Origin of the sequence: Aminomonas paucivorans DSM 12260, assembly GCF_000165795.1 — a bacterium.
Classification (GTDB): domain Bacteria; phylum Synergistota; class Synergistia; order Synergistales; family Synergistaceae; genus Aminomonas; species Aminomonas paucivorans.
The window spans coordinates 1,627,631-1,739,002 of sequence record NZ_CM001022.1; the positions used below are offsets into that span (position 1 = coordinate 1,627,631).

General features: G+C 64.2%; 121 protein-coding genes, 3 tRNA genes, 1 other RNA gene and 1 riboswitch (2 of these 126 only partly in view). Of the genes, 21 read left to right on the forward strand and 104 right to left on the reverse strand.

From position 1 onward, the window contains the following. Both APAU_RS07655 and APAU_RS07660 read left to right on the forward strand, forming a co-directional pair. Positions 1–1,054, forward strand: partial view of an aminotransferase class I/II-fold pyridoxal phosphate-dependent enzyme gene (locus tag APAU_RS07655; protein WP_269490168.1) — the 3' portion only. The gene continues 14 nt to the left of window position 1, outside the view; 1,054 of the gene's 1,068 nt are visible here — the last part of the coding sequence; the start codon falls outside the window, past its left edge; the stop codon is at positions 1,052–1,054. Between the two features lie 90 nt (positions 1,055–1,144). After that, positions 1,145–1,438, forward strand: a complete 294-nt coding sequence (locus APAU_RS07660; protein WP_006301140.1) for a YerC/YecD family TrpR-related protein — start codon at positions 1,145–1,147, stop codon at positions 1,436–1,438. A gap of 109 nt (positions 1,439–1,547) precedes the next feature. Here APAU_RS07660 and APAU_RS07665 read toward each other — a convergent pair whose 3' ends face one another. From APAU_RS07665 to APAU_RS07680, 4 genes are all read right to left on the reverse strand, one after another. Continuing rightward, positions 1,548–2,627: a DUF362 domain-containing protein gene (locus APAU_RS07665; RefSeq protein ID WP_198003999.1), complete on the reverse strand. Its 1,080-nt coding sequence runs from the start codon at positions 2,625–2,627 to the stop codon at positions 1,548–1,550. Positions 2,628–2,703: 76 nt separating this feature from the next. After that, complete coding sequence (locus tag APAU_RS07670) at positions 2,704–3,402, reverse strand: endonuclease III domain-containing protein (protein ID WP_006301142.1); 699 nt, start codon at positions 3,400–3,402, stop codon at positions 2,704–2,706. Then, positions 3,399–5,891, reverse strand: coding sequence for a Lon protease family protein (locus APAU_RS07675; protein ID WP_006301143.1), 2,493 nt, complete (start codon positions 5,889–5,891; stop codon positions 3,399–3,401). Before APAU_RS07675 ends, APAU_RS07670 begins: the two co-directional genes overlap by 4 nt. 247 nt (positions 5,892–6,138) lie before the next feature. Next, the gene (locus APAU_RS07680; RefSeq protein WP_006301144.1) at positions 6,139–6,342 is read right to left on the reverse strand and encodes a cold-shock protein; all 204 of its coding nucleotides are present in this window, start codon (positions 6,340–6,342) and stop codon (positions 6,139–6,141) included. A gap of 232 nt (positions 6,343–6,574) precedes the next feature. Between APAU_RS07680 and clpB the strand changes: the two genes are divergently transcribed. After that, on the forward strand, positions 6,575–9,193 hold the full coding sequence (gene clpB / locus APAU_RS07685; RefSeq protein WP_006301145.1) for an ATP-dependent chaperone ClpB: 2,619 nt from the start codon (positions 6,575–6,577) through the stop codon (positions 9,191–9,193). Positions 9,194–9,251: 58 nt separating this feature from the next. Here clpB and APAU_RS07690 read toward each other — a convergent pair whose 3' ends face one another. From APAU_RS07690 to APAU_RS12605, 3 genes are all read right to left on the reverse strand, one after another. After that, positions 9,252–10,145 carry an NAD(P)-dependent oxidoreductase gene (locus APAU_RS07690; RefSeq protein ID WP_269490169.1) on the reverse strand — a complete coding sequence of 298 codons (894 nt, stop codon included), beginning with the start codon at positions 10,143–10,145 and terminating at the stop codon, positions 9,252–9,254. Positions 10,146–10,221: 76 nt separating this feature from the next. Next, positions 10,222–11,391: an MFS transporter gene (locus tag APAU_RS07695; RefSeq protein ID WP_040344988.1), complete on the reverse strand. Its 1,170-nt coding sequence runs from the start codon at positions 11,389–11,391 to the stop codon at positions 10,222–10,224. Next, complete coding sequence (locus APAU_RS12605; protein ID WP_006301148.1) at positions 11,388–12,089, reverse strand: dienelactone hydrolase family protein; 702 nt, start codon at positions 12,087–12,089, stop codon at positions 11,388–11,390. Before APAU_RS12605 ends, APAU_RS07695 begins: the two co-directional genes overlap by 4 nt. A 68-nt stretch (positions 12,090–12,157) precedes the next feature. On the opposite strand from APAU_RS12605, the gene APAU_RS07705 reads away from it, so the two are divergent. Together APAU_RS07705 and APAU_RS07710 are read left to right on the forward strand one after the other, a co-directional pair. After that, complete coding sequence (locus APAU_RS07705; protein ID WP_156789461.1) at positions 12,158–12,643, forward strand: Lrp/AsnC family transcriptional regulator; 486 nt, start codon at positions 12,158–12,160, stop codon at positions 12,641–12,643. Next, the gene (locus tag APAU_RS07710; protein ID WP_006301150.1) at positions 12,640–13,251 is read left to right on the forward strand and encodes a LysE family translocator; all 612 of its coding nucleotides are present in this window, start codon (positions 12,640–12,642) and stop codon (positions 13,249–13,251) included. The genes APAU_RS07705 and APAU_RS07710 overlap by 4 nt, the downstream gene beginning before the upstream one ends. Positions 13,252–13,301: 50 nt before the next feature. Here the strand turns inward: APAU_RS07710 and APAU_RS07715 are convergent. The 4 genes from APAU_RS07715 to APAU_RS07730 form a co-directional block, all read right to left on the reverse strand. Further along, positions 13,302–13,378, reverse strand: a tRNA-Arg gene (locus APAU_RS07715). Between the two features lie 13 nt (positions 13,379–13,391). After that, a tRNA-Ser gene (locus APAU_RS07720) sits at positions 13,392–13,486 on the reverse strand. 114 nt (positions 13,487–13,600) lie between these two features. Next, the gene (locus tag APAU_RS07725; protein WP_232207714.1) at positions 13,601–14,629 is read right to left on the reverse strand and encodes a peptidylprolyl isomerase; all 1,029 of its coding nucleotides are present in this window, start codon (positions 14,627–14,629) and stop codon (positions 13,601–13,603) included. 87 nt (positions 14,630–14,716) lie between these two features. Further along, a complete protein-coding gene (locus APAU_RS07730; protein WP_006301152.1) occupies positions 14,717–17,251 on the reverse strand; it encodes a DNA polymerase in 2,535 nt (844 codons plus the stop codon). 122 nt (positions 17,252–17,373) lie between these two features. Here APAU_RS07730 and APAU_RS07735 point away from each other — a divergent pair, with 122 nt between their 5' ends. After that, entirely contained in the window at positions 17,374–18,717 is a 1,344-nt protein-coding gene (locus APAU_RS07735) for a glutamate--tRNA ligase (RefSeq protein WP_006301153.1), read from the forward strand. Positions 18,718–18,813: 96 nt separating this feature from the next. On the opposite strand, the gene APAU_RS07740 is transcribed toward APAU_RS07735, so the two are convergent. Genes APAU_RS07740 through APAU_RS07810 form a run of 15 tightly spaced genes read right to left on the reverse strand, consistent with a single transcriptional unit; the run spans position 18,814 to position 27,933 of the window. After that, a complete protein-coding gene (locus APAU_RS07740; protein ID WP_006301155.1) occupies positions 18,814–19,842 on the reverse strand; it encodes an asparaginase domain-containing protein in 1,029 nt (342 codons plus the stop codon). After that, complete coding sequence (locus tag APAU_RS07745) at positions 19,839–20,252, reverse strand: 4Fe-4S binding protein (RefSeq protein WP_006301157.1); 414 nt, start codon at positions 20,250–20,252, stop codon at positions 19,839–19,841. Before APAU_RS07745 ends, APAU_RS07740 begins: the two co-directional genes overlap by 4 nt. A 13-nt stretch (positions 20,253–20,265) precedes the next feature. Next, complete coding sequence (locus tag APAU_RS07750; RefSeq protein ID WP_006301159.1) at positions 20,266–21,261, reverse strand: respiratory chain complex I subunit 1 family protein; 996 nt, start codon at positions 21,259–21,261, stop codon at positions 20,266–20,268. Beyond that, on the reverse strand, positions 21,249–22,499 hold the full coding sequence (locus APAU_RS07755; RefSeq protein ID WP_006301161.1) for a hydrogenase large subunit: 1,251 nt from the start codon (positions 22,497–22,499) through the stop codon (positions 21,249–21,251). Before APAU_RS07755 ends, APAU_RS07750 begins: the two co-directional genes overlap by 13 nt. A gap of 11 nt (positions 22,500–22,510) precedes the next feature. Next, positions 22,511–23,059, reverse strand: coding sequence for an NADH-quinone oxidoreductase subunit C (locus APAU_RS07760; RefSeq protein WP_006301163.1), 549 nt, complete (start codon positions 23,057–23,059; stop codon positions 22,511–22,513). Next, positions 23,056–23,517 carry an NADH-quinone oxidoreductase subunit B family protein gene (locus APAU_RS07765; protein WP_006301164.1) on the reverse strand — a complete coding sequence of 154 codons (462 nt, stop codon included), beginning with the start codon at positions 23,515–23,517 and terminating at the stop codon, positions 23,056–23,058. The genes APAU_RS07760 and APAU_RS07765 overlap by 4 nt, the downstream gene beginning before the upstream one ends. A 16-nt stretch (positions 23,518–23,533) precedes the next feature. Further along, positions 23,534–23,872, reverse strand: coding sequence for a hypothetical protein (locus APAU_RS07770; protein ID WP_006301165.1), 339 nt, complete (start codon positions 23,870–23,872; stop codon positions 23,534–23,536). Next, entirely contained in the window at positions 23,869–25,443 is a 1,575-nt protein-coding gene (locus tag APAU_RS07775) for a proton-conducting transporter transmembrane domain-containing protein (protein ID WP_006301166.1), read from the reverse strand. Before APAU_RS07775 ends, APAU_RS07770 begins: the two co-directional genes overlap by 4 nt. Next, positions 25,440–25,787: a sodium:proton antiporter gene (locus tag APAU_RS07780; protein WP_006301167.1), complete on the reverse strand. Its 348-nt coding sequence runs from the start codon at positions 25,785–25,787 to the stop codon at positions 25,440–25,442. The genes APAU_RS07775 and APAU_RS07780 overlap by 4 nt, the downstream gene beginning before the upstream one ends. Beyond that, positions 25,777–26,274 carry an MnhB domain-containing protein gene (locus APAU_RS07785; protein ID WP_006301168.1) on the reverse strand — a complete coding sequence of 166 codons (498 nt, stop codon included), beginning with the start codon at positions 26,272–26,274 and terminating at the stop codon, positions 25,777–25,779. The genes APAU_RS07780 and APAU_RS07785 overlap by 11 nt, the downstream gene beginning before the upstream one ends. Further along, complete coding sequence (gene mbhE, locus APAU_RS07790; protein ID WP_040344990.1) at positions 26,271–26,546, reverse strand: hydrogen gas-evolving membrane-bound hydrogenase subunit E; 276 nt, start codon at positions 26,544–26,546, stop codon at positions 26,271–26,273. The genes APAU_RS07785 and mbhE overlap by 4 nt, the downstream gene beginning before the upstream one ends. Continuing rightward, positions 26,543–26,812, reverse strand: coding sequence for a Na(+)/H(+) antiporter subunit B (locus APAU_RS07795; protein WP_006301170.1), 270 nt, complete (start codon positions 26,810–26,812; stop codon positions 26,543–26,545). The genes mbhE and APAU_RS07795 overlap by 4 nt, the downstream gene beginning before the upstream one ends. Next, on the reverse strand, positions 26,812–27,180 hold the full coding sequence (gene mnhG, locus APAU_RS07800) for a monovalent cation/H(+) antiporter subunit G (RefSeq protein ID WP_232207831.1): 369 nt from the start codon (positions 27,178–27,180) through the stop codon (positions 26,812–26,814). The genes APAU_RS07795 and mnhG overlap by 1 nt, the downstream gene beginning before the upstream one ends. A 4-nt stretch (positions 27,181–27,184) precedes the next feature. Then, positions 27,185–27,445, reverse strand: a complete 261-nt coding sequence (locus APAU_RS07805; protein WP_006301172.1) for a monovalent cation/H+ antiporter complex subunit F — start codon at positions 27,443–27,445, stop codon at positions 27,185–27,187. Beyond that, positions 27,442–27,933: a Na+/H+ antiporter subunit E gene (locus APAU_RS07810; protein WP_006301173.1), complete on the reverse strand. Its 492-nt coding sequence runs from the start codon at positions 27,931–27,933 to the stop codon at positions 27,442–27,444. Before APAU_RS07810 ends, APAU_RS07805 begins: the two co-directional genes overlap by 4 nt. Before the next feature lie 319 nt (positions 27,934–28,252). On the opposite strand from APAU_RS07810, the gene APAU_RS12610 reads away from it, so the two are divergent. The 3 genes from APAU_RS12610 to APAU_RS07825 all read left to right on the forward strand — a co-directional run bounded on the left by APAU_RS12610 (position 28,253) and on the right by APAU_RS07825 (position 32,467). Next, complete coding sequence (locus APAU_RS12610) at positions 28,253–30,622, forward strand: HD domain-containing phosphohydrolase (protein WP_006301174.1); 2,370 nt, start codon at positions 28,253–28,255, stop codon at positions 30,620–30,622. Positions 30,623–30,743: 121 nt separating this feature from the next. Then, positions 30,744–31,349: a hypothetical protein gene (locus tag APAU_RS07820; protein ID WP_006301175.1), complete on the forward strand. Its 606-nt coding sequence runs from the start codon at positions 30,744–30,746 to the stop codon at positions 31,347–31,349. A 62-nt stretch (positions 31,350–31,411) separates the two neighbouring features. Then, the gene (locus APAU_RS07825; protein WP_040344993.1) at positions 31,412–32,467 is read left to right on the forward strand and encodes a lysylphosphatidylglycerol synthase transmembrane domain-containing protein; all 1,056 of its coding nucleotides are present in this window, start codon (positions 31,412–31,414) and stop codon (positions 32,465–32,467) included. Positions 32,468–32,537: 70 nt separating this feature from the next. On the opposite strand, the gene APAU_RS07830 is transcribed toward APAU_RS07825, so the two are convergent. Beyond that, a complete protein-coding gene (locus APAU_RS07830) occupies positions 32,538–33,782 on the reverse strand; it encodes an NAD(P)-dependent malic enzyme (RefSeq protein ID WP_006301177.1) in 1,245 nt (414 codons plus the stop codon). Next, positions 33,779–34,621 carry an MBL fold metallo-hydrolase gene (locus tag APAU_RS07835; protein WP_083806788.1) on the reverse strand — a complete coding sequence of 281 codons (843 nt, stop codon included), beginning with the start codon at positions 34,619–34,621 and terminating at the stop codon, positions 33,779–33,781. Before APAU_RS07835 ends, APAU_RS07830 begins: the two co-directional genes overlap by 4 nt. Before the next feature lie 42 nt (positions 34,622–34,663). On the opposite strand from APAU_RS07835, the gene APAU_RS07840 reads away from it, so the two are divergent. Continuing rightward, on the forward strand, positions 34,664–35,401 hold the full coding sequence (locus tag APAU_RS07840; RefSeq protein WP_232207716.1) for a hypothetical protein: 738 nt from the start codon (positions 34,664–34,666) through the stop codon (positions 35,399–35,401). A gap of 114 nt (positions 35,402–35,515) precedes the next feature. Here the strand turns inward: APAU_RS07840 and thiS are convergent, their stop codons facing one another. The 3 genes from thiS to APAU_RS07855 are packed head-to-tail and all read right to left on the reverse strand — an operon-like array spanning position 35,516 to position 38,349. Next, the gene (thiS, locus tag APAU_RS07845) at positions 35,516–35,728 is read right to left on the reverse strand and encodes a sulfur carrier protein ThiS (protein ID WP_006301180.1); all 213 of its coding nucleotides are present in this window, start codon (positions 35,726–35,728) and stop codon (positions 35,516–35,518) included. 6 nt (positions 35,729–35,734) lie between these two features. Beyond that, entirely contained in the window at positions 35,735–37,930 is a 2,196-nt protein-coding gene (locus APAU_RS07850) for an aldehyde ferredoxin oxidoreductase family protein (protein WP_006301181.1), read from the reverse strand. 32 nt (positions 37,931–37,962) lie between these two features. Continuing rightward, positions 37,963–38,349, reverse strand: a complete 387-nt coding sequence (locus APAU_RS07855; protein WP_006301182.1) for a 4Fe-4S binding protein — start codon at positions 38,347–38,349, stop codon at positions 37,963–37,965. 313 nt (positions 38,350–38,662) lie between these two features. On the opposite strand from APAU_RS07855, the gene APAU_RS07860 reads away from it, so the two are divergent. The 5 genes from APAU_RS07860 to fliD all read left to right on the forward strand — a co-directional run bounded on the left by APAU_RS07860 (position 38,663) and on the right by fliD (position 43,985). Continuing rightward, positions 38,663–39,823, forward strand: a complete 1,161-nt coding sequence (locus tag APAU_RS07860) for an ABC transporter substrate-binding protein (RefSeq protein ID WP_006301183.1) — start codon at positions 38,663–38,665, stop codon at positions 39,821–39,823. 58 nt (positions 39,824–39,881) lie between these two features. After that, a tRNA-Pro gene (locus APAU_RS07865) sits at positions 39,882–39,959 on the forward strand. A gap of 102 nt (positions 39,960–40,061) precedes the next feature. Next, positions 40,062–40,535, forward strand: a complete 474-nt coding sequence (gene smpB / locus APAU_RS07870; RefSeq protein WP_006301184.1) for an SsrA-binding protein SmpB — start codon at positions 40,062–40,064, stop codon at positions 40,533–40,535. Between the two features lie 4 nt (positions 40,536–40,539). After that, positions 40,540–40,890, forward strand: a transfer-messenger RNA (tmRNA) gene (gene ssrA / locus APAU_RS13035). 569 nt (positions 40,891–41,459) lie between these two features. Further along, positions 41,460–43,985: a flagellar filament capping protein FliD gene (fliD, locus tag APAU_RS07875; protein WP_006301185.1), complete on the forward strand. Its 2,526-nt coding sequence runs from the start codon at positions 41,460–41,462 to the stop codon at positions 43,983–43,985. 129 nt (positions 43,986–44,114) lie between these two features. Here the strand turns inward: fliD and APAU_RS07880 are convergent, their stop codons facing one another. Next, on the reverse strand, positions 44,115–44,795 hold the full coding sequence (locus APAU_RS07880) for a response regulator (protein WP_006301186.1): 681 nt from the start codon (positions 44,793–44,795) through the stop codon (positions 44,115–44,117). Positions 44,796–44,797: 2 nt separating this feature from the next. Next, entirely contained in the window at positions 44,798–45,934 is a 1,137-nt protein-coding gene (locus tag APAU_RS07885) for a sensor histidine kinase (protein WP_006301187.1), read from the reverse strand. Between the two features lie 111 nt (positions 45,935–46,045). On the opposite strand from APAU_RS07885, the gene APAU_RS07890 reads away from it, so the two are divergent. Together APAU_RS07890 and APAU_RS07895 are read left to right on the forward strand one after the other, a co-directional pair. Further along, on the forward strand, positions 46,046–46,822 hold the full coding sequence (locus APAU_RS07890) for a tRNA 2-thiocytidine(32) synthetase TtcA (RefSeq protein WP_006301188.1): 777 nt from the start codon (positions 46,046–46,048) through the stop codon (positions 46,820–46,822). Positions 46,823–46,838: 16 nt separating this feature from the next. Next, a complete protein-coding gene (locus APAU_RS07895; RefSeq protein WP_006301189.1) occupies positions 46,839–48,584 on the forward strand; it encodes a PEP/pyruvate-binding domain-containing protein in 1,746 nt (581 codons plus the stop codon). A gap of 63 nt (positions 48,585–48,647) precedes the next feature. Here the strand turns inward: APAU_RS07895 and APAU_RS07900 are convergent, their stop codons facing one another. The 6 genes from APAU_RS07900 to APAU_RS07925 form a co-directional block, all read right to left on the reverse strand. Continuing rightward, positions 48,648–49,598 (reverse strand): SufB/SufD family protein, encoded by a 951-nt coding sequence (locus APAU_RS07900; protein WP_006301190.1) that lies wholly within the window; start codon positions 49,596–49,598, stop codon positions 48,648–48,650. Continuing rightward, positions 49,591–50,337 (reverse strand): ABC transporter ATP-binding protein, encoded by a 747-nt coding sequence (locus APAU_RS07905; RefSeq protein ID WP_006301191.1) that lies wholly within the window; start codon positions 50,335–50,337, stop codon positions 49,591–49,593. The genes APAU_RS07900 and APAU_RS07905 overlap by 8 nt, the downstream gene beginning before the upstream one ends. Positions 50,338–50,423: 86 nt before the next feature. After that, a complete protein-coding gene (gene glsA / locus APAU_RS07910; RefSeq protein WP_232207719.1) occupies positions 50,424–51,329 on the reverse strand; it encodes a glutaminase A in 906 nt (301 codons plus the stop codon). Between the two features lie 11 nt (positions 51,330–51,340). Beyond that, positions 51,341–52,726 (reverse strand): hypothetical protein, encoded by a 1,386-nt coding sequence (locus APAU_RS07915; RefSeq protein ID WP_006301193.1) that lies wholly within the window; start codon positions 52,724–52,726, stop codon positions 51,341–51,343. A gap of 13 nt (positions 52,727–52,739) precedes the next feature. Beyond that, the gene (locus tag APAU_RS07920; protein WP_006301194.1) at positions 52,740–53,120 is read right to left on the reverse strand and encodes a dihydroneopterin aldolase; all 381 of its coding nucleotides are present in this window, start codon (positions 53,118–53,120) and stop codon (positions 52,740–52,742) included. Positions 53,121–53,249: 129 nt separating this feature from the next. After that, the gene (locus APAU_RS07925) at positions 53,250–53,492 is read right to left on the reverse strand and encodes a glutaredoxin family protein (protein ID WP_006301195.1); all 243 of its coding nucleotides are present in this window, start codon (positions 53,490–53,492) and stop codon (positions 53,250–53,252) included. 228 nt (positions 53,493–53,720) lie between these two features. On the opposite strand from APAU_RS07925, the gene APAU_RS07930 reads away from it, so the two are divergent. The 3 genes from APAU_RS07930 to APAU_RS07940 are packed head-to-tail and all read left to right on the forward strand — an operon-like array spanning position 53,721 to position 56,201. After that, positions 53,721–54,566, forward strand: coding sequence for a sulfide/dihydroorotate dehydrogenase-like FAD/NAD-binding protein (locus tag APAU_RS07930; RefSeq protein WP_006301196.1), 846 nt, complete (start codon positions 53,721–53,723; stop codon positions 54,564–54,566). After that, a complete protein-coding gene (gltA, locus tag APAU_RS07935; protein WP_006301197.1) occupies positions 54,566–55,969 on the forward strand; it encodes an NADPH-dependent glutamate synthase in 1,404 nt (467 codons plus the stop codon). Before APAU_RS07930 ends, gltA begins: the two co-directional genes overlap by 1 nt. 13 nt (positions 55,970–55,982) lie before the next feature. After that, positions 55,983–56,201, forward strand: coding sequence for a hypothetical protein (locus tag APAU_RS07940; protein ID WP_006301198.1), 219 nt, complete (start codon positions 55,983–55,985; stop codon positions 56,199–56,201). Between the two features lie 86 nt (positions 56,202–56,287). Here the strand turns inward: APAU_RS07940 and fusA are convergent, their stop codons facing one another. From fusA to miaB, 11 genes are all read right to left on the reverse strand, one after another. Continuing rightward, the gene (fusA, locus tag APAU_RS07945) at positions 56,288–58,381 is read right to left on the reverse strand and encodes an elongation factor G (RefSeq protein WP_006301199.1); all 2,094 of its coding nucleotides are present in this window, start codon (positions 58,379–58,381) and stop codon (positions 56,288–56,290) included. 124 nt (positions 58,382–58,505) lie between these two features. Continuing rightward, entirely contained in the window at positions 58,506–59,966 is a 1,461-nt protein-coding gene (gatB, locus tag APAU_RS07950; RefSeq protein ID WP_006301200.1) for an Asp-tRNA(Asn)/Glu-tRNA(Gln) amidotransferase subunit GatB, read from the reverse strand. Then, a complete protein-coding gene (gatA, locus tag APAU_RS07955; RefSeq protein WP_006301201.1) occupies positions 59,963–61,438 on the reverse strand; it encodes an Asp-tRNA(Asn)/Glu-tRNA(Gln) amidotransferase subunit GatA in 1,476 nt (491 codons plus the stop codon). The genes gatB and gatA overlap by 4 nt, the downstream gene beginning before the upstream one ends. Beyond that, a complete protein-coding gene (gatC, locus tag APAU_RS07960) occupies positions 61,438–61,734 on the reverse strand; it encodes an Asp-tRNA(Asn)/Glu-tRNA(Gln) amidotransferase subunit GatC (protein ID WP_006301202.1) in 297 nt (98 codons plus the stop codon). Before gatC ends, gatA begins: the two co-directional genes overlap by 1 nt. Continuing rightward, on the reverse strand, positions 61,731–63,821 hold the full coding sequence (ligA, locus tag APAU_RS07965; protein WP_006301203.1) for an NAD-dependent DNA ligase LigA: 2,091 nt from the start codon (positions 63,819–63,821) through the stop codon (positions 61,731–61,733). The genes gatC and ligA overlap by 4 nt, the downstream gene beginning before the upstream one ends. Before the next feature lie 5 nt (positions 63,822–63,826). Beyond that, a complete protein-coding gene (gene lysS / locus APAU_RS07970) occupies positions 63,827–65,338 on the reverse strand; it encodes a lysine--tRNA ligase (RefSeq protein WP_006301212.1) in 1,512 nt (503 codons plus the stop codon). A 60-nt stretch (positions 65,339–65,398) separates the two neighbouring features. Next, positions 65,399–66,421: a tRNA dihydrouridine synthase gene (locus APAU_RS07975; RefSeq protein WP_006301213.1), complete on the reverse strand. Its 1,023-nt coding sequence runs from the start codon at positions 66,419–66,421 to the stop codon at positions 65,399–65,401. After that, complete coding sequence (locus tag APAU_RS07980; protein ID WP_006301214.1) at positions 66,418–67,185, reverse strand: type III pantothenate kinase; 768 nt, start codon at positions 67,183–67,185, stop codon at positions 66,418–66,420. Before APAU_RS07980 ends, APAU_RS07975 begins: the two co-directional genes overlap by 4 nt. Positions 67,186–67,236: 51 nt before the next feature. Next, entirely contained in the window at positions 67,237–68,667 is a 1,431-nt protein-coding gene (locus APAU_RS07985) for a ComEC/Rec2 family competence protein (protein WP_006301215.1), read from the reverse strand. Between the two features lie 4 nt (positions 68,668–68,671). Continuing rightward, positions 68,672–69,367, reverse strand: a complete 696-nt coding sequence (locus APAU_RS07990) for a helix-hairpin-helix domain-containing protein (protein ID WP_006301216.1) — start codon at positions 69,365–69,367, stop codon at positions 68,672–68,674. Beyond that, positions 69,355–70,695, reverse strand: a complete 1,341-nt coding sequence (gene miaB, locus APAU_RS07995; RefSeq protein ID WP_006301217.1) for a tRNA (N6-isopentenyl adenosine(37)-C2)-methylthiotransferase MiaB — start codon at positions 70,693–70,695, stop codon at positions 69,355–69,357. Before miaB ends, APAU_RS07990 begins: the two co-directional genes overlap by 13 nt. Before the next feature lie 153 nt (positions 70,696–70,848). On the opposite strand from miaB, the gene APAU_RS13325 reads away from it, so the two are divergent. Then, entirely contained in the window at positions 70,849–71,331 is a 483-nt protein-coding gene (locus tag APAU_RS13325; protein ID WP_006301218.1) for a hypothetical protein, read from the forward strand. A gap of 65 nt (positions 71,332–71,396) precedes the next feature. On the opposite strand, the gene rd is transcribed toward APAU_RS13325, so the two are convergent. From rd to rpsC, 54 genes are all read right to left on the reverse strand, one after another. After that, a complete protein-coding gene (gene rd, locus APAU_RS08005; protein ID WP_006301219.1) occupies positions 71,397–71,558 on the reverse strand; it encodes a rubredoxin in 162 nt (53 codons plus the stop codon). A gap of 76 nt (positions 71,559–71,634) precedes the next feature. Then, positions 71,635–72,741, reverse strand: a complete 1,107-nt coding sequence (locus APAU_RS08010; protein ID WP_006301220.1) for a M24 family metallopeptidase — start codon at positions 72,739–72,741, stop codon at positions 71,635–71,637. After that, positions 72,738–73,721: an AIR synthase related protein gene (locus APAU_RS08015; protein ID WP_006301221.1), complete on the reverse strand. Its 984-nt coding sequence runs from the start codon at positions 73,719–73,721 to the stop codon at positions 72,738–72,740. Before APAU_RS08015 ends, APAU_RS08010 begins: the two co-directional genes overlap by 4 nt. After that, positions 73,718–74,281, reverse strand: coding sequence for an epoxyqueuosine reductase QueH (locus APAU_RS08020; protein WP_006301222.1), 564 nt, complete (start codon positions 74,279–74,281; stop codon positions 73,718–73,720). Before APAU_RS08020 ends, APAU_RS08015 begins: the two co-directional genes overlap by 4 nt. Then, positions 74,268–75,137, reverse strand: coding sequence for a tRNA (adenine-N1)-methyltransferase (locus APAU_RS08025; protein ID WP_006301223.1), 870 nt, complete (start codon positions 75,135–75,137; stop codon positions 74,268–74,270). The genes APAU_RS08020 and APAU_RS08025 overlap by 14 nt, the downstream gene beginning before the upstream one ends. Next, the gene (locus APAU_RS08030) at positions 75,130–77,076 is read right to left on the reverse strand and encodes a transketolase (RefSeq protein WP_006301224.1); all 1,947 of its coding nucleotides are present in this window, start codon (positions 77,074–77,076) and stop codon (positions 75,130–75,132) included. The genes APAU_RS08025 and APAU_RS08030 overlap by 8 nt, the downstream gene beginning before the upstream one ends. A gap of 131 nt (positions 77,077–77,207) precedes the next feature. Further along, positions 77,208–78,326 carry an alanine dehydrogenase gene (gene ald, locus APAU_RS08035; RefSeq protein ID WP_006301225.1) on the reverse strand — a complete coding sequence of 373 codons (1,119 nt, stop codon included), beginning with the start codon at positions 78,324–78,326 and terminating at the stop codon, positions 77,208–77,210. A 105-nt stretch (positions 78,327–78,431) separates the two neighbouring features. Next, the gene (gene alr / locus APAU_RS08040) at positions 78,432–79,550 is read right to left on the reverse strand and encodes an alanine racemase (RefSeq protein ID WP_006301226.1); all 1,119 of its coding nucleotides are present in this window, start codon (positions 79,548–79,550) and stop codon (positions 78,432–78,434) included. A gap of 59 nt (positions 79,551–79,609) precedes the next feature. Continuing rightward, positions 79,610–80,986 carry an alanine/glycine:cation symporter family protein gene (locus APAU_RS08045; protein ID WP_006301227.1) on the reverse strand — a complete coding sequence of 459 codons (1,377 nt, stop codon included), beginning with the start codon at positions 80,984–80,986 and terminating at the stop codon, positions 79,610–79,612. 307 nt (positions 80,987–81,293) lie between these two features. Further along, positions 81,294–82,451 (reverse strand): glycine/sarcosine/betaine reductase complex component C subunit alpha, encoded by a 1,158-nt coding sequence (grdD, locus tag APAU_RS08050; protein ID WP_006301228.1) that lies wholly within the window; start codon positions 82,449–82,451, stop codon positions 81,294–81,296. Positions 82,452–82,461: 10 nt separating this feature from the next. Beyond that, positions 82,462–84,003 (reverse strand): glycine/sarcosine/betaine reductase complex component C subunit beta, encoded by a 1,542-nt coding sequence (gene grdC / locus APAU_RS08055; protein WP_006301229.1) that lies wholly within the window; start codon positions 84,001–84,003, stop codon positions 82,462–82,464. Positions 84,004–84,140: 137 nt separating this feature from the next. Then, entirely contained in the window at positions 84,141–85,448 is a 1,308-nt protein-coding gene (grdB, locus tag APAU_RS08065) for a glycine reductase complex selenoprotein B (RefSeq protein WP_006301230.1), read from the reverse strand. 34 nt (positions 85,449–85,482) lie between these two features. After that, positions 85,483–85,959, reverse strand: coding sequence for a glycine/sarcosine/betaine reductase complex selenoprotein A (gene grdA / locus APAU_RS08070; protein ID WP_083806791.1), 477 nt, complete (start codon positions 85,957–85,959; stop codon positions 85,483–85,485). Between the two features lie 81 nt (positions 85,960–86,040). After that, on the reverse strand, positions 86,041–87,333 hold the full coding sequence (locus tag APAU_RS08080; RefSeq protein ID WP_006301233.1) for a glycine/sarcosine/betaine reductase component B subunit: 1,293 nt from the start codon (positions 87,331–87,333) through the stop codon (positions 86,041–86,043). A 35-nt stretch (positions 87,334–87,368) separates the two neighbouring features. Continuing rightward, entirely contained in the window at positions 87,369–87,689 is a 321-nt protein-coding gene (locus APAU_RS08085; RefSeq protein ID WP_006301234.1) for a thioredoxin family protein, read from the reverse strand. 49 nt (positions 87,690–87,738) lie between these two features. Beyond that, positions 87,739–88,251: a GrdX family protein gene (locus APAU_RS08090; RefSeq protein WP_332248355.1), complete on the reverse strand. Its 513-nt coding sequence runs from the start codon at positions 88,249–88,251 to the stop codon at positions 87,739–87,741. 11 nt (positions 88,252–88,262) lie between these two features. Continuing rightward, a riboswitch (glycine riboswitch) is annotated at positions 88,263–88,376 on the reverse strand. Positions 88,377–88,533: 157 nt separating this feature from the next. Continuing rightward, on the reverse strand, positions 88,534–89,916 hold the full coding sequence (lat, locus tag APAU_RS08095) for an L-lysine 6-transaminase (RefSeq protein WP_006301236.1): 1,383 nt from the start codon (positions 89,914–89,916) through the stop codon (positions 88,534–88,536). 228 nt (positions 89,917–90,144) lie between these two features. Beyond that, positions 90,145–90,567, reverse strand: coding sequence for a YkgJ family cysteine cluster protein (locus APAU_RS08100; protein WP_006301237.1), 423 nt, complete (start codon positions 90,565–90,567; stop codon positions 90,145–90,147). Continuing rightward, complete coding sequence (locus APAU_RS08105) at positions 90,560–90,907, reverse strand: hypothetical protein (protein WP_006301238.1); 348 nt, start codon at positions 90,905–90,907, stop codon at positions 90,560–90,562. The genes APAU_RS08100 and APAU_RS08105 overlap by 8 nt, the downstream gene beginning before the upstream one ends. Positions 90,908–90,920: 13 nt before the next feature. Then, positions 90,921–92,036, reverse strand: a complete 1,116-nt coding sequence (locus APAU_RS08110) for a flagellar basal body P-ring protein FlgI (RefSeq protein ID WP_006301239.1) — start codon at positions 92,034–92,036, stop codon at positions 90,921–90,923. A gap of 32 nt (positions 92,037–92,068) precedes the next feature. Beyond that, the gene (locus APAU_RS08115; RefSeq protein ID WP_006301240.1) at positions 92,069–92,677 is read right to left on the reverse strand and encodes a flagellar basal body L-ring protein FlgH; all 609 of its coding nucleotides are present in this window, start codon (positions 92,675–92,677) and stop codon (positions 92,069–92,071) included. After that, positions 92,674–93,612, reverse strand: coding sequence for a flagellar basal body P-ring formation chaperone FlgA (gene flgA, locus APAU_RS12615; protein ID WP_006301241.1), 939 nt, complete (start codon positions 93,610–93,612; stop codon positions 92,674–92,676). The genes APAU_RS08115 and flgA overlap by 4 nt, the downstream gene beginning before the upstream one ends. A gap of 17 nt (positions 93,613–93,629) precedes the next feature. Further along, a complete protein-coding gene (gene flgG, locus APAU_RS08125) occupies positions 93,630–94,418 on the reverse strand; it encodes a flagellar basal-body rod protein FlgG (protein ID WP_006301242.1) in 789 nt (262 codons plus the stop codon). 25 nt (positions 94,419–94,443) lie between these two features. Beyond that, a complete protein-coding gene (locus tag APAU_RS08130; protein ID WP_006301243.1) occupies positions 94,444–95,238 on the reverse strand; it encodes a flagellar hook-basal body protein in 795 nt (264 codons plus the stop codon). A gap of 15 nt (positions 95,239–95,253) precedes the next feature. Next, positions 95,254–96,291, reverse strand: coding sequence for a rod shape-determining protein (gene mreB, locus APAU_RS08135; RefSeq protein ID WP_006301244.1), 1,038 nt, complete (start codon positions 96,289–96,291; stop codon positions 95,254–95,256). 66 nt (positions 96,292–96,357) lie between these two features. Continuing rightward, entirely contained in the window at positions 96,358–97,140 is a 783-nt protein-coding gene (gene truA / locus APAU_RS08140) for a tRNA pseudouridine(38-40) synthase TruA (protein WP_006301245.1), read from the reverse strand. Positions 97,141–97,142: 2 nt separating this feature from the next. Further along, positions 97,143–97,949, reverse strand: coding sequence for an energy-coupling factor transporter transmembrane component T family protein (locus APAU_RS08145; RefSeq protein ID WP_006301246.1), 807 nt, complete (start codon positions 97,947–97,949; stop codon positions 97,143–97,145). After that, on the reverse strand, positions 97,946–98,791 hold the full coding sequence (locus APAU_RS08150; protein WP_006301247.1) for an ATP-binding cassette domain-containing protein: 846 nt from the start codon (positions 98,789–98,791) through the stop codon (positions 97,946–97,948). Before APAU_RS08150 ends, APAU_RS08145 begins: the two co-directional genes overlap by 4 nt. Next, entirely contained in the window at positions 98,782–99,618 is an 837-nt protein-coding gene (locus APAU_RS08155) for an ATP-binding cassette domain-containing protein (RefSeq protein ID WP_006301248.1), read from the reverse strand. Before APAU_RS08155 ends, APAU_RS08150 begins: the two co-directional genes overlap by 10 nt. After that, positions 99,619–99,972 carry a 50S ribosomal protein L17 gene (gene rplQ / locus APAU_RS08160; RefSeq protein ID WP_006301249.1) on the reverse strand — a complete coding sequence of 118 codons (354 nt, stop codon included), beginning with the start codon at positions 99,970–99,972 and terminating at the stop codon, positions 99,619–99,621. It lies immediately after the preceding gene. Next, positions 99,969–101,024: a DNA-directed RNA polymerase subunit alpha gene (locus tag APAU_RS08165; RefSeq protein ID WP_040345000.1), complete on the reverse strand. Its 1,056-nt coding sequence runs from the start codon at positions 101,022–101,024 to the stop codon at positions 99,969–99,971. Before APAU_RS08165 ends, rplQ begins: the two co-directional genes overlap by 4 nt. A gap of 22 nt (positions 101,025–101,046) precedes the next feature. After that, positions 101,047–101,673, reverse strand: coding sequence for a 30S ribosomal protein S4 (gene rpsD, locus APAU_RS08170; protein ID WP_006301251.1), 627 nt, complete (start codon positions 101,671–101,673; stop codon positions 101,047–101,049). Between the two features lie 27 nt (positions 101,674–101,700). Further along, entirely contained in the window at positions 101,701–102,093 is a 393-nt protein-coding gene (gene rpsK, locus APAU_RS08175) for a 30S ribosomal protein S11 (RefSeq protein ID WP_006301252.1), read from the reverse strand. A gap of 27 nt (positions 102,094–102,120) precedes the next feature. After that, on the reverse strand, positions 102,121–102,498 hold the full coding sequence (gene rpsM / locus APAU_RS08180; protein WP_006301253.1) for a 30S ribosomal protein S13: 378 nt from the start codon (positions 102,496–102,498) through the stop codon (positions 102,121–102,123). A gap of 9 nt (positions 102,499–102,507) precedes the next feature. Beyond that, positions 102,508–102,633, reverse strand: coding sequence for a 50S ribosomal protein L36 (rpmJ, locus tag APAU_RS13050; protein ID WP_006301254.1), 126 nt, complete (start codon positions 102,631–102,633; stop codon positions 102,508–102,510). A gap of 66 nt (positions 102,634–102,699) precedes the next feature. Further along, positions 102,700–102,918: a translation initiation factor IF-1 gene (gene infA, locus APAU_RS08185; RefSeq protein ID WP_006301255.1), complete on the reverse strand. Its 219-nt coding sequence runs from the start codon at positions 102,916–102,918 to the stop codon at positions 102,700–102,702. A 24-nt stretch (positions 102,919–102,942) separates the two neighbouring features. Further along, on the reverse strand, positions 102,943–103,203 hold the full coding sequence (locus tag APAU_RS08190; protein WP_232207722.1) for a KOW domain-containing RNA-binding protein: 261 nt from the start codon (positions 103,201–103,203) through the stop codon (positions 102,943–102,945). Between the two features lie 35 nt (positions 103,204–103,238). Next, on the reverse strand, positions 103,239–104,012 hold the full coding sequence (gene map, locus APAU_RS08195; protein WP_006301257.1) for a type I methionyl aminopeptidase: 774 nt from the start codon (positions 104,010–104,012) through the stop codon (positions 103,239–103,241). Further along, a complete protein-coding gene (locus tag APAU_RS08200) occupies positions 104,009–104,656 on the reverse strand; it encodes an adenylate kinase (protein WP_006301258.1) in 648 nt (215 codons plus the stop codon). The genes map and APAU_RS08200 overlap by 4 nt, the downstream gene beginning before the upstream one ends. Before the next feature lie 15 nt (positions 104,657–104,671). Next, the gene (gene secY, locus APAU_RS08205; RefSeq protein ID WP_006301259.1) at positions 104,672–105,964 is read right to left on the reverse strand and encodes a preprotein translocase subunit SecY; all 1,293 of its coding nucleotides are present in this window, start codon (positions 105,962–105,964) and stop codon (positions 104,672–104,674) included. After that, a complete protein-coding gene (gene rplO / locus APAU_RS08210; protein ID WP_006301260.1) occupies positions 105,965–106,411 on the reverse strand; it encodes a 50S ribosomal protein L15 in 447 nt (148 codons plus the stop codon). An 11-nt stretch (positions 106,412–106,422) separates the two neighbouring features. Further along, entirely contained in the window at positions 106,423–106,605 is a 183-nt protein-coding gene (gene rpmD, locus APAU_RS08215; RefSeq protein ID WP_006301261.1) for a 50S ribosomal protein L30, read from the reverse strand. Between the two features lie 15 nt (positions 106,606–106,620). Continuing rightward, complete coding sequence (gene rpsE / locus APAU_RS08220) at positions 106,621–107,139, reverse strand: 30S ribosomal protein S5 (protein ID WP_040345005.1); 519 nt, start codon at positions 107,137–107,139, stop codon at positions 106,621–106,623. A 19-nt stretch (positions 107,140–107,158) separates the two neighbouring features. Continuing rightward, positions 107,159–107,527: a 50S ribosomal protein L18 gene (gene rplR, locus APAU_RS08225; RefSeq protein WP_006301264.1), complete on the reverse strand. Its 369-nt coding sequence runs from the start codon at positions 107,525–107,527 to the stop codon at positions 107,159–107,161. 15 nt (positions 107,528–107,542) lie between these two features. Then, entirely contained in the window at positions 107,543–108,082 is a 540-nt protein-coding gene (rplF, locus tag APAU_RS08230; protein ID WP_006301265.1) for a 50S ribosomal protein L6, read from the reverse strand. Between the two features lie 13 nt (positions 108,083–108,095). Further along, the gene (rpsH, locus tag APAU_RS08235) at positions 108,096–108,500 is read right to left on the reverse strand and encodes a 30S ribosomal protein S8 (protein ID WP_006301266.1); all 405 of its coding nucleotides are present in this window, start codon (positions 108,498–108,500) and stop codon (positions 108,096–108,098) included. Between the two features lie 30 nt (positions 108,501–108,530). Beyond that, positions 108,531–108,716 carry a type Z 30S ribosomal protein S14 gene (locus tag APAU_RS08240; protein WP_006301267.1) on the reverse strand — a complete coding sequence of 62 codons (186 nt, stop codon included), beginning with the start codon at positions 108,714–108,716 and terminating at the stop codon, positions 108,531–108,533. A 16-nt stretch (positions 108,717–108,732) separates the two neighbouring features. Beyond that, on the reverse strand, positions 108,733–109,275 hold the full coding sequence (rplE, locus tag APAU_RS08245) for a 50S ribosomal protein L5 (RefSeq protein WP_006301268.1): 543 nt from the start codon (positions 109,273–109,275) through the stop codon (positions 108,733–108,735). Positions 109,276–109,290: 15 nt separating this feature from the next. Beyond that, positions 109,291–109,614, reverse strand: a complete 324-nt coding sequence (gene rplX / locus APAU_RS08250; protein ID WP_006301269.1) for a 50S ribosomal protein L24 — start codon at positions 109,612–109,614, stop codon at positions 109,291–109,293. A 13-nt stretch (positions 109,615–109,627) separates the two neighbouring features. Then, entirely contained in the window at positions 109,628–109,996 is a 369-nt protein-coding gene (gene rplN / locus APAU_RS08255) for a 50S ribosomal protein L14 (protein ID WP_006301270.1), read from the reverse strand. A gap of 3 nt (positions 109,997–109,999) precedes the next feature. Next, a complete protein-coding gene (gene rpsQ / locus APAU_RS08260) occupies positions 110,000–110,296 on the reverse strand; it encodes a 30S ribosomal protein S17 (protein WP_006301271.1) in 297 nt (98 codons plus the stop codon). Positions 110,297–110,302: 6 nt separating this feature from the next. Next, positions 110,303–110,518, reverse strand: coding sequence for a 50S ribosomal protein L29 (rpmC, locus tag APAU_RS08265; RefSeq protein ID WP_040345915.1), 216 nt, complete (start codon positions 110,516–110,518; stop codon positions 110,303–110,305). 2 nt (positions 110,519–110,520) lie between these two features. After that, complete coding sequence (gene rplP, locus APAU_RS08270; protein WP_006301274.1) at positions 110,521–110,940, reverse strand: 50S ribosomal protein L16; 420 nt, start codon at positions 110,938–110,940, stop codon at positions 110,521–110,523. 6 nt (positions 110,941–110,946) lie between these two features. Beyond that, positions 110,947–111,372, reverse strand: partial view of a 30S ribosomal protein S3 gene (rpsC, locus tag APAU_RS08275; RefSeq protein WP_006301275.1) — the 3' portion only. The gene runs 246 nt beyond the window's last position; the window shows 426 of its 672 coding nt (coding positions 247–672); its start codon lies off the right edge, out of view — the gene reads right to left on this strand; it ends in the stop codon at positions 110,947–110,949.

The following is a 111,372-nucleotide window of genomic DNA, read 5'->3' on the forward strand; positions in this document are numbered from 1 at the left end:
CAACGAAGGAAATTTCCTTTTGCCCCCCGCCCCTCGCGAAGAACTGCGCCAACTCGTGGGAAGCCTGGACTATCACCGCACCCCCGATCCTCAGTCCCGAGAACTCCGCAGCGCCCTGAGCCGGTTCCTCCAAGTCCCTGCCCAGACCCTGCAGGTCTTCAACCACCAGGGGGAATTTTTCGCCCGGCTGCGGCTTGCCTTCCCCACTCCCCCCCGCGTCCTGGCTCTGGATTCCGCTTCTCCCAATCTGGAACGTCTTTCCCTTTGGGGATGCGATGTCCGCAGGGTGACGCTGAAACAGGAAGGGCGCGTCTTCTCTTTCGATGAGGACGCCTTCCTTGACGAGATCGCGCGGTTCTCCCCCGAGGTGATCCTTCTGGACACCCCGAACGACCCGACGGGGCTTCGCATCTCCTCCGAGGTTCTGTGCCGATTGGTGGGACTCTGCCCCTCCACTTCCCTCTTTGTGGTGGATGAAAGCTACGGGGAATTCGCCGAGGCAAGTCTGCTGGCCTCCTTCGCCCCTAAGGGCATCCCGGACAAGCTCGTGGTGTTGCGTTCCTTCTCCTACGCCTGGGGACTTTCTGCCCTTCAGGCCTGTTACTCCATCTGGGGCAACCAGGCTCGGGACCTGGTGGAGCGGACACCTGGCCTGGGGGAACCTCTGGACGGTCTGAACCAGGCATTCCTCTCTCATCTGGTGAACCACTACGAGGAGTGGATGAACAGCCGCGTCTACAGCATCCGCTACTTGCGGGACGAACTGGTCCGGCGAGTTCGAGAGATTCCCCGCTGGGAAGCCTTCCCCAGCGAAGGCTCCTTCGTTCTCCTTCGCGGCACAGACGTCACGCGTTCCGATCTGGAAGCGACCCTGCAAAACCAGGGGATACAGGTCTTCTTCCCGGACCGTTTCCCCGAAGATGCCACATGGCTGCGAGTCTCCGTGGGGAAGGAAGAAGAGATCCGTAGGCTCCTGAGCGTACTGGCTTCTTGGGAACAAGGGGAACAAGGACTCGAGGACCATGCGGACATCCAAGGAGAAATGACCGCATGACGCCCCGGCGGCGTTTCTCTCTTGCATAACACCGCAGCAGAGGAGTAGTCTTTCCGCGAAGGTTCCTTTTCGAGGAAAGGGGTGAGGCACATGGCGGGAAAGTGGAAGGACCGATTGAGCGACCAACTCTGCCAGGCCATCTTGACCCTCAAGGACGTGGAGGAAGCCTATCGGTTTCTGGAGGACCTCGCCACCATAGGGGAGGTTCGGGCTCTCGCCCAAAGGCTGGAGGTTTCGCGACTCCTCAGCGAGGGATTCACCTATCCGCAGATCGCGCAGCAAACCGGCGCCAGCACCGCCACCATCAGCAGGGTCAAAAAATTCCTGGAATACGGAGCTGACGGGTACAAGCTCGTCCTCCCACGACTCAAACCCCAAAAATGACCCTTCCACCCGGGCAGGGTATTCCCCTATCCCTGCATCTCCCGGGACGCGAGCGGAGACCACCTATCCGACTGGACGTGCCGGGTAGGCGGTCTCCGCCTCTTCGTTCTCAGGAGCGCATCCCCTGGACCCACCGAGCCAGAGGGTTGGCTGCCGCTTTCATCGCCCCGGTGGGACACATTTCATGACAACAGAGACACTGGACGCAACGGTTGGAGTCGACTACCGGGCCGTCGTCCCAGGCAAGGGCGTCCACGGGACAGACTTCCTGACAGACGCGACACCGGACGCAGGCAGACCGTTCCAGCTGCGGACGAAGGGCAACCCACCGGTGGGCAAACCCCCTCAATGGGGTGGGAATGAAACGCACAAGCCCGGAGGCCCGGCGGAACCCCGCTGTGGGCAATTCCTCCCAGTTCGCCCCCCGCAAATCCACCTCATCAAGGGATCGAGGCCCCAACCCCCTCTCCGCGGCAGTCCGGAGAAGAGGGATGTCGAAGGGGTTCGAGTACCCCATGGAAACCGCCGCTACCAAATCGATGCTCGGGGCATTAGGCCCTGCAAGAATCCATCCCACCCGCTTCGGGGAACCGTGGGAGGGGCCATTGCCCTCCATGGCCACCACCGCATCCAATACATGGAACAGCGGGCGGGCAAGGGTAAAAAGGTCCAGAATCCCGTGGACGAGGTGACTCGTATCCCTGGATTGGTGGGCCCGCTTGCGGGTCTGGGTGTCAGCGATCCCGAAAAGGTTCTTGAGGCACCCGGTCATTTCCGTTTCCACGTGGGTCTTGAGCTTCGCCACGTTGACCAGATACCGAGATCGGAGGATCCGCGTCGATACCCGTGCTCGGGACAAGACCCTCCCGCCGGGGATGGGCACCTCCTCCACCCCCTCATCGGACAGGGTCCCCACGGGGACATCTTCGTCCTCCCCGAGGCGTTTCATCCCCGTCCGTTCCAGAAGCAATTCTTTCTGGGAGGCGTAGATGTAGCCGGGGTTGTCCCCGATGCGGATCCTCCCCGCCCCCCTCCGACGCAGGGAGCGCACCACCCCTCGCAGGACCTCCGGATGGGTCGTCACCGCGTCCTCGGGAGGCCGCGGCGCCAGGAGGTTCGCCTTGAGGAGCACCTCTTCGGAACAACAGGACTCCGGCCATCCCCCGGAGGCTTGGACGGCCCGCTCCACCGCTTCCTCTACGGCCGAGGGCTCATAGGAAACACACCGGGCAGCCCCGACCCGAAAGGGGGCATATTCCTGCTTCTCACCCATGTGCCTCAGGCACTTCCGCCGCAGGGCAAACCCCGACAAGGACACAGGCGGGACAGCGAGGGGAGCGAGCGCGGCACACCGCCCTTCCATGGGCAATGAGGTTCAGGTGCGCCCCCTGAAAGCGTTCCCGCGCAACCGTCTCCTCCATGACCCGCTGGATTCGATGGGGGGGCAGGTTCGCGGGGACCCACCCCAAACGCCGGCAAATCCTGGCCACATGGGTGTCCACGGGAAAAGCGGGAAACCCCAGGTCGAACACCATCACACAGGCCGCCGTCTTGGGGCCCACCCCGGGAAGCGCCTCCAGGTATTCCCTTGCCCTGTCCGGCTTCCAGGACCGCAAAGGCACCAGGGTCGGGGCACCCCAGTCCTCCCGAAGCCGCTCCAGGATGGCCTGAATGCTCGGCCCCTTGGCGTTGGCAAGCCCCGCAATCCGTATGGCCTCCTGGACTTCCCCGGGATCCGCAAGGGCTACGGATTCCCAATCGGGGAATCGCCCACGCAGGGTTATATAGGCCCGATCCCGGTTGAGATCGTTGGTGTTCTGAGAGAGCACCGTCAGGATCAGCCCATCCAAGGGTTCCGGATGCCCCAGATCCGGCAGGGCACCTTCGTTCCCGTAAACCCCTTCCAGAAGGTCCAGGGTTTCCCCCAGGGGGGCGGCACCCCGAGGCACCCCGGAGGGGTTCATGAGTCTTGCGTCACGGAGGATTCGTCGTCGTCGTCCTCCTCCGCAGAATCCGCTGCGCCCTCGCTCTTCTCGGCCTCTCCCAGCTTGCCCAGGCTCTTCTTGAGCAGGGCGGACCGTTCCAACCACCCCTTCAGGCACGCCTTCACCTTTCCGTGTACCGAACCCTCCGGGTACAAACCCTCGGGGCCCAGTTCTCCCGCGGGGCAGCCCGTGAGGATTTCGATGCCCTCGTCGATGGATTCCACCGCCCACAGGTGGAATCGCCCCGCTTCCACCGCCTCCAGGACTTCATGATGCAACATGAGGTTTTGGACGTTCTGCTTCGGGATCAGGACCCCCTGATTCCCCGTCAGCCCCCGGACAAGACAGTACCGGAAGAACCCTTCCACCTTTTCGTTGACTCCCCCGATGGGCTGGATGTTTCCGAACTGGTCCACGGAACCCGTGACGGCGATGTCCTGACGGAGAGGGAGATCCGCCAGGGCGGAGAGCAGACAGTACAGCTCCGTGGAGGAAGCGCTGTCCCCCTCGATCCCCGAATAGGTCTGTTCGAAGGCGATACGGGCGGAAACGGCGAGGGGCATGTCCTGGGCGTAGCGGCGCCCCAGATAGCTCTGGAGGATGAGGAGCCCCTTGTTGTGGATGGGTCCTGTCATCTTCACCTCCCGCTCGATGTTCACCACCCCCTCCTGTCCCATGAAGACGTTGGCGGTGATGCGCACGGGGTGCCCGAAGGTGTGGTCCACCATGTCCAGAACCGTGAGCCCGTTGATCTGCCCCACGGCGGCCCCGTCCGTATCGATGCGGATGGTTCCCTCCTCGAAGGCCCGGCGAATCCGCTCCTCCAACAGGTTGGAGCGGAAGCGCTTCTCCTCGATGGCCTTGCGGACATGCTGCCGCGTCACCACGGAAGCCCTTTCCATGCGAGCCCAGGCCGTGGCCTCCACGAGGACTTCCGCCAGGCGGTTGAACTGGGTGGACATGCGGTCCTGATGATCCGCAAGGCGGCTGGACCACTCGATGACTTCCGCCACCCCGTCCCGCTCGAAAGGAAGACCGCCTTCTTTCTTGACGAAGCTGGCGGCAAAACAAGCCAGGAGCTTTTCCGTCTCCGAATTGCGGGGCATGTCCGCGTCGAAGTCCGCCTTCACCTTGAAGATCTTCTGGAACTCCGGGTCGTAGATGTTCAAGAGGTAGTAGAGCCAATGGGTACCCACCACCACCACCTTCATGTTGATGGGGATGGGGGCGGGGCGCAGGGAGGACACGGGGACAAAGCCCAGCTGTTCCCCCAGGTTTTCGATGGCCAGTTCTTCGGTGCGCAGGACCCGCTTCAGGGCGTCCCAGGACATGAACTGCCGGAGAAGCTCCTCCGCCTCCAGCACCAGAAAACCCCCGTTGGCCCGATGGATGGCCCCGGGAACGATGCGACGGAAATCGGTGTACAGGTAGCCCTGACGGCTTTCGTACTCCACCTTCCCCACCAGGTTGTAGTAGGTGGGGTTCGTCTCCCGCACCACCGGAGCCCCTTGAGCCGGGTCGTTGGTCACAAACACGTTGATGATGTAGCGGCTAAAATCCACCTCGGCGTTGTCGTCCCGGGCGGAGGCGATGAACAGGTTGAAGTTGTCGATGATGTCCTCTCCCAGAACCACGATCCAACGGGCCACCTTCTCCTGCTCGCCGAACCGCTCCTTCATCTCCCCCAGGAGGGGCTGGATGGCATTGCGGCAGATCTCCCCCTCCAGGGCCTTGATCTTCTCCTTGAGGGTCTTCTCCAGGTCCCGAATCTGCCGAAGGGTCTCCAGGGTGCGCTGGGAGATTTCCTCGGAGATCTTCTGGAGGCGCTGCTGCTCCGCCTCCTCCAGTTTCTCGAACTCCTCCTGCTGCATTTCTCTCTGAAGGGTTTCTCCGTCTTCCCCCGTTTCCTTGAGAAGAGGCAGGTTCACAAAGCCCTGCGGGGTGCGCTTGATGGCAAAGCCCTGCTCTCCCGCCCAGGTTCGGAGTTCTTCCATGAAACGGTTGACCTGCTCCTGGAACTCCTTCACCAGCTGGGCTTTGTTGTCTTCGTATTGACTGTTGTCGAAGGCCTTGCTCAGGGTCAGTTTGAGATCCTCCACGGCCTCTTCCATGGCCTTGGCCAGGTCCTTCCCCTGACCTGCGGGGAGGTTCAGCGCCAAGGGTTCCTGGGGGTCGTCGAAGTTGTACACATACACCCAGTCATCCGGGGCGGTCATCTCTCTGGCTCGATTGTTCAGCTCTTCCAAGGTATAGGTGGTCCTCCCGCTTCCCGGGTTTCCCACCACAAAGAGGTTGTACCCCTTGCTGTTCACGGAGAGCCCAAAGGAGACGGCCTTGACGGCCCGCTCCTGCCCGATCAATCCCTTGAGGCACCCCAGTTCATCGGTGTTGGAAAAACCCAGCGCTTCCGAATCGGTCCTTCGGCGCAGCGCTTCCACAGGAAGTCGTCGGCTGTCTTGAAGCGTCACGGATGCTCCTCCCTTCATCATGCCCCTTGGGATTCCATGATAGCAGGTCACCGATACGCGAAGGGAGACCGGGGGCCTCCTCAAAAGGACGGACAACAACTGGGATCGCAACATAGAAGCGGGGCGGACCCGAAGGTCCGCCCCGCTGTCGCTTCATGCGGAACGTTCAAACGCTACAGTGGAAGAGGAACGAATAAGAACGTTCGAGCGTGGATGGCAAACGGAAGAAACGACCGCACCAGAAGGCCTAAAGCTTCTCGACGTCGGAAGCCTGGGGGCCCTTGCTGCCTTGGGTAACCTCGAAGGAAACCCGCTGACCCTCATCCAAGGTCTTGAAACCGTCGCCCTGGATGGCGCTGAAGTGGACAAAAACATCCTTGCCATCTTCAGTGGTGATGAACCCATACCCCTTCGTGGCGTTGAACCATTTTACCGTTCCGTTGGTCTTCAATACGTTGCCTCCCACAGGAAAAAATGATGTCGATGGCGCCTATCGACGTTTCTCACCATAAACCTTTCATTCCGCCCTGTCAAGACCGTTGGGGCAGATTCATGATGTGGCCTTCATATTTTTGTGGAACGCGCAATTTTCCAACGGAAAGGATGTTGACCTATCCTGACGTTCGTGATATGTTTTCATCGTCACTTTTGGTCAAAGAACAATCGGCTTAGGAGGTGGTCTCATGGACCTGCAGCGCTTGACCCAAAAATCTCAGGAAGCCTTGATGGATGCTCAAAACGAAGCCCTGCGAAGGGGACACCAGGGGACGGAACCGGAACACCTTCTCCTGGCCCTTCTCCTTCCGGAGCAAGGGCTCATCCCTCGACTGCTGGAAAGGGCCGGCGTGTCTGTGCCCGGCCTCCTGCAGGAGACGGAAAAGGACTTGGCCCGACGTCCTCGCGTTTCCGGAAGCGGTGTGGAGGCGGGGAAGATCTACCTTACCCCGCGGCTCTCCAAACTTCTCGTGGAAGCGGAGGACGAAGCAAAACGGATGAAGGACGACTACGTATCCGTGGAGCACCTCTTTCTGCGCCTTTTGGAGGAAGGGGACAGCACGGGGGCGGGACACATCCTTCGCACCTTCCGGGTGGACCGGGATCGGTTTCTGGCAGCCCTGGCGGAGGTTCGGGGCAACCAGAGAGTTACGGGCTCCACTCCCGAGGAGACCTATGACGCTCTGGAGAAGTACGGACAGGATCTGGTGCGCCTGGCCCGGGAAAACCGCTTGGATCCCGTGATCGGACGGGACGAGGAGATTCGAAGGGTGATCCGCATCCTCAGCCGGAAGACAAAGAACAACCCCGTGCTCATCGGGGAACCGGGAGTGGGGAAGACGGCCATCGTGGAAGGACTGGCGCAGCGAATCCTGAAGGGGGACGTGCCCGAGGGCCTGAAGGATCGCACCTTGGTGGCCTTGGACATGGGAGCGCTGCTGGCCGGGGCCAAATACCGGGGAGAGTTCGAGGAACGCCTCAAGGCGGTCCTGGGAGAGGTGAAACGCAGCGAAGGCCGAGTGTTGTTGTTCATCGACGAACTCCACACCATCGTGGGAACGGGCAAGGCGGAGGGAGCCCTGGACGCGGGCAACATGCTCAAGCCCATGCTGGCGCGGGGCGAGCTGCACTGCATCGGGGCCACCACCCTGGAGGAGTACCGCACCCACATCGAGAAGGACGCCGCCCTGGAACGGCGCTTCCAACCCGTTCTCGTGGAGCCGCCGGATGTGGAGGACACGGTGTCCATCCTTCGAGGACTGAAGGACCGCTTCCAGGTGCACCACGGGGTGCGGATTCAGGACAACGCCTTGGTGGCGGCAGCGGTGCTTTCCCAACGGTACATCTCCGACCGCTTCCTCCCCGACAAGGCCATCGATCTGGTGGACGAAGCCTGCGCCCAGATCCGCACGGAAATCGACAGCATGCCTGCAGAACTGGACGCGGCGCTGCGCCGGGTCATGCAGCTGGAGATCGAGGAGGCGGCCCTGGGGAAGGAGAGTGACAAGGCCAGCAGGGAGCGGCTCGGCCAGATCCGGCGGGAACTGGCGGACCAGAGGAGCGTGGCCGACGAGCTTCAGGCTCAGTACGAACGGGAAAAGCAGGCCATCGCCGAAGTGCGGGCACTCCGAAAGGAAATCGAGGAGACCCGGCGACGGATCGAACAGGCCGAACGGGTCTATGACCTGAACCTGGCCGCCCAGCTGCGACACGGAGAACTCCCGGAGCTGGAGAAGAAGCTGCGGGAAAAGGAGGATCTCCCAGGCCGCTCGGCAGGGGGAAGCCGCCTGCTCCGGGAGGAGGTAACGGAAGAGGAGATCGCCGGCATCGTGAGCCGTTGGACGGGCATCCCCGTTTCCCGGCTGGAGGAGGGAGAGAGGGAGAAACTGCTGCGCCTGGAGGAAATCCTCCACCAGCGGGTGGTAGGACAGGACGAGGCGGTTCGCCTGGTGACCGACGCGGTCCTCCGGGCCCGCTCCGGGCTGAAGGATCCCCGCCGCCCCATCGGGTCCTTCCTGTTCCTCGGCCCCACGGGGGTGGGCAAGACGGAGCTGGCCCGGACCCTGGCGCAGGCCCTCTTCGATTCGGAGGAAAACCTGGTGCGCCTGGACATGTCGGAATACATGGAGAAACACTCCGTTTCCCGGCTCTTCGGAGCACCCCCGGGCTACGTGGGTTACGACGAAGGAGGACAGCTCACCGAGGCGGTTCGGCGGCGTCCCTACTCGGTGCTGCTCTTTGACGAGATCGAGAAGGCGCACCCCGACGTGTTCAACGCCCTCCTGCAAATCCTGGACGACGGACGAGCCACGGACAGCCACGGAAGGACCGTGGACTTCAAGAACACCGTGGTCATCCTCACCAGCAACATCGGCGCCCCCTTCCTCTCCTCTGGGGGGGTGAGCCCGGAGGGAGAGATCCGCCCGGAGGCTCGCGATCGGGTGCTGGGAGCCCTGAAGGAACACTTCCGCCCAGAGTTCCTGAATCGCCTGGACGACATCGTCCTCTTCAAACCCCTGCAGGTCGGAGAAATCGTCCGGATCGTCTCTCTCTTGGCGGACCAGCTGCGCAGTCGTTTGGCGGATCGCTCCATTTGCCTGGAGATCACCCCGCAGGCGCAAGAGCAGATCGCCCGGGACGGATACGATCCGGTCTATGGGGCCAGGCCGCTGAAGAGAACCCTCCAGCGGCTTCTGGAAACCCCCATCGCCAAGGCGCTTCTCCGGGGCGAACTGAGGGAAGGAGGAACCGTCGTAGTGGAAACCCAGGGAAGGGAGCTTGTCCTTCGGTACGTCGACCCGGTCTAGTCCTTGGGGGAGGCGGAAACCCCCATCGGGGCTTTCGCCTCCCCCAAGCCTCTGGCCTTCAGCGAGTGGGCGCGTAAAGCGTCCAGAGCGCCTGCGTCCCCAGGTTACCCTTCCCCTGATCCGCCAGGATCCCGTAGACCCGAAGGGCCGCATCCACCACGGGGGTCTCCATGCCCAGCCCTTTCGCCTCTTCCAGGGCAAGGCGAAGATCCTTGATGAAGTGCTTCACGTAAAATCCCGGGGCAAAATCCCCCTGGAGCATCCTCGGGGCCAAGTGGTTCAAGGACCAGCTGCCTGCGGCGCCCCCCGCCAGGCTCTCGAAGAGCTTCTGGGGGTCCAGCCCCAATCTCAGGGCAAAACCGAAGGCTTCGCACACCCCCAACATGGAGGCAGCCACCAGGATCTGGTTCACCAGCTTGGCCCTCTGTCCCGATCCGGCTTCGCCGTGCCGCACCACGAGCTTCCCCATGCGCTGCAGGAAGGGGAGAACCCGCTCATAGGGTTCCGCGCCTCCCCCTACAAGGATGGAGAGGGTCCCCTCTCGAGCCCCCACGTCTCCCCCCGTGACAGGGGCATCCAGAGCCTCCACACCCCGCTCCGCCGCCGCCCGGTGGATCCTCTCCGCCAGGGCGGGGCTAGACGTGGTGCAATCCACCAGGACAGCGCCGGCCCGGGCCGAGGAGAGCAGCCCGTCCGCCCCCAGGTAGACCTCCTCCACATCCGAGGGAAACCCCAGCATGGTGAATACCACGTCGCACTCCTCCGCCAGCTCCCGCGGGGATGCAGCCCTCCGTCCTCCTGCGGCCACCAGCTCCGTCAGTCGGGGGTTGTCGCTGCGGTTGTGGAGCACCAGATCCGCTCCGGCCCTCTGCAGATGCCTAGCCATGCTAGCCCCCATGACCCCGATGCCTGCGAAACCGACCTTACAGCCCTTCAAAGGCGCACCATCCACACTCCAACACCCCTTTCCTTTCTGCTATTGTTTCCCTGAATCATCGAAGGGTCAAGGATTCTCTTTTCTCACGGCCTCATGAACCCGTGGGGACGGGTCTCCCCGGATGGCGCCGAAGGTCCCGCTCCCACAGAACCCCCAAACCCAAGCTCAGGAGCAACAGAAACCCGGCAAACCCGCGAAAGCTCCCCTCGGCGCCCAGCCAGTCCACCCCATACCCCATGAGGACGGGCACCAGGGCAAAGGAACCCCCCATGGCGAACCACACCATGGCGGAGGCATGGGGACGCTCCTCAGGGGTGGCCAGATCGGCGATGAGGGCCATGTGCAGGGGGAAACCCCATCCCATGGCGACGCCGAACACCCCTCCCCAGAAGGCCATGGCCCCATTGCCGGTGGCCCAGGTACACCCGAAGAGGGCCAAGGCCAGGCCAGCCATGGCCGGAGCGGCCAGGTGCCGGCGGGGAAGCCGGTCCAGCAGGCGGGCGCCGAAGAGACGGATCCCCGCGGCCACGGAGGCGTTGGCCATGAAGAAGGCAGAGACCAGCACACCCCGGGACTGGGCCAGGGAGGCAAGCACCACCAGACAGGCATCGCCCAGGGAAAAACAAAAGGATGACAGACAGAGCAGGCGCAGGGAGGGGTTTCGCAGCACCCCTACCAATGATCCCTCTCTTCCCCTCCCCCGGAGAGACTGTTCCGGGAGCCGCTCCCCCAGGTAGAACACCCCCAGAGCCGCAGCGAGGGGCACCAGCAGGTAGGCAACGTCGTACCCCCGCTGCAGAAAGAGATCCCCCAGGGGCACCAGGGTCATCAGAGGGAGGATCCCTCCCGCTGAGATGGCGGAAAAGGCCACCCCCCGGGAAGACTCGGGGATCACCAGCCCCTGATAGGTAGTGAATCCCACCACAAAAAGGGTTTGGGAAACCCCTAAAATCACACGAAAAAGCAACAGCCCCGGCGTGTAGGAACCCACAAGGGCAAAGCCCAGGGCCCCCGCGATTCCCAGCAGGCCGCCCCACCGGAAAAGGCGCCGGAACCCCATCCGGCGCACCAGCCCTCCCCCGAAGGGGCGGGAGAAGGTGGTGGCCATGTAGAAGGCCCCCACGATCCAGCCCACCTGCTGGGAGGAACCCACCCCCGCGTGGCTCAGGTATTGGGGAAGAAGGTAGTACACGTTGGACACCCCGAAGAGGGCGAAGTAGCCCAGCCCCAGGGTCGCCACCATCCTCCAGGTCTCCTTCATCGACTCCACTCCCCCCGCTCCAGATCCGAAAGAAAACGATCCACCTCACACCATGCCCTCTTCGCCCAGACACGGCCTTCCGGACTCCTTCCGGGGCGAAGGAACCCGTGAGGGGCTCCGGGAAAGAGCACCCCTCGCCCGGGGGTCCCCCGCATGCCCCAATCGGCCAGGAAGGATCCCCCGTTCTCCGGGGGCACCACCGCATCCTTGCCGGCCACAATCGCCAGAAGAGGGACATCCCCCGGAAGCCCTTCCGGGGACGGATCCAGGTACCCGTAGACCGTCAGGGCTCCCAGGGGACGAAGGCCCGCCCGAAGGCCTTCGAGCACCGCGTGTCCCCCGAAGGAGGAACCGAAGAGCAGGAGGGATTCCTCCCGGTAGCCCGGGAGAGTGAGCAGATGCTCCCACCAACCTCGGACCCGCGCCCGAAGGGGACCACGAAGCTCCCGAAGAGCCCGGGCCCTCAGTGCCGCCTCTCCCGCAAATCGGGGGCGGAGGGACACCCCGTAAAGGTCCGCCGCGACTCCGCCCCATCCCCGGGCACGCCATTCCCGAAGGAGCCACAGGCTCTCGGGCCCCAATCCGTCGAATTCGTGGAGGATCAAGACCCGCCCTCGCGGCGTCACCTCTTCCGCCGGTTCCCAGCGCACCCCCCCGTAGAGCCGTCCGCCCAACCGCAAGGGCTCCCATGCGAGCATCCCTTCACCCCCCCTGGACTTTTCACGCAAACAAGAATACCATGGGTCTAAATCTACAATAAAGCGAGATGATTCGGATGGATATTTTGGATTTCAAGATTCTCCACCTTCTCCTGGAGGACGGACGGCTCTCCTGGACGGAGTTGGGCAAAAGCGTGGGCCTCACCCCCCCAGGGGTGGCGGACCGGGTGCGACGGTTGGGCGAAAAAGGCCCCCTTCTGGGATTCTCCGCCCGGGTGGACGAGGAATCCATGGGCTACGCGGTCCTCGCCTTCGTGGGTGTCACCCTGCAGCGCCCCCAACATCGAAAACCTTTTCTTGAGGCAATAGCCTCCTGGCGGGAGGTACAGGAGTGCCATCACCTGGCGGGAGAAGAGGACTACCTCCTCAAAGTCCGCACCTTTGACCTCAAAAGCCTCGATCGGCTGATCAGCGACCGGATCAAGGGGCTGCGAGGGGTGTTGCGCACCCGTACCCAGGTGGTCCTCTCCACGGAAAAGGAAAGCCCTCTCCTCCCGCTTCGCGAAGAACGATCCGAGGGGGTCGGGCCATGACGGGGCTTCGGGAGATTCTCCTGGGGTTCGCCATCGCCGCTGCTCCGGGCCCCATGGGTTTGCTGTGTCTGGATCGTTCCCTTCGAAGGGGGGTCCACTCGGGATTGGCCACGGGACTGGGAACCGCCGCGGCGGACGGCCTGTACGCCCTGCTGGGTTCCCTGGGGACCGCAGGCCTCACCCGCCAGGCTGCGGCCCTGGGAGATCCCCTTCGCTTGCTGGGAGGCGGGCTGCTGCTTTACCTGGGGTGGAAGGCCCTGACGTCTTCCTCGACCGCCACCGACTCCCCCAAGGACACCTCCCGAGGTTCCCTTGCGGGGGACGCCCTCTCTTCCTTTGCCCTCACCGTGGCAAACCCCATCACCATCCTCTCCATGGGAGCCCTCTTCGCCACCACGAAACCCGCAGAGGCCCGGGGGCTGCCCTACGCATTGGCCTTCGCGGGCTATCTCTTCCTGGGCTCCCTGGCCTGGTGGATCCTCCTGTCCTGCTCGGCCCACGCCTCCCGGAGGGTGCTGCCCTCCGGGGCCCTTCGTTTTCTTCAAAAGGGAACCGCCGCAGTGCTTCTGGGCCTCGGGGCCTGGGGCTGTCTCTCCGTTCTTCGGTAAGGGAGAATGGCGAAAGGGGAGACGACTGGGTCGTCTCCCCTTTCAAAAAGTGGCGCGCCGGACAGGATTTGAACCCGTAACCTTCGGATCCGTAGTCCGATGCTCTATCCAGTTGAGCTACCGGCGCGTAAACCGCTATGTGGCGGTGGGACAGGGATTCGAACCCTGGAGGGCGGTTTTAGCCACCCTACTCGCTTAGCAGGCGAGTGCCTTCAGCCGACTCGGCCATCCCACCCCGATCACGCGGGACCTATTTTATTTCGGCCCCCGGATCCTGTCAAGAAAAACTCCCGCTCTCACCGGAAATCTCGGCCTTTCCCGCCTTCGACCCGGGAGAAGGGCGGAAAGATCACTCCCCGCTTACCGGCTTGGCGTCCGCAGACGCGGGTTTCTCCACCTCGAAGAGCTTCGGGTCCAGGACCTTCACTCCCGCCTTCTTCTTCAGTTCTTCGAAGTAGGCCCCCTGAAGCTCCCGCTTCTTCTGGGCAAGGAGGGTCTGTTCGATGTCCCCGCTCACCTCGGCGAAGGGCAGGACCCGCTCGGCTTCCTTGGTGCGCTTCACCGCCAGAAGGATGTCGTCGCTGGTGATGCGCACCAGGGGGGTCAGTTTTCCGATCCCCAGGGTGCGGATGACCTGAAGGTCCGAGGCCAGCTCCCGATCGGGAATGAAGACGGGCTTGGAGTAGGGGGTGGAGTTTCCGATGTCCCCGGAACAGGCCTTCAACACGTCGTCCCACTTCTCCCCCGCCAGGAGTTTCTGCCGGGCTTCCTTCGCCACGCTCTCGGAACGGAAGGTGACCACGTTCACCGTGTAGCCCATGGGACGCCGGAACATCATGTCCTTCATGGCATCGTAGAGTTTCCGGGCATCCACGATGTCCACGGACGCCCCTGCGCTGACCTTCTCCATCAGCTTCTGCTGGGCAATCTGCTCCCGCAGGCGTGCCTTCACGTCCTTCTCGGAAAGGTTGGAACGCTGGAGATACTGCATGTAGGCTTCCTTCGTGGGGAACTGGTCCTGGATCCGCTTCAGGGCCGTGGCCACTTCGTCGTCCCCCACGGTGATCTTCTGGTTCTCCACCTCCCGAAGGAGCTGCTCGGAGACCACGATGTTGTCCAGCACCGCCTTGCGCAGCAGGGGCAGATCTGCAGAGGTGATCTGCTGGTTCCCGAACTGCTCCGCCATCTCCTGCATGCCCTTCTCCAGGGACGAGCGCATGATCTTCTTGCCCCCGGCCTCGGCGACCGCATAGTCCCTCATCCCGCCGCCTTGCCCTTGCCCGCGGGAGTACATTCCATAGCCAGCGAAGCAGGAGACCACAAATAAAGCCACCACGGTGATCATGATCCACCGCACGTTTGTCCGGAGGTATTTCATTACCACGGCTTCTCTTCCCCCTTAAGGATTTCCTGATGGTCAAACGAAGCTATGATACGCTCCCTCTCCTGGAGTGTCAAAACCTCCCTACAGGTCTGCCAGGGAGCTGCCCGCCTTCGTCACCGTCTCCAGCGGCACGGAGAGGGTGACAGCCCGTTCCATGACGTCCCTCAGAAGCGACGCCGCCTCCTCCAAGGCTTCCTGCGGAACCTGACAGACCAGGGAGTCGTGGACCTGCAGGACCAGACGAACGGGAAGGCCCGAACCCCGCAGGCGCCGTTCCAGGTCCACCATGGCCACCTTGGCGATGTCCGCGGCGGTGCTCTGGATGGGAGAATTCACCGCCACCCGATCCAGGGCTCCCCCGCCCCGTCCCTCCACCGTGGAGACCTCCCCAAGGGGCCTCACGCGACCGAATAGGGAGACGGTGTACCCTCGGGCCTTCGCCTCCCGCACCGTCTCCTCCAGGTACTCCCGAACCCGGGGGAGCACGGAGAAGTACCGGTCGATGATCTGGGCGGCCTCGGGTCGCCCTACCCCCATTCGCTGGGCCAGTCCGTGGGCGCTCATCCCGTAGAGGAGACCGAAGTTCACCACCTTGGCGAATCGACGCTGTTCGGCAGACACCTCCTCCGCCGCCACGCCGTACACCCACGATGCGGTTTCCCGATGGATGTCCCGTCCCGCCTCGAAGGCCTGGACCAGCCGGGGCTCCCCGCAAAGGTGCGCCAACACCCGGAGTTCAATCTGGGAGTAGTCCGCCGACAGGAAACGGTCCTTCGGGGACGTGGGCACGAGGCACCGGCGAAACGCCTCCGCCCATTCCCCGAAAACCGGCAGGTTCTGCACGTTGGGGTCCCGGCTGGAGAGGCGCCCCGTCCCCGTGGCAGTCTGCTCGAAGGTGGAGTAGATGTGCCCCCCGTCCCGGTGAGCCTGCTTTAAAAAAGGCTGCACGAACCCCGTGCGCAGCTTCGCCACCTCCCGGTGCTCCAGGAGGTGGCGAGGGACTCTCGAAAGGGGATCCGGAAGCTTCGCCAACTCCTCCAACACCCCCACATCGGTGGAAAACCCCGTCTTGGTCTTCTTCAGGGGCGGCAGCCCCAGCCTCTCGAAGAGCAGCGCCGCCATCTGCTTGGGAGACTGGAGGTTCACCTCCTCCCCCGCCTCGGCGCGGACCAGAGCCTCCAGTTCTCGGGAGCGCCCCTCCAGGCGGACGTCCAGGGAGGCCAACGCCCCCTCGTCCACCCCGATCCCGCGGCTCTCCATCCGGGCCAGCACCGGAGCCAGGGGCAGGTCCAGGTCCCGCACCAAAGGAGCCACGGAGGGCCAAAGAGGTTCCTCGCAAAGCGTCTCCAGGAGGGCGAAGGGATTCTCCGTCCCCGGAGGAAGCCCCCGGCCCGCGCTCTCCCCCCGGTCCGGGTGCAGGGCATAGTGGACCAGCTTCAGGTCCTCCACCCCCTCCTCCGGCTCCCCCTCCCGACCTTCCAGGGCACACCACTCCTTATAGCCCCAGAAAAGGCACCGCTTGCCCCGAAGCCGTTCCCCCAGGGGGAAGCCCTCGGGAAGTTCTCCCCGCCAGTTCCGCCCATCCGGAAGAACCAGAGCCACTTCCCCCATCCGGGGATGGACCGGGGAATCCCCTTTCCTTTCCCACAGCACCGCCAGGCGGGAGGCCGCCAGGACCTCTTCCAGGGACACGGGGGCGCCTTTCCGGACGACGGAGGCTGCGGGAGCACCGGTCCCCTGGCCGGGGGAAGTACCCTCCTGCCCCAACCCCAGCCTTTTCAGCAGCTGCTTCAGTCCGAGGCGGCTGCAGAGGGTCCGGGCTCGCTCATCGTCCCTCGGGGCAGGGATCAACCCTTCCGCCGGGATTGCCTCCGTGGGCAGGGGGACCACCAGGGCACGGCTTGCGAAGGCCTGCTCCCTTCCCTCCTCCAGCTTGCCCCTCTGCCCCTTGGGCAGCTCCCCCAGGTGGGCATAGATCCCCTCCAGGCTCCCGTGATGGGACACCAGGGCGCGGGCTCCCTTGTCCCCGATTCCGGCAACTCCGGGAATGTGGTCCACCGCGTCCCCCGTCAGGGCAAGGTAGTCCGCCATGGCGGAGGGGGCAAATCCGTACTCTTCCCGAAAGAGGGCTTCATCGAAAAGCCGGAACTCCGAGACCCCCTTTTGGGGACGCATCACCCTTACCCCCGGGGAGAGTACCTGGAGAAGATCCTTGTCGGCAGAGAGGACCAGGGCCTCTCGCCCCTTCCCCAGGGACAAGGCTGTGGAGGCAATGAGATCGTCCGCCTCTACGCCCTCCCGAACGTGCACCCGGTGCCCCAGGGCCTCCAGCAGCTCCAGCAGCAGGGGCAACTGGATCTTGAAGCCCTCCGGGGTGGGCCGACGCCCCAACTTGTAGTCCCCATAGATCTTCTTGCGCTCCGTCTCCCCTTTGGGGTCGAAGAAGAGCCCCCATCCCTGGGGTCGCTGCTCCTCCAAGACCTTCTGGAGCATGTTGAGAAAACCCAGGATCGCATGGACCGGCGTCCCGTCGGGAGCGGAAAGCTCCGGGAGGGCGTAGAAGGCCCGAAAGGCGAGGCCGTGACCGTCCACCAGAAGAAAGCGGGGTTCATCCATGAAAAGACCTCCGTTCGAGAAGCGCAAGGTTATAATGATGCGTCGGCCCGGCGACCGAGGAAGGCGGGGGCCACGAGCTTGGTTCAGTATACTCAGGAAACCCTCACAAAGGAGGAAGCGGCATGACACAGGAGACGGTGCGGGTGCGTTTCGCCCCGAGCCCCACGGGCTCCCTGCATATCGGCGGAGCCCACACGGCCCTTTTCAACTGGCTCTGGGCGCGCCACAACGGGGGACGGTTCGTCCTGCGCATCGAGGACACGGATCGGGAACGCTCCACTCAGGCCTTCGAGGAGACCATCCTGGACGGAATGCGCTGGATGGGGTTGGACTGGGACGAGGGCCCCGACGTGGGGGGAGCCTTCGGACCCTACCGCCAGTCGGAGCGCCTGGACCTGTACCGGAGCCATGCCGAGGAGCTTTTGAATCAGGGTGTGGCCTACGAGGAGGACGGGGCGGTGCTCTACCGCATCCCGGCAGGGCTCCGCCTGGGGTTCGAAGACCGGGTGTACGGGCACATCGAAGTGGACAGCGCGAAGGCCTCGGTGAACCAGGACGGGTCCATCAAGGACATCGTGATCCTCAAGCGGGACGGCATGCCCACGTACAACTACGCCGTGGTGGTGGACGACCACACCATGGGCATCAACTGGGTCATCCGGGGGGAGGACCACGTGATCAACACCCCGAAGCAGCTCCTCCTCTACCGCGCCCTGGGGTGGGAACCCCCGTCCTTCGCCCATCTGCCCATGATCCTGGGAAAGGACAAGAAGAAGCTCTCCAAGCGCCACGGGGCCACCAGCGTCTTCGAGTACCACGACCTGGGCTACCTGCCCGACGGAGTCTTCAACTTTCTGGCTCTCCTGGGATGGTCCCCGGGGGAAGACCAGGAGATCCTCTCCCGGGAGGAGGCGGTGACCCTCTTCGATCTGGGCCGGGTGACCAAGCGAGCGGCGGTTTTCGACCTGGACAAGCTGAACCACGTGAACCAGGAACACCTGAAGAGAATGGAACCCCACCGGCGCCTCGCCACCATCCGCCCCTTCTGGACGGAACTGGGGCTGGATCCGGACCGTTTCGAGGATGTCTATCTGGAAAAGGCCCTCACCCTCCTTGCCGGTCGGGGACAGACCACCCGCCAGCTGGCGGAGTACACGGACTACCTCCTGAGCTTCGACGCCGTGACGACCCGCTACGAGGGAGGGGATCTGACGGAGGAGACCCGATCGCGCCTGCGACCTTTCTACGATGCCTGGCTGACAGGTTGCCGCCCCTGGGAGGGAGAGACGATGGAGGCCTTTGCCCGGACCTGGTCCGAGGAGAAAGGGCTGTCCCTGAAAGAGATCGCCATGCCCCTGCGGTGGGCCCTGACGGGGCGGAAGGTGAGCCCGGGGGTCTTCGAGGTGGCCCAGCTGCTGGGGCCGGAGGAGTGCCGAAGACGCCTGGAGCACTACGGTCTGGCCTGAGGCAGAGGGGAAAGCGGGCAAAAGCAGGAAAGCACAAGGGCGAGGCTCCCCCCAGGGGAGCCTCGCCCTTTTTCGGCCGCCCCTCTTCCCTTCCCGTCAGGAAAAGGTCTTCAGATGCCGGGACAGCACGTCCTCCGGAGCCTCGGGACGCGCCAGCAGGGCGAAACATCCCAGGGCGTGGACGAACTCCAGGGGGCTGTCCATCTGGCTGAAGACCCGAAACCCCGACCGGCTCAGGGAAGCGATCCCCACGTTCCGGTAGGCTCCCGGGTTCTTGAAATCCCCTTCCGCCTGGCTGCACGCCAGGATCAGGGGTTTGCGATCCCTTTTCGCGTAGGTCTCCTCCACCTGCCGCAGAAGACGTTGGGGCACGTTGCCCGCCCCGTAGCCCACCAGCCCCAGCACCTCTTCGTCCCCCCGAAGACAGAGCCCGCACCCGGGAAAGCAGAAGTGCCACCCCATGCGGGAACAGACCGCACGAGCCGTTTCCGGGGTGTGGGCAAGCAGCGCCCGCAGGTCCTTCCCGGGGTTCCAGGTCTTCTTGGGGTGCTCGAAGGAGGAGGAAAGCCCCCACTCGGGGTTGAAGTACACGGGGATGCCGTTGGTGGAAACGAAGGCATCGGGGTGGCTGGCCCGGGCCTTGTGGGCTCGAGCCCCGGGAATGAGCTTCCAGTTGAAGTACAGCCACACCCCGGGAAAGGAGGAGCAGAGGACCTGGGCCGCCCCCCGAAGGTTCACGCTCCCGTCCTCGGGGGTGAAGTCTCGGGTGAACTGGCTTCCCGTGAGCACCACCGAAACGGGCACCCCCGCGAGGCACAGGGAAAGCCACGCGGAGGTATAGGCCATGGTGTCCGTGCCGTGGAGGATCAGCACGCCCCCACACCCTTCCTCCAGGGCCTCCGCCACCTCCCGGGTGAGGGCCACCCAATGCCCCGGATCCAGGTCGGAGCTGTCCAATCCCGCCTCTCCCCAGAGGGAACGGAAGAGGGGGACCACGCCCCTCTCCCGAAAGAAGCTGTCCAGCAGCCCCACCAGGGAGCGGGCCGTAGCTCCGTCGGGCTCCGCTCCTCCCTCCCGGAAACCGCTGGCGATGGTGCCTCCGGTAAGCAGGACCCGGACGTTCATGGCTTCGGCCCGGAATCCACCACCACCTGCTCCCGACGATCCGTCCCGGAAACCAGGCACTCTCGGGTCATCCAAAGGCAGGACACGGGACAGATCTCGGTGCACTGCTCGCAGAAGCAGCAACGATCCACGTGGATCCGGATCTTCTTTTCCTCGGGAACGAACTCAATGGCGTTGGCGGGGCAGACCTTGATGCAGAGACGGCAGCCGATGCACTTTCCCCGGTCGTAGGCAATGCGCCCTCGATAGCCCTCGGGAGGCTCCACGGGGGGACACAGGGACCGCTTCCCCTCCGCCACATCCCGCAGAAACCCGCACAGGCTCTCGGGCATGTGCTTCGCAGGAAAGGGATTCGTCGCCGAGGGGGCACAGATCTGGCGCAGGGCCTGCACGGTCATTCGGTTGAGCATGCCTCTCCCTCCTCTAGGCTGCCTTCAGGATGTCCAGGGTCATGAGGAGCATCCCCGCAAGGGAGAGCCCTCCTACGGGAACCCAGTAAAACCAGGAGGCCTGCCAGATCTTGATCCTCCCGAAGGCAGTCCGGACCAGCGTCACCCCCAGAACCTGCACGGCGAACACCTTGACCCAGAAGGCCAGAAAATCCAGGGCGAAGAGAGACAACCCCGACACCCCCAAGGCGCCGCCTAGGGACCAGGGGAGGAAGAGGTTCACCACCAGTGCGCACATGGCCAGCTGGCGCAGGGCGAAGACGATCTTGATGAGGGCCAGGTTTCTCCCGGAGTACTCCACGATCAGCCCTTCCAGGATCTCCGTCTTCGCCTCCGGGATATCCATGGGGGCCTTGCCCACCTCCGCAGGGACCACCGCCAGGAGCACCAGGAAAAGGCTTCCCAGTCCCAGCAACCCGTTGAGGCCCACCACCCCCCAAAGGGGAGTGGCCACGAAGGTCTCCAGGCTGAAGGGTTCTCCGGGCATGCCCGTGCGCAGGGCATACCAGGCCAGGGTACACACCACCATGGACAGGGGGAATTCGTAGCTCATCATCAGGACCATCTCCCGGCTGGCCCCCACGCTGGCGTAGGGAGAACCGCTGGCATAACCTCCCGCCACCAGGCAGACCGCCGAGGTCGCCAAAAGGTAGAGCACCAGGATGACGTCCCCCTCCGTGCCCAGAATCGGCGGCAACGCTCCCATGGGGAGATAGAGGAACAGCATCAGAGTCACGGTCAGGGAGGCCCAGGGCGCTCCGTTGAAGACCCAAGCCACGGCCCTCCGGGGCACGATGGTCTCCTTGCAGAGGAGTTTGAGCACGTCGTAGTAGGTCTGCAGGAGCGGCGGGCCCGTGCGCCGCTGCATCCGAGCGTGGAGGATGCGATCCGCCCCGTCGTTCAGCAGCGCCAGCATCATCACGATGGGCAGAAGGGCGGCCCCTGCAATCAGCTTGGTCAGCAAGAGCATGACCCCATCAACCTCCTCGTCTTCTCACGGCTCATCCGCACCAGCTCCTCCCTGTCCAGAAGGCGCCGGTTCCCCCGGACCCGATCCGTGGCCAAGGTGCGCTCCATACAGGAAATGCAGGGGTCCACGCTGTTGATGATGAGCGAAGCATCCGCCAAATCCTGATTTCGGAACATCAGGGGCCAGGCCACGGCGTTGGAGTAGGTGGGCGCCCGAACCTTCCACCAGTTCACGTTCTCCTCCCCCGCCTTGAGGCGCACCACGTGGGTGTCGTCTCCTCGGGGACCCTCGATGCATCCCCACCCGGTGCCGTCCGCCTGCTTCAGGTATGCCAGCAGCTTCACCAGCTTGGGCTCCCACACCAGGGGTCCTTCAGGCAGTCCCGCCAGAATGGTCTCCAGGATCTCCAGGGATTGATAGACTTCGTGAACCCGCACCAGGAAGCGGTCGAACACATCTCCCCGGACCTCCCCCATGGTATCCTGCGGCACCACCGGCTGGACCACCAGATCCTGGTAGGCTTCGTAGGGGGCATTCCAGCGCACATCCACCCGGTGGCCGCTACCCCGCAGGGTGGGCCCCAGGGTGCAGTACTTCACCGCGTCCTCGGGGGCCAGGGTCCCCACGTCCCTCATGCGCGCCCGTGCCACCAGGTCCTCCGTGACGATATCGTAGAAGACCCGGAACTCCCTACGATAGAAGGAGAGCATCTCCTGGATCGCCTTGCCCACGCCGGGGGTCACGTCTCGACGCACCCCTCCCACCGTCCCGATGCCGTAGTTCACCCGGTTGCCCGTGAAGGCCTCCAGCACGTCCATGACCTTCTCTCGAAGCTGCATTCCCAAGTGGAAGGCCGAGTCGAATCCCAGGGTGTAGCAGGCCACTCCCGCCCAGAGGATGTGGGAGTGGACCCGTTCCAGCTCCAGGACCAGGGAACGGATGTACTGGGCTCGTGGGGGAACGGGGATCTTGGCGGCATCCTCCACCGCCCGGACGAAGGCGACGATGTGGGTAAAGGAACAGATCCCGCAGATCCGCTCCGCCAGATAGATCACCTGGATGGGGTTTCGTTCCCGGGCCATGAACTCGATGCCCCGGTGGATCGCTCCGGGGCGGATGGTGGCGTCCACGATCCGCTCCCCGTCCACATCCAGCCAAGCGGTGATGGGCTCCTTAAGCCCTACGTGCACGGGACCGATAGGAACCCGGTAGGTTTTCGTGTGCGATTTCGATGCCATCGCCGCGCCTCCTACTGCAGCTCCCGGACCTGGTCAGGGCCCGGTGCCGTCTCGTCCCGCCGCCAAGGCTTGACGTCGTCGTCCCAATCCTCGGGGAGAAAAATGTTCCCCCTGTTGGGCATCCCCGCAAACTCCACCCCCAACATCTCCCGCATCTCCCGTTCGCTGTACTCCGCCCCAGGGATCCGGTCCTGAAGCGAGGGCATGGACAGGTCGCCCTTCGGCAGCAGGACGGAAACGGAGAGCCCCACGCGGGCGGAACGGCTGCAGGCGATGAACAGAGAGAAGTGGTAGATGAGGCGCACCCCGTCCCCCTCGTCATCCCCGGAAATCACATGAAAATGGGGAAAATCCAGGGTGAACAGAAACTGGATCAGGTCGGGGAAATCACGACGGTCCACCTCCACCCACAAATCCTGGTAGCCCCTCACTTCTTCCAGCCCCGATCGGTGTTCTCGAAGCTCCCAGGAAAAGGGCCTCTCCCCCATATGCTCCACCAGTTTCTCCGCCACCCGGTCTCCAGAAAGGACCTCTCGGGAAAAGCGATCCAGAAAGATCATGCGATCACCTTCTTTTCTGCAAGGGAGGCACGGCGGCGCTCCAACAAGGCCACGGCCTGAGCCACTCCATCGATCATCGCTTCCGGTCGGGGTGGGCATCCGTGCACGTAGACGTCCACGGGCAGAACCCGATCCACCGGCCCTTCCAGGTTGTAGGACTTGTAGAAGACATCCCCCGAGCAGCCGCAGTTTCCCACGCAAATGACCACCTTGGGGTCGGGAATCTGGGCATGAATCCGCTTGACTCGCTCCACCATGTAATGGGTCACCGGCCCCGTCACCAGAAGCGCATCGGCGTGGCGAGGACTCCCCACCAATTTCATGCCAAGACGCTCGATGTCGTAACGGGGAGTCAAAGTCGCCACGATTTCGATATCGCAGCCGTTGCAGGAACCGCTGTTGCAGTGAAACACCCAAAGGGAGCGAGGAAGGACCTCCAAGGCTCGTCGTTCGTTCATGCCTACCCCGCCTCTCCTAGAACAGAACGAGGACCGCCAGCAGGGCGATCATCGCGACCATCAGGCCGACATAGTCCGTGGCGATCCCGGAATGCAGGGCCAACAGGGGACGGTAGTAACCCTCCAGGGCTCGGGTAAACCCCCAGTACGCCGACGAGGCGGGAACCCGAAAATCCGCCCCGTCCTCCGGGACCGGGTTGCCCCCCCAAAAGATTTCGTCCTGCTCCGTCCCTGCCTTGTAGTCCTTGCACCCCCGCGAGCGGATCCACCCGGAGATACCTGCCGCCACCAGGGCAAAAACGATCCAGGTCCAAACATCCCAGTATCCGAACCCCGTCAGGACCTTCGACATCATGGTTGTCCACCTCCCGCGGCAAGCACCGATTGGATGTAGGAGGAACGTTCCACCAAGGCCTGAGAGGCGGGCCCCACCAGGGAGTCCATCGTCCAGGAGGGGAACAGGGAAAGGACAAGCACGCACAGAACCAACACTCCCATGCCGACTCTCATGGACAGGGGAACCTCGCGGACCTTTTCGAAACAGGCCAAAGCAGGACCCAGAAAGGCCGTCTGGAATACCTTGAGGAAGGAGGCAAGGGTCAGGATGGACGTCACCATGGCCACCACCGCCAGGAACGGATGGACGGCAAAGGTGGATTCATAGATCAACAGCTTGGAGACGAACCCGTTCAAGGGAGGCAACCCTGCGATGGCCGTCGCCGCCACAAGGAAGAAACCCGTCGTCCAGGGAAGGTTTCGGGCCAGCCCCCCCAACTCGTTGAGGTTTCGGGAGCCAGCGGAGTAGGCCAGTGCCCCGGCGGTCAGGAAAAGCAGCCCTTTGTAGATGGTGTAGTTCAGGAGATGGTAGACCCCCCCCTGCAGAGCCCCGAACCCATATTCCGCCATGGCCTCGGGGTCGTCGAGGCAAAGAAGGCCCACCCCCAACCCCAGAAGGAGATAGCCCACCTGCGAGACGGAGTGGTACGCCATGAGCCGGAACACGTCCTTCTGCACCACCGCCATGGTGACCCCCACGAACATGGAAAGGCACCCCAGGATCACCACCGTCCAGGGGATGATGGTGGGGCAGAGGAGCTGACCGTAAAGGGAGAAGCACACCCGGGCCAACCCGTAAAGAGATGCCTGGCTCGTGGCCACCAGGAGGCAGGTCACCGCAGCAGGGGCCTCCGCATAGGCATCGGGGACCCAGCAATGCATGGGGACGGCGCCGCATTTCATGGCCAGCGTCCCTACCAGGAAGACCAGGGCGATCTTCTCGGGAACCCCGAGCTGGAGCACCTGGGCTACCGCGGCCACGGTGACCAGGTTGTACCGTCCGTAAAGGAACCCGATGGCGAGAAGCACGAACAGCGCCCCCACCGTGGACACCAGCATGTACTTGAAGGCAGCCTCGATGGCTTCCGGTCGATCCCGGTAAAACGCCACGAGCCCGAAGGAAGCGACGGAAGCGATCTCCAGGAAGACGAAGAAGTTGAAGAGATCCCCCGTGTACTCCATGCCCAACAAACCCACGGTGAGGAGAAAGAACAGGGACGTATACTTGTCCAACCCGGAGAACCGGTCCAGAAAGCGCAGAGAAAAGCAGGCCCCCGCGAAGCTGGCCACGGCGCCGAACACCCCCAGAAGGGCGGAAAAGGCGTCGATCTCCAGGAGAATTCGAACCGGAAAGGCAAGCCCGGAGGGCAGGGCCAGGTTCCAGGAATCCGCTCCCATCACATAGACCAGGGTGCCCTGGGCGCGCACCTGGGTCCAGACCAGGACCGTCAGGACCAGGGTCAGCAGAGACCCCACCACAAAGAGGGCCTCCCGGACCCTCCGCCCGCCGAGGCTCGCCAGAGGGGCTAGGAAGGCACAGGCCAGGGGAACGGCCAGAACAAGCGCGGGCAGATGGTCGATCCAGTTCATCCTCGAAGCCTCCGGATCTCGCGGACATCCAGTGTCCCGTAATGTCGGTAGAGCAACATGGTCAGAGAAAGCATCAACGCGGTCGTGGCCAAACCGATGACGATGGCCGTGAGGGTCAGGGCCTGGGGTGTCGGAAGGACCATGGTCTGCGTCTTCCCCGCCATGGTAAACACGGGGATCGCTCCTCCCGTCCGGTACCCAAGGACGATGAGGAACAGGTTCACCGCGGACTCCACCAAGGACACGCCGATGGCGATCTTGATGAGGTTCCTTTCGAAGACCACCGCAGCCAGACCGATCAGGAAGAGGGCCCCCACGACGAGAAAGGGCAGATTACCGATCATGTCCCGCCTCCCCTTTCCCCTGGGTCTCGTACAACCGAATTCCCTTGAACATCACCAGGAGGATCATGGAAAGACCTGCCATGACCTCCAAACCCACCGCCAGGTTCATCAGAGCGATGGTGCCCGATGTACCCAACACCCCGGAATTCGCCCCAAGTGGGGTTGGTTGCCCAAACCAGAAGGAACCCGTATTGGCCAAAGCGTTATAGAAGAAGGCCCTTCGAACCCCAAGGAACCCCAAGGCCAGAAAGACTAGGAGACCCAGGCTCTCCAGGAAGGTCAGGTAGAGGGGCCGAACCCAGGGGAGCAGACGATCTCCCCCCTGAGCCACAAGGAGAAAAGCAATCCCCGTGGCCACCACGGCACCCCCCTGGAAACCGCCACCGGGAGTCAGATGTCCATGGACAATCACGTAGGCCCCAAAAACCATCAAGAACCACGTAAACATGTTGCTTACCGTCCGAACGATCACGCTCATGGGCTTCATTTGCCGTGGCCTCCCTGCCTGAAAAGGGCCGCCACGGAGCAGATCGCCGTGAACAAGACCGCTCCCTCCCCAAGGGTATCGAAACCCCGGTAGTCGAAGACGATAGCGGTCACCACGTTGTTTGCCGCTTTCTCCGGCTGAGCCTTCTCCAGGTAATACTGGTCCATGGGCACCTCTCCCGGATCGCCGAAGGGGTGGACGCTGACCAGTCCCTGCCAGAGAATCCCCCCCAGAAGAAGAAGCGCCACGAGGTACAAGGCCTTGCTCCTCATCGGGGATCATCTTCCTTCTTCAGGCGTCCCAGCCGACCACAGCCTTTTAGGGCGATCACGTAAATCGCCGTGGACAGGCCAGCTCCGATGGCAGCTTCCGCGATGGCCACGTCGGGGGCCTGGAGAATGTAGAACTCCACGGAAAGCACGAGGCTCAAGCCTCCAAGAGCTATGACCGAGGACAGCATGTCCCGGGACCAAATGGCGTAAAACCCCGAGACCACCAGGAGCGTCAACACCGCAATGTGGAGAAGATCCGCGCTCATCAGACCACCTTCCCCTTCCTGCGATCCTCCGCCAGCCGATCCACCACCGCATGGATCGGCGCCACACCGCTTCGATGGGCAGCCCGTGCCATGGCGTGGGCTCCCGTTGCGTTGGTCACCAGAAGAGCCACCACCGCCACAAGGGCATGAACGATCAACACGAGATACCGCCCTTCCCCTCCCTCAAAAAAACGATGGAGACCGTAAGCCACCACCGCCGCCGAGGTAAAAAGGCTGCCGAAGGTGGTACACTTCGTGGCTCCGTGGAGGCGGGTATACACATCCGGAAAGCGATAGAGGGCAAAGGTCCCCAGCAGGTTGAACCCCACCCCCACCAGAAGGAACAGGGCGACCAGGATTTGGACCACCAAGCTACATCCCCCCTTCGATGAAGCGGGCAATGAACAGGGTTCCCACAAAGGAGAGAGCCGCATAGACGATGGAGATGTCCACCATGACCACAGAATCGTAGACCACGGAAAGAAGGATCATGATAGCGATGACCAGAGTGTTCATGGTGTCGTAGGCCACGAGACGATCCGAAGCCGTGGGGCCCGCCACGAGTCTCCCCATGATGAAGACTGCGGCCACTCCCAAGGCGGCTGCAACCCCAAGAAAGAGATTCTCCATCATTCCGCAATCCTCCGCGCCCAGGTCTCAAAGCTCCCGTACAGATCCTCCGGGGAGGGGGTCTCTTCCGCCAAGTAGAGACAATGGATGTAGAGGCTCCGATCCTCTTCGTCCACATCCACCGTCAAAGTACCGGGGGTCAAGGTGATGGAGTTGGCCAAGAGCGTCAATCCCGCATCGGAACGAAGGGCCGGAGTCACCTTCACGATTCCCGGACGGATGTGCCCCGTGATGACCCTCTTCGCCACATCCAGATTGGCCTTGACGAGCCCCACAAAAAACGGTCCGACGAGATAGCAGAGAAAATAGCCCCAACGGAGGGGATTGATTCCCGAAAGGGTGAAGTGCTTGTCCTTCATTCGCCTCTTGGCCACCAGGGAAATCCAGAACCCCACAAAACAGGCGATGCCGATTTCTCCCGGATCCAGTCCGCCCCCGGACCAGGCCAGGAGCAGGTACGCCGCCACAGAAATCACGAAAACCACAACCATTTGGGTCCCCCTCCCCCTGAGTTGCTTCGTCCTGCACTCGCTTCCCTCGTCTTTTCTTGACGCTGAGGGGTACATACACAACACCTTGGGCTTCTTCCCTTGGAAGAAGCCCCCCCCCGGCTCGCCCATATGTCTTGTGCATCCATTATACATACCGCGGCATCTGCGGGCATGGGAATATCATGAAAGAAAATAAAGAAACGATTCACGAAGCCCTGCTCTTCCTCGCTCTTGCGAAGAGCTTACCTCTCTTTCCCGGGTTCTCCTGAAAGCTGCTCACCACTATAATCAAAAGAACAAGGGGCAAGGAGGGGACTTCATGAGTTTAAGGAAGCGGCTGATCCTTCTGATTCTGGGAACCCTCGTCCTGACCCTGGGGCTCACCTGGTTCTCCTATGAAAGGAGCCACCGGGTCCTCCATTCCAACCTCAACCAGATGGGTAACCATACGGCCCTCCAGGTGGCCAAGGTGGTGGATGAATATGTGGATCGGCTCCAATCCACCGTCATCAACGTAAGCCAAATGGTTCGCCTTGCCCACGCACAAAACCCCAACGCCAAGGATGACGATTTGGCACCCCTTTTCCAGCAGGCTTTTTCCGTCAACAAGGGGAAGGGGATCGTGGATGTCTTCATGGGTCTGGAAAAGGACGGCAGTTTTGTGGACGGGACCGGATGGCGCGAACCGGAAGGCTACGACTGCAGGCGCCGTCCCTGGTACCGGGAAACGATCCGGGGAAGGGGACCGATCCTGACGACCCCCTATCTGGACATGATTACGGGACGGCCGGTTGTCAGCGTGACCCTGCCCCTCTACGAAGAAACGGGGACACTCCTTGGAGTCGTGGGGATCGATGTGGACCTCAAACCCCTGGGAGACATGGTGGCACGGCAACAGCTCCTAGGGGAAGGCTACGGCATCCTGACGGACGCATCGGGGTCCCTGTTGGCCTACCCCGATCCCAAGGCCCTTTTGGAGGAAAACATTTCAGCACCCTCCAGCAGGCTTTCCCCTTCTCTCACGGCCATCGGACGGAACATGGTGGCCCGAAAGACGGGATTTGGTGACTTTTTCGCCCCCGGCTCTCGGGATCCCATGCGCGCTTTCTATGCCCCCACACGAAGCGGCCTCCTCGTCGCCATCGTCTTCCCCCGCAAGGCGCTCGACACCTACCTCCGCTCCCTTGCCCTCGAAAGCGTCTGGGGGACCCTCGGGACCCTCGTCCTTGTTCTCGCCCTTCTGGTTCCGGTGGTTTGGGGCATCCGCAGGCCGCTGATCAGCCTCCTCCAGACTTCCGAGAGCATCCAGCATCAGCTCTCCCAGACCGCGACCTTCGAAGACGTGGCCTTCTCCCTCCAACGCCTCACCAAGGACATCCAGAACCAGACGGAAAAGGTCCGGGTTCCGGAAATCCAAAAGCTCCTTGGCAGCTTGGGGCAAACGCTGCAGGTCATCTCCCAGCAACAGGAGGAAATCACCGCCTACATCGAAGAAACCACCGCCATGAACAACACCCTTGAGGACATGAACTTTGCCCTCCAGCAGAGGGAACGGATCTGGTCCCGCACCCTCGACGTCTCCCGGGCGGTGACGGGGACCATGGATTTCTACAAGGAGCTGCGGCACATTGCCGACACGGTCCATCAGGTGGCGGAGGCCTTCGGCGTTTCCATTTGCACCCTCGAGGAGGAAAGGTTGGTTCCCCGGACCTTTGTGGGCTACGAAAACCGGACCTACCTCGGGACCATCCCGCTGCAAAACTCGGTGGCAGGAAGAGCCTTGGACCGGAAACAGCCCATTTGGGTCCCGCGGGTGGACCAGGAAACGGAATACGTGGAGTTCCACCCCAACGTCGTTTCGGAGGTGGAAATCCCGCTCCTCCATTACGGGGAAACCGTGGGGGTCCTGGATATCGGCTTCGATCAGGAAAGGCAACCCGACGCAAAACTCCTGGAGACCCTCATCCCCGTGGCCTCCGCTCTGGCAGGGTTTATCCACGCCTCCCGATCTCAGAAGGAGATCCGGAATTCCTACCGCTACCTGGCGGATAAGCTCCAGAACATCACCGGCATCTACCATGACGAAACGGCGGAGCACCTCGAGCGGGTGGGAGCCTACTGCCGCCTGATGGCCCAATGGCTCGGTCGCAGCCCCCAGGAACGAGAGGATATCGCCCTCTTCTCTCGCCTTCACGATATCGGGAAAATCCGTATCCCCCTTTCCATCCTGGCAAAGCCCTCCGCCTTGACTCCAGAGGAGATGGAGGTCATGAGACAGCACACCACCTGGGGGGCGGAGCTTTTGGGCGACGCCCGCTGGCTCCGCATGGCCCGCAACATCTGCCTTTGCCACCACGAAAAATGGGATGGATCCGGCTACCCTCGGGGGCTTCGAGGAGAGGAGATCCCCTGGGAAGGGCAGGTGGTGGCCCTCGCGGACATCTACGACGCCCTTCGCGCAAAGCGCGTCTACAAGGGGCCCATGCCTCATGCCGAAGTGGCCCGGGTCATCCTGGAAGGGGACGGCAGAACCATGCCCAACCACTTCAGCCCCACCATCCAAGCCTTCTTCGCGGACAACATCTACACATGGGCGCCATCTTCGACCAAGCTCTCCTGCTTGCCCCCTCACCCACAAAGCCCCCGGAATGATCAGCCCGGAAGCCATTCCCCGCTCAGCCCGGAATAGACCAGGGCTTCGGGGACAGTCCGGAGGGCTTGTGGTAGAGTGGACTCCGTTGGAGACGGGCGCTGTGGGCCTGTCTCGTGCGCTCTTGCCCCTAATGACACGAGACGAGAGGAGCGACCGGATGAGAATCCTGATGGACGGCGCGGAATGGAAACCCCGCGAGAGCTCGGTCCCCGTCGAACACGCGGCGCTGCTGGAAACCTTGAAGGTGGAGGCTCTTGCGCAAGGGCGCGTCCTGCTGCAGCTTTCCGTCGACGGCAGCGAAATCGACGAGGAAGGGTTTCGAACCCTGCAGGGAGGCCTGGAGCTGCGGTGCACCACGTGCCCGGTGCGGGACTTGGTGCGGGATTCCCTTCGCCAGGCACGAGACTTCTTCCCTGCCCTGCTTCGTGGAGTGGAAGGCATCGCGGACCGGTTGGAACAGGGAAAAACCCAAGAAGCCCTCCAGCTTCTCCAACAAGCAACGGAAGGCATCGGGTGGATTCTCCACGTCCTTCAGAACTGCCGTCTCCTCCTGGGCATGACTCAGGAAGACCAGGAATCGGGAACCATCCAGACGGACTGCATCCGTCTTCAGGGTTTGCTGGAGAACATTTCTGAATCCTTGGAACAGGAACGTTTCTTCGAGCTCGCCTTCCGCCTTCGGGAGGAACTTCTGCCCCTTCTCAGGAGGCTGGAGCGCTATGCAGAGCAATACCTGACCACTGCCGAAGAAGGGGTCCAATGACCTGCTGGCCCGGCACGACGCAGCCTTTTCCTCTGGCCATTTCGGATTCGTGGTAGCGGACCGTGACGGTACGAAAAGGATTCACTCTTTTTCTTGTTTTCGCGTTTACCATGAGCCTCCTGGTTTTGGGGTTCAGCATGGACAAGCAGACCTTCGCGCTTGTCCTGGAGGCCCATAGGGGAAAGCTCCTTTTCGCCTGCAGCCTGGTCCTTTTGATGTGGACACTGGATGCCTTCAAGTTCATCTTCCTTACAAAGGCGGCAGGAGAAAAGCTCTCTTTCCGCCTCTCGATGCTTTTGGTCTGGCTGAACTACTTCGGCTGCGCTATCACTCCCATGCAAAGCGGTGGAGGCCCTTTCCAGATCTACCTCCTTTACAAGAACGGCATCTCCGTAGGCAAGGGTTTTGCCATCACCTTGGTACGAACGCTCCTCACCCTCTTCGTCCTGGGCCTCGCCTTCCCCGTTGCGCTGCTTCTCCAGCCAGACCTGCTTCAGGGACACCATTATCTCAAGGGATTCATCACCTATGTTCTGGTCCTCCTCATGGCAATCTGGGGCTTGGTCACGCTGAGCCTCGTTCGTCCAGACTGGATCAAACGCTGGGCCCGCGTCGGGACCCTTTGGCTGAAGCGATTGGGTGTGGTCAAGCCGGGAAAGGTCCTGCGCATCGTCCGGCACATCGGCCGAGAGATCGACGTCTACAACGACAACATCCGGCTGTTCTGCACCTCCGGACGCAAAGATCTCTTCTACGCCACCCTTCTGGCGATCCTTCAGGTGGTGGCGCAGCTGTCGGTGCTCCCCTGCCTCATTTGGGCCATGGGGCTTCCCGTGGAGTACCTCAAAGCGTTGCTCCTCCAGGCGCTGTTTCTCTTCCTGCTCTACTTTGTCCCCACCCCCGGAGGGAGCGGCGCGGCAGAAGGTGGGGCCGCCGCGGTCTTTCGACTCCTGGTTCCCTGGAATATGGCGGGCCTGATGGCCATTTCCTGGAGGTTCCTCACGGAGTACACGGGCATCCTCCTGGGGACCTGGGTCGCCCTGCGCTACCTGGGGTGGAATCTGGCGGAGCAGCTGATGCAGGAAAAGGGACAGGAAGACACCGTGGAAGGGGAATAAGCGGCCTTTTGCGTCGGGGGGAAGGGGATCTTTCGCATCCCCTTCCCCCCGACGTTTTTTTGGGGGCGGATCAGATACGAGCCATGTTGCTGCCGTACAGTCTCTGCCACGTATCGTTGTACACCTGTCCCACCGGTAAGGGCTGAGCCGCCAACCCCTCTTCGATGGCTTTTTGCGCCACCGCCTCCGCCACGCGAGGGGCGACTTCGTCGCAAAACGGATCGGGGATGATATGCATGGGAGAGAGCTGTCGCTTATCCACCACCCCGGCGAGGGCGTAGGCCGCAGCCAGGAGCATGGAATCCGTCAAAGCCCGAGCCCGGACGTCCAAGGCCCCTCTCATGATGCCGGGGAAGGCGTGGAGGTTCGGCATGGAATTATGGCTCTCTCCCGCCCCGGTAGCCACAACTTCGGCCCCCGCAGCCACCGCCGCTTCGTAGGAGATCTCCGGCTCCGGAAGGGCAAGGGAGAAGACCACGCTTCGCGGAGCCATCCGTCGAACCTGCTCCGCTTCCAAAGCACGGCTCCGAGAAAGCCCGATGAAGACATCCGCCCCTTCCAGAGCCTCCGCCGCACCTCCCTTAAGACCCTCCGGATTGGTCCTCAGGGCGAGCTCCGTCTGGATGTGGTCCATCCTGGGGTTGGCCTCGTTGAGGATACCCGAGCTGTTGAGGCAGATGAGATTTCTGGCCCCCGCCTTCAGGAGCAAATCCGCCGTCGCTACCCCTGCAGCCCCAGCCCCCATCACCACGATGCGGGTTGTTTCGAGCTTTTTCTCCACCAATCCCAGGGCATTGACGAGAGCTGCCAGGACCAGCACCGCCGTTCCCTGCTGGTCGTCGCAGAGAACCGGGATGTCCAGCGAATCGCGAAGCGCCCGGACCACGGTGAAGGTGTTGGGGCTTGCGATGTCCTCGATGTTGATGCCTCCCACCGTCGGGGCAAGAAGGCGGACGCAATGGACCACATCTTGAGGATCCCGGGTGTCCAGACAAATGGGGAAAGCGTTGATGTCCCCGAAGAGCTTGAAGAGCAGACACTTTCCTTCCATCACCGGCAAAGCCGCATGAGGGCCCACGTCCCCCAGACCCAGGACCGCGCTCCCATCCGTGACCACGGCAATCCGGTTGCCCCTTCCCGTGTAGTCGTAGCTGAGAAGGGGATCCTCCGCGATGGACAGTGCGGCAGGGACGCTTCCGGGAACATAGGCCATGGCCAGGTCGTCTTCGTTCTGCACGTTCATACTGGGGTAGATCTTGATCTTCCCGCGCGCTTTCCGATGCAGTTCCAACGCTCGAATGCGGTCAATCGTCATGATGGCAGGACCTCCTTGGATGAGGGCTCTGGTGATATCGATACGGTGGTTTCTTTCAAAAACCTCTCGGTGTGGCTTCCCCAGGCCGGGGCGAAACTACCCCCCGGGTGAAGGGTTCCAGCCTGGAGATCCACCACCAGTCCGTCCCTGGCGGCCACCACATCCGTCCTCCCGGACCCCAGCGAGGATGCGAGAGTCTCGGGATCTCTGCTAAGGATGCCACGACCAAGGTGGGTGAGCAACAAAACCCGCGGGGCCATTTCCTGAAGCAGGCGCTCCACGTCGGGAATGGCGAAATGGTCCAATCCAGGCAGCTCTCTCTGCAACGTCACGTTCAAAACCAGGATGTCGCAGCAGGAAAATCGTTCCGCCAGGGCGGCAAAGGGGCGCGTATCGCTGATGATTCCCCAGGGGGGCAGCCCCTCCCCTCGGAACACCATGCCATAACACTGGACTCCGTGATGGAGAAGCCCCACCGCCTCCACTTCCGCCCGGTCCCCCAAGGACAGCCTCGTACCGTCCCGCCACGTATGCAGGTTCTCTACCTTGCGGGCCAGGTACTGCAGGAGAACCGGTTCCTCTCCCCGAAGAGCATCCTCCGGGAGCGCCACCGTGCCTCGCTGAACGAATCCTCCCTCCATCATGGCCTCCACGAGGACGTTCATGTCCGTGCAGTGGTCGATGTGGCGATGGCTCAGAAGGACGCCATCCAAAGCCGTAGGGTTCAGCTCCGGGACAGCGCTACAGAGGTGCACCAGACATCCCGGGCCAGGATCCACCACCCCCCGGAACCCCCCGTAGGAAAACCAGAGCCCCCCAGAGGCACGCATCTGGTGCATCGTGGCGAATCGTGCACCTGCAGTGCCCAGAAATCGGAGGGAATGCGCAGGATAACAGGCAAGTGCGTTCACGACCAAGACCCCCTTCGCCTTGCCCCAAGCAGGACAGGTTTCAGCAAAAATTATAAGTTTTCCTGGAGGAGCTGTGCTATGCTCTCAAGGATCAAAAAACAGGGGTGGGAGGTGACCGACGTGAACGAACAGCGCCCGGAGGAGCACGAGGATCAGCAACTGACCATTCGCGACGTCCTGGAGGCCATGAGAGGGCCCCATTATCCCGGCTATCTGGAGAAGCTTCTCCAACAGGTGCAACAGTGGCTCACCGCGGCGGTCTCCGGAGAGTATCCTCCCGAAGCGGAGGATACCTTTTGGGGCAACGGCGATCGGATGCATTTCTCCGAAAGCGATGCCCTCCTTCCTCAGCTGGCGTGGGCTCAAGCCTATGCGGATATCCTTCCGACCCTGGGGGATCTGTCCGGCCGAGAGGAAGCAGTCGTCCTCGGGGTCGGGCCCATCCTCTTCGACGAGGGGCTGAGGATGGCCCTGGATCAGGGTTCCCTGTTCGGCAGAGGACGATGTCAGCGGGTGTGGCTCGTCACGGACAGCTGGCAGATGGTGGATGTGGCTGCCTACATGGGCCACCTCAAGGCATTGGAAGATCAGGGCATTGAGCTGCGGTTTCTTTTCGTCACCCCTTGGGGTTGGACGGAGGTTCCCTGGGGAACCCAGCCAGGCTGCCCCGGTAGGATGATCTGGAAAAATGGCCGGGAAAAACCCTAGAACCCTTTAGGGACGAGACCGAAACAGTATCAACGACAAAGGAAGGGAGGCGGGGATTGGCCCGCCTCCCTTTTTTCCGTGGTCTGTTTCGCCTCTTCTGATTCCTGGGGGACCCTAACCCCCGCTGATCATGTGGAGCACCTGCACCTTGGCCCCCTCGGCGACCTGGGCGGCGTCAAAACGATCCCGCTCCACCGGTCGGTCGTCGACCCACACCGCCAACATCCGGAAGGTGTAGTTCTTCGCTTTCAGCACGTCCCGGATCGTCATGCCCTCCCTCCAGGGAAGAGGATCCCCGTTGACGGTGATGGTGGGCTCCCCACTCATGGGACCCTAGTCCTTCCAGTCGTCCTCGGGCTTCAGGTGCTTCTTGAGAAGCTCCACCACCTCGGGGGTGTCGATACCCAGCCGTTTGACCGTTTCCAGGGTGGGGATGCCGTTGCGGTTCCACCCCCGACGTTTGTACACCGCGTCCACCAGAACTTCCCACTGCCCTCGACGGTACTCCTGGAGCTTCTCCACCTTCTGCTCCACCGTGAGCCCTTCGGGAGCGATTCCCGCCTCCCGGAGCTTCCCGTCGAAGTAGTCCGGCCGGGCTTCGTACTCGTCCGCGAACACGGGGCCCAGCCCCCGCGCGGGGATGTTGTGCCAGGCCCGGGTCCCCTTGCCCATGCGGAGGTTGAAGATCCGCTCGAAGTTGTAGACCTTCTCGGACTGGGTGATGATGTCTTCCTTGGAGATGTTCTTGCCCGTCACGGCGTTGAAGATGTCCACGTAGTTCTGTACGTGTTCCGGCACCTTCGCTGCTTCGATCCCCCTGTACTTCACGTGGTTGTCCGCGGGCTCGATGTCGTTCCAGGGCAGCTTGCAGAGACCCACCAGGGAGAACCAAAGACGGAAATTGGGGAAGTAGTAGAGAGCTTCCGCCTTATCCTCAAAGGTGGGCAGCTGCTTGTTCACCATATCCATGAAGATGAGCCACGCCTCGTCGTGCTGCGGTCCCTTTAGGGTAAGGAAATACCCGCCCCACTGGGCAATGGACTCCTGGCAGCGGTACTGGGAAGTCTCCAGTCCCTGTCCCTCCATACCGATGTTCTCCATGGTCTTGGGATCCGCGCCGTAGCGCTCCGCGAAGATCTCCTTCATCTTGCGGATGCCCAGTCCCACCGCCACGGCGAAGTCGTCCTTCCCCTCCGCCATGCGATGGATCAGGGTCATCAGCTCGTCCTTCTTGCCGAAGGAGAGATCCAGCCCCCCGGTGTGCTCCTTGGTGATCAGACCCAGCTCGTAGCACTCGCACACAAAGGCCAGGGCGGTGCCAATGGAGATGGTGTCGAAGCCGTAGTGGTCCGCGTAGAAGTTCCCCTCAATGGTCCACTTGGCGTCGAAGACCCCGATGCAGGATCCCATGGAGCCCGCCGTCTCGTACTCCGGCCCGTCCACGGTGACCTTCCGGCCCTTCCAGGGGCCGGTCTGCAGCTCAAAGTTGTCCGCCGCCTTGGCGCAGGCCAAGGAGCACCCGTACCAGCACCCATCGGGAAGTCCCTGGGTGAACAGGCTGGTATAGACGTCCGAATGGATGTTGGCGATATCCTTGTGGTGACCGAACTTGTAGTTGTTCACCGGCAACAGCTCGTAATCGTTCATGATCTCGTTGAGATGCGCGGTGCCTACCTTGCGCATCTTGCACTGCACGTCGTCGTAGTCGTGGATTTCCTTGTGCAGCTTGGCCCCCACCTTTTGGAGAGTAGCCAGGTCCGCCGGATCGTTCTCCAATCCCGTGACCTTGCGCCTTTTTACCACGATGGCGTGGACTCCCTTGTTGCGCAGCACCGTCCCGCCGCCGCCGCGCCCTGCCTGCTTCAGGCGGGCCACCTTGCGGCGGAGATCATAGAAACTCATGTTCATGCCGCAGATGAAGCTGTGTTTCGCTGCCTGTCCCGTGGAGACCACGGAGATCGCCCGTTTGCCCTGCTCCCGATCCGGATCGCCTTCGGAGAAGTAGTCGTGCAGCTCCTCGGTAATGGTATAGGAATTGGCATCCTCGTCGAAGGGGGACTCGAATACCTGGAGCTTTCCCTCGTCCCCATCCACATAGATCACCACGCTGCGGTCCGCGATGCCTCGCAGCTCGAAGGAATCAAAACCGGAGAACTTGATGAGGGGACCAAAGTAACCACCCGCATTGCTGCTGTAGGTCTGCTCCGTGGCGGGAGAGAGGAACACGGAGTAGCACTTGCCTGCCCCGGGGTACTGAGTCACGCCGCAGAGAGGCCCTCCGGAGATGACCACCTCGTTCTCCGGGTCATTCCATTTCGTGTGTTCGTTCACCGAATCCCAGAGCAACCCCAGGCCAAACCCACGCCCACCGGTAAACCGATCCACAAACTCATCGGAAAGGCTCTTCGGGGTGAACTGGTACTTGCCATCCCGGTTGCCCAGGTCCACGACGCAGACTTCCTTGGTATAGCCCCGGGTGATGGGCTTCGGGACATAGGACCACTCGGCGAGAAGCTTCATTTTTTGCATATCCGTTCGGGCTCCTTTCAAAAAAGGTCAGGCTACTGTCCCAGAATCTCCAGGGCACCCACCGGACACGTCTTCGCGCAAATGCCGCAGGCGATGCACTTGAAGGGCTGAGACTGCTTATCCGCATTGAAAAACATGCTGGCAGTGGGGCAGTACCCGACGCACATCATGCAGGAGGTGCACTTCTCCTTGCGGAGCTGTACAACCCCGTTCTTGTCCCTCTCCAGGGCCTGGGTGGGGCAGACTTCGATGCAGGCGCCACACTGGTTGCATACGTTCATCTGCGCCATGCTACCCACATCGCCGATCCGAATGCGAGACAACTCCGGTTCATCTTCTTTGAAGTACGCCTTCGAGCATGCGGTCATACAAGCCCCGCAGCGCACACACCTATCCGCATAGGTCTTCAGGAGCTTCACGCGTATCCCTCCTCGAAATGTGGATCAAACACTCTTCGGCCCTAGAGCCGCCCCCATGAGTGCTTTCGTGCATGATACCACAGCCCCATCAAAAATTCGGCCTTGCTCGACAATGACCCCCATGCCAAACTCCTTCTCCGTTCTCACCTTCGAAACAAAGGGGCTGCACGGCAAATTACTCTTTGTGTAACGATGGCGATCAATTCTTGAATCCTCGCCTATTTGCCCTCCCCCGGAGAAGCAGGGCGGAATCCCAATCCCTTTGTGCTAAAATTCGGTCAGAGTTTCATTCATTTTTATCCGGGAGGTGTGTGTGTTGAGGAAAGGGTTGTTGCTCGTTGCGGTGCTGGCCTTGGGGCTTCTCTTTGCGGGAAGTGCCTTTGCGGCCGGGGAGATCAAGGTGGGTTACCTGACTGCCTTGACGGGGGACTACGCAGGCTACGGTCAGACGGAATTGAAGTCGGCGCAGCTTGCGGTTGAGGAAATCAATAAGAAGGGCGGCGTTCTGGGCAAGAAAATCGTCCTGGTTCCCTACGACTGGCGGACCCGGGCGGAGGACGCGGTGAACGCGGTCCGCCGCATGATCGCCCAGGACAAAGTGGTGGCCATCATCGGGGCCAACGCATCCGGAGCCAACATCGCCACCGCTCCCATCGTCAACAAGGCCGGGGTGCCTCAGATCGGCACCGTTTCCACCAACCCTCTGGTGACGGTGGATGAAAAGGGCAAGGTGCGCCCCTTCTCCTTCCGCATCTGCTTCACCGATCCCTACCAGGGCAAGCTTCTCGCCAACCTGGCCGTCAAGAAGCTGAACAAGAAGAAGGGCGCCATGCTCTACGACGTGGCTTCCGACTATTCCCAGGGACTCCGGCAGTTCTGCATGGAGGACTTCGCGAAGCTCGGCGGCAAGATGGTGGCCGACGAAGCCTACAAGGGCGGCCAGGACAGCGACTTTAGGGCACAACTCACCAACATCCGGAACTCCGGAGCCGACGTCCTCTTCCTGCCCGGCATGGGCAAGGAGATGGCCCTCATCATCAAGCAGGCACGTGAACTGGGCATGAAGGACCTGGTGATCATGGGTGGCGACGGCTACGCCGACTTCATGTACGAGATCGCTGGCCCCGCCCTCGTGGGGACCTACTGGGTCAACCACACCTCCCTGGAGGACCCGGGGATGCAGCCCTTCTTCAAGGCCTACAAGACAAAGTACAAGGACGAGTGCAAGGAGTTCGTGAACGGCGTTTTGGCCTATGACTCCGTCTATTGGCTGGTGGACGCCATCAAGCGGGCCGGGAAAGCCGACAGTGCCGCCATCGCCAAGGCTCTTGAGAGCACCAAGGAAGTGAAACTCCACCACGCCATGCTGTCCGTGGACCCCAAGGACCACAATCCCATGAACAAGACCGGCGTCGTCCTGGTCATCAAGGATGACGGAAAGGCCCACTTCTTCACCCGGATCCAGCCGAAATAGGCGGATCGCCCGGCTTGTTTGACGCCCCCTCCTAGGGGGTGTTACAATCCTCGCCGTTCGGGGCGTAGCGCAGTCTGGTTAGCGCGCTTGGTTCGGGACCAAGAGGTCGGAAGTTCGAATCTTCTCGCCCCGACCAATGAAAGCCGCGGGACCCCCTTGCCGGGGGTCCCGTTTCTTTGTCCAGTCATCCTTGACCAATGGTGACAATTGAGCTATCCTCGCACAGGGGAGGATTCCCATGAGCGAAAACGGCGACCGCACGGTGGCACAAAACAAGAAGGCCCGTTTCGACTACTTCATCCTTGAATCCATGGAGGTAGGAGTGGTCCTTACCGGAACAGAGATCAAATCGGTCCGCGCGGGACAGGTGAACCTGAAGGAGGGGTACAGCGCCGTCAAGGACGGGGAGCTTTGGCTTTTCGGAGTCCACATCGCCCCCTACGAAAAGGGCAGCTACTACAACCCCGACCCGGTTCGTCCGCGCAAGCTTCTGGCGACCAAAGGACAGATCCTCCGGTTGTCCCAGAAGGTCAAGGAAAAGGGATTGACGCTGGTTCCCCTGAAAATGTACTTGAAAGAGAACCGATGGGCCAAGGTGGAACTGGGCTTGGCCAAGGGCAAGCAGGCCCACGACAAGCGGGATTCCGTGGCGGAACGGGACGCGGAACGGGAAATTTCCCGGGCGTTGCGACGTCGCCAGGAAGACGACTGACTAGGGGGGCGAACGGTTTCGACGGCAGGACGGAGGGCACAGAAGCGCGGGTCGAGGCTGGGGCATCCTCGCTAATCAGGCTCCACAAGCAAAACGCCAACGATAACTACGCTCTGGCTGCTTAAGTAGCAGTCACGTTCCTCGGAGCTTCGCCACCGGGCTCCGAAGGGGCGACACGAAGGTGGCTGGGTTGTCGCAGCTTGTTTCCCGAGCGACGCCGAGACTCTAGGGGAACTGGAACGGAGGGATCCCGTCCGTGGGAGCCCCGAGTTTGAGACCAAATCGCGGACTACACCCGTAGGGCTTCTGGGCTGGCCCCTGTCGGACGGGGGTTCGATTCCCCCCGCCTCCACCATAATCAGCGTGACCCATTGCGGCCACGATATCGAGGACCGGGTAATCTTGAGATTTCTCTCGTCAAGTTGCTTCGACTTGAAGAGGGTGTGCTCGGGGTTTATAACGGTCCTCCTTCCTTTTCCCACGCTGTCCTCCACACCCGATGGTCCTGTCAAGACGAGACACCATCCTCCCTTGGCGGTATAATCTCGTGCGGGGGCGGGAAGGTTTTCACAAAAATGGGCTACCCACCCAAGCATGAGAAGACTTACCGCCAGCCGTCCGTTTGGCGGCAGTCCCCTAGGGACGCTAGCAGTACACCAAGGCTCCCACTCCTTGGTGAGGCTAGAAGCAGTGCGTGCACCAAGCACCCGCCCCCATCTTCCTTCGTGGCAAAGGCGCTCCGGGCGGAGCCTCTTTTGTGCGTATCAATCCATTGGTCCCCTCCTTGTACAAGAACGATTTGCTTGCCCTTCCCTCTTTTCCCGTCTTCCCCTACAGAAAAGGTCCGGTGAAGCCGAATACAAAGGAAGAATCCTGCCCTCTCCGGGAGGTCTTGGAGAGGTAGAGTCCAAGGAGGGACCGGACATGTCGGATCCTATGTTTCAGTTCACCGGTGTGGCCTCTCAGATCGATTGGGGCACCATGCTCGACAAGATCATGGCCAAGGCTCGCAAGCCCGAGGAACTCTGGAAGTCCGAGAAGGACACCCTGGAACTCAAGAAAGGGCTTTACGAGGAGTTTTCCGGAGGCCTTAAGCAGTTCCGGACCACCCTTGCCTCCCTGAAGCTCCCTTCCACCTACCAGCAGAAGGCGGCGGAATTCGCCACCCTGGAGCCCAGCGGAAAGGACTCCAAATCCATCGTCACCGCCACGGTGGACACCAGCGCTGCCATCAACCAGTGGAAGATCAAGGTCAACCAGACGGCCTTGAACGAGCGACGGGTTTCCGACCGCACGGACAGCGTCAGCGAGGCGCTGAACCTCGCCGGGACCTTCCGGGTCTACGTAGGCCAGCAGTGGGCGGACATCGAGGTCAAGTCCTCCGACAGCCTTCGAGACATCAATCTGAATCTGCAGAAGGCTCTGGACAGCAGCAGCAAACCCCTGGCCATCACCGCGAAGATCGTGGACAACCGGCTGGTTCTGGAAAGCTCCCAGTCCGGCCTGGGCTCCACGGGCCTGAGGAGCAGCGAGACCTTCACCATGGGCTCCTCCGACGCCGTCTACCTCACCCGCGAGGCCAGCGGCCTCTACCCAGACAGCGTGACCATCAAATCCGGCACCAAGACCTACACCGCAGGGACGGACTTCACCTACGACGCGGCCCAAGGGCTCATCACCTGGACCGGGGCCACCAAACCCGCCGCCGGAACCACCTTCGAGGTTACCTACACCCAGGAATCCGTGACCCGAGGTTCGGGAGCGGACCTGGAAGATTCTCTGGGCACCCCGGCACCGCATCCGGCGGGCATCACCATCAAGTCCGGTTCCACGTCCTACACCCTGGGGAAGGACTTCACCTACGACCAATCCGCAGGGACCATCACCTGGCTGGCCACGGGAAGCCGCCCCGCCGACGGGGCAACCTACACGGTCACCCACCAGCACAGCTTCGACAACAACGTCTTCACCCTCCAGGACATCACGGGGACCCTGGTCTCCGGCACCCTGGCCTCGGGCACCGGGCTGGGGTTGGGGCAGGCGGCGAACCACACCGCCGCCCAGGACGCCCTGCTGGAAATCGACGGGCTCGCCGTGACCCGCTCCTCCAACGAGATCAACGACCTCATCGCCGGGGTGAAACTGAAGCTCGTGGGAACGGGGACGGTGAACCTCGACGTGACCCTGGATGCCGAGGCGGCGGTCAAGGGGATCCAGTCCTTTGTGTCCGCCTACAACGACGTGATGGACTGGATCAACATCCGCCTCTCCGAAGAGAGCAAGGTGGACAAGAGCACCACCAGCGACGCCACGAAGAACGACGATTTCTACAAGAAGTTCGGCCTTCTCCATGGGGATTCCATGCTCTGGCAGATCAAGGACCAGATGCGCCTGTTCTTCGCCACCCCCGTCACGGGGCTTCCCAACGCCCAGACGACGAAGTCCTTTTCCTCCTCCACCAACTCCCTGGGCCTGTCGGGGACCTTCACGGTGGACGTGGCGGGCAAACGCGGCAAGATCGAAGTGACCCCTTCGGATTCTCTGGAGAGCCTCCGAGCAAAGCTCACGGGAATCAAGGACATCACCGAGGGAAGCGCCGGTACCGCCTTGGGAGGGGAGCTGCCCCTCACGGTGAGCATCCAGAACGGGCGGCTGGTGATCCAGACCACCTCCAGCGGCACGCCGGGCACCACCACCCGCAGGGAATCGATCATGCACAACAACGGTACCAACGAGGACGTCCTTCCCTTCACTCCCAACGCCAATCCCCCCATCTCCGGCCGCTTCAGCATCAGCCAGGGGAGCACCGTCTTCCAGGAGGGGGTGGACTACCGCATCGAAACCCGATCCGACGTGGAGCACGGCACGGTGGAGAACCGGGTGGTGTGGCTTTCCGGCAAATCCCCTTCGGCTTCCGCAGCCTACACGGTGAACTACACCTACGACCCCAACATGACCGTGGTCACCACCGACGGGACGGGACTGGACTCCCTGGACTTCCACCAGGACAACAGCAAAACGTCCCTTGCCTACGCGGGACTCGCCACGGAAAAGGCCAACTACGGGAAAAGCGGCAAGCTGGAGTTCGACACCAAGACCTTCATGAGCCGCATGACCACGGACAACGACGCCATCGCCAACCTCATGTCCACCGCCATGGGCAAGTTGGACACGTACCTGGGCAACCTGGTGGACTCCAGCCAGACCACCGTGGGCGACACCACCGCGGTGAAGGGACGGGTGGCCAGCCAGATCAAGTCCATTGAGAACCAGATGAAGGCCATCGACAAGCGCATCACCGACTTCGAGGTGCGCATGACCCTGATGCAGCAGAGCTACTACTCCCAGTTCGTCGCCATGGAAAAAAACATGTCCAAACTGAACCAGCAGCTCTCCTGGATGACCAGCATGACCGCCAAACTGAACGGGACCGCCTCCGCCTCCAGCTGATCAGAGCGGGGACACCCTCCGGAACAGTTTACGTGGAGACGAGCGAAGGTGGGGCGGCCTAAGCCGCCCCACCTTCGCTCGTCTCCTATAGCAAACCCCAAGAGGTCGGTGCTCTCCCTCTCGACCCCGTCAGGGGGCGACGTCCCCTCCGCAGATGGAATCCGCGGAGCGCTGGGCAAGCCCCATCTTCCAGGCCAGCACCGCCGCCTGGGTCCGGTCGTTGAGTTCCAGCTTCCGCAGCACGTGGCTCACGTGGTTCTTCACGGTCTTCTCGGAAAGGACCATCTTGAGGGCAATCTCCGCGTTGCTGAAGCCCTGGGAGAGCCAGTAGAGGACCTCCCGTTCCCGAGGGGTCAGGTCCACCAGCAGGTCCCGTTCCTCTCTCCGGCGATGGAAGGAGGTGAGCAGCTTTCCCGCCACCTTGGGGTCCACGTAGTTCTCCCCCCGGGTGACGGAGCGCACCGCAGAAAGCAGCTCCACGAGCCCCGAAGCCTTGAGGACGTACCCGTCGATGCCTACGGAGGAGAGGGCCGCCAGATGGTCCTCGTCGTCAAAGGCGGTGATGGCGACGTACTTGATGTTCCGGCAGGTTTCGTGCAGTTCTTTGACCACCTGGACGCCATCCATGCGCGGCATGTTCACGTCGAAGAGGAGGACATGCGGCTGCAGCTGCTTCACCACCGCCACCGCCTCGTAGCCGTCCTTGGCCTCTCCCACCACCTCGATGTCCGCTTCCATCTCCAAAAGCCGCTTGAGTCCGTCCCGAAACAACCGGTGATCGTCCGCCAGCACCACGCGAATCGTGTTCATCCTTAGACCTCCCCGACGGGAACCGAGAGTGAAACGATGGTACCCCTTCCTGGAGCACTCTCAATTCTAAAGGATCCTCCCGCAAATCGGGCCCTCTCTTCCATGTTTGTCAGCCCGTAGGATCCCCGCTCCTGCGCCTTGACGTGTTCCGCGTGGACGTCGAACCCGATGCCGTCATCCACGACCTTGAGGGAAACGGTCTCCGCTCCGAAGCTGCCCAGGATCTGTACCTTCCGCGCTCGGCCATGGCGGATGGCGTTCATGGTGGCCTCCTGAACGATCCGATAGAGATTCACCCGAAGCATGGAGGGAAGCGAATCCGGTCGCCCCTGCAAGGTGACGGCGATCTCCACCCCGTACCGTTCCTTGAGCGTTTCTGCAAGACGGGAAAGGCCCTTCTCCAAACTCAGATCCAACCCCACAGGCTTCAGCCGCAGCAGGAAGGTCCGGAACTCCCCCAGGGCGTCCTTCAGCTGTTCGCGAAGCCGATCTGCCTCCTGAAAGGCCTGTTCCCCACGGCCAAGCTGGAGGTTTTTCTGCATGTGATCCAGCAGGAGGATTGCCCCGGAACACTGCTGAGCTGGCCCGTCATGGATGTCCCGAGCCAGGCGAAGGTTCTCCTGTTCCGCGAATCGAAGCGCCAGGGCCACCATCTTGTAGTCCCTTTCCGTCCCCAGCTGGTTCATATCCTCCAGACGGTTCTTCAGGATCTCCATGGCCAACCGGAGCTTGCTCATGGTCTCCTCGCTGCGGGTGAGGATCCGCTCCAGACGGACCCTCTCCCGCTCCACTTCGTCCCTTCGTCGGCGCAGGTTCCGCTCCCGCTCCTCAAAGCTCCCTTTGAGCTTCATGTAGTGTTCCGCTTCTTCGTAGGCCTTGGCTTGGGCGGCGTTGTCCTGGCGTTCCGCAGCCTGGGCCAGGTTCACCCGAGCCTTGCGGTAGGCGATCCCCACGGAGTCGTTGGCTTCGATGACCTCGACGACCTCCAGCTTCAGGGTCTCAAGCTCCTTTTCCAGATCCTCCACCCCACGGCGAACCTCCGCACGAATCTCCACCACATGGTCTATGCTATAGTTCAGCGATACGCTCGCTTTATCGAGAACATCCTGCAACTCCGAGTTCCATACGTCCTGTGGCATCCTGGAGACCAACCTCCTCTTGCCGGGAACGTCCTATTCCTGGCTTCGTGTCCCTCATAGAGGATCGGCAGAAGCGGTCCGGGAGTTGAACCGCAAGGAGGGTTCCCGACGTTGTCCAAACCCGGCCAGGAAAGACCGCCTCTGGCTCGAAGCATTCGACGAGCCATCGGGCAAGCGGTGGAGTCCTTTTCCCTGATCCTCCCCCATGACCGCATCCTCCTGGGCCTCTCCGGGGGCAAGGACAGCATTCTCCTGGCTTTGGGGCTTCGGGAGCTTCAACGCAGGAGCCCCGTCCCCTTCCACCTTCAGGCCTGTTTCGTCGATTCCCATGGAGAGGACTCCGTCCCCCCCTCCCTGCAGGATTTCGCCGCATCCCTAGGCATCCCCTTGGTCACCCGATCCTACCCCATCTTCCCCATCTTGAAGGAGCGGGAGGAAGCCCATCCGTGCAGCCTTTGCGCCCACCTGCGCCGCGGCATTCTGGCCTCCTGCGCCCAGGAAACGGGCAACAACGTCCTGGCTTTGGGGCACCATCTGGACGACGCCCTGGAGACGACGTTACTGAACCTGTGCCATGCGGGAAGGTTCCGGTGTTTTTCGCCCCACATGACCATGAGCCGATCGGGCATTCGGGTCATCCGTCCCCTCGTCTTTCTGGAGGAGTCGGCAGTGGCCGCAGAAGTCGCGCGACTGGGATACATCCCCTCTGCCCCTCCCTGCCCCTTTGGCATGGAAGGACGGCGAGGGGCAATGAAACACCTCCTGAAAGAGCTGGAGACTTCCATCCCCGAAATCAAGGGAAACCTGCTGCACGCTCTCCAAACCCACCCCCTGCCCGACGGCTGGGGAACTCCTTCCGGCGCTTCGCGCCGACGAAGCGCCCCCTGAAGGGAGATCGATGGCCATGCAGGACCAGGAAACGCTGAACCGCTACTTTGCGTGGGACCCCCGGGAGGATCCGGAATTTTCCCCTTGGCTGGTGGGAGAAGGCCCCATCGGGGGCAAGGGACGCTCCCTCCTGTTCGCCATCCGCAAACTCCGGGCCAGCGGAGACGAGAACCTGGCCTCCGTGCGCATCGCCCCTTCCCGCTTTCTGGGGGTGGGGGTTTTTCGGGAGGTGGCAGCCCAGATCCCGAACCTCGCGGAGCTTCGCCGAAAGGAAGACCCGGAGGCACTGGAATCCGCCTTCCTCCAGACGGTCCTACCGGGGTACGTCCGGGAAGCTCTTCGGGAATACCTGGAAGGGATGACCGACCCCGTGGTGGTCCGCAGCAGCAGCATCCTGGAGGACTCCATCAAGCACTCCTTCGCGGGAAAGTACCTCTCCACCTTCCTGCTCAACCAGGGCACGCTGGAGGAGCGGCTCCAGGCGGTATGCGAACAGATCCAGCGCATCTACTCCCGGATCTACTTTCCCACGGCCCTGAGCTACCGGGCCAAGCACGGACTCGGGGAAGACGAAATGGGGATCATCGTGATGCGCATGGCGGGGCGGTGGCGGGGACGCACCTACTACCCCACCACGGGAGGGGTGGGATACTCCCGCAACATGCGCCGATGGACCACCCGGGTGCGCATGGAGGACGGCATCCTGCGCTTCGTCTTCGGTCTGGGGACCATGAGCACCAAGCGGGGCTACGCCCGGAATTTCTCCCTCACCAACCCCATGCTGCGCCCCGAGGGGCCCAACCCCTACAAGGTGATGAAGCATGCCCAGGAACGCTACCAGGTCATCGACGGGCAGCGGGGGGAACTGGTCACCCTGGACGTGAAGCAGACGTGGCGGGATCTTCTGACCCAGCACCCCGATCTGGGAATCTACGCCCAGCTGTACCAAACCGACGGAGACGAGGGGTATTTCTCTTCCGTGGACTACTCCACGGTGCTTCCCGAACGATTCGCCAAGATCTGCTTCACCTTCGAGGATTTCCCCCGACGATGCAAGCCCTTCTTCACCCGCATGAAGGCTCTGCTCCCTCTCCTGGAACAGAGCATGGGGGTCCCTGCGGACATCGAGTACGCCTACGAACCTCGAGAGGACGAACTGGAGCTGCTTCAGTGCCGCCCCCTCTGGATCGGGGGTTCCGCCGCCGGGGGAGCCCGCATCCCGGACCTGTCCGGGCGAAGGACCATCCTTCGGGCGGATCGGATGGTCACCGACGGGGTCCTGGAGAACGTCCCGGTTCTGGTCTACGTAGACCACCGGATCTACTCCGTGGAGCCGGATTTCCACGCCGTGGCCCGCGCCATCGGGCTGGTGAACCAGACCCTGGGGGATCAGCGCTACGTCCTCGTGGCCCCGGGGCGAGTGGGCTCCAGCAACCCGGAACTGGGAGTGCCGGTGCAGTACAACGAGCTGACCCAGTGCGCCTGCATCGTGGAACTGGGAATCCCCCGCTCCGGGCACATGCCCGAACTCTCTTACGGTACCCACTTCTTTGCGGACCTGGAGACGGACAACGTGCTCTACATGCCCGTCTACGAAGGGGAAAGGCACAATCTGTACGACGAGACCTGGTTCGACGAGGCCCCCTACGCCGAGGGTCCCCACCCGGCGGTGCGAATCTACAGGGGATCCTTCTCCGCCTACATGGACGGGGGGGAAAACACGGGGGTACTGGTGGCAGACCGGGTGGAAACGGGGTGCTAGACGCGCGAGGGGGCGGGCCGGTCACCGGCCCGCCCCCTCAGGGCTTTTTCCGCAAACCGCTTCCTACCGCAGCAGCCCCGCCACGATGGCGTCTACCGCCTGGTCCTCCGAAAGCCCCTTGGCCATGAGCCCGGCGATCTTATCGTCGGCGATGCGGCCGATGGCGGCCTCGTGGGTGATCTCCGCCTCGGAGTGAGACGCCCGCACCACCGGAGAGGCCTCCGCCACCGCCTCCCCCTGCACGATCTCCGTGCAGTCCACATGCCCCCGAGCTCCAGGAGCGGCGCCGTCGATGGTTCCCAGAAAGACCCCTCGAGCCTGGTCCTTCAGCACCACCCGAGCCTTGATGAGGGCAGTGCTCTCCGCCCCGGTGAGGCGCACCACGTCCTGGACCCGACACTGATCGTCGTACTTCCCGTAGACCTTGGAGGTGATCTCCACGCGGCTCTTGGAACCGGCAGCCTCCACGTCGATGTCGATGGAGAGGTCCCCCACCCGCCCCTCCACCAGGGTGAAATCTCCCAGATAGCTGGCGCCGTGGTCCAGGCGCACCCGCGTGGAAGGGCGAACGGTGATTTTCCCCTCCGGGCCGTGGACGTGGACCTCGTTATAGGTGAAGCAGGCTCCTTCCCCCAGCTCGATGTCCCCTTCCATGGCGTGGAGAAACTCCACGGCATTGGGAAAGACACAGTGGGCCTGGAAGACCGCTCTCGCCCGAGCCCCCAGGCGGATGTGGGTTTCGATGGTCTGACGACCTTCCGTCCCCAGGTGGCCGAAGCACAGGTGCACGGGCTTCTCCACCACCACCCCTTCGTCCAGGGTGATGACGGCCCGGATGCCGTCCTCCGTCTCCGTCGCCTCGATGCGCACGCCAGGCAGGGCGTGGGAACTCAGGATGCGGTTGCCATGCACCACCACGGACACCACGTCCTGGGCTCCGAAGGGGTGGGAGCCTCCGGCGCTGCGTTCCGCAATCTCCACCAGGGTTCGGTATTCCGCCGCCACGTCAAACACGCTTGGCCACCTCCCCGGACATCTCGGGGGCATTGTCCCCGCAGGGTTCGCATTGGGAGAGGAAGTACCGCTTCACCGCCTCGGCGCTGCCCTCCAGGATGATGTGCCCCCGGCACATGAGGTAGGAGCGATGGCACTGGGATGCCACGTCCTCTCTGTGGGTGATGATGAGCACGCCGCTGCCCTCCTGGGCCAGGCGACGGAAGAGACTCAGGATATCCCCCAGAGCCAGGAGGTCCACTCCCGAATCCGGTTCGTCCAGGATGGCCAGTTTGGGGTGCATCAGGTACACCGAGGCCAGCTCGATGCGCTTGCGTTCCCCCCCGGAAAGGGCCTTGTCCACCAGACGATCCAGATAGGATGGCGCCAGCTGGACCAGTTCCAGGGATTCGGTCAATTCCGCTTCCCCGGCCCCGGAGGCGGAGAGCTTCAGGTAGTCCCGAACGGTGATCCCTTCGTAGCGGGCCGGATGCTGCCACGCAAGGGTCAATCCTCCCTGAGCCCGTTCGGTGATGGACCAATCGGTGATGTCCTCCCCGGCGAAACGGATGCACCCTTTGGAAGGAGCGTAGGCGGGAAGGCCCATCAGCGCATAAGCCAAGGTGGACTTTCCTGCCCCATTCCGCCCCAGGACCCCGGTGATCTCCCCGGCCTGGGCCTGGAGGTTCACCCCCTGGAGGATGGGCACCCCCTCCCGGGAGACGTGGAGCTGTTCCACGCGAAGCAGCGGATCGTTCAACGAACAACCTCCTATCCCTGGATCATCACCGCACCCGAAGGGAAGGTGACATGGCAAATCACCTAAACAGAACTGTCAACACACCCTCACAGCACCCGGAGGGAGAGTTCCTGGGATAGGCGTTCCAGGATTCGGACTCCCCCGAGGGAGTTGCCTTTCGGGTCCAGCGCGGGGCCGAAGACCCCGATGCCATACCTCATGGGAACGGCGGCCACGATGCCCCCCCCTACCCCGCTCTTGGCGGGGAACCCCACACGCACCGCGAACTCTCCCGATCCGTCGTACAGACCACAGGTAGCCATGAGGGCCCGAAGGATCCGACAGACCCGGGGAGCCAACACCCGCTCTCCCGTGAAGGGGTTCACGCCCCCGGAAGCGAGGGTGACCCCCAGAACGGCCAGGTCCTTGGCGGTGACCCGGAGGCTGCACTGCCGGAAATAGCTGTCCAGCAGGTCCTCGATGTCCCCCTCCAGGGCCCCCACGCTCCGGAGAAAGTAGGCCAACGCTCGATTCCGGTCGCTGGTCTGCTTTTCCGAAAGGTACACCGCCTCGTCCGCGTCCAGGTCCGGGTTTCCCAGCAGCCGCCGCGCCAAGGCTCGCACCGCCAGAAACCTCTCCACCCCGTCCCCGTAGGGGAGCAAGGACAGGGTCACGATGGCCCCCGCGTTGATCAGCGGATTCTGGGGACGGTGGGGAGCCACCATTTCCAGACGCATGATGGAATTGAAGGGGTCCGCCGTGGGGTCCACCCCCACTCGGGAGAAGACCCTCTCCTCCCCCAACTCCGTCAAAGCCAGCCCCAAGGAGACCACCTTGGAAATGGACTGCATGGTGAAGGGAGTCTCCGCATCCCCCGCAGCCCAGAGATCCCCCTGCATGGAAACCTGTGCCACCCCCAACAGCTCCGGACTCTGTTTGCCCAATTCGGGGATGTAGGTCGCCACCTGCCCCTTGAGGGCCTCAGGTCGGACCTCCTCGACGATGCTCCTCAAGGCCCCTTCGATCACTCCGTCACCTCCGCGTCTTCCCCGAGGGGGCCCTCAAGGGTTTCTCCGTCGATCCGGGCGAACCACTCCTGCGCCTCCACGGCGTGCTCCTCGAATCCCTTTCGCCCCATGAGCCCGTAGGTGTAGCGTTTTCCCTGTTCCACGCCGGGCTGGTCGAAGGGGTTCAGATCCATCATCCGCCCTACCATCGCGGTGAGGACCTCGTAGAAGTAGACCAGCTGTCCGAGGGAACGGGCGTCCAATCGCTCCATGTCGATCCAGACCAAAGGGCGCCCCCGGCTCGCCAACGCGGCGGCGGTGGCCCGGGCCTCCCGGGAGAGCATCTCCCCGAGCCCCCGGCCGCCCAGGTAGCTCAGCCCCCGTAGCGGTTCGTCCACCACCTGCGGGAGGAGGAGATCCTCCTCGCCGCCCACGTGCAGGAAGGTGGCAAACTTGTCGTCCGGTCCGTCCACGTACAACTGCACCTGGGAGTGCTGGTCGATGGCCCCCAGGGCCCGGATGGGGGTGGTCCCCTGCCCCCCCTTGCCGAGGCTCTCCGCCCAAAGCTGGGCGTACCACTCCGCAAACCGCTCCAGTCGGCTGGAGTAAGGGAAGAACACCGCCATGGGGCGCCCCTGGCGCTCGTGGTAGCGGTGCAGCGCCGCCAGCCGCAGGGCAGGGTTTATCCTCCTGTCCGAGCACCCCCGCAGGAAGGAGCGCATCTCCCGGGCCCCGCAGAGGAGGGCTTCCACGTCCACCCCCAGGGCAGCTGCGGAAAGAAGCCCGGAAGGGGAGAGGACGGAATAGCGTCCCCCCACATCCGAAGGGATGGGCAGGCTTCGACACCCGGTCTGGTTCACGTAGGCCCGGAAGACCCCTTCCGCCGGGTCCGTCACCAGGAGGATTCGATCTCCCACCGGTCCGTCGATGCGACACTCCATCTGTTCCTTGAACCAGAGGAACTGGGAGGTGGTCTCCGCGGTGGAACCGGACTTGCTCACCCCCACCAGAGCGGTGCGTCGATCCTTCACCCGATCCCATATCTCCCGCACCTTTGCGGGGTCCGGGTTGTCCGCCAGGTAAAAGCGAAGGGGGCCTCTCTCGTTCACCGTATCCCCCAACAGGGCCTGATGAAGCATCAGGTTTCCCAGGGCGGACCCGCCGATGCCCACCTGAACCACCGCCTCGAAGGAACGAAGCCAGCCGGCGGCCTCCAGGACGTCGTCGCAGGAACGCAGGGGCAGATCTGCCCAGCCGAAACCGGCGGAACCGTCCCCCTCTGCCAGATACCAGCGGTGAGCCTCCGTCTGCAAGGGTTCGTACAGCGCAAAGGGGTCCTCCCCGGGACGGAGCACCACCCGCCCCAGGGAAGCCCCGAAGGAAAAACGAAGGAGAGGGTTCATGACCGTCGTCGCATCAGAAGTCCGAAAGGTCCTCCCGGTCCACCGTCAGCTCCACATCGGCAGATCGGATGTCACCGGGAATGAAGAGCTGCTTGCGACGGATCACCACCGTGGCAAGCTGGACCGGTTCGAAGACCTGAAGCACCCGTCGGGCGATTTCCAGGGCCAACCCTTCCAGGGCCTTGTACTTCGTGCTCATGACGACCTTCTGGACCTGTTCGAACACCGTGGCGTCCAGCACCTGGGGCTGGGTCTCGGAGGTCATGCGGGAAACCTGCACATCGTAAGCGAGGCTCAAGTCGATTTCCAGGACCTGTCCGAGTTCGCGCTCCACCTCCAAAGCTCCGTGGAAGGCATGGAAGTGCATCCCCTTGAGCGTCATCGTTGCCAACATTGCCCTCGCCTCCTTCGTTCCCTTCGTGCGAATGAGGTACCCCTTCATGATACTCAAGGAACCGCAAATGGGGAAACGGGCCCGAAAAACGGGGCCCGTTCCTCTCCTGTTGTCTTTTCCCGGGAACGCCTAGAGAAGCCCCGCTTCGCGAAGGCAGGTTTCCAAAGACCCGGGATCATACCCCACGATGAAGCGGTCTTCGATCTGTGTCACCGGGACCCCCATCTGCTTGGTTTTCTTCACCAGTTCCATGGCCGCTTCGCGATCCGCGCTCACGTCCACCTCGTCGAAGGCCACGTGCAGCGAATCCAGGTACTCCTTGACCTTCACGCACCACGGGCACGTCTTCGTGGAATAGACCTTCACCGTCAAAGGAACCCCTCCTTCTTCTTGCGGTATACCCACGCAGGGTATTATACCACGGTTTCCCCCTTCTCCAGGAAAACCAGACCGTTGATCCCCGTGGAGACAAAAGGTTGAACCACCCCACCCCAATGCGAGAATCGGGACAAACGGCTATAATCTCCCCGGTGAAGGCACCGGGCCTTCATTCAGGCATATGATTGCGCATTGCCGCAAAGGCTGCAAGGAGGGTTGGGCATGTTCGCCATCGTTTCCAAACGACGCATCGCACCCAAGGAATATGACATCTGGGTCGAAGCGCCCCGCATCGCGTCCCACGCCGCACCGGGACAATTCGTGGTGGTCAAGCCGGACGAGCACGGGGAGAGAATCCCCCTCACCATCGCCGACTTCGACCGTGAGAAGGGCCAGATTCGCCTGATCTTCCAGGTGGTGGGCAAGACCACTGCCACCATGGCTGCGCTGAAGGAAGGACAGGCGCTGCAGGACATCTCCGGCCCCTTGGGGACCCCCAGCGAAGTGGAGAACTTCGGCACCGTCCTGATGGTAGGCGGCGGGGTGGGCATCGCCGCCCTCTTCCCCATCCTCAAGGACCTGAAAAAGAAGGGGAACCGGGTCATCACGATCCTGGGAGGCCGCACCGCCGACCTGGTGATCATGAAGGACGAGTGCGCCCAGTGGTCCGATGAACTCATCATCACCACCGACGACGGCTCCGAGGGCATGAAGGGCGTGGTCACCGACGCCATGCGTGCCGTGGTGCAGCGGGGGGAGAAGGTGGACCGTTGCTGGGCCATCGGCCCCTCCATCATGATGAAGTTCGCTTCCCAAGCTGCCGTGGAACTGGGGATCCCCGTCTGGGTCTCCCTCAACCCCATCATGATCGACGGCACGGGGATGTGCGGATGCTGCCGGGTGACCGTGGACAACCAGATCCGGTTCGCCTGCGTGGACGGTCCGGAGTTCGACGGGGCCAAGGTGAACTGGGGCGAGTTTATGAACCGCCTCCGCCAGTACCGGGACGAGGAGAAAATTTCCTACGATAAGTACGCAGAGGAAGTGGGTGACCTGTCGTGGCTTTGATGGCGCCGAAGCAGAAGACTCCCATCGCGGAGCAGGACCCGAAGGAACGCTGCCACAACTTCAAGGAGGTCTGCCTGGGGTACACCCTGGAAGAGGGAATCGCCGAGGCCAAGCGCTGTCTCCAGTGCAAGACCGCCCCCTGTGTGAAGGGCTGCCCCGTGTCCATCGACATCCCCGGTTTCATCAAGGCAGTGGCGGAAGGAGACATGCCCAAGGCCGCGGAGATCATGGGCCAGTACACCAACCTCCCGGCGGTGTGCGGGCGGGTCTGTCCGCAGGAATCCCAGTGCGAGGGGGTCTGCACCCTCGGCAAGGTGCCGGGATTCGAGCCTGTGGCCATCGGGAAGCTGGAACGGCTGGTGGCGGACTGGAAGTACGAGCACACCTCCGACGCCAAGCCCCAGCTTCCTGGGGAGAAGAAGGGCCGCGTTGCGGTGATCGGCTCGGGACCTGCGGGCCTCACCGTAGCGGGGGACCTGGCGAAGAAGGGCTACGAGGTGGTGATCTACGAAGCCCTCCACGCCGCCGGAGGGGTGCTCATGTACGGCATCCCCGAGTTCCGTCTCCCCAAGAGCATCGTGCAGAAGGAGATCCAGGCGATGAAGGACCTGGGGGTGCAGGTGGAGACCAACGTGGTGGTGGGCAAGACCCTCACCATGCAGGAGATCCTGGCCCAGTTCGATGCGGCCTACATCGCCGTGGGGGCGGGGACTCCCCACTTCCAGGGCGTCCCCGGAACCACCCTCAACGGGGTCTACTCCGCCAGCGAATACCTCACCCGGATCAACCTGATGCACGCCTACGAGTTCCCCGGGTACGACACCCCCACGAAGCGCTCCAAGCGGGTGGTGGTGGTGGGAGGGGGCAACGTGGCCATGGATGCCGCCCGGTCCGCCAAGCGACTGGGGGCCGAGGAGGTCCAGGTGGTTTATCGGCGCTCCCTGAAGGAACTCCCCGCCCGGATCGAAGAGTACCACCACGCGGTGGAGGAGGGCATCGTCTTCAACTGGCTCACCAACCCGGTGGAGTACATGAACGACGGCAACGGGCAACTCTGCGGCGTGAAGTGCATCCGCATGGAGCTGGGCGAGCCCGACGCCTCGGGCCGCCGCCGTCCCGTGGCAGTAGAGGGCAGCGAGTTCGTCATCGAGGCGGACACGGCCATCGAGGCCATCGGCCAGGGGTCCAACAAGGTGCTCCTCTCCACCTTCCCGGAGCTGAACCTGAACAAGTGGGGCTACATCGTGGCGGACGAGAAGACCGGCGCCACTTCCGTCCCGGGAGTCTATGCGGGAGGGGACATCGTCACCGGGGCCGCCACGGTGATCCTGGCCATGGGGGCGGGCAAGGACGCCGCCGTGGCCATGGACGAATACATCACCAAGAAGCGGGCCTCCGCCTAGGGAGGGCCCACCCGTGACCTCCCCGACGGAACCCGCCTGGGAAGCCTTCCGCGATCGGGTGACCTCCCTGGCCTCCCTCCGGGAGGACGAGGAGTTCCTCCGCTACGTGGCGGGGGTGACGGAGCGCATGTGGTGCCATGTCCTGGAGGACGAACACCTCCAACCGGAGCAGGCGGAATCCCGCCTTTTCGGGTTCTTTCAGGAGGACCGGCGCTTCTTCACCAAATCCTGAAAGGAAACGGAACGGATCGAAAAGGGGGCGGTCCCCACAGGGACCGCCCCCTTCGTTTTACGCCCTTCGGAACCGGCAAGGGAGTCCTACTCCTCCTCCTCCGTCTTCCGTTCCGCCGCAGCGGCGGCGATGACCTTCTTCGCCGTCTCGGCGGGAACCTCCTCGTAGTGGGAGAACTCCATGGTGAAGTTGCCCCGCCCGGAGGTCATGGAGCGAAGGATGATGGCGTACCGGAACAGCTCCGAAAGGGGGCACTGGGCCTTGACGACCTGGAGTTTCCCGTTGCTGTCGATCCCGGCGATGCGGCCTCGACGGCTGTTGAAGTCCCCCATCACGTCCCCGAGGCACTCCTCGGGCACCGTGACCTCCACGTTCATGATGGGTTCCTGGAGCACCGGGGCGGCGTCCGTGAAGGCCTTCTTGAAGGCCATGGACGCAGCGATCTTGAAGGCCATTTCCGAGGAGTCCACGTCGTGGTAGGAACCGTCGAAGATGGCGCAGGAGAAGTCCACGGCGGGGTAGCCCGCCAGGACCCCCTTGGCAGCCGCCTCCCGAAGCCCCTTCTCCGCCGCGGGGATGAAGTTCTTGGGGACCACGCCCCCCACCACGCGATCCAGGAAGGTGACCCCGGAGCTCTTCTCGGCGGGAGCAAGCTCGAACCACACATCCCCATACTGGCCCCGTCCCCCGGTCTGCTTCTTGTACTTGCCCTGGGCCTTGGCGGTCTTCTTGATGGTCTCCCGGTAAGGGACCTTCGGGGTGTGGGTGTCCAGCTCCACCTTGTAGCGTTCCTTGATGCGGGAGAGGACGATGTCCAGGTGCAGGTCTCCCATGCCGGAGAAGACTGAATCCCCCGTCTCCGGGTTCTTCAGGAAGCCCAGGGTGCGGTCCTCTTCCAGGACCTTGTGCATGGCGTTGCCGAGCTTGTCCTCGTCCGCCCGGCTCTTCGGGGTGACCGCCACGCTGTACACGGGCTTGGGGAAGGCGATGGGGGGAAAGCGAAGCTCCTGTCCCTTCACGCTCAGGGTGTCTCCCACCTGGGTGCTGTCCAGCTTGGGGATCGTGAGGATGTCCCCCACGCAGATATCCTTGACCTCCTCCCCGTCCTTGCCCTTCATGAGGCGGAAGGAGCTGATACGCTCCTCCTCCCCCCGAGTGACGTTGAGGATGTTCTGGTCGCTGGTGAGCTTCCCGGAAAAGACCCGAAGGAAGGAGAGCTTGCCCACATAGGGGTCCACCATGACCTTGAAGCAGAGGGCATAGAAGGGAGCCTGGGGATCGGGAGCCACCGTCGTCTCGGCCCCTTCGCCTTTCAGGGCGGCTCGGGGGGCCATCTCCAGGGGGGAGGGCAGCACCTCCGCCACCACGTCCAGAAGCTGGCACACCCCCACGTTCAGGGTGGTGGACCCGGGAAGGACCGGAAAGACCAGCCGGCCCAGCACGGCCTTGCGCAAGGCTCCGGCGAGCTCCTCCTGGGTCAGCTCCTCCCCGTCCAGGTAGCGCATCATGAGGTCGTCGTCCGCCTCCACGATCCGCTCCACCAGGGTATCCCGGACCTTCTGCGCCTGTTCCTGCAGGTCCGAGGGCACGGGGACCTCCTCGAAGGCCTTGCTCCCGTCCGCCTTGTACTGGTAGGCCTTCCCGGAGAGGACGTCCACCAGCCCCTTGAAGGAGGCCTCCTGCCCCATGGGAAGAAACAGGGGCAGGGCCCGGTCGGAGAGGGATTCCTGGATCTCCGAAAGGGTCTTCTCGAAGTCCGCGTGCTCTCGGTCCATCTTGCTCACGAAGAAGAGGGCGGGGATCTTCAGGTCTTCCGCCTGATCCCAGGCACGCTGGGTCTGGACCTCTACCCCGTGGACGCCGCTGACCACCAGAAGGGCCGAATCCGCCACCCGGAGGGCGCAGACCTGCTCTCCCTGAAAATCCGCGAAACCCGGGGTGTCCAGGACGTACAGCGTCCGGCTCTTATGGGAAAGGGTCGTCACCGCGGTGCTGATGGAAATCTGTCTTTTGTGCTCCTCCGCATCGAAGTCCGAAACGGTGTTCTTGTCCTCCACCTTGCCCATCCGGGAGATGGCGCCCGTATCGAAAAGCATGGCCTCGGTGAGGGAGGTCTTCCCTGCCCCACCGTGCGACACGACGGCCAGCGTCCGGATATCCTCAGGTTTCCTAGTCCCCATCACTCCTGCCTCCTAGAGGAACATTCTTTCCCCGAACGACCGGGACATCTCCTTTTCGTTCGGATTGAAACACAAGTGTTATCTTACGGCAGTTCAGAAGAAGGCGTCAAATCCGCCCCCGATATTAAGCCCCACGGACCAGGTCCTGAAGGAGCGTCCCCACTTCCTGCGGGTCCGCCTGGCCACGGGCGGCCCGCATCACCAGCCCCTGGAGAAACTTGAGTTTCGCTCCCTTTTTGTCCTTTCCGGAACGGATCTCCTCCAGCACTTCCTGCTGTCCCTCCAGAACCTGACGGATCAGGGCGGACAGGGCCTCCCCGGCAAGGCGTCCCCCGATGCCCGTGCGCTTTCGCGCCTCCTCCAGGGAACACCGGTCCCGCACCATGCGATCCAGCACCGCCTTCGCGGCGGTGGCGGAAAGCTCCTTGCTCTCCGTCAGTTCCCCCAGGGCCACCACGTCGTCGGGCAGCACCGGCAGGGAGGTCAGGGGCACCCCCTCTTCCCGGGAAAGGCGCAACAGGTCCATGCGCACCCACAGGGACGCGGACTTGGGCGCCCCGCCCCGGGCGACGCAGGCTTCGAAGAACTCCGCCACCTCCCGACGCTCCGCCAGCACCGCCGCGTCCTCCGGGGACAGCCCCCAGTCCTGCTCGAACCGTCGCCGCTTCTCCCAGGGAAGCTCCGGCAGGGACAGGCGGATCTCCTCGATGCGCCGATCCTCCACCACCAGGGGCGGCAGGTCCGGATCGGGGAAGTAGCGGTAGTCGTGGGCCGCCTCCTTCTCCCGGGAGGACCGGGTCACCCCTTCCCCGTCGTCCCAATGACGGGTCTCCTGGACCACCGCCCCTCCCTCGTCCAGGATCCTCCCCTGCCGGAGAATCTCGTATTCCAGGGCCCGCTCCAGGGAGCGCAGGGAATTGAGGTTCTTGATCTCCACCTTGGTACCCAGGGAACCGTCGGGATGGGAGAGGGAGACGTTGGCGTCCGCACGGAGGGAGCCGTTTTCCATGTCCCCGTCCGAGACCCCCAGGTAGCGCACCAGCTGGCGCAGGCGCACCACGTACTCCCGGGCCTCCTGGGGGGTGGTCAGGTCGGGCTGCGACACGATCTCCATCAGGGGGACCCCCCCCCGGTTGTAGTCCACCAGGGAGAAGTCCGACCCCGCCAGCCTCCCGTCGGAGGCCCCGTGGACCAGCTTGCCCGCGTCTTCCTCCAGGTGGAGGCGTTCGATCCGGATCCGCCGCCCCCCCGCTTCGGCGGGAAGCTCCATTTCTCCGTCCCGTCCGATGGGAAGGTCGAACTGGCTGATCTGGTAGGCCTTGGGGAGATCGGGGTAGAAGTAGTTCTTCCGGTGGAAGCGGGTCCGCCCCGCCACCCGGCACCCCAGGCCGAAGGAGGTGAGCACCGCCGCTTCCACGGCGGCCCGGTTGGGCACCGGCAGGGCGCCGGGCAGGCCCAGGCAGACGGGACACACGTGGGTATTGGGCAGAGCTCCGATGTAGTCCGTGGAACAGGGGCAGAACAGCTTGCTCTTCGAGGCGACCTGCACGTGGACTTCCAGGCCGATGACCACTTGGCGGCTCATCGGGATTCCTCCTTTCCCAGGGGGGCGACGGAGGGAGCCCCGAAGGCCCGCTCCAGCATCACCCCGATGCGCACAAGGCGCTGGTCCTTGCGCCAGGGCCCCAGGATCTGCACCGCCGTGGGCAGTCCCTCGGCGATCCCCGCACAAAGCGACAGGGCGGGGAGACCCGCCAGGTTCGCGGGAAGGGTGAAGGCATCCCCCAGGTACATGCGGATGGGGTCGTCCAAGTGTTCTCCCTGCCGGAAGGCCCGGGTGGGAGCGGTGGGGGTCAGGATGGCGTCCACCTGACCGAAGACCTGGCGGAACTCCCGGACGATGGCCCGTCGGGCCTTCTGGGCCTTCAGGTAGAAGGCGTCGTAGTACCCCGAACTCAGGGCGTAGGTCCCCGTGAGGATGCGGCGCTTCACCTCCGGGCCGAAGTCCGCCCCGCGGGTCCGCAGGTACAGGTCCTCCAGGCAGGAAGCCTCCTCGGCGGATCCGTAGCGCACCCCGTCAAACCGGGCCAGGTTGGAGCTGGCCTCCGCGGGGGCCAGGATGTAGTAGCTCGCCAGGCCGTATTCCAGGGACAGGGGAAGGCGGACCTCCGAAAGCAGGGCTCCCGCATCCTGACAGTAGCGTGCCGCCAGCACCAGGGCCTTGCGGATGGGCTCCTCCACCGCCGAGTCGTCGAACCCTCCCAGAACGCCGATGCGAAGGCCCTTCAAGTTGTCCGTGTGCACCGCGTCCAGGAAACGGGGACGCTCCTCCCGACAGGAAGTGGCGTCCAGGGGGTCCGGTCGGGCGATCACGTCCATTCCCAGGGCCAGGTCCCCCACCTCCCGGGCCAGGGGGCCCACCTGATCCAGGGAGGAGGCGTAGGCCACCAGGCCGTAGCGGCTCACCAGACCATAGGTGGGCTTGAGCCCCTGGATCCCGCAGAACGCCGCGGGCTGGCGGATGGATCCCCCCGTGTCGCTCCCCAGGGCCAGGGGAGCGAATCCCGCCGCCACCCCGGCGGCGCTGCCCCCGGAGCTGCCCCCGGGAACCCGCTCCGGATCCCAGGGATTGCGGGTGGGACCGAAGGCGGAGTGTTCCGTGGAGCTTCCCATGGCGAACTCGTCCATGTTGGTCTTTCCCAGAAGGATCGCCCCCGCCTCCTTCAGGAGACGCACCGCCGTGGCGTCGTAGGGGGGCTCCCAGTCTCCCAGGATGCGGGAACCGCAGGTGGTCCGGGTTCCCACGGTGCACAGGTTGTCTTTCACCAGCACGGGGACTCCGGACAAAAGCCCCGGGTCCTCTCCCCGGGCCAGGGCCCCGTCCACCTCCCGAGCCTTTTCCAGAGCCCGATCCTCCAGCACCGTCAGACAGGCCTTCACCCGCCCGTCCAGGGAGCGGATCCGATCCAGGCAGGCCCGGGTCACCTCCAGGGCGGAAAACCGCTTTGCCGCCAAGCCCTGAGCCACCTGCCACGCCGACAGTTCGTGCAGGTCCATCACGCCGCCCCCCCGCCGATGCGGGGCACCCGGAAGAAGTCCCCCTCCCTTCGAGGGGCTCCCTCCAGGACCGCCTCGCGGCCTTCCCAGTTCCGGACCTCATCCTCCCGCAGGGGTGCGGGAGCGTCCTCCAGAAGCCCGAAGGGGTCCGTGTCCTGCACGTCCAGGGATTCCAGCTTGAGGAAATGCTCCCCGATCCGGCGGAAATGCTCCACCAGCGGTCCGATCTCCCGCTCCTCCACCCGTATCTTCGCCAGGGAAGCCACGTGCCGCACCTCCGCCTCGTTCACCTTCACGGCCTTGTCCCCTCCTCCAGGGTCTTCGGGAAAGGGGCGTCGCCCTCCCGCGTCTCTTCCGCCTCCCGCAGCAGCTCCAGGAAACGGGCCTCGTCCCATACGGGGATCCCCAGCTTTCGGGCCTTCTCCAGCTTGCTTCCCGCCCGGGCCCCCGCCACCACGGCAGTGGTCTTGCGGCTCACGCTCTCCCCGGTCTGGGCGCCCCGGGCTCGGGCTGCCTCCTGAGCCGCCTCCCGGGGACAGGACTCCAGTTCCCCCGTGAAGACCAGCTTCCACCCCGCCCAGGGAAGGCCTCCGGGGGCCTTCTCCTCCTGCGGATCCTCCATCCGGACCCCCGCCTCCCGAAGACGCCGGAGGGTCTCCCGGTTGTGTCCGTCCCGGAAAAAGGCCCGCACCGCCGCGGCCACCACGGGGCCGACGCCCTCCACCGCGGCCAGGGCCTCCTCCGAGCAGGCTTCCAGGGCCTCGAGAGATCCGAAGCGCCCCGCCAGATCCGCCGCCAGGCGATCCCCCACGTTGCGGATCCCCAGGGCGAAGAGCAGCTTTCGTAAGGGGCGGTCCTTGGCGACCTCCAGGGCTTCCTTCAGGTTGCGGGCGGAGGCGGCTCCCATGCGATCCAGGGCCGCCCAGGCGTCCTCCGTAACCAGGAAGAGATCCGCCGCGTCCCGCACCAGGCCCACGTCCACCGCCTGCTCCAGGAGCTTCTCCCCCAGGCCCCGGATGTCCAGCCCCCCCCGGGAGGCGAAGTGCCGCAGGCCTTCCTTGAGCTGGGCGGGACAGGAGCGGTTGGGACACCGCAGGGCCACCTCCCCCTCCAGACGCACCGCCTCGGAGCCGCAGGCGGGACAGGCGGAGGGGGGGACGAAGGGGCTCTCGCTGCCGTCTCGGGCTTCCCGGTCCACCCGCACCACCTCCGGGATGATCTCCCCGGCCTTGCGCACGAAGACCCGATCCCCGATCCGCACGTCCTTGCGGGCCACCTCGTCGGGGTTGTGCAGGCTCGCCCGCTGCACCACCGTGCCGGAAAGACGCACCGGCTCCAGCACCGCCGTGGGGGTGAGCACCCCCGTGCGCCCCACGGAGATCTCGATGTCCCGAACCCGGGTGGGCCGCTCCTCCGGGGGGTACTTGAAGGCGATGGCCCAGCGGGGCGCCCGGTTGGTGCTGCCCAGCGTCTCCCGGGCGGCCAGATCGTCCAGCTTCACCACCACCCCGTCGGTCTGGGCCAGGTGTTCGTGCCGCTTCTGATCCCACCGGTCCAGGAACGTGCCGATCTCCCCCGGGGAGGTGCAGCGTGCCCACTCTCCCTGGGTGGGGAAGCCCACTTCCCGGAGCCATTCCAGCAGGGCTCCCTGGGTGGTGATCCCCCGGGCGAGGGGGTCCACCACGTGGTAGAGGAAGAGGCGAAGGCGCCTCTGCGCGGTGATCCGGGGATCCAGCTGACGCAACGCCCCCGCGGCGGCGTTGCGGGGGTTGGCGAAGGGGGGTTCCCCCTCCTCCTCCCGCCGGACGTTGAGTTCCCCGAAGTCCCCCCGGGCCATGAAGACCTCCCCCCGCACCTCCAGTTCCCCGGGGACGGGGAGCGCGAGCCGCAGGGGAAGGGAACGCAGGGTCCGGAGGTTCTCCGTCACGTCCTCCCCCACTCGGCCGTCCCCCCGGGTGGCCCCCTGGACGAACCGTCCGTCCCGATAGCGCAGGGTCACCGCCAGCCCGTCGATCTTGGGCTCGCAGACCACCGGGACCTCCTCCCGTCCCAGCCCCTGCCGGAGACGCTGGAGGAACGCCGCCAGCTCCTCCCGGTCCAGGGCGTTGTCCAGGCTCTGCAGGGGCACCGGGTGGGTCACCTTGCGGAACTCCTCCTTGGGGGAGCCCCCCACCCGGCCGGTGGGAGAATCGGGGTCCGCCAGGTCCGGATGGGCCCGCTCGAGGGAGCGAAGCTCCCGCAGCAGCGCGTCGTAGGCGTCGTCGGGGAGAACCGGATCGTCCAGGACGTAGTAGCGGTGGTCGTGGAGGCGGATCTGTTCCGTCAGCTCCCGGATCCGGGACGCCGCGGCGTCCCGGTCCGGGAGGGGAGTTCCCGAGGCCATGGTTCCTAGGCCCGAGGCCTCATGGTGGGGAACAGGATGACGTCCCGGATGGACCGGGAGTCGGTGAGGAGCATCACCAGCCGGTCGATGCCGATGCCCATGCCCCCCGTGGGGGGAAGGCCGTACTCCAGGGCGTTGACGAAGTCCTCGTCGAACACGTGGGCCTCTTCGTCCCCCGCCTCCTTCTGCTTCACCTGGTCCAGGAAGCGCTCCCGCTGGTCCAGGGGGTCGTTGAGCTCGCTGAAGGCGTTGGCCACCTCGGACCCGTTGATGAACAGCTCGAAGCGGTCGGTGATGTCCGGGTTGGCGGCGTTGCGCTTCGACAGAGGGGAGATCACCGTGGGGTGTCCCATGACGAAGGTGGGCTGGATCAGCTTGTCCTCCACGTAGGCGTCAAAGAACTCCGGCAGGAGATGGTACTTGGTCTCGTAGCCCTTCAGCTCCGAAACCACCTTGTTCTTCAGCGCCAGGTCCCGGGCTTCCTGGTCCGACAGGGCATCGAAGTCGATGCCCGTGTGCTCCTTCACCAGGTCCATCATGGAGGCCCGCCGGAAGGGAGGCTCGAAGGAGATCTCCGTGCCCTGGTAGGTCACCGTCCGAGACCCCACCTCGTCGGCGCAGGCCACCAGGATCTCCTCGCAGAGGTCCATCATGTCCTCGTAGTTGGCGTAGGACCAGTAGACCTCCATGGCGGTGAACTCCGGGTTGTGCTTCAGGTCGATGCCCTCGTTGCGGAAGTTGGGACCGATCTCGTAGACCCGGCCGAACATCCCCACGATGAGGCGCTTCAGGTACAGCTCCGTGGCGATACGCAGGTACATGGGAATCCCCAGGGCGTTGTGGAAGGTGACGAAGGGACGGGCATTGGCCCCCCCCGCCAGGGGGGAGAGGATGGGGGTGCCCACCTCCAGGGTGTCGTGGGCCTCCAGGACCCGGCGGAAGGTCTGGATGATCCGGGTGCGCTTGCGGAAGGTGTCCCGCACCTCCGGGTTGGCGATGAGGTCCACGTAGCGCTGCCGGTAACGCACCTCCTGGTCCTTCAGGCCGTGCCACTTTTCCGGCAGGGGGCGCAGGGCCTTGGAGAGGAGGGTGAACTGGGACACCTTCAGGGAAAGCTCCCCCCTCTGGGTGCGGAAGGGACGTCCGGCCACCCCCAGGAGGTCTCCCGTGTCCACCCACTTCTTGAAGAACGTGTAGGCCTTCTCCCCCAGCTCGTCGAACTGGAAGTACATCTGGAGGCGATGGTGCTCGTCCTCCAGGGTGGCGAAGGCCGCCTTGCCGTGGCGCCGGAGGGTCATCACCCGACCGGCGGTGACGATGGTCTCCTCTCCCCCTTCGTCCGCCTGAAGCCCCTCGAAGGCGGAGCGAACGTATCCCAGGGTGTGCTTCCGGTCAAACCGATCCACCAGGTAGGGGTCGTACCCCTCCTCGGTGCGCAGCCGGGCGAGCTTGTCCTTCCTCTGGCGGAAGATCTCCTCCTCGGGCATCTGGGCGGGTTCCAACATTTCGTCGACCATTGCGGGCGGGTCTCCTTTCGATCGTGTGTCGCACCATTCCCCGGAAGGGGACAGAGTACATTATCCTTCAATGCGGGGAGGTCGGTCCAGTTCTTCCCGGTCCGGCCATTCCTGGATCTGCTTTCGCAGGGAGGCCCAATCCCGGGTGAGCACCGCCCGGTGGCGCCGTTCCGCCGCGCCGTGCCCCCCCCGGAACCACCCCGCCACCATGCGTTTGGCCAAAAGGAGGGCGGTGCGTTCCCCCTCCCGGAGAAACAGATCGTCCCCCAGCTCCAGCAGGGCCTCCCGGGGATTCCGGCGGCCTTCTCCTCCCAGGGGGAGGGGAAACCCCAGCTCCTCCAGGATGCGGGGCACCAGGAGAGGGTCCTTGAGGAGCCCCCGAGCCACCAGGACGGAGGCGCACCCCCCCTCCAGGTACGCCCGAGCGTCCTCGGGGGTGAAGAGGTCCCCCGAGGCCCCCAGGAGTCCCGGGTAGAGCCGGGCCAGGGCACAGACGGCGTCCCGGTCGGCGGTGCCTTCGTAGCGCTGTCCCGGGGTGCGGCCGTGGACCAGGAGGAACGCCGCCCCCGCATCCAGGAGAGCCTCGCAGAACCGGGCCGTGGCGGTCGCCGCCCCTCCCGGGAGCAGGCGCACCTTGACCCACAGGGGAACCCCCAGGGCGGCGCAGCTGCGCACCGCCCGCACAGCCTCGTCGGGCCGCTCCAGCAGGGCCGCTCCCGCACCCTTCCGGGCCACCTTGGGCATGGGACAGGCCATGTTGATCTCCAGGGCCTGGAAGGGGTGGACGGCCAGGGTCAACCGGGCCCCTTCCGCCAGGGAGGGGGCATCGGGCCCGAAGAGCTGCGCGGCCAGGGGGCCCTCCCCCTCCAGGACCGTCAGGAGTTCTCGGGTCTTCTTCCCACGATAGGCAAGGCCCAGGGCGCTCACCATCTCCGTGTGGGCCAGCCCCGCCCCCAGGCGCCGGTGGAACCGCCGCAGGGCCGGGACGGTGATCCCCGCCAGGGGGGCCAGCCAGACCGGGTTGTCCACCTCCACCCCCCCCAGGGAGCGGGGAAAGGAAGCGGGAAAAGACGGAGGGATCATCGGGAGGCGTTGCGCTGGTGGAGGAGCCGAAGCCCCTTGAGGGTCAGCCAGGGGTCGACGTGCAGGAGGGTGCGGGAATGCTTCGCCAGGATCGCCGCGTGTCCTCCCGTGGCCACCACGGGACAACGGGTTCCCAGTTCGTCGAACACCCGCTCCACCAGGGCGTCGATGAGCCCTGCGTAGCCGTAGACGATGCCCGAACGGATGGACTCCAGGGTGGACCTGCCGATGACGCTCTTGGGAGCCTCCAGGCTCACCTGGGGCAGCTTCGCGGTCCGGGAGAAAAGGGTTTCCATGCTCACCACCAGTCCCGGGGCAATGGCCCCCCCCAGGTAGGCCCCGTCCCGGTCCACCACGTCCAGGGTGATGGCGGTGCCCAGATCTACCAGAGCCAGGGGGCATCCGTACTCCGCCACCCCTGCCACGGCGTTCACCAGCCGATCCGCCCCCACTTCCTGGGGCACCCCGTAGCGCACCTCCATGCCCAGGTCCAGGGCCGTGGACACCACCAGGGGATCCAGGGAACCGTAACGGGACAGGGCCTCTTTCCAGGGTTCCTCCAGGGACGGGACCACGCTGGAGAGGATGGCTCCGCCGAAGTCCCGGGGGGTCCAATCCCGGGAGCGGAGCAGGTTCAGCAGCAGCAGCCCCAGCTCGTCGGCGGTGCGCCGCTCCGAGACCAGACGCCAATGCCCCAGGAGTTCCGCCTCCCGAAAGACCCCGATCACCGTGTTCGTGTTGCCGATATCCACCACCAGGAGCAAGGGGTTCCCTCCTCTTCCTTTTCGGCTGGCCTGCCGATCATGGGCCCCATTCTACACCCCCGCGAGGACCCGCACGGACCAGGCCAGGACCCCTCCCGCAAGGCCCAGGGCCGCCAGAATCGCCCGAGGGACGGAGCAGGAGGAGGCGCGAAGGGCCCCGAAGGCCGCCGCTCCCGCCGCCAGGCTTGCCAGGAGGGGGGAAAAGGGAACCTGCCAGGGCAGGATCCGACAGATCCCGTCCGCCACGAGCGCAAAGGCCTCCGCCATCAGCTCTCCGGGAAAGGCGAGCAGGGCGCTCCCGGGAAGACCCGCAAGGGCGGGAAGGGACAAGAGGGAGACCAGGGGGAAGAACAGGGCGAAGAAGGGTAAAGCCAGCAGGTTCACCGCCAGCCCCGCCACGGGGACCGTGCCGAAGGCCCAGGTCACCAGGGGAGCCGTGACCAGCCACACCAGGGGACCCGCCAAGGGGAGGAAGGGACGGGGAAGCCCGCTCCAGGAGGAGAGCACCAGCACGGAGAGGACGGAGAGGCGGAAACCCAGATCCGTGAAGAGCCAGGGGTTCAGGGCCAGGAGGAGCAACGCCGCAACGCAAAGGGAGTGGAAGGCCCGGGAGGGACGCCCCAGGGCACCCCCCAGCAGCACCACCTGGATCATGGCCCCCGCACGAAGGGCGCTGGCGGCGGCCCCCGCCAGGAGCACGTAGCCCCACAGGAAGAGGCTCTCCCAGAGCAGCCTCCCCGGGACCCGGCGCAGGAGGAGGTGGAGGATCCCCACCACCAGAGCCACGTGAAACCCCGAGACCGCCAGGATATGGGAGGTCCCCCATCGGGCGTGCTGCCTCGCCAGGTCCGGGTCCCTTCGGCCCAGCCAGGCCGCCAGGAGGTACCCCCGAACCGGGGAGGGGAGGTTCAGCAGCAGGGCGGATCGGACGCCGTTTCTCCAGGCGACCCACCCGGACGGGGGAGAGCGGAACTCCAGAAGCGCCGCGTCCAGGACCCCCTGCGCCCCCCGGCATCGCCAGTAGGCCTCCTCGTCGAACCCCCGAAGGGAATCGGAAGACCGAAAAGGACGAGGTCCGCCCCGCACCCGATACATCTGCCCTTCCATCGCCCCGGTCCCCCAGGGAAGGGCCACGAGAAAACGGCCGGAGGGGAACCCCATGAGGGCCACCCGGGAAGACCCCCAGGAACGTTCCAGGAGGACCCGCCCCGTTTCGTCCAGGCGCCGGGGCAGTTCCGGGGCTTGGACCAACCGGGCGGCGACCCACCAGGACCCCAGGAAGGAGACGAGAAGGATCAGGACCGCCGGGGGCAGGCTCCCCGGGGCGGGGAAAGCCCCTTCTCCCAGAAGGAGCACCGCCGCGGTGCACAGCCCCCCCGCCGCGGCGGCCGCAATCGGGGAAACCCCCAGGCGAACCGCCGAGAGGGCGCCGATCCAGCCGCACAGGACGGCGAACGCCGGGGCTCGGGTCAGGAGGGACACGGGATCAGGGGGACAAGCGAAGGAAGGGTCGCATCTGCTCCAGCTTCTTCGGGCCGATGCCCTTCACCCGAAGGAGGTCCTCCGGCACCCGAAAAGGGCCGTTGGCCTCCCGGAAGGCTACGATGGCCTCCCCGGTCTTGGGCCCCACTCCGGGGAGGGCCTCCAGCTCCTTGGCGGTGGCCCGGTTGGGATCCACCGTGGCCGTCTGGGGAGAGGCGCCTCCCCGAACCCCTTCCGTCTCCTTGGTGGTGGATCGGGAAACCGGGGCCCCTGCGGCGCTTCCTCCTCCCGCAGGGGGCGCGCCCTTTTCGGGCACCCGGACGTGGTCTCCGTCCCTCAGGAGGGCGGCCAGGTTGACCCCTTCGGGGTCCGCCTTTTCCGTGAGCCCTCCCGCCTTGTCCACCGCCTCGTAGACCCGGCTCTCCGGGGGCACCCGGACGATGCCAGGATGCCTCACCTCCCCGGTGACGTAGACGATCCAGTCCGGAGTCGCCTCGGGAGGGAGAGACGGGGGCGCCGTCTCTCCCTCTCGGGGCTGGGCAGCCTCAGGGGCCGCCACCCGGAGGATGTCCCCCGCCACCTGTCGGTTCTCCCCGCTGCGGAACCGTCCGGCAAAACCCCAGACGAGGGCGAAGGCCACGAGGAAACAGACCAAACCTCCCAGGGCCGTCCAGAAGGGGCGTCTCTTCAGGAAATCCACGGTCTCTCCTCCCCCGGCCTTTGCACCTCCCCGCGCAGGTACCAGGTCTCCGCCGACACGATCCTCACGAGGATCTCTTCTCCCGCCGTCGCCGGCCCAGGGAAGAGCACCACCTTGTCCTGGGGGGTACGCCCCTGCCAGAACCCCTCCCCTTTGGGTGCGGGGCCCTCCGCCAGGACGGGGAGGACGCGCCCCACATAGGTCTCGTTGATCTCCCGAGCGATGCGGGACTGAAGGTCGTTCACCTCGCCTAGCCGCCGCATCCGGGTCGCCTGGTCCAGGTGCCCGGGCAAGCTCTCGGCTCGGGTCCCCGGGCGCACGGAGTAGGCCGCCGAGTGGACCTGGTCGAAACGAAGTTCCTCCAGCAGGGAAAGGGACTCTCGGAAGTCCTCCTCCGTCTCCCCGGGGAACCCCACGATCAGGTCCGTGGTGAGCCCCGCGTCGGGAACCCGTTCCCGCAGGAGTCCCACGGATCGTCGGTAGGAGGCCCCGTCGTACCCCCGCCCCATGGCCGCCAGGATCCGGTCGCTCCCGGACTGGACGGGCAGGTTCAAGGCGGGGCAGACCCGGGGATGCTCCGCCATGACCCGCACCAGCTCCTCCGAAAAGTCCACGGGGTGGGACGTGGCGTAGCGGACCCGCAGCACCCCGGGAACCTCCGCCACCTCCCGAAGGAGCCGGGGGAAGGAGAACCCGTCGCTTCGGTCGACCCCGAACCGGTTCACGTTCTGCCCCAGGAGGGTGATCTCCCGGACTCCCCGATCCGCCAGACACCGGACCTCTCGGAGGATCGCCTCCGGGTCCCGGGATTGGAAGCGTCCCCGGACGTAGGGGACGATGCAGTAGGCACAGAAGTGGTCGCATCCGTGGGCGATGGTCACGTAGGCCCGGATGCTTCCCGGAGTCACCTGGGGAGGAAAGCGAAGGTCCTCCAGGGCTCGCGGGTCTTCGTCCAGGAAGACGCGAAGCTGGTCGTCCTCCAGACAGCGCCCCAAGGCCTCGGGGACTCGCCCTAGGTGCCGGGGTCCCGCCAAGAGGCGAACCCAGGGGAACCGCCGCGGGATGTCTTCCCCCAGCCTCTGGGCCATGCAGCCCAAGAGGGCCACCACGGGGGCCTTTCTGCCCCCTCCGGGACGATAACGCCCCAGCTCGCTGGCCACCTTCTGCTCCGCCTTGTCTCGGATGCTGCAGGTGACGAAGAGGACCGCATCCGCCTCGTCCTCCCCCTGGACCTCCGTCCAACCGGCCCCGGACAGGGCCGTGCGCAGCCGGTCCCCGTCGTAGGCGTTCATCTGGCATCCGTACACGTCGATCTTGAAGGAGCGCACCCGATCCTCTCCTCTGTCTCCACCGGGGATCGAACCCCGGGAAGGTCCCGCCTCGGGGAACCATCCTCTCCCGAAAAGGGAAGGAACGTCCCTCAAGGCCTTGCGTCCTGATTCGAGGGAAGTTTATCATAACCGGGCTGTCAGGAACCGGAGGTGATCCCCCTGCGTCTTGTCCGACCCACCCTATGCGCCCTGTTTTTGGCCTGGGCCACCGCTGCCTGGGCACTGCCCGTCTCCCCGGAGGCCCTTCCGGATCTGGAGGGGTGGACCTCCCTGTCCGCCCCCAAGACGACCCCCATCACCACCCCTTCCGGGGACAAAGGAACCTGGGTCCAGCGGGACTACCGAAACGCCCAGGGCGACCGCATCCACGCGGAGTGGCTCGCCGGCCCCCTGGTGGCGGACTGGAAGGCCCCCCAGCCGGGAATCCGGGGGAACGACGCCCCCCTAGGCTTTGGGGCCACCTACCAAACCTCGGAGTGGAAGGGATGCCTCGCCATCCTGGAGGCCCGCCCCCACCTGGGGCTTTCCCTGACCCTCTCCCTCCCCGGATCGGGAGTCCTCACCCTGGAGAGCCCCACGGCGGACGAGGCATCCCTGAACGCCCTGGGGGAGCACATCCTGAACAGACCCTAGGAAACGGCGAAGGGGCGACCCGAACGGGCCGCCCCTTCGCGCAGGAAGATCCGACGCGGGATCGGTCACTCCGTGACTTCGAACATGTCCTTGGCGACCCCGCAGACGGGACAGACCCAGTCGTCGGGGATTTCTTCGAAGGGGGTCCCGGGGGCGATCCCGGAATCCGGATCTCCGTTGGCGGGATCATAGACGTATCCGCAGACCGTGCAGACGTACTTCTTCATCGAACAGGCCTCCCTCATCTCGGACTGGTGACGCGCACCTCCGTCATTATAGACGAATCCCCTCCCAGGCAGCCAGTCAGCGAAGGACGAAGAACTCCCGGGGCAAGGCCTGGGTGATCCGGTCCGGCCCCTCCATGCGCAGGACGTAGTCGTCCTCCACCCGCAGTCCCCCCCGTCCCTCCACGTACACCCCCGGCTCCAGGGTCACCACGTCCCCCGCCTCCAGGATGTCCTCTCCCCGAGGCGAGACACGAGGGGCCTCGTGCAGCTCCAGCCCGATGCCATGGCCCAGACCGTGGGAGAACGCCTCCCCCCACCCCGCCTGTTCGATCAGGCTCCGGGCGACCCGGTCCACCTCCCGCCCCGAGACCCCCACGCAGAGAGCCTCCGCCGCGGCATCCTGGGCGGCCACCAACAGTTCGTGGAGATCCCGGGCCCAGGGATCCAGGGTCCCCACGGCCACGTTGCGGGTGATGTCGCAGACATAGCCTTCGTATCGGGCCCCGAAGTCCACGGTGAACCACTCCCCCGGGGCAAAGCGCCGTTCCGTGGGGGTGCCGTGAGGCAGGGCGCTCCGGGGCCCGGAGGCCACGATGAAGGAGTGGGACCCCCATCCTCCCTCCGCTCCCGAAACCTGCAGGCGATACTCCAGCAGAGCGGCGAACTCCCGCTCGCTCATCCCGGGACCCGCGACCCCCAGGGTCTCCATGAAGGCTCCCGCTGCCTTCCGCGCCGCCTCCTCGATCAGGCGGAGTTCCTGTTCTTCCTTGATCCGCCGCAGAAGGGGCAGGAGGTCCGAACGGTCCACCCACTCCACGGGGCAGCGGGACTCCATCTCCCGGTAGACGCGCAGGGACACCCGTTCCGCCTCGAAGCCCACCCGGCGCAGACGAAGACGCCGGATCTCCTCCCCCGCCGCCTCCACGAGGGAGCGGTTCCCCTGCTCCACCACGGAAAAGGGGGACTGGCTCCTCGCCTGGACCAGATAGCGCCCGTCGGTGATCAGGATCTCCTCGTCCCGGGATACCAGCAGCGCGGCGCTGGTCCCCCGGTAGCCGCTCAGGTAGACGGCGCTCTCCCAGTTCTGCCCCTCCCGAACCAGGAGAAGAACTCCGTCCAGGTCCTCCTGGATCAGGGCCCCCCGAAGCCGGGCCAGGCGCCCGGCGCAGGCGGAAAAGCTCACGACCGGACTTCCAGGGGACGGCGCAGCAGTCCCCATAGCTCCTCCCGGGTGGACACGTCCCCGTGGAAGGCCTCCTGAGCCACCTCCCCCACGGAGGCCCAGGGGATCCCCAGGTCGTCCAGACGCTTCCCCGCCTCCTCCAGGGCTTCCGGAGGCAACACCGCCAACAGGCTTCCCGAAGCGATGAGGTGCAGGGGGTCGAAACCCAGCCTCTCCGCCGCCCGAAGGGTCAGGGGGTGCAAGGGGACGCGGTCCTCCTCCACCCGGAAACGGTGCCCCGCCAGGCGCTCCATCTCGCTTACCCCTCCCCAGAAGCCGCCCTCCGTGGGGTCGTGGAGGAACCGGGCCAGATCCCGAAGGGCCCGAGCCTCCGGCACCACGGAGGTCAGGGCGCCCCAGGACGCCACCTCCATGAGTTCGCCCCGGTCCATGCAGGGTTCCAACAGATCCGGCCGATCCTGGGCCAGGATGGACAGACCCTCGATGGCCAGGTGCTTCGTCGCCAGGAGCCGATCCCCGGGGCGGATGTCCCGGGCGGAGAGCACCCGGTCCGCCATCCCGATCATGGCTCCCATGAGCACGGGGCGGTCGTAGCGGTCGTTGAACTCCGTGTGCCCCCCCGCCACGGCGATCCCCAGCTCCGCGCAGGCCCCGTGGATCTCCGTCATGAGGGAACAGGCCCCCGCCTCTCCCAAGGAAGGGGGGAGGATCAGGGTCACCGCGAGAAAGGCCGGTTCCCCCCCTTTGGAGGCCACGTCGTTGGCGTTCACCTGGACCAGGAGCCTTCCGGCCCCCGCTCCGGCCCCCACGATGGGGTCGGAGGTGAAGACCAGGAACTTCCCGTCGGGCCAGCGGATCACCGCCGCATCCTCTCCCACCGCAGGTCCCACCACAAGCTCCGGACGCGTGGCCCCTCCGAAGTGAAGCACGCAGCGCTCCAGCGATTCCGGGGCCAGTTTTCCCGAGGGCATGGAGTTCATCCTTCCTGCCCCTCCCTTCTGCTGTACACACAGCCGCACCAGGTCTGGCGGTACAACCCCAGCCTGTGGCTTTCCGTCACCGAACGTTTGAATCCGTCGTTTTTCCGCCACACCCGATCCTCCCAGAGGAGACCGAACTGGGAGGCCACCTGTCGCCCCATGCGGTTGATCCGCTCCGGATCCTTGTGGGGGCTGATGGTAAGGGTGGTGCAAAGGTGGGTGCACCCCTCTCTTTGCGCCGCCCGTGCCGCCCCCAGGAGCTGCAGGGCGAAGCACAGCCCGCAGCGGCGACCTCCCTCGGGCTCATGCTTCAAAGCCGCGACCGCTTCCAGCCATCGGGGGGGATCGTAGGGCTCGAAAACCGCGGCCCCTCCCCGGCTTTCCGCCAGGGCGCGGACACTCTCCGCCCTGCGGCGGTATTCCTCTTCCGGGTGGATGTGGTGGCCCGTGAAGTACCCCGTCACGCGAAAGCCCTGGGCCTCCAGATCCGGCCAGGGGACCGTCCCGTCGGGGGCGCAACAGAGATGGAGCAGCAGGGCGATCCCCTTAGAACTCTCCATGCTCCTCGGAAGTCGGCTCTTTCTGTTCCTCCCCCGGCGCCTCCAGGAGAACCACCGCCTCCGGTGCGGCCTGCTCCTCCGGCAAGACCACGGGATCCGCCTTGCTGGCGAAGATCAGGTACCCCGTGTGTCCCACCATCATGTCCTCCGGCCGGATGCGCCTCGGGTCCGTCTTGAGGTAGCGCAGCATCAGCTCCAGAACCTGGGGATCCGCAAAGTGGTGCTCCCGCAGGACGTCCAGGGTCCGCTCGATCTGGTTGGTGGTGGGCACCAGGATGGCCAGGCGGTTTCCCGGGGCCAGGGCCTCCTCGGCGGCGGCGATGTAGTCCCAGGGGTTGGGCAGGTCCAGGAAGACTGCGTCCGCATCCCTCTCGTCGAAGCCCTCGTCCAGGCTGCGGACCTTGAAGGTGATCCGGTCCGCCACCCCCCAGCGCTCCGCGTTCTTTCGGGCCAGCTCGGAGAAATCCTCCCGCCGGTCGTAGGTACACACTCTCCCCGTGGGCCCCACGAAGTGGGCGAAGACGCAGGTGAGGCTTCCCGACCCGGTGCCGCACTCCACCACCGTGGCGCCGGGGCCCAGGTTCAGGTGCATCACCAGGAACCCCGCCTCCTTAGGGTAGACGATCTGGGTGTTCCGCTTGATCCGCCGGGTGTATTCCCCCAAGGTGGGGCGCAGCACCGCGAAGGACTCCCCGCTGTGGCTTCGCACCACGCTTCCGTACTCCTTGCCCACGAAGTCGTCATGCCGCAGCTGACCCAGGCGGGAACCCTGCACCGCCCCCTTGGCCAGGCGCAGGAGGAAGGCATCCCCCTTCTTGGGGGACCAGAGAAAGACCAGGTCGCCGTACTCAAGCATGGGAAGCCCGAAGGGACAGGAAGGCGTCCCGGATTCCCGGGGCGTCCAGCCCCATGCGGCGGTACACGTCCCGAGAGGCCCCGGAGTCCCCGTAGCGGGTGACCCCCAGGGTGCGCAGGGGCACGACCCGGCCGGAGCGGGCCAGGATCAGGGCCACGGAGGCCCCCAGCCCCGTGTCGACGTGGTGGTCCTCCACCGTCACCAGGGGTCCCGTCCCCAGGAGGGGAAGGAGCTCCTCCGGGTCGAGGCCCAAGGGGCAGGCGGTGTGGAGCACCTGAACCTCCAGGCCCTCCCGGGCCAGCAGGTCCCGGGCCTCCAGTGCCCGCCCCGCCAGGGCTCCCAGGGCAAGGAGGGATCCGTCCCGACCGGGGCGCAGCACGTCCACCTCCCCGTAGCGGAAGGAGTATCCGTCCCCGAAGAAGGGGGTCCCGTCCTCCCGAAGGATCGGGGGCACCACGCTTCGCCCCATGGCCAGGCAGACGTTTCCGGGCTCCGTCAGGGCCCAGCGCACCGCCCGGTCCGTCTGGTTCGGGTCCGCCGGGACCACCAGCCTCCAGTCGAAGGTGTTACGAAGCAGCCCCGCATAGTCGATGCACTGGTGGGTCTTCCCGTCCTCCCCCACGTCCAGACCCACGTGGGTGAGCACCAGCTTCAGGGAGGAGCCGTTGATGTCGTTGAGACGCTGCTGGTTGTAGGCCTCGTCCAGGCCGAAGACCCCGAAGTCCGCCCACACCGAGACCACCCCGGCGGTGGAGGCGGCTCCCGCCGCGGTGGCCACGGCATGCTCCTGGATCCCCGCCTCCACGAACCCTTCGGGGCAGGCGGCGGCAAAACCGTCCACCTTCACGGAACCCGCCAGGTCACAGTCGAACACCAGCAGGGGCGTGCGCCCGGCAACTCCTCGGTTTCTCGCCCCCAGGTCCGCCAGGGCCTTCCCGAAGGCAGATCGGTTGTCCGTTTTCGTCTCCGCCCCATAGGTGAGGGGACTCCCCGCGTCCAGACAGGGAACGGGCGGCCGGACCTCCCGTCCCCGGGGAAGAGGCGCATCCCGCAGCTTCACCACCCGTGCCGCCTCGGCCTCCGAAGCCCCCAGCTCCTCCAGGGCCAGACGAAGCCGGTCCCCCGACGCGACCTTTCCGTGGTAGTCCGGAATCCCCTCCATGAAGGAGACCCCCTTGCCCATGACGGTGCGACACAGCAGGACCGTGGGACGGTCGCCCTCCCGGGCCTCCCGGAGGGCGACGTAGAGGGCCCCCACGTCGTGCCCGTCCACCTCCGCCACCCGCCATCCGTCGGCCTTCCACAGCGCCACCAGGTCCGCAGGCATGATGGCCTCGGTGGTGCCGCAGATCTGGATGTGGTTCAGGTCCACCAGGACGGTAAGCCGGTTCAGACGCTCCTTGGCGGCGATGCGTCGGGCCTCCGCCACCTGCCCCTTCACCTGCTCCCCGTCCCCCATGAGGACGTAGGTCCAGGCCTCGGAACCCCGAGCCCGGGCGGCCAGGGCAAACCCCACCCCTGCTGCCAGTCCCTGCCCCAGGTTGCCGGTGCCCCAATCGATCCCCGGGACCTCCCGTTCCACGTGCCCCTGGAAGGGGCTTCCCGCCTGCCGGAAATGGGGAACCAGGTCCTCCTCGGAGACGAAGCCCCAGAAGGCCAGGGCCGCGTAGGCCCCCGGGGAGGTGTGGCCGTGGCTGACCACCACCCGGTCCCGGTCCGGGTCGTCGGGATTCTGGGGATCGATCCGGGCCGCTCCGTAGGCCAGCAGGTACAGCTCCATGCTGGACAGGGATCCGGCGGGGTGTCCGCTTCCCGCAGCGGCGGTCATGAGAACCCCCTGGATCCTCCCTTTTCGCGCCCCTTCCCGAAGCGCCATCTGCTGTTCCTCCGTCAGGGTCGGCGCCTTCATGGATTGCAGAGCTTCTTTCAACGTGTTCATGGTCTGGTCCGATCTCCTCTCCGCTTGAGGTTCGGGGCTATTGTACCTCGGGGGGACCGACGAGACGCAAAAGCGCCGGGGAGGGTCTCCCCCCCGGCGCGGCCTGCTCTGCGGGTTTTCTTCTGGGAACTTCAGATCTTCAGGAGCTTCTCCGGGGTCAGGAACTCCAGCCCGAAGGCCTCCGCCACGGGGAGACAGGTCACCTTGCCCCGAGCCAGGTTCAGTCCCAGGCGCAGGGGGAGGCTGTCCCGGCAGGCCTGCTCCCAGCCCTTGTTGGCCAGCTGCTTGCCGTAGGCGATGGTGGCGTTGTTCAGGGCGAAGGTGGCGGTGCGGGAGTAGGCCCCGGGCATGTTGGCCACGCAGTAGTGCACGATGCCGTCCACCAGGAAGACCGGGTCGCTGTGGGTGGTGGGGTGGGAGGTCTCGAAGCACCCCCCCTGGTCGATGGCCACGTCCACCAGCACCGCCCCGGGCTTCATGGTCTTCAGATGCTCCCGCCGCACCAGCTTGGGGGCCTTGGCACCGGGGATGAGCACCGCCCCGATGACGATGTCCGCCTCCTTCAGTCCCTCCTCCAGGGTCATGGGGTCGCTGTACACCGGGAAGACGTTTCGGGGCATGATGTCCCCCAGAAACTCCAGGACGCCGGGGCGCAGATCCAGGATGGTGACCCGGGCGCCGAAACCCGCGGCGATGCGGGCGGCGTTGCGCCCCACGATGCCCCCCCCCAGGATAAGGACGTTACAGGGAGCCACCCCGGGCACCCCCGAGGCCAGGACACCCCGCCCCCCGTGGGCCCGTCCCAGGTAGTAGCTGCCCATGAGCCCCGCCATGCGCCCGGCCACCTCGCTCATGGGCTTGAGGAGCGGCAGGGTCCCGTCGGCCTCCTGGACGGTCTCGTAGGCCAGGGCGACGATCCCCCGGTCCAGACAGGCCCGGGTCAGCTCCTCCGACGCGGCGAAGTGGAAGTAGGTGTACAGGAGCTGCCCCTCCCTCATGAGGGGATACTCCTGGGGCAGGGGTTCCTTGACCTTGACGATCATCTCCCCCCGGGCCCACACCTCCGCCGCATCCTGGAGGATGGAGGCTCCCGCAGTCTGATACTCCTCGTCGGGAATCCCGGACCCCACCCCTGCATCCCGCTGCACGAACACCTCGTGTCCCGAGTCCACGTAGGCCCGAACGGCGGCGGGAATCAGGCCGACTCGATACTCGTGGTTCTTGATCTCCTTCGGGCATCCGATCTTCATGGACCTTCCTCCTTTGAGTGGGATTCCCCGTGCCTTGATTGACGGAATATTGGGAACAAAAGAAGGTACAACAGATCCCCCAGCTCCGAAGTGCCGGGGGATCTTTCAGTCTTCCAGATGGACCCGAGGCACCCGCTCCGAAAAGAGGCCGGGGATCTCGTAGACGATGGTGCCCAGCCACCGGGCCATCTCCTCCGCCTCGATGGACCGGTCCCCCTGCCTTCCCAGAAGGACCACCTCGTCCCCCACGCACACCTCCGGCAGGGAGGTCACATCCACCAGGCACTGGTCCATGCAGATGGTCCCCACCACGGGAACCCGGTGTCCCAGGATCAGCACCTCCGCCTTGCCCGCCAGGGCCCGGACGTAGCCGTCCCGGTACCCCAGGGGCAGCACCGCCAGCCTCTCCCGTCCCCGGGTGACGTAGCGCAGGCCGTAGCTGACCCCCGAGCCGGGGGGCAACTCCCGCAGCGCCGCCACGGAGGTCTTCACCTCGAAGGCCGGGGACAGGGGGAAGGGGACGGGGCACCCGGGAGAAGGACGCAGGCCGTAGAGGATCACCCCCGGGCGCACCGCGTCCAAGTGCATCTCCGGACAGCGCATCAGGGCGGCGCTGTTGCAGGCATGACGCAGACGCACCCCAACCCCCCGGTCCCGCAGCTCCTCCAGCACATCCCCGAACCGGCGGAACTGCGTCCAGGTGTAATCCAGACGCTCTTCGTCGGCGGTGGCAAAGTGGGTGAACACCCCCTCGAAGTCCAGGTTTCCCAAGGCCAGAAGCTCCGGCAGGAGCGAAGGCAGCTCCTGGGGAAGAAAACCGATGCGCCCCATGCCCGTGTCCACCTTCAGGTGGAAGCGGGCGGGCCGCCCCTGGCGGGTCGCCTCCCGGCTCAGGACCTGGGCGAAGGAAAGGTCCGCCACCGTGGCGGCTACATCCTGGGCCACCAGCTCCCCCGCCGCATCTGCGGAAGAAGCCCCCATCACCAGGATGGGGTCACCGATACCGCACCGCCTCAGTTCCAGGGCCTCTTCGGGGGTAGCCACGGCAAAGCGGGTACACCCCGCCTCGCGCAGGGCCGACGCCACGGGAACCATGCCCGTTCCGTAGGCGTTGGCCTTTACCACCCCCATCACCTGGGCTCGGGCTCCCACGTGGGAGCGGATGGACCGATAGTTCTCCTGGATCCGGCCCAGGTGGACCTCCATTCGGGTAGGACGCAGCATGACAGGACTCCTTCCAGGTCAAAGAAGGGCGGGAGGATTTTCCCCCCGCCCTGTCCGGCTCAGTCCTTCAAGACACCGGTACGCCGCTTCTCGTCGAAGTCCCGTACCAAACGCCTCATCTCTCCGGACATCAACAGGAGGGCCACCAGGTTGGGGATGGCCATGAGGCCGTTGAGAGTATCCGCCAGATCCCACAGGTTGACCAGGATCTCCGCTCCTCCCCAGCCACCCAGGATCACCAGGACGATCCAGAGGACCTTGAAGGGCATGATGACCTTGGTCCCGAAAAGGTACGTCGCAGCGGTTTCCCCGTACCAGTACCAGCCCAGCACGGTGGAATAGGCGAACAGGGCCAGTCCTACGGAGAGGATCATGGTGCCCGTTCCCCCCAGGACGCTCTGGAAGGCCGACAGGGTGAGCTTGGCCCCCGTCAGCTCCGGCTGCGCCGTCAGGACTCCCGTGGAAAGGACGCAGACTGCGGTGATCATGCAGATCACGATGGTATCCATGAACACTTCGAAGAGCCCGTAGACGCCCTGGCGCACCGGATGGTCCACGATGGCCGTGGCGTGCACCATGGGGGCGGAGCCCAGGCCCGCTTCGTTGGAGAAGACCCCCCGGGCGATGCCTTTGGTCATGGCGATCTTCACGGTCCAGCCTGCCAGGGCTCCCGGCATGGCCATGGGATCGGAGAAGGCGTAGTGGACGGCGCTGCCGATGGCGGCGGGCACCTGGGAGAGGTGGGCCGCGATCACCGCCAGACCGCCCACGATGTAGAAGATGGCCATGAAGGGGGTCAGGTAGGTGGTGACGGTGGAAAGCCGCGTCAGCCCTCCCCAGATGACCAGGGCGGTAAGGATCGCCAGGGCGATGGCGGTGTACAGATGGGGGATGCCGAAGCCCAGGTTCAGTCCCTCGGCGGTGGAGTTGGCCTGCACCATGTTCCCGATGCCGAAGGAGGCGAAGAAGGTGAAGACGGCGAAGACCACCGCCAGCCACTTCATCCCCAGGGCTTTTTCGATGATGTACATGGTGCCGCCCCGCCAGTTCCCCTGATCATCCTTGTCCCGGAACCGGACCGCCAGGGAGACCTCGCAGAACTTGGTGGTCATGCCGAACACCGCGGAGATGAACATCCACACCATGGCGCCCGGCCCCCCCAGATGAAGGGCCGTGGCGACCCCGGCGATGTTGCCGGTGCCCACGGTGGCGGAAAGGGCCGTCGCCAGCGCCGCAAAGGAGGAGATGGACCCCTCTCCCTCCTTTTTCTTCCCCAACTTCCCCAGAACTTCCTTGAACATGAAACCGAAGTAGCGTACCTGGGGGAAACCCAGCAGCACCGTGAGATACACGCCCGTCCCCACGAACAGGACCAGCATCCACGGCCCCCAGACGATGCCGTTGACGACACCGTTGATCTTCATGATCGCGTCCACAGGTGCACCTCCTCTCTGCTACCCTCGTTTCTTGGCTCTTGCAGGCGTTTCCCAGGGTCTTGGGCGTCTTGGAAAACCGGTCACCTCCCTTTGGAGGCAGCGGGGACGGGGCGGGCAAAGAAGAGGGAAGATTCCGTCAACACAAAACCCCATTTGCCGCCCGGTTCCGCCTTATGCCTCGAACCAAATTGTAGATCACCGTGGAAACACACCGCAAGTGTCTTCTTGCAAAGCGAGGGGGGGTTCCCCGGCAAGTTGCCGAAGAACCCCCCGGGAAGTGTGCTTGGGTGGCCAAATTGAACGGGGCTTATAGGTACCCCGCGCTTTTCAGGATGCCCTCTGCCCGCTCCAGATCCTTGCGAGGGACCTTCACCACCGGGCCGGTGCACCCCATGGCGGATTCGGCGTAGATCCCCGCCTTCCACAGCTCCCGGGTGGCGTCGTCTACGGAAAGGACGTCGATGCCGTGGATCTCCTCCTCCGTGGGCTCCTTCGGCGGAGCGGACACCTCCGCCTCCCCGGTTCCCGCGGCGGGCTTCGGCGCCAGGGAGACCAGGACCTCCTCCAGCCCCGAGGCCTTGGCCGCCCCGATTTCTTCCGCCACCCGCTCCGGCAGTTTTCCCCGAACCACCGAGGCGGTGTACAGCAGCGCCCCGGCGACCACGGGCTCTCCGGAGGCCCGGGAGATGATGGAGACCACCTTGGGCCATCCTTCCCCGACGGAGGGGCCGTAGCCCCATCCGCTGGCCTCGTAGCTGCCCCCGGTGGTGAAGGCGGAGAAGAGCTTCACCAGCACGTTCCCCGTGAGGGTATCGGTGACGCACAGGTCCACCGCCCCCGCCAGCAGGTCGTTGCCCCGAAGCACCGCGCCCCCGTCCGCCCGGACGCTTTCGCCGAAGCGGATCGGGTACCCCCGCTCCGCGAGGCGACCCAGGGCACGGACCACCAGCTGCGCCCCGTCCACGTTGAGCACCCCCACGGTGGGGTCCTCCATTCCCAGGGAGCGGGCCACCGCCCGACCCAGGATGGCGTTGCGCACCATGGCCTCCAGACGCTGGGACGAGGAGGCTCCGGTGGTGGAGGCCAGGATCAGGGGTTTTCCCTTCCCCGGGGTGACTACCCTTCCGACGGTGGTGACCCCAAGGGGGAAGGGATAGTGCAGCGCCACGGCGCCCTCCACCCGTCCTTCCGCCAGGGCCGTCTCCAGGGCCTGGGCCACGTCGGCCTCGCAGTCCGGGGTTTCGATCCACTCCAGGTCCTCGAAGCCCTCCAGGCGAGGACCGATGAGCACCACCGCCAGGCGGGGGTCCTGGGCCTGAGCGGATCGGGCCGCCCGAGCCAGCTCAGCGGGGCCGTGCTCGCTGCCTCGGGCCATGAGGCCGACGCGCACCTTGGGTCCCCCGCTCTTCGCCGCCTGGACCAGCTCCTCCAAGGCTTCCGCGATGAGACCGCGCTTGTCCGTCATGGCGTCCACCCTACTTGGAATCCCGAAGGGCGGCGGCCAAGTCCCCCAAGGCCTCCAGGAGGAGGGACTTCACCTCGTCCAGGGTGACCCCCTGCGCGGCTCCCGCGCCGGGCTGCGGCGCCTCCAGGACGAAGGACGCCCCGTCGGAAAGGTTGGTCAGTCGAGCCAGGAAGAGGCTTCCCTTCCCGATGATCATGGCCCTCTTCATGCGCCCCTGCCGGATGGCGTCGGAGGCATGCCCCAGGAAGGGAACTCCGGAAGGGATGTGCCCCTGGGTGTGGGCAAAACCGGGGATGCCGTGCTGGGTCACGAAATCCCCCATCTTGGCCTTCTCCAGCTGTCCTTTCATCACCGCCAGGGCGGCGATCATCTTGAAGTTGGCCGCCGGCACATCCCCCGCCCCGGCGGGGAGGGTGATCTCCGGGATGTGCAGCTCCGCGGCGTACTTGTCCACGTCCTCGAAGGAAAGACCCAGCTTCTGCAGGGGTTCGTAGACCAAGGCGGTGGTCACCGCCTGCGGGGAGGCCCCGGCCCCCACAGAATGCTTGCCCAGGGCGTCCAGTCGAATCACCGGGTGCTGCCCGTCGTCGGGACCCAGGAGCACGGCGAAGTTCCCCAGGCAGTTCTCCAGAGCGGGGAGGTCCTTCTTCACGTGGTCCCGGCTGTTCATGTAGAGCTTGGGGATGGCGCCCCCCGCCAGGACCACCACGTTCTTCCGGGCACCGCTGGCCACCATGCAGGCCCCGGCGATGACCGCGTTCACCGGACCGGCGCAGAAACCCCGCACGTCGCACCCGCTGGCGTGGGTGCAGCCGGCGATCTCCGCCACCGCCTTGGCAAAGTTGCCCCCGCCGCGCTGGTTCATGTCGCCCGCGGCCTCTTCGGAGCACTCCACCACGAAGTCCACTTCCTCCGGAGCCATGCCCGTCGTCTCCAGAAGGTGCAGGAGGGAGAGGACCCCGCCGGCCTTGCAGGCCAGGTTTTCCAGGAGGACGTAGGCGGAGAGGCACTCGTCCAGCTCGTGCCCCTTCCGGGAGCACCCCACCAGACGCTCTCCGAGGTAGAGGGGGAGGGCTCCGTGCTCCTCCACTTCCTTGCGGACCTCCTCCTCCGGATGCCCCGCCTCCAAACGGGCGAGGGGGCCCTTGGAGAGGAGGGGGTGGGCTGCAAGCTTCCCCTTCACTTCCCCAGCGAAACCCTGTTCCAGCCAGACGATGTCGAAAACGTCGCACAGGTCCAGAAGGCCCAGGAACTCGTCCTCCGGCATGATCTCCCCGTAGGAGCCGAAGCGACGGACCTCGGGGAGAAGGTTCTGAAGCCACGGCTGGGGATGGGCCGCCAGTTCCTCCAGGGACAGGGCGCCGATGTAGGCCAGGTTGGGGGCGAAGCGAGCGGAGTCCTCGAAGGACTGCACGTGCTCCGGAAGCTTCGCCAGAAACTCCGAATCCTTCTTGCTCTCCCGCTCCACCCAGGGGGTGTTCCCGTAGTGGAAGGCGAGGTTGGGGACATGGTTCAGGCAGTAGGCAGCACCTCGTACGTTTGCGTTCGGCATGGCCGCTTGGTTCCTCCTTCTAGTAAGGAAGCGGCCCGGACCGTGAACCAGCGCTGCATCACGTCCCGGGCCGCTTCGTCTGGATTCTTTCTAGGCCGTGCGGACCGTCCCCGACCCTCGCTGCTGCGGGAATCGGATCAGTCGTTAAACACGGTCTGGTCGGACACCTCAGTCTGAAGGGCCTTCAGGGCCTTCTCGACGATGTGCCGACGGATCTTCTCCTCTTCTGCGTGGGTCCTGGAGGGATCCCCCAGGGGATAGGGGATGGCCACGGCGGGGACGATGCGGTTGGCGCCCACCGTGAGAGAGATGGGGACGATGGTGCAGACGTGCACCACCGGGAATCCTGCCCTTTCGATTTCCTTGACCATCGTTGCACCGCAACGAGTGCAGGTTCCTCAGGTAGATGTGAGGATGACCGCATCCACCCCGTCCTTTTTGAGCTTCGCGGCGATCTCCGCGCCGAAGCGCTTCGCGTTGGCCACGGGGGTTCCGTTGCCCACGGTGGTGTAGAACACCTCGTGGAACTTCTTAAAGACCCCTTCCTTCTCCATCTGCCTCATGGTGTCCACCGGCAGGACCCGGTTGGGGTCCTTGTTGGCGTAGGTGGGATCGTATCCGCCGTGGGCGGTGGCATAGCCCTCCTCGGTGGCGGAGGCCACGGAGGTAAGGTCGTACTCGCCGTAGCGGGTGGCGCTGGAGGCTTCGATGTGGTCCGGATTCCCCTTCGGCACGATGCCGCCAGAGGTGACCAGGGCGATGGTGGCGTTCTTCAGGTCCACCAGCGCAGGGCTGGGGGGAACCCGATCAAAGGCAGGCATCGGGTACTCGGTGACGAAGGGCTCCCCCTTCAGTTTCTTCACCAGCATCTCCGCAGCCCGCTCCGCTCCGGGGCGATCGTGGAACAGGTTCACCCGCAAGCCCCGCTCGATGTAGCCTTCCTCCTCGGGAGTGCCGAGGGTCTGGCCGTCCAGCAGCTTCAGGACCAGCTTGGCCATGGCGGGAACCGCGTCCTTGATCCCCCGGGCGTTGTCAGAGGTCCGCACGATGGGGAAGGCCTTGCGGAACATCTCCACCCCCGGGTTCTCCGGATACATGCCTCCCACCACGGGAAGGCCGAGGCGCTTGGACACCGCCTCTCCCACGGCTCCGCAGGCGGTGCCGTAACGGCCCGCGTTGAACGCCGGCCCCACCACCACCGCGTCGGGGGAGAAGGAAGAGATCATCTCCAGGATGGTGTCCGTGGCAGCATCGATATTGGAGGCAAAGAAGCTGTCGCCGCAGATCACCGTTCCCACCACCTCCGCCTTCCCCGCCAGGGCGCCTTTCAGCGCCGCTCCGGGGCCGACGATGCCGTCGCGCTTCTCGGGGACCACATCGGCCTTTTCCTCGCCTCCGATGCCCGCGAAAAACTGGTTCAGGTAGTGGACGATACGATAGGTCATGCTTTTCCCTCCTTTCCTCGGGCGCAACCGCGCCCTACAAAGTGACCTTGCTGTGCTCCTCCCGCATCTTGCGGACCGCTTCGGCCAAGGCCTCCGTGTCGAGGACCATTTCCATCATGCCAATCTGCTCCTCCCACACCGCGGGATCCGCCTCTTCTTTGATGGCCGGATCGAACACATGGTAGACCGGAAGTCCCAACGAGACTCCCGCCAAGGGACCTGCGTAGGTCGGATCGCCTGCCGCCACCGTCTCTGCGTAGATCTCCGCGCCTTCGGCGTCGGAAGACCCCAGAATGACGACCACGTTCTCGGCTCCGAACTTCTCAGCAGCGTCCTTGATACGCTGCTGGTTCTGCAGGTCCATGGCTCCTGCGGCGGTTCAGACGAAGCACTCCGTCACCGCAAAGGCGATCTCCGCCCCGCAGCTCTGGAAGCACGCCTCCATGGCGGGTCCAGGAACGCCGTCCCGTTCACCCAGAAGAAGCAGTTTCTTCCCTGTCAGTTTCCCCATGCCGTCACCTCCTCGCTCGATGTTCCTTACGTTCTTCCCCATACGCGCGCCTTGCCCCCTGCGGGACAGGGCCTGTGAAAATCAGTAGGTCGCCGCCCCGATTTTGTTGAAGCCCAGCTCGCAGGTGGCTCCGGTGATGGCCTGGAGCTCCACCTCGATGGACCCATCCCCGCGAAGGGACCCGGCAAAACCTCCGGCGATGACGTCCACGAACTCCGCAAAGCCGATCAGCTTGTCCATGGGGGGCAACACGATCATGGCGTTGGCATTCCCCGCCGTGACCACCGCGTTTGCTTCTTTGGCCGCATCCGCCAGGGACTGGCTGGCCCCGTCCCGGCCGGCATACTCGTCGGTGATGAGGACCGTCTTGATCCCCAGATTCTCCGCCTTGCGGCAGTTCATGATCAGGTCCGTGTCCGGGTTGCCGAAGCCTTCCTCGCTGATCACCAGACCGTCCACGCCGAGCAGGGAGGCCAGTTTCGTGGCGTAGGAGGAGCTGCGCTTCTTGTCCGCCAGGGTGACGTTTTCGTTGGTGATGATGCAGCCCAGGAAGTTGACGTCCACCCCGTGACGGGCGTAGAGAGCCCGGATCACCGGATTGTTCAGATGCACGTAGGTGCTGTTCTTGTCGCAGGCGGACACGCAGTTTCCGGACACGATGGCCCCGTCCATGACCTCGTTGGGATGGATCAGGGTCGGGATGATGCGCTTGGCGTCCACCCCGTAGACGTAGGTGTCGTGAAGCAGCCCCTGGGTCTGGAGCATGTAGAGATAAGCCACCTTGGGGAGCCCCGGGTGCGCCGTCATGGCCTCCCTCAGGGCGGGCAGCTCGAAGGTCTCCACTTGATCCGCCACGGATCCCGTTTCGAGGGCCTTCTGGGCCAGGAAGTGGGCCGCCTTGAACCCGGCGATCCGGCATGCCTCTTCGTATTCGTGCTTCTCCAGTCCCTCCTGGGGCTCAAAAACCAGCACCACGTTGAAGGTCTTGGAGAAGGGGGTGTAATCCGCCCCAGGGCCGGACATGTCCACGATGCCTTCCTGGAAGCCCACGATCTTGCCGCAGGTAAGCACCGCCGCCCCTTCCAGGACCAGGGTCTTCCCCTCACCCACGGACTCCACGTCGCTCAGGAATCCCGGGAAGAGCCCGCCGGGGCCCTCCATCTTGCAGCGGGGCTCCACCGCATCCTTCACCGGCGTGATCCGGGTCTTCTCTCCCGGACAAGCCAGGTCCACATCCACCGAGGCCAGGCGCTCGTCCTGGCCCAGAGCTGCCAGCAGCTCCTTCTTGCAAACCTGCAGGACCCCGCCGACGACCTTGGTGTCCTCTCCCCACTTCAGACCATGGATCCGAACCCGATGCAGTTCCAGCTTCATGATTCCCCTCCTTTCTCCTTGGCTCGCTAGCGCTCTTAGGCCAAGAGTTTTTCCGCCCGCTCCCGGATCGCCTCCAGGGACACTTCGGCCCCGGTGATCCGATCCACCAGCTCTCCTCCCTTGTAGAAGAGGATCGTGGGCAACCCCATCACTTTCAAGGTCGCGCAAAGACGGCGATTCTCCGCGGCGTTGAGCTTGCAGAACTTCACCCGCCCCTCGTAGGACTCGCCCAGTTTGATCACCTCGGGCATCAGGGCCAGGCAAGGGCCGCAGGAAGGCCCCCAGAAGTCCACCACCACGGGGAGATCCGCCTGAAGCACTTCCGCTTCGTAAATATCCTTGTTGAGTTCCACCATTGTTTTCACCTCCTTCCATAAAGGATGGCGTTTGGGGCACCGGAAATCCTCAGCCGCGGAGCAGGCCGTAGCGCAACAACGTTTCCCGGATCAGCTCAAAATCCAGCAGGCCGTAGTCTTCAGAGCACGCACCATGAGGATCCGCAAGCTTTCCCTCGTAGACGTCATAGATGCCCAGGGCTTCTTCCAAGAGGTGAAGGGAGGGAAGATCCACGACTCCCCGTTCCTCCTCCTGCGGTCCTTCCAGGACCACGGTCCGAAAAGGTTGCTGGTGGGGGCGAAAGTTGCCGTACAGAGGATGAGAAAGGAGCCGGGCCCCTCGATGGACCAAGCTGCGAGCGGCCACAAGAACCTCTTTTCCGCCCCCCTCGACGGGAGAGCAAGAAGACGAGGAAGCGAGAACACGGGGGTTGTTGGTCAAACAGCGCACGCAAGAATCCATCGAAGAACCCTCCACGGGGTGGAATCGCTTCTCTGGTCTCGCCCCTGGGGATTCACGGAGGTGGTTTCTTCCGTTTGCCCTCGGGGTGGCGCCGCGGATCCAGGAGGACCCGAGGACCATCTTCAGAGTGCCGTCCTGCCGCAATCCTTTCGCCTGAGAGATTCGGGCCTCGCGGACCTTGCCCCTTCGGCGCCCCCTTGCCCTTGTCTTCACATGGGCAATAGGGTCTCTCTTGCGGCTTTCAACCGGCTTGCCTATATTCTACCGCACCCACCGGGGGGCGCAACGGGGGAAAAATGAGAATAACTTGCTTCCGGGGGAAAACCGTCTCTCTGTGCCCTGGTTTCCACAGAAAGGGGCCGGGGGCGGCCCAATCCACCCCCGGCCCCGACAGAACCTTCTCTACTTGCAGCAGCAGGAGGAGTCGCAGCGCACTTTCTTGAGGCACTGGCGGGTGATCTCCAGTCCCTTGTCGATGTCCTCCAGGGGCACGTTGAGGGCCGGGCGGAAACGAACCGAGTTGTCCCCGCAGGGCAGAATCAGCATCTTCTCCGACCAGCAGGTCTTGATGAACTTGTCCCGAAGCTCCGGGCTCACGATGTCGTAGGCGCAGAAGAGCCCCTTGCCCCGAACGTTGCGGACCATGTCCGGGAACTCCTTGCGGATCTCCTGGAGGCCGTTCAGAAGCCGAGGACCGGCGGTGTGGGACACATAGTCCAGGATCTTTTCGTCCCGGTAGATCTCCAGGTACCGCTGCGCCCGAACCATGTCCACCACCGTGCCGCCCCAGGTGGAGTTGATCCGGCTGGACACTTTGAAGCAGTTATCCTGCACTTCGTCGATCCGAGGACCCGCCACCAGACCGCAGATCTGGGCCTTCTTGCCGAAGCTGAAGATGTCCGGCTTCACAGGAGCGTGGTGCTCCCAAGCCCACATCTTCCCCGTGACGCCCATGCCGCACTGCACTTCGTCGAAGATGAGGAGGATGTCGTTCTCGTCGGCGATCTGCCGAAGCTGCTGCATGTACTCCGTCCGGAAGTGGTTGTCCCCGCCCTCGCCCTGGATGGTCTCCAGGATGATGGCGCAGATGTCGTCGGGGTTGTTGGCGATGGCCTGCTTGATCTGCTTGATCGACACGCTCTCCAGCCACTCCACCATCCCCAGGTTCTCCTCCAGGGGGAAGCTCATCTTGGGGTTGATGACCCGGGGCCAGTCATACTTGGCGAAGTACTGGTACTTGTTGGGGTCGTGGGTGTTGGTGACCGTGAGGGTGTAGCCGCTGCGGCCGTGGAAGGCGTCGTTGAAGTGGAGAACCTTGGTGCCCTTGCGCCCCGCCACGGCGTCGCCCTTGCTGATCTTCCCCGCCGCCAGAAGCTTGCGGACCTTCCAGTCCATGGCCACCTTGAAGGTGTTCTCCACCGCCAGGGTCCCATAGTCGATGAAGAAAACGTGGTTGAAGCCCTGGGGAACCGCCACTTCTCCGAAGGTCTTCACGAACTCCGCCATCTCGTGGGTGTAGATGTCCGAGTTGGCCACCTTGTTGATGGCTGCCCGGAAGATCTTCTCCTTGAACTCGTCGTTGGCCAGCTTCGGGTGGTTCATCCCGAAGGGAGCGGAAGCAAAGAAGGTGTAGAAGTCGAGCCACTTGTCCCCGTTCAGGGCATTCACGATATGGCTGCCCTGGGACTTCTCCATGTCGATGATGATGTCGAACCCGTCTCGCAGCAGATACTTCTCGATCTCCGGAAACACCTGATTCGTCGGAACGGAGTACTGGACGGACATCTCTTCTGCCTCCTTAAAATGTACTGGATTCCCCTTGGAGTTTCCCTCTTTCCAACTCCCCGAGGACATTGTAGAGGGGGCAGCAGGTGGAATACAAGAGCTTTTTTCCAGAATACGCAATACAATTCAAAATAAACAATTGTATTTCCAGGTTCAACAACCTATTGGTCAGTACACGAAACGGAACCCAAAAAGGGCACCCAGGTTTCACGCCCGGGCGCCCTTGTCCTACAGTTCAAAAAAGGGGGACTTCGCCAGCATCGCCAGGATCTCCTCTTGGGAAAAATGCCGTCCCTGTCCCATTCCGGGGCATCTCTCCCGTGCCTCTTCCCAGCTCTCCCGGGAGCGCAGCAGGGAGGGCCAAAAGGGGAAAAGGCTACACTGAGCAGGGCGAAGGCCATAGACCAGACACCGGCACTTTTCCGCGTCAAGGAAGATGCAGTCACCGTTCTTTCGTTCCACGAGGCTCGGCCTTCCCCATCGCTTCGTCATGAAACGACGGGAAAACTCCTCCTCCGTCAGCTCCATGTGCCTTGCCAGGCGTTGCATCTCCTCCGGAGTGACCCAGATGGCCCCAGGCTCACCGCGACAACAACGCCCACATTCCAGACAGGTAAAATCTAAACCGTCTGCAAACCACAATTCATCCACCCGCGGAAATCCTCTTTTCCTTGCCTCCCGCCGAGACCTCCGCAGAGAGAGACCCCTGAAGCTGGTCGTAGAGGACCTTCCAAAGCCCCACGCCCTCCGCTTCGCTCAGGGCTTCGGAGGCCATCTCCACCGCCGTGTCCTCCATGGGACCGAAGGGACGCTTGCGGTCCTCCCCTCCCAGGCGGCGGGCACTGGCCATCATTTCCTTCCATAGGGAAGCCAGAAAAACCCCTTCGAACTGCTTGCAGGCCTTTTCCAGCTGCTTTTCCTTCCGCTTCAGGACCTCCTGAGGGTCGGTGGGGTTCGCCATCAGGGGCGGCAGGGACCCGATTCTGCTCATGGAGCATCCCTCCTTATTGGATGATGAGCTGACCGTGCAGCGCTCCGGCCTGGTCGAGGGCCTGCAGGATGGGGATGAGATCCCGGGGGGTCGCCCCCACCGCGTTCAGCGCCCGCACCAGGTCCGTCACCGTGGAGGACTCGGGCAAGGCCACCACCTGCCCCTGACCTTCCTGGGCCTGCAGATCCGTGCGAGGGACCACGGCGGTCTGGCCCTGCCCCAAGGGGTTGGGCTGGCTGACCTGGGGGTTCTCGCTCACCCGGACGGTGAGGTTGCCGTGGGCCACGGCGGCGCTCCCGATGCGCACGTTCCCCCCCATCACCACGGTTCCGGTACGTTCGTTCACCACCACCCGGGCCACCGAATCGGGGACCAGGGTCAACCCCTCCAGGGCCGCCACGAAAGAGGCGGGAGAATCGCCGTAGGAAGCGGGCACCGCTACCTCCACCCGACCCGCGTCCACCACCCGGGCCACCTGCCCATGGTGCTTGTTGATGGCCTTGGCCACCCGAGTTGCGGTGGTGAAGTCAGGCTGGCGGAGCAGCAGACTCATGCGACCTCCGGGGACGAAGGAGGATTCCGTTCCCTGTTCCACGATGGCCCCCCCGGGGACTCGTCCCACGGTGGTGACGTTCTTGCTGACCTGAGCTCCTTGCCCCCCGGCGCTGAACCCTCCCAGGGAAAGGGAACCCTGTGCCACGGCGTAGACCTTTCCGTTGGCCGCCTTGAGGGGCGTCTGAAGCAGGACGCCTCCCTGGAGGCTCTTGGCGTCTCCCGCGGCGCTCACCAGAACGTCCAGCGTCTGACCGGGGACCACGAAGGGAGGCAGTTCGCAGGTAACGGACACCAGAGCCACGTTCTTGGACTTGACCAGCTTGGGGTCAATGGTCAGGCCGAAACGAGAGGACATGTTGGACATCATCCTCATGGCCATGTCCCCCTTGTCCCCCGTTCCCTGGAGCCCCACCACCAGCCCCATTCCCACGAGTTGGTTGGGGCGGGCCCCTTCGAGGACCGCCACGTCCTTCACCCGGACCTCCAGGGCCGATGCGCTTCCTGCCGACAGGAGCATCGCAAGGCACGAGAGGATCCCCAGGAGGAACCTCCCTGCCCCCGCATTTCCACCCACGTCCTTCCCTTCCTTTCCCGTTGCGCCCTTCACTAGAAGATGCTCTGGAGGATCTGCGTGAAGATGCCCGGCTTTTGGAGACGGCTGATGGACCCCTTGCCCTCCACCCGGATTTCCGCGTTGGCCACCCGGTTGCTGGAGACGGTGTTGTTCGGACCGATATCTTCGGGTCGGACCACGCCGGTAAAGCTCACCTGCATCTTCTCCGCCTGGGTCATGAGGTCCCTCGTCCCCAGGAGGACCAGGTTGCCCCCAGGTGTGATCTCCGTGACCACGCAACCGATGGACGTCTTGATGTGATGTTTCCGCTCCGATTTACCGTCCCCCGTGGTGTCCGAGGCTGCCCCGATGACGAATCCCCGGAGGAAATCGAACACCCCAGTCCAATCCTGCACTCCGCTCTTGTCGGTCTTCTTGGCGGTGGTCTTCCCCTCGTCCTTGGTGTCCGTGGTCTCCTGCACCAGGACCGTGACGATGTCCCCCACCTTCGAAGGCTTCCGATCCGTAAAGAGGTTGGCGTCCTCCTGCCACAGCGACTCGGCGCCGCAAGGCTGAAGCGGAAGCCCCCAACCGCACGCAAGAACCACCAGGAACAGGAGCCCCCGAAGAAGGAGCCCTTCCCCCGCGCTGCGGCAGCTCATACGCCTCCATCCTCCTTCTGCAGAATCTCCACGCGCCCCGGGCCAATCACGACCCCCGAGACGATCTGGCGAGTATCCAGGTTCCGCACTCGAATGGTATCACCCACCGCTCCCTGCTCAAGGGCCCTCCCCTTCGCCTCCACCGCCACGGAGCCTACGACGCTGGATAGGACCACCTGGTTCCCCGCGTGCACCACCTCGTCCCGAACCAACACCTCCATGGCCACGGGAACCCCCGCCTTCACGGGGATCCGGAGCACCTTCCCCTCCACCTGTTGGAAGGAGTGGGCAAGGAGCCTGTAGGTGTCCTGGATCCCCAGGCGCAGGAACACGTCCTCCCGCCGGATCGTCTCTCCCTTGCGGAGAGGGCTCTTCGCCACCACCTGCGGCTGGTACCACCGAAGGACCACGCGGACGAAGCGAGCCGGTTCCTCCGATGTCGCCACGTTCAGGGAGACGCTCCTCATGCCGCTTCGAAGACCCGGAGGGAGCGGGGTCGCCGGGTCCACCGGCCGATCGGGGCGGGCCGCCACCCGCCAGGGCCAGTGCGCCGCCCTGCGGATTCGCCCTTCCAAGGGGTCTTCCTGCCCCAAGGTCACCGAGGTGGGCATCTGGAGGCGAACGGGAATCCCCGCCAGACCCTGATCCTGCAGCGCCGCCACCACCTGCCCCCGGGTCAGTTTTCCCCCGGAAAGGGAAAGAGGAGCCAGGGAAGCCCGATCCACCAGCTCCTGTTCCCCCTCCAGGGAAGCGTATTCCCCGAGGAAGACCGAGCTTCCCCTCGGGCAGATCGCCTCCGGAAGGACCACCACGAGGCGAGGGGCCGTCGCCTCTCCCCACGTCGCCTCGCACAGGAGAAACAAAGCGACCAGACCAAAGAAGAAACGGCGGGAAGGCCCCAGCCTCCACCGCCGCAGACAGCTACGAAGCGCCAAGGATCCCGCTCCTGGGATCAGCGCCGGAGGTTGTTGGCGATGCGCAACAACTCGTCGGCGGTGGAAATGGTCTTGGAGTTGGCCTCATAGGCCCTCTGGGCCACGATCATGTTCACCATCTCCTCCACCACCTGGACGTTGGCCATTTCCAGCACTCGCTGGAGCGTGGCTCCCAGTCCGTCGTCCCCCGGGTTGCCCACGATGGGGGCCCCGCTGGCGGGAGTCTCCAGGAAGAGGTTCTTTCCGGAAGCCCGCAGGCCGCCGGGGTTGACGAACCGAGCCAGCTGGATCTGTCCGATCTCCTGGGGATTCGGATCCCCAGGCAGGAGAACCGAAACCTGCCCCGTGGTGCTGATGATGAGTTCCTTCATGTTGTCCGGGATGGTAATGGCCGGCTCCAGGAGAAACCCGTCACTGGTGACGATCTGCCCGTTCCCGTCGATGCGCCAGGCGCCGTCCCGGGTGTAGGCCAGGGTGCCGTCGGGCAGGGTGACCTGATAGAATCCATCCCCCTCGATGGCCACGTCCGTGGGGTTTCCCGTCGTCTGGATGTTGCCCTCTCCCATGATGCGGCTGGTGCCGACCACGCGAGTCCCCAAGCCCACCTGAATCCCCGTGGGGATCATGGACGCGGGTTCCACCGGCGCCCCGGGTTCCCGGTCGATCTGGTACATCAAATCCTGGAAGTCCGCCCGGACCTTTTTGTAGCCCGAGGTATTCACGTTGGCCAAGTTGTTGGACACCACGTCCAAGTTGGTCTGCTGCGCGATCATGCCCGTGGCTCCGGACCAAAGGGAACGGATCATGTTCTACCCCTCCCGAAAAAACGGATTAACTCACCCGTCCGAAGGCGCTGGACAGGCGAGACGTCAGCTCGTCCTGGATGGTGACGGTCTTGGCCGCGACCTCATAGGCCCGATTCGCCTCGATCATCCGGGACATCTCCTCCACCACGTTGACGTTGGACCGCTCCAGGAAGCCCACGGCCACCTTGGGTTGCTCCACTTCCTCCGGAGCGCCCGAATCGGGCGTCTCCGCCAACAGGGACTTGCCCACGTGGCGCATCCTCGTGGGGGTGGGGAAACGTACCACTTGGAGCTGCCCCGCCACCGCTCCGTTCACCAGAAGCTGTCCCCGATCGTTGAGGCTGTACCGCACGGCATCGCCGATCTCCACAGCTCCCCCGTCTCCCTGGACGAGCATGCCGTCGTGGGTGACCAGCTGCCCCTGATCGTTCTTCTGGAAGTGCCCCGAACGGGTGTAGAAGGTGTTCCCCGCCCCGTCCTGCACCACGAAAAACCCCTCTTCCTGCAGCGCCACGTCCAGAGGGGCGTTGGTCACCTGCATGACCCCCGGGGCTGTCCGCATGGCGGTCTCGTGAAGGACGTTGGCCAGGGAAAGGGTTCCGATGGGAACCCTCCCCCGGGGGTTGAAGCGCTTCGGGCCGATCCCCTCTTCGGGGTAGCGCTCCACCCGGTCCATCAGGACCTCCGGAAAGGACTTGTTGACGGCGATGCGAGCCCGAAAGCCGGAAGTGTCCACGTTGGCCAAGTTGTTTCCTACCACGTCGAGCATCTTCTCCTGGACCAACATGGCCGAAGTTCCCGAATAAATGCCTCGAAACAAAGCCTCGCCTCCTCGCTAACGGCGTCGTCCTCCCTTGCGGAAGGCGGAAAGGACCGTGCCCGATTCCTTGAGCTGGTCCAGTTCCTGCAGGGCTTTGCCCGTTCCCAGGGCGACGCACTCCAAGGGGTGATCCGCGACGATGGTGTTGATCTCCGTCTGCTCCGTCACCAGTTGAGGCAACCCGCGAAGAAGCGCTCCGCCGCCGGTGAGGATGATTCCCCTGTCAATGATATCGGCAGCCAGCTCGGGAGGCGTTAGCTCCAGGACATTGCGGATTCCCGAGACGATGGCCAGGACGGACTCCTCGATGGCCTTGGCGACGTCGCCGCTGGTGACCTGAATCTGCCGAGGAAGCCCCTGGACCAGGTCCCGGCCTCGAACGTCCATGACCATCTCTTCGCCCTGGGGGAAGCAGGTGCCGATGTTCATCTTCAGCTCCTCCGCGGTCTGTTCCCCCACGGCGAGGTTGAACTGCTTCCGGGCATAGCGCATGATGGACTCGTCGAACTTGTCCCCTCCCACCCGCAGGGATTCGGAAACCACGATCCCCCCCAGGGAGATGACCGCGATGTCCGTGGTGCCCCCGCCGATGTCCACCACCATGTTGCCCCGGGGCTCCCCGATGGACAGCCCCGCCCCGATGGCTGCGGCCATGGGCTCCTCGATCAGGTACGCTTCCTTGGCTCCCACCTCGATGGCCGCCTCCAGCACCGCCCGTCGCTCCACGTCCGTGGCGCCGGAGGGGACACAGATCATCACGCGGTGTCGCACCACCCGCTCCATGCCCGAGGTGACCTTCTTGATGAACTGCCGAAGCATGACCTCCGTCATGGTGTAGTCCGCAATGACCCCGTCGCGCAGGGGACGGACCGCCACCACGTTGCCGGGGGTCCTCCCCAGCATCTGTTTGGCGTCCTCCCCTACCGCGAGGATCCGTCCGTTGTTCTGGTCCATGGCCACCACCGAAGGTTCCCGAAGGACCACGCCCTTGTCTTTGATGAAGATGAGGACCGTGGCGGTCCCCAGGTCAATGCCGATATCCTTGCCCCACACGAAGGATTCCTCCTTGTCCCTGTAACTCCCTTCCGGTGGAGGGGAGCGAACGTCAGGTATGCCGGTCTATTGTACTCTGTCGTGGAAAGATGAGGGGGTCGCCCAGGGAGAGGGGGCGTAGCCCACACGCCAGAAGAAGAGCCCCTGGGGGGGGGCGGTGCGTCCCGCCTCGCTTCGGCAGCCTCCCTCCAGCAGGTTCAGAAAAGCCTCCGGCTCCATCCCTCCCCGGGCCACCCCTTCCAGGGTCCCTACGAGGATCCGCACCATGTTGGTGAGGAAACCGTCCCCTCGAAACCGGAAGCGGATGAAGGGCCCCCGACGCCGACAGGACACGTGGAGGAGGGTCCTCCACGAATCTTCCGGCCGATCGACGCTGCGGCAGAACGCGCCGAAATCGTGCCGACCCCGAAGCGAAGGGAGAAGATGCTGGACGAGGGTCCAGTCCAGAGGGCTTTTGACCCACCAGACGAAGGGACGAAGGTGCGGGACGCAGGCCGCCTGATTCCACAGGAAGAAGCGGTACTCCCTCCACAGCGCGTCGAAGCGGGCGTGGAAAGAGTCGGGTACCTGCGCCACCTGAAGGATTTCGACCGAAGGGGGAAGGTGGGCCGCCATGGCTCCCCGAAGGCGAAACGGATCCCAGGGCCGGGGCAAGTCGAAATGCACCACCTGCCCCCGGGCGTGGACCCCCGCGTCGGTGCGCCCTGCCCCGTGGCAGCGCACCGGAGACCCTGACAGGGCTTCCAGCGCCGCCTCAAGGACCCCCTGCACCGAGGGGCGATTCGGCTGGGCCTGGAAGCCGGCGAAGGAGGCGCCGACGTAGGCGACCTCTGCGGCATACCGGGGCATTCTCAGATCCAGCGATCCAACAGCGTCAGGGCTCCCACGACCCCCACGGACACCGTGAGCCCCAGCGTCTCCCCGCGCCCCCAGCGAAGAGGGTTCATGCGCGTCCGCCCCACCCCTCCCCGATAGCAGCGGGATTCCATGGCCGTCGCCAGATCCTCCGCCCGCTGGAAGACGATCACGAAAAGGGGGACCAGAACCGGAACGAAGGCCCGGATTCGGCGCAGGAAGCCGCCCTGGTCGAGGTTGGCCCCTCGGGAGAGCTGGGCCTTCAGGATTCGATCCGTTTCGTCCAGCAGGGTAGGAATGAACCGGAGGGCGATGGTCATCATCATGGCCATCTCGTGGGCCGGAAACCCGAAGCGGGCCAGGGGAGACAGGAGCCGTTCCATGCCGTCCGCCAATTCCATGGGACTGGTGGTCAGGGTCAGCAGCCCCGCGAAAAGCACCAGAAAGAGAAGCCGAAGCCCCATGCGGGAGGCCAGGACGACCCCCTCCCGGGTCACGTCCACCGGTCCCAGGATCAGGACCGGGACGCCGGGGGTAAAGAGAAGGTGGAGCAACGCCGTGAACACCAAAAGCCACAGCACCGGCCGCGCCGCCCCGAAAACCAGGCGGAGGTGAAGCCGTGACAGGGCACAGATCCCCAGGAGAAGCCCTCCCCAGGCCGCAAACGCCACGGGGTGCTCCACCCCGAAGACCCCCGACAACAGCACCAACGTACTGAGGATCTTGGACCGCGGGTCCAGATGATGGATCGGGGAATCCGTGGGGACGTACTGCCCCAAGGTGAGGTGGTTGAGAAACTTCACGGTCTTCCCTCCCTTGCGGCCAACGCGGAGGCGAGGCGGTTCCAGTCCCACGTCAGGGGAACGGATCGTCCCCGGTCCCGGAGGTGGTGCGCCAGCTCCAGGATCGGGGGGAGGACCAACCCCTCCATCTCGCGGGACTGCAGTTCCTGGACGATCTCCTCGGGGGTGCCCCAGGAAAGGGTCTTTCCTTCCTGCAGCACCAGGATGCGTTCGCTTCGAGACAGGGCCAGCTCCAGATCGTGGGTGATGTAGCAGATCCCCACCCCTCGGGATTGGAGGGTCCCCAGGAGGTGAAGCAGCTCCTCCACGCCCCGGGCGTCCAGCCCCGCCGTGGGCTCGTCCAGCACGAGGTAGTCCGGGCCGGAAGCGATGACCGAGGCAATGGCCACGCGCCTCTTCTGCCCCCCCGAAAGGTTCAGGGGACTCGTCTCCAACAGGGAGACCGGCAGTCCCACCGACGCCAGGGCGCGCAAGACCCGCTCCCGGACCTCCTCGGGAGGGAACCCCCAGTTCCTGGGGCCGAAGGCCAGCTCCTCCTCCAGGGATTCCGCAAAGAGCTGCTGTTCCGGGAACTGAAACACCAACCCCACCTTCCTGCGGATCTCTCGAAGGATCTTGGGGGCAGACTGGGTATCGAGGCCATCCACCGAAACCTTGCCGGACTGGGGGGGGATCAGGGCGTTGAGATGCTGCGCCAGGGTGGATTTCCCGCTCCCCGTGTGTCCCACCAGGGAAACCCACTGCCCCGGTTCCAGACGAAAGGAAACCCTCTGAAGGGCCTGCGTTTCCAGGGGAGTTCCGGGGTGGTAGGTATGGCTCAGGTTTTCCACGACTAGGGACATAGGGCACCCTCCAGCGCCTCCACCCGGGGGGGCGTCTGTTCGGGGATCAGGCCTTTTTCCAGCAGAAAGCGCCGCAGCGAGACGAGCGGGGGGATCCCCAACCCCCACGCGGCGGCCTCCTTGGGGAGGTCGAACAATCCTTGAGGGGCTCCGTCGAAGACTTTGACCCCGCCGTTCAGCACCACCACCCGATCCGCCTCCACAATCTCCTCCAGACGGTGGGTGATCTGGATCAGGGTCTTGCCCTGCCGGTGGAGCCTTCCCAAGAGGGAGACGAAGTCCGCGCGCCCCCTCGGGTCCACCATGGCTGTGGCCTCATCCAACACCAGGACCTCCGGGTCCAGGGCCAGGGCCCCCGCCAGGGCCAGCCGCTGTTTTTGGCCACCGGAAAGGGCATAAGTGGCGGCTCGCCGTTTTTCCCAAAGCCCCACCACACGAAGAGCCTGGTCGACCCGAGCGCGGATCTCCTGAGGGGGGAGCCCCAGGTTCTCGGGGCCGAAAGCCGTTTCCTCCTCCACCACCGAGGCCACGATCTGGTTCTCCGGATTCTGGAACACCATGGCAACCCCCCGGCGGATCCGCTCCGCGTTTGCGGGGACGCGGGTATCCAACCCCAGCACAGAACAATCGCCCTGCGTCGGGATCAGCAGGGCGTTGCACAATCTGGCGAAGGTCGATTTTCCCGAACCGTTGGCTCCCAGTAGGGCAATCCACTCCCCCCGGGCAACCTCCAGGTCGAGCCCTTCCAAGGCACGAGACTGCGAACCGGGGTAGACGTACCCGACCTTGCGGAACGAGCACGCCCCCCCGGCGTCCACTGGGAGCATCTAGTCGACCAGCTCGATGACCGCCATGGGCGAGGCATCCCCCACCCGGTTTCCCAGCTTCACGATGCGGGTGTACCCACCGGGACGGTGGACGAACTTCGGCCCGATTTCGTTGAACAGCTTCTGGATCGCTTCCTTGTGGGCCATGTCGCTCACCACGACGCGACGGTCATGAAGCGTCCCCGACTTGGCCCGGGTAATCATCCTCTCCGCCACCCGGCGAAGTTCCTTTGCCCGGGTCACGGTGGTCACAAGGCTCCCCTCCAGAAAGAGGCTCGCCGCAAGGTTGCTCAGCATGGCGTGCCGATGGGAACCATACCGCCCCAGGCGGCGCATGCTCATGCGATGTCTCATCGAGTTTCTTCCTCCTTCGTTTCCGGAAGGTCATCTTCAGTCTCTCCCAGGTCGGAGAGAGGTTCTCCTCCCAAGGACAGGCCGAACTTCTCCAGTTTCTCCTCAATCTCCTTGAGGGAGATCTTGCCCAGATTGCGGATCTTCAGCAGATCCTCGCGTGCCCGACCCACCAGATCGCCGATCACGTGGACTCCACCGCGAAGTAGGCAGTTCTCACTGCGCACCGAAAGTTCCAGGTCCCGAACGGGGCGTGCAAGAAGGGCATTCTCGAAGAAACGCACAGGTTCTTCGGCAGGATCCCCTTCCGCCGGCACCCCTTCGCCCTCGGAGCTGATGGCATCCTCCGGCAGGGCACCGCCCTGGCTGGGGCGAGACGAAAGGACGTTGGTCAAGGACCGGAAGTACCCCTCCAAGATGGCCGAGGCCTTTGCCACCGCTTCCTTCGGCGTCACCACCCCGTTGGTCCACACCTCCAGAACCAGCCGGTCGTAGTCGGTCCGCTGTCCCATCCGCACGTCCTGGACCTCGTACTTCACCCGCTTTGCAGGGGAGAAGACGGCGTCGATCAGCAGGGCGTCCACGGGGAGGTAGGCCGGCCTGGGCCGGTCGATGGCGGCGTAGCCGATCCCCTGTTCCACATACAGATCCATGGAGATCCGGTGCCCCGCTTCCAGGGTGCAGATCACCGCCTCCGGGTCCACGTATTCCACGTCCGCATCCGGCTGGATATCCGCCGCCGTTACGGTCTTGGGACCCTCCACCTCAAGGTGGAGGGTCTTCAGTTCCGCATTGTAGCAGCGCAGGGGCACGTGCTTCAGGTTCACCAGAAGCTCGATCACGTCCTCCCGAACTCCCGGCACGGTGCTGAACTCGTGAAGAACCCCTTCAATCCGAACCGCGGAAATGCTGGCGCCAGGAATGGAGGAGAGGAGGACCCGCCGCAGGGCATTGCCCAGGGTGATCCCGTAACCTCTCTCCAGGGGTTCCAGAACAATCCGACCGTAGGAGGGGGTGATCTCCTCCACGATGATCTCGTGACGATCGTGTTCCAAGGTTCCCCCACCCTTCCCGTCGTTATCGAGCATAGAATTCCACCACGAGCTGTTCGTTCACCGGCACCTCGATCTGCTCCCGAACGGGCAGGGTGACGACACGTCCACTCATGGCTTCTCCGTTGATCTCGAGCCAGGCGGGAACGGCTCGGGAGGCTGCAACCTCCGCATTGCCCTTCAGGACCGCGACGTCCCGACTTTTTTCCCGCACCGAAACCACATCCCCGGCCCGGAGCACCGCGCTGGGGATGTCCAGCTTCCGTCCGTTCACGAGGAAATGCCCGTGGCGAACCAACTCCCGGGCCTGACGACGGCTCACTGCAAGTCCCAGCCGATAGACCACGTTGTCCAGACGCCGCTCCAGAAGCTGGAGGAAGTCGTGACCCGTCTGCCCCGGCATGGCCGCGGCCTTCTCGTAAATCTGCGCGAACTGGGATTCGTTGAGTCCGTAGAAGCGCCGCAGTTTCTGCTTTTCCCGGAGACGCAGACCATATTCGCTGGTCTTGGTCCGGCGCGTGCCGTGCTGTCCCGGCTTGCTATTCCGCTTCGCCATGGCGCACCGCTCCGTGTAGCAACGGTCGCCCTTCAGAAAGAGCTTCGTCCCCTCGGCACGGCAGAGCCTGCACACGGGACCGGTATATCTACTCATTGAGCAAAGGCCCTCCTTCCGAGCCGATCAAACCCGGCGCCGCTTGGGAGGGCGGCAACCGTTGTGGGGAATGGGCGTGGCGTCCTTAATCAGGTTCACCTGCAGGCCCGCAGCCTGCAGGGAACGGATCGCGGACTCCCGGCCCGGGCCGGGCCCCTTCACCACGACATCGATCTCCACGACCCCATGGTCCTGGGCCACCTTGGCGGCCTGGGCCGCGGACATCTGCGCCGCATAGGGGGTAGATTTCCTGGTCCCCTTGAAGCCCACGTTCCCGCCGGACGCCCAGGAAAGGGCATTCCCCTGCTTGTCCGTCAGGGTCACGATGGTGTTATTGAAGGTGGAGTAGACATGGGCCACTCCATAGCTGATGTGCTTCTTTTCCTTGCGCTTACTCCTGCGCTGAACACGCTTGGCCACGCGTTTTCCCTCCTCAGGCGACTGGGCCTATTTGACGGCCTTCTTCTTGCCGGCCACGGTGCGCTTCGGTCCCTTACGGGTCCGGGCGTTGGTCCGGGTACGCTGCCCCCGAACCGGAAGACCCAGCCGATGACGCAGCCCACGATAACAACCGATGTCCATCAAACGTTTGATGTTCATCGCCACTTCTCGGCGCAGATCCCCCTCGACCTTGAACTGGTTCTCGATCTCGTTCCGGATCCGCTGCGCCTCTTCGTCCGTCAGATCCTTCGTGCGCGTGTCGGGGTTCACCCCCGTGGCCGCCAGGATCTTCTTGGACGAGGTGAGGCCGATGCCGAAAATGTAGGTCAACGCGATCTCTACCCGCTTCTCGCGGGGAAGGTCCACACCTGCAATACGAGCCATGGGTCGCTCCTACCTCCTTGCTCCCTGACGCTGCTTGTGACGCGGATTCCGGCTGCAGATGATCCGCACCACCCCATGCCTCTTGATGATGCGGCAGTATTCGCAGATCGGCTTGACGGAAGTCTTCACTTTCATGCCGAAACATCCTCCTTGAACGCAAGTCCGAAGCCGCTTCGAGAGCGGCGATTATCGAAGGGCAAACTATTTATATCTATACACAATTCGCCCCCGTGTCAAGTCATAGGGCGAAACCTGAACCAGGACCTTGTCGCCCGGCAAGATCCGAATGAAGTGCATCCGCATCTTCCCCGAGACGTGGGCCAGGATCCGGTGTCCGTTCTCCAGCTCCACACGGAACATGGCGTTTGGAAGCGGTTCCACCACCTTGCCCCGAACTTCGATCACATCATCCTTCGCCATGCGGCTGCCTCGACCTCCTTGAGTTCACGAAGCGTCACCCCGATCCCGAAGGGCGGCGATCCGCCGGGCAAGCCATCCGTTGTCCAGGCTTTTTCCGCTGGCGAGGCGAGCTGCCACGTCTTCGAGAACCGTACGGGTCACCTGAAGGTGTTTCGGGTTCTTCCTCTTGGGGCGGTCCACAGGATGGAGACTGCCGTCCACCAGAAGAACCCTTCCGCTTTCCGGATCCGTTTCGACCACCACGCACCAGAGTCCCGCGTCGTGGCCCTTCCGGACCCTTACCACCCTTCCGGGCACAAGCTCCGGGATCGCTCCGTCCCCTAAGTTTCCCATGGGGTCAGGATCTCGTGCCCTTCTGCGGTGACCAGGACCGCATGTTCAAAGTGTGCTGCATCGGAGCCATCGACGGTCACCACGGTCCATCCGTCCGACAAACTCTTGACCGCTTCCTTGCCGCTCATCACCATCGGTTCGATGCAGATGGTCATGCGCGATTTGAGGGTGATGCCCGTCCCCGGCTTCCCGTAGTTCGGCACCTGGGGGGACTCATGCAGGTGTCTGCCGATTCCGTGCCCCGCGTACTCCCGCACAAGACCGCAACCTTCCGCCAACACGGTACGTTCCACCGCATGCCCCACATCTCCCACGGTGGCACCGTCCCGCACGCAGGCGATCCCCTCGTGGAGCCCCTTCAGCGTGACCGCCAGAAGTTTTTCCCGGGCCTCGGAGATGGCCCCCACGGGGTACGTGCAGGCGGCATCCCCGTAGAACCCCCCTACCAGGGCGCCCATGTCCACGCTCAGGATGTCCCCTTCCACCAAAACCCGGTCCTTCGAGGGAATCCCGTGGACCACTTCCTGGTTGATGGAGGCACAGATGGTGCCGGGGAAGGGCTTGGGGATTCCCGGCACGCGATATCCCTTGAAGGCGGGTTTGGCGTTCTCCTTGGAGAGAAGTTCCTCCGCCGCCTGATCCAAGGTCCACGTATCCACGCCAGGCCGGACCAGATCCCGAAGATGCCGCAGCACGTCCGCAACGACCTTCCCGGCCTTCCGCATGGCGACCAGGTCAGGGTCGTTCTTGAACGTGATCACGCAGCGCCTCCTTGCTTTTCAAGGTTCCGGCACACCGCATCCGGTGCCCCTTCCGCGTTGACCCGCCGCAGGATGTCCTGCTTCTCGTAGTACGCCACCAGGGGAGAAGTCTGCTCATGGTACACCCCAAGGCGCTTCCGAATGACATCCTCCCGATCGTCGTCCCGCTGGACCAGCTCCCCACCGCAAAGGTCGCAGATGCCGGAGACCCGAGAGGGATGAAAGGAGACGTGGTAGATGGCACCGCAGTCCTTGCAGACTCTCCGTCCGCAGAGACGCTCCACCACCACCCCGTCGGTCACATCCAGAAGGACCACCGCATCCAAGGAGACGCCCAACCGGCTCAGAAGCGCATCCAGCGCCTCCGCCTGGGGGAGGGTTCGGGGAAAACCGTCTAGCAGAAAGCCCCTCCCGCAGTCCTCTTGGCGAAGCCGATCCTCCATCATGGCGATGATCAGCCCGTCGGGAACCAGCTTTCCCGAATCCATAAAGGACTTGGCTTCAACCCCCAGAACTGTTCCTCGCTTCACGTGGTCCCGCAACATGTCCCCGGTAGAAAGATGGGGGATGGTAAACCTTTCGATGACGCTGGCAGCCTGTGTTCCCTTGCCGGCCCCGGGAGGGCCAAGAAGGATCAATCGCATGATCTCGTCCTGGACCTACAGGTTCAGAAGCCCGCCGGTCTTGTTCCGGCGCTTCAGGATGCCGTCGTAATGCCTCATCAGGAGCTGGCCTTCGATCTGGTGGACCGTGTCCAGAGCAACCCCCACGACGATTAGCACGGAGGTTCCCCCGAAGTAGAAGGTGTTGATGTTCATGAGTCCCGACATGAAGGTCGGGATCACCGCCACCAGGGCCAAGGCCAAGGAACCTCCCAGGGTGATGCGGGACATGACCTTCTCGATGTAATCGGATGTGGGTTTGCCGGGACGAATCCCCAGGATGAACCCACCGTACTTCTTCATGTTGTTCGCCACTTCCTCCGGATTGAAGACCACGGCGGTGTAGAAGTAGGCGAAGAACACGATGAGTCCCACATAAAGGATCATGTAGATGGGACTACTGGGGGCAAAGGCGTTTTGAATCGCCTTCGCCACGCTCCCGGGAAAGAACCCGGCAAGGGTGTAGGGAAACAGAAGCACCGAGGAGGCGAAGATGATGGGGATGACCCCTGCGGTGTTCACCCGGAGAGGGATGAAGGTGCTCTGTCCCCCGTAGACCCGGTTGCCCACGACCCGCTTGGCGTACTGCACCGGAAGCTTCCTTTGTCCCTCCTGGAGGAGCACGCAACCGGCGATGACCCCAACCATCAGGAGCACCGCGAGCAGGAGCACCAGGACGTTCATTTCTCCCATCCGGACCAGGGAAAAGGTCTGGATGATGGCCTCGGGAATTCGCGCCACGATACCCGCGAAGATCAGGAGGGAAATCCCGTTGCCGATGCCGTGGTCCGACATGATTTCCCCGAGCCACATCACCGCCAGGGAACCCGCCGTCACCGTGACGGTGACCACCACGGCGTCCAGGAAACCGCCAGCGAAGATCCCCAGGTTGCCAAGCCACACCGTCATGCCCACCGCCTGGATCAAGGCAAAGAGTACCGTCCCGTAACGAGTGTACTGGACGATCTTCTTGCGTCCTTCTTCTCCGTCCTTCTGCATCTTCTCCAGTGTCGGAACCACCACCACGAGAAGCTGCATCACGATGCTGGAGTTGATGTAGGGCACCACTCCCAGGGCGAAGATGCTGAACCGCCTCAGAGCGCCCCCGGCGAAGAGGTCGAAGAATCCGAGCACGCCGCCCTTTTCGAAAAGCTGGGCCATCGCCTCGGGGTCGATCCCCGGCGTGGGGATGTGGGCTCCGAGGCGATACACGAACAGGGCCGCCAGGACGAAGAGAAACCGTCGTTTGAGATCCGGCAGTCGGAACGCGTCCCGGAAGGAGTCGATCACCTAGATCACCTCGGCCTTGCCGCCCGCCGCCTCAATCTTCCGAGCCGCTCCGGCGCTAAAGGCATGGGCACGCACCGTCAGGGCCTTTGTCAGTTCCCCATCCCCCAGAATCTTCACGGGGCCGGAGAAACGGCCCAGGAGTCCCTGAGCCAGGAGAGCGGCCAGGTCCACCACGGCACCGCTCTCGAAGCGGCCGTCCAGGACTCCGATGTTGATGCCCTGATAGGTCACCTTGTGCCGATCATTGCTGAAGCCCCGCTTCGGGATCCGCCGGACCAGAGGCATCTGACCGCCCTCGAAGCCAGCGCGGACACCGCCGCCCGCCCGGGCTTTGTGTCCCTTGGTTCCCTTGCACGCCGTCTTGCCGTGCCCGCTGCCCAAGCCGAGGCCGATGCGCTTGGCCTTCTTGTGGGCCCCCGGGGCGGGGGAAAGTTCGTGCAGCTTCATCGTCCTTCCTCCTATTCCTCGACGGACCACTCCACGAGGTGCTCCACCGCGCGGATCATGCCGCGAATCTGCGGGGTATCCTCATGGGTCACCGTCTGGTGGAGTTTCCGCAGACCCAGGGCCCGGATGGTGAGCCCCTGACGGTCCGGCCTCCCGATGGCGCTGTGCTTCCAGGTGATGGTCAGCTTTGCCATGCCTTCCGACCTCCCTTAAGCATCCTGCGCCGCGGGGCGCCGTTCTTTGCCGCGCAACCGATGGATCTCCTCGGGGGAACGAAGCGCCTTGACCCCTTCGAAGGTGGCATAGGCCACGTTGATGGGGTTGGAGGTCCGACCGATGACCTTGGTCAGCACGTCCTTGACTCCCCCCAGCTCCATGATGGCTCGGACCACCGCCCCCGCGATGACTCCCGTCCCCGGCGCCGCAGGCTTGAGGAGGACCTCCGCCGCCCCGAACTTGCCGAGGATGGGGTGCGGGATGGTGTGCCCGGTCTTCTTCAGGGTCACCATTCCCTTTTTCGCGTGGTCGATGCCCTTGCGGACGGCCTCGGAAATCTCCCGAGCCTTCCCCATGCCGACACCCACCTGCCCAAATCCGTCACCCACCACCACGAGAACGCTGAACTTGAAGCGCTTTCCGCCCTTCACAACCTTGCTGACCCGGTTGATGGCTACGACGCGCTCGTTCAGATCGGACCCCTTGGTGGACGAGGCATTCCTTGCGTTCATCGCCACAGGCTGTCCCTCCTTAGAACTTCAGGCCCGCTTCGCGCGCCGCTTCGGCCAGCGCCTTGACGCGGCCGTGGTAGATATGGCCACCCCGGTCAAAGACCACCGCAGTGATGCCCTTCGCCAGAGCCTTCTCCGCGATCTGCTTGCCCACGGCCTTCGCCGCTTCCTGGTCCCCGGTGCTCTTCATGGCCTCTTTGATGCTCTTCTCCAGGGTGGACGCTGCCACCAGCGTCCGCCCGCTCTCGTCGTCCACCACCTGGGCGTAGATGTGCTTCAGGCTGCGGAACACCGCAAGCCGCGGCCTTTCCGATGTGCCGGAAAGGTCCCGGCGCAAGCGGCGGTGGCGGAGTTCGCGCATTGCATTGCGACTGCGTTCGGAGATCACGACCTTCACCTCGCCTTACTTGCTTCCGGCTTTCCCGGCCTTGCGGATGACGTACTCACCCACGTAACGGATGCCCTTGCCCTTGTAGGGCTCCGGGGGGCGATACCCCCGGATGATGGCCGCCATCTGTCCCACCTGCTGGCGGTCGACGCCCCGGACGGCAATCTTCGTGGGGCCGTCCGCGGCCAGCTCGATCCCCGCAGGGGGATCCACCTCCACGGGGTGGGAGAACCCCAGGGAAAGGACCAGCTTCTTCCCCTGCATCTGGGCGCGGTACCCCACGCCAATGATCTCCAGTTGCTTCTCAAAACCCTGGCTGACCCCGACCACCATGTTGTTCAGGATCGCCCGGGTCATCCCGTGGGCGGCCCGAACGGGCTTGTCGTCGTTCGCCCGGGTGACCAGAACCTGGGAGTCCTCCACGGCCACCTGGATGTTGGGGAGGGTGCGGAACTGAAGCGTCCCCTTCGCCCCCTTCACCGTCACCTCGGAGTCCAGGACGGTCACCGTGACGCCCTTGGGCAGAGGTATGGGTTTGCGTCCGATTCGAGACATTCCCTAAGCCCTCCTACCAGACGAAGCAGACGACTTCGCCGCCCAGCCCCTGCTTGCGGGCCTGAGCGTCCGTCATCATGCCATGGGACGTGGAGACCAGCGCGATCCCCAGGCCACCCATGACCTTCGGGAGTTCTTCCGTCCCGACGAAAACCCGGCGTCCCGGCTTGCTGATCCGCCGGATCCCCTGGATCACTCGTTCCCGGTTGGGTCCGTAGTTCATGAAAAGCCGAAGGACCGGTACGGGCTTCTTCGCGTCGGTGATGGTCTTGTAGTTGCGGATGTACCCCTCATCCTTCAGGATGCGGGCCACTTCGACCTTCATCTTCGACAACGGCATGTCCACCATTTCGTGGTAGACCGTGTTGGCGTTTCGGATGCGCGTGAGCATATCCGCGATGGGATCGGTGAGGTGCATGTGGAAATCCCCCCTTCGTCGCTCCCGTCGCTACCAGCTCGACTTGACCACGCCAGGGATCTTTCCCTCGCGGGCCAAGCTGCGGAAACAGCAACGGCACATGTTGAACATCCGCAGGAAACCCCGGGGCCGTCCACAAATCGGGCACCGGTTGTACTTGCGGACCTTGAACTTCGGCTCCATCTGAGCCTTGTTCTCCAGACACTTTCGGGACATCGGGTTCTTCCCCTCCTTACCGGGCGAACGGCATTCCAAGCTCCGCCAAGAGCGCCTGGGCCTCGTCGTCGGTCTTCGCTGTGGTCACGAAGGAGATGTTCATCCCCCTCTGCCGGATGACCTTGTCATAGTCGATCTCCGGAAAGATCAGCTGCTCCCGGAGCCCTAGGTTGTAGTTCCCCCGGCCGTCGAAGCCCCGATTCGAGACGCCCTGGAAGTCCTTGATCCTCGGTAGCGCCATGCTGATGAGCCGATCCACGAACTCCCACATGCGAGTACCGCGCAGGGTGACGCAACAAGCCACGGGCATGCCCTCGCGGACCTTGAAGCCCGCGACGGATTTCTTGGCGCGTTTCATCATGGGACGCTGACCGGAGATGATGGTCAGCTCGTTGATGCTCGCCTCCATGTACTTCATGTCCAGCTTGGCCTCGTTCACCCCGATGTTGAGGACCACCTTCACAAGCCGGGGCACTTCCATGACGTTCCCGTACTGGAAGCGGGTCTTCAGGCGAGGAGCGGCCTCGGACTTGTACTTTCCGAAAAGACGGGGTTCCATCGTTCGCTCCACCTCCTAGACCTTATCCACGACTTCGCCGCACTTCTTGCACACCCGAACCTTGCGGCCGTTATCCAGGAAAGCCCGGCCGATCCGCGTGGGTTTCCCGCAAGAGGGGCAAACCAGCATGACCTTGCAGGCGTGCAGGGCCGCCTCCTGCTTGACCAGACCGCCCTTGGGGTTCTTCTGGGTCGGCTTGACGCTCTTGGTGACCATGTTGACGTTTTCGACGACGATCAGGTCTTTGCCGACGTTCCGACGCAGGACCTTGCCTTCCTTGCCGCGATCCTTGCCCGAAAGGACGTAGACGCGATCGCCCGTCTTGATGCGCATGGACATGGGGATCCGCCTCCTACACGACTTCCGGGGCCAGGGAGACGATGCGCATGTAGCGCTTCTCCCGAAGCTCCCGGGCAACGGGGCCGAAGATGCGGGTGCCCTTGGGATCCCCGTTGTTGTCGATGATCACCGCCGCGTTGTCGTCAAACCGGACATAGGAACCGTCCTTGCGGCGGATCTCTTTCTTCGTGCGCACGATGACCGCCTTGACGACGTCACCCTTGCTGATGTTGCTGTTCGGGATGGCTTCCTTAACCGCCGCGACGATTATGTCCCCCACCGAACCCACCTTCCGGAAGCTGCCCCCGCGCACCTGGATGCACAGGACCTTCTTCGCTCCCGAGTTGTCCGCCACGTTGAGCACCGTACGCAGCTGGATCACGGTCTATTCCTCCTCGGAAGGGGCGGCCTCGCCACCCAGGATCGGGGCCCGTTCCAGGATCTCCGCCACGCGCCAGCACTTGTCGCGGCTCAGGGGCCGAGTCTCCTCAATCTGGACCCGATCTCCGATGCGGCACTCGTTCGCCTCATCGTGAGCTTTGTATTTCTTCACACGAAGGACCGGCTTCCCGTAAAGGCTATGCTTCGACATGCGATCGATGCGAACCACCACGGTCTTGTCCATTTTGTCGCTGACGACGACGCCGGTCCGGACCTTGCGGTGGGGTGTACGCTCCTCCATGGTCCGCTACCTCCTCACACCCGCGGCCACTTCCCCGGTCTCCTTGTCGCGGAGGACCGTGAGAATCCGGGCGATAGTCCGCTTCACTTCACGGATACGGGACGTGTTGGTCAACTGTCCCACGGCGCTCTGGAAGCGCAGGTTAAACAGCTCTTCCTTGCTCTGGCGATGCTTTTCCCGGAGTTCCTCCGGGGAGAGGGCGCGAAGTTCCTTCGCATCCATGGTCATTCACCTGCCCCTTCCCGCACCAGCATCTTGACCTTGATGGGAAGCTTGAAGGAAGCGGTACGGAACGCCTCGACGGCCACTTCCCGAGGCACACCGGCGATCTCGAACATGACCCGACCACGCTTGACTGCGGCGGTCCAGTATTCCACGTTTCCCTTCCCCTTACCCATACGGGTTTCCATGGGCTTCCGGGTAAGGGGGCGGTCTGGGAAGATCCGGATCCAGATCTTGCCACCCTTCTTCATCTTCCGGGAGATGGCCACACGAACCGCCTCAATCTGGCGGGCAGTGATCCAGCCGTTCTCCTGGGCCTGAAGGCCAAACTCCCCGAAATCCACCGCCGTGGCGCCCTTGGAAACGCCCCGCAGGGGAGAGCGATGGGGCTTGCGATACTTGACTCGTTTCGGCGACAGCATGCCGACTTACCCCCTGTTCCTCGAAACCGCCTCGGGCTGCGCCTTGGCGCCGCCAATGATCTCGCCTTTGTAGATCCAGACCTTGACGCCGATGACGCCGTAGATGGTCCGGCTGACCGCATACCCGTAGCTGATGTCCGCCCGGAGCGTCGAGAGGGGCAGCTGCCCCTCCAGATACCACTCGGTGCGGGCAATCTCCGCGCCGCCCAGGCGCCCGGAGCACTGGATCTTGATGCCCTTTGCCCCGGCCTTCATGGCGCGGAAGATGGACTGCTTCATGGCCCGGCGAAAGCTGACCCGCCGCTCCAGGGAAGAAGCCACCCCTTCGGAAACCACCTGGGCATCCGCGTCGGCGTTCTTCATCTCCTGGATGTTGATCATGACCCTGTTGCCGGTCTTCTTCTGGAGTTCCTCACGCACCGCCTGGATCTC

Bases quoted from the DNA above. Each gene is read 5' to 3' on its own strand.
- APAU_RS07885 (WP_006301187.1), bottom strand. From the start codon at position 45,934: ATGCCACAGGACGTATGGAACTCGGAGTTGCAGGATGTTCTCGATAAA.
- APAU_RS07830 (WP_006301177.1), bottom strand. From the start codon at position 33,782: ATGACGATTGACCGCATTCGAGCGTTGGAACTGCATCGGAAAGCGCGC.
- APAU_RS07895 (WP_006301189.1), top strand. From the start codon at position 46,839: ATGCAGGACCAGGAAACGCTGAACCGCTACTTTGCGTGGGACCCCCGG.
- rpmJ (WP_006301254.1), bottom strand. From the start codon at position 102,633: ATGAAAGTGAAGACTTCCGTCAAGCCGATCTGCGAATACTGCCGCATC.
- APAU_RS07660 (WP_006301140.1), top strand. From the start codon at position 1,145: ATGGCGGGAAAGTGGAAGGACCGATTGAGCGACCAACTCTGCCAGGCC.
- APAU_RS08150 (WP_006301247.1), bottom strand. From the start codon at position 98,791: ATGTCCCTAGTCGTGGAAAACCTGAGCCATACCTACCACCCCGGAACT.
- APAU_RS07795 (WP_006301170.1), bottom strand. From the start codon at position 26,812: ATGAGCGCGGATCTTCTCCACATTGCGGTGTTGACGCTCCTGGTGGTC.
- flgG (WP_006301242.1), bottom strand. From the start codon at position 94,418: ATGATCCGTTCCCTTTGGTCCGGAGCCACGGGCATGATCGCGCAGCAG.
- APAU_RS07775 (WP_006301166.1), bottom strand. From the start codon at position 25,443: ATGAACTGGATCGACCATCTGCCCGCGCTTGTTCTGGCCGTTCCCCTG.
- rplP (WP_006301274.1), bottom strand. From the start codon at position 110,940: ATGCTGTCGCCGAAACGAGTCAAGTATCGCAAGCCCCATCGCTCTCCC.
- APAU_RS08020 (WP_006301222.1), bottom strand. From the start codon at position 74,281: ATGGAGAGTTCTAAGGGGATCGCCCTGCTGCTCCATCTCTGTTGCGCC.
- APAU_RS07710 (WP_006301150.1), top strand. From the start codon at position 12,640: ATGACGGGGCTTCGGGAGATTCTCCTGGGGTTCGCCATCGCCGCTGCT.
- rplF (WP_006301265.1), bottom strand. From the start codon at position 108,082: ATGTCTCGAATCGGACGCAAACCCATACCTCTGCCCAAGGGCGTCACG.
- APAU_RS07695 (WP_040344988.1), bottom strand. From the start codon at position 11,391: ATGAAGGAGACCTGGAGGATGGTGGCGACCCTGGGGCTGGGCTACTTC.
- rplO (WP_006301260.1), bottom strand. From the start codon at position 106,411: ATGAAGCTGCACGAACTTTCCCCCGCCCCGGGGGCCCACAAGAAGGCC.
- APAU_RS08030 (WP_006301224.1), bottom strand. From the start codon at position 77,076: ATGAACACGTTGAAAGAAGCTCTGCAATCCATGAAGGCGCCGACCCTG.
- APAU_RS07670 (WP_006301142.1), bottom strand. From the start codon at position 3,402: ATGAACCCCTCCGGGGTGCCTCGGGGTGCCGCCCCCCTGGGGGAAACC.
- APAU_RS07840 (WP_232207716.1), top strand. From the start codon at position 34,664: ATGCGCAGGATAACAGGCAAGTGCGTTCACGACCAAGACCCCCTTCGC.
- APAU_RS07770 (WP_006301165.1), bottom strand. From the start codon at position 23,872: ATGATGTCGAAGGTCCTGACGGGGTTCGGATACTGGGATGTTTGGACC.
- rpmC (WP_040345915.1), bottom strand. From the start codon at position 110,518: ATGGATGCGAAGGAACTTCGCGCCCTCTCCCCGGAGGAACTCCGGGAA.
- APAU_RS07880 (WP_006301186.1), bottom strand. From the start codon at position 44,795: ATGAACACGATTCGCGTGGTGCTGGCGGACGATCACCGGTTGTTTCGG.
- ligA (WP_006301203.1), bottom strand. From the start codon at position 63,821: ATGGCCTCGGGAACTCCCCTCCCGGACCGGGACGCCGCGGCGTCCCGG.
- APAU_RS07755 (WP_006301161.1), bottom strand. From the start codon at position 22,499: ATGGCATCGAAATCGCACACGAAAACCTACCGGGTTCCTATCGGTCCC.
- clpB (WP_006301145.1), top strand. From the start codon at position 6,575: ATGGACCTGCAGCGCTTGACCCAAAAATCTCAGGAAGCCTTGATGGAT.
- APAU_RS08115 (WP_006301240.1), bottom strand. From the start codon at position 92,677: ATGAGCTGCCGCAGCGCGGGGGAAGGGCTCCTTCTTCGGGGGCTCCTG.
- rpsH (WP_006301266.1), bottom strand. From the start codon at position 108,500: ATGCACCTCACCGATCCCATCGCGGATATGCTCACGCGCATCCGAAAC.
- APAU_RS07835 (WP_083806788.1), bottom strand. From the start codon at position 34,621: ATGCACCAGATGCGTGCCTCTGGGGGGCTCTGGTTTTCCTACGGGGGG.
- APAU_RS07750 (WP_006301159.1), bottom strand. From the start codon at position 21,261: ATGCTCTTGCTGACCAAGCTGATTGCAGGGGCCGCCCTTCTGCCCATC.
- APAU_RS07930 (WP_006301196.1), top strand. From the start codon at position 53,721: ATGTTCGCCATCGTTTCCAAACGACGCATCGCACCCAAGGAATATGAC.
- thiS (WP_006301180.1), bottom strand. From the start codon at position 35,728: ATGAGTGGGGAGCCCACCATCACCGTCAACGGGGATCCTCTTCCCTGG.
- rplE (WP_006301268.1), bottom strand. From the start codon at position 109,275: ATGGAACCCCGTCTTTTCGGAAAGTACAAGTCCGAGGCCGCTCCTCGC.
- APAU_RS07730 (WP_006301152.1), bottom strand. From the start codon at position 17,251: ATGGATGAACCCCGCTTTCTTCTGGTGGACGGTCACGGCCTCGCCTTT.
- APAU_RS07705 (WP_156789461.1), top strand. From the start codon at position 12,158: ATGATTCGGATGGATATTTTGGATTTCAAGATTCTCCACCTTCTCCTG.
- APAU_RS12610 (WP_006301174.1), top strand. From the start codon at position 28,253: ATGAGTTTAAGGAAGCGGCTGATCCTTCTGATTCTGGGAACCCTCGTC.
- APAU_RS08200 (WP_006301258.1), bottom strand. From the start codon at position 104,656: ATGCGATTGATCCTTCTTGGCCCTCCCGGGGCCGGCAAGGGAACACAG.
- rplX (WP_006301269.1), bottom strand. From the start codon at position 109,614: ATGTCCATGCGCATCAAGACGGGCGATCGCGTCTACGTCCTTTCGGGC.
- APAU_RS12605 (WP_006301148.1), bottom strand. From the start codon at position 12,089: ATGCTCGCATGGGAGCCCTTGCGGTTGGGCGGACGGCTCTACGGGGGG.
- fliD (WP_006301185.1), top strand. From the start codon at position 41,460: ATGTCGGATCCTATGTTTCAGTTCACCGGTGTGGCCTCTCAGATCGAT.
- APAU_RS07785 (WP_006301168.1), bottom strand. From the start codon at position 26,274: ATGAAGCCCATGAGCGTGATCGTTCGGACGGTAAGCAACATGTTTACG.
- APAU_RS08240 (WP_006301267.1), bottom strand. From the start codon at position 108,716: ATGTCCCGAAAGTGTCTGGAGAACAAGGCTCAGATGGAGCCGAAGTTC.
- rplQ (WP_006301249.1), bottom strand. From the start codon at position 99,972: ATGAGACATCGCATGAGCATGCGCCGCCTGGGGCGGTATGGTTCCCAT.
- APAU_RS08080 (WP_006301233.1), bottom strand. From the start codon at position 87,333: ATGAAGCTGGAACTGCATCGGGTTCGGATCCATGGTCTGAAGTGGGGA.
- APAU_RS07810 (WP_006301173.1), bottom strand. From the start codon at position 27,933: ATGGTTGTGGTTTTCGTGATTTCTGTGGCGGCGTACCTGCTCCTGGCC.
- APAU_RS08015 (WP_006301221.1), bottom strand. From the start codon at position 73,721: ATGAACTCCATGCCCTCGGGAAAACTGGCCCCGGAATCGCTGGAGCGC.
- APAU_RS07735 (WP_006301153.1), top strand. From the start codon at position 17,374: ATGACACAGGAGACGGTGCGGGTGCGTTTCGCCCCGAGCCCCACGGGC.
- fusA (WP_006301199.1), bottom strand. From the start codon at position 58,381: ATGGGGACTAGGAAACCTGAGGATATCCGGACGCTGGCCGTCGTGTCG.
- APAU_RS08105 (WP_006301238.1), bottom strand. From the start codon at position 90,907: ATGAGCAGAATCGGGTCCCTGCCGCCCCTGATGGCGAACCCCACCGAC.
- lysS (WP_006301212.1), bottom strand. From the start codon at position 65,338: ATGGTCGACGAAATGTTGGAACCCGCCCAGATGCCCGAGGAGGAGATC.
- gltA (WP_006301197.1), top strand. From the start codon at position 54,566: ATGGCGCCGAAGCAGAAGACTCCCATCGCGGAGCAGGACCCGAAGGAA.
- grdC (WP_006301229.1), bottom strand. From the start codon at position 84,003: ATGCCGAACGCAAACGTACGAGGTGCTGCCTACTGCCTGAACCATGTC.
- APAU_RS07820 (WP_006301175.1), top strand. From the start codon at position 30,744: ATGAGAATCCTGATGGACGGCGCGGAATGGAAACCCCGCGAGAGCTCG.
- smpB (WP_006301184.1), top strand. From the start codon at position 40,062: ATGAGCGAAAACGGCGACCGCACGGTGGCACAAAACAAGAAGGCCCGT.
- mbhE (WP_040344990.1), bottom strand. From the start codon at position 26,546: ATGAGGAGCAAGGCCTTGTACCTCGTGGCGCTTCTTCTTCTGGGGGGG.
- APAU_RS07760 (WP_006301163.1), bottom strand. From the start codon at position 23,059: ATGATCTTTCTGGATCGCTTTTCCCGAGAGGTCCTTTCTGGAGACCGG.
- APAU_RS07780 (WP_006301167.1), bottom strand. From the start codon at position 25,787: ATGATCGGTAATCTGCCCTTTCTCGTCGTGGGGGCCCTCTTCCTGATC.
- APAU_RS08025 (WP_006301223.1), bottom strand. From the start codon at position 75,137: ATGCTTGAGTACGGCGACCTGGTCTTTCTCTGGTCCCCCAAGAAGGGG.
- alr (WP_006301226.1), bottom strand. From the start codon at position 79,550: ATGCTGCGTCCTACCCGAATGGAGGTCCACCTGGGCCGGATCCAGGAG.
- rpsD (WP_006301251.1), bottom strand. From the start codon at position 101,673: ATGAGTAGATATACCGGTCCCGTGTGCAGGCTCTGCCGTGCCGAGGGG.
- APAU_RS07745 (WP_006301157.1), bottom strand. From the start codon at position 20,252: ATGCTCAACCGAATGACCGTGCAGGCCCTGCGCCAGATCTGTGCCCCC.
- rpsM (WP_006301253.1), bottom strand. From the start codon at position 102,498: ATGGCTCGTATTGCAGGTGTGGACCTTCCCCGCGAGAAGCGGGTAGAG.
- APAU_RS07915 (WP_006301193.1), bottom strand. From the start codon at position 52,726: ATGAACCCTCTCCTTCGTTTTTCCTTCGGGGCTTCCCTGGGGCGGGTG.
- rpmD (WP_006301261.1), bottom strand. From the start codon at position 106,605: ATGGCAAAGCTGACCATCACCTGGAAGCACAGCGCCATCGGGAGGCCG.
- APAU_RS08085 (WP_006301234.1), bottom strand. From the start codon at position 87,689: ATGGTGGAACTCAACAAGGATATTTACGAAGCGGAAGTGCTTCAGGCG.
- APAU_RS07975 (WP_006301213.1), bottom strand. From the start codon at position 66,421: ATGATCCCTCCGTCTTTTCCCGCTTCCTTTCCCCGCTCCCTGGGGGGG.
- APAU_RS07920 (WP_006301194.1), bottom strand. From the start codon at position 53,120: ATGTTGGCAACGATGACGCTCAAGGGGATGCACTTCCATGCCTTCCAC.
- rpsE (WP_040345005.1), bottom strand. From the start codon at position 107,139: ATGAACGCAAGGAATGCCTCGTCCACCAAGGGGTCCGATCTGAACGAG.
- rd (WP_006301219.1), bottom strand. From the start codon at position 71,558: ATGAAGAAGTACGTCTGCACGGTCTGCGGATACGTCTATGATCCCGCC.
- infA (WP_006301255.1), bottom strand. From the start codon at position 102,918: ATGGCGAAGGATGATGTGATCGAAGTTCGGGGCAAGGTGGTGGAACCG.
- APAU_RS07765 (WP_006301164.1), bottom strand. From the start codon at position 23,517: ATGAACGAACGACGAGCCTTGGAGGTCCTTCCTCGCTCCCTTTGGGTG.
- rpsQ (WP_006301271.1), bottom strand. From the start codon at position 110,296: ATGGAGGAGCGTACACCCCACCGCAAGGTCCGGACCGGCGTCGTCGTC.
- APAU_RS08155 (WP_006301248.1), bottom strand. From the start codon at position 99,618: ATGCTCCCAGTGGACGCCGGGGGGGCGTGCTCGTTCCGCAAGGTCGGG.
- APAU_RS07740 (WP_006301155.1), bottom strand. From the start codon at position 19,842: ATGAACGTCCGGGTCCTGCTTACCGGAGGCACCATCGCCAGCGGTTTC.
- gatA (WP_006301201.1), bottom strand. From the start codon at position 61,438: ATGGACCTGCACGAACTGTCGGCGTGGCAGGTGGCTCAGGGCTTGGCG.
- APAU_RS07850 (WP_006301181.1), bottom strand. From the start codon at position 37,930: ATGCAAAAAATGAAGCTTCTCGCCGAGTGGTCCTATGTCCCGAAGCCC.
- APAU_RS07805 (WP_006301172.1), bottom strand. From the start codon at position 27,445: ATGATGGAGAATCTCTTTCTTGGGGTTGCAGCCGCCTTGGGAGTGGCC.
- APAU_RS08090 (WP_332248355.1), bottom strand. From the start codon at position 88,251: ATGGTCCTCGGGTCCTCCTGGATCCGCGGCGCCACCCCGAGGGCAAAC.
- grdD (WP_006301228.1), bottom strand. From the start codon at position 82,451: ATGACGGACAAGCGCGGTCTCATCGCGGAAGCCTTGGAGGAGCTGGTC.
- ald (WP_006301225.1), bottom strand. From the start codon at position 78,326: ATGAAGATCGGATGCCCGAAGGAGATCAAGAACCACGAGTATCGAGTC.
- truA (WP_006301245.1), bottom strand. From the start codon at position 97,140: ATGCCCCGGTATGCCGCAGAGGTCGCCTACGTCGGCGCCTCCTTCGCC.
- gatB (WP_006301200.1), bottom strand. From the start codon at position 59,966: ATGAGCCGCCAAGTGGTCATCGGCCTGGAAGTCCACGTGCAGGTCGCC.
- APAU_RS07725 (WP_232207714.1), bottom strand. From the start codon at position 14,629: ATGAAATACCTCCGGACAAACGTGCGGTGGATCATGATCACCGTGGTG.
- lat (WP_006301236.1), bottom strand. From the start codon at position 89,916: ATGTCCGTCCAGTACTCCGTTCCGACGAATCAGGTGTTTCCGGAGATC.